Genomic DNA, 104,727 nt, shown 5'->3' on the forward strand with positions numbered 1-104,727 from the left:
ACCATCTTTGTCGATATCGGGGCTCTGACCGACATTCCCCCTCAGGGTGCGCGTGTGGTCAGGACCGCGCAGGGCTGCGTGGCGGTTTTCCGCACTGCCGACGACCGGGTATTCGCGCTGGACGACCGTTGCCCGCACAAGGGCGGTCCGCTGTCCGAGGGGATCGTGCATGGTGATCGCGTCACCTGCCCGCTGCACAATTGGGTGTTCGACATGAACACGGGCTCGGCGCAGGGCGCCGATCAGGGGCTGGTGCGCACATGGCCCGTCCGAGTCGAACAGGGCCGCATTCTGATCAGCGCCGAACTCGTCTCGCGCTCCAACGCCGCCTGAAAGGTCTCTCCCCATGCCGCTTTCACTCGATTGAGGTTCGACATGCAGACCATGCGCACCACCTGTCCCTATTGCGGCGTGGGCTGCGGTGTCCTGGCCACGCCCGACGGCCGGGGCGGCCTTGCCATCGCAGGCGATCCCGCACATCCCGCGAACCGGGGCCGGCTTTGCGTCAAGGGCTCGGCGCTGGGTGAAACCGTGACCCATCGCGGCCGCTTGCTTGCCCCGCATATCCACGGCCGCGAGGCTGGCTGGGGCGAGGGGCTGGATCTGGTTGCGCAGCGATTTTCCCGGACCATTGCCGAACACGGGCCGGATTCGGTCGCCTTCTATGTCTCGGGGCAGTTGCTGACCGAGGATTACTATGTCGCCAACAAGCTGATGAAGGGTTTTATCGGCTCGGGGAATATCGACACGAATTCACGGCTGTGCATGTCCTCCTCGGTCGCGGGGCACAAACGGGCCTTTGGCACCGATACGGTGCCGGGACTGTATGAGGATCTGGAGCTGGCAGATACGGTGGTGCTGGTCGGCTCTAACCTCGCATGGTGCCATCCGGTGCTTTACCAGCGGCTTGCGGCGGCCCGAGAGGAGCGGGGCACGCGCATTGTCGTTATCGACCCGCGCCGCACCGCGACTTGCGACATCGCTGATTTGCACCTTGCCTTGGCGCCGGGGTCGGATGCGGCGCTGTTCAACCTGCTTCTGGCTGAGATTGCGCGGCGCGGCATGACCGACCGGGATTTCGCCGCGCATCTGGAGGGGTTCGACAAGGCGCTGGCCACGGCGCGCGAGACGCCGCCCTCGACCACCGGGCTGACGCACAGCCAGTTGCAACAGTTCTTTGACCTGTGGCTTGGCAGCGAAAAGGTGGTGACGGTCTATTCGCAGGGCGTGAACCAGTCCGACAGCGGCACCGACAAGGTGAACGCGATCCTGAACTGCCATCTGGCCACCGGCCGTATCGGCGGGGCGGGCATGGGTCCCTTTAGCGTCACCGGCCAACCCAATGCCATGGGCGGGCGCGAGGTCGGCGGGCTGGCCAACATGCTGGCCTGCCATCTGGAAATCGAAAACCCCGTGCATCGCCAGGCGGTCGGGGCCTTTTGGAATGCGCCGCGTATGGCCCAACAGCCGGGCCTGAAGGCCGTGGACATGTTCCGCGCGGTCGAGGAAGGGCGGATCAAGGCCCTGTGGATCATCTGCACCAACCCCGCCGTCTCGATGCCCGAGGCCGACCGGGTCGCCCGCGCCATTGCCGGCTGCGATTTTGTCGTGGTCTCGGACATCATGGCGCAGACCGACACCACGCGACTGGCGCATGTCCTGCTGCCCGCCACCGGCTGGGGTGAAAAGGATGGCACGGTGACGAATTCCGAACGCCGCATCAGCCGCCAGCGCCGGACGCTGCCGCCTGCCGGTCAAGCGCGGGACGACTGGCGCATCCTTGCGGCGGTTGCGGCACGCATGGGCTGGGCAGAGGCCTTTGCCTGGGATAACCCGGCCCAGATTTTCGCCGAATACGCCGCGCTGTCGGGCGTTGCCGGTGATTTGGGCAGCGATTTCGACATCTCGGCCCATGCCGGGATCACGTCGGCGGAATATGACGCGTTGCGACCGTTCCTGTGGCCGCAATCTGCGCGCCGGCAAGGCGGGCGTTTCTTTGGCGACGGGCGTTTTCATACGCCCTCGGGTCGCGGACATCTGGTTGCGGTCACGCCGCGCCTGCCATCTGCGATCAGCGACAAATTTCCATATCGGCTGAACACCGGGCGGGTGCGCGACCATTGGCACACGATGACCCGGACAGGGCTGTCGCCGCGTCTGTCGCGCCATCTGGCCGAGCCTTTTCTGGAACTGCACCCGGACGATGCGACCCGGCTGGGCGTTGCCCCTGCCAGTCTGGCCGAGGTTTCCAGCCCGCATGGCCGTGCCATCCTGCGGGTGCTGGTGACCGACCGCGTGGCGCGCGGCCATCCCTTTGCCCCGATCCACTGGACGGGCGAGACAGCGCCCTCGGGCCGGATAGATGCGCTGGTGGCGGGGGTGACCGATCCGGTGTCGGGCCAGCCTGCCTCGAAATCCGCCGCCGTGGCGATCCGGCCTTTCGCGGCGCGCTGGTTCGGTTTTGCGGTTTCGTCCGGGCCGATCCGGCCGGATTGCGAATACTGGGCTCGCGCCGTGCTGGCCAACGGAGAGCAGGCGGAACTGGCCGGACTGGATCACCCGCAGGATTGGACCGCCCATGCCCGCACCATGTTCGGCCTGTCGGATGAGCCGCTGGTGCTGCACGACCGGGCGCGTGGGCAGGTGCGGCTGGCCTTTCTGCGCGAGGGCCGACTGCGGGCCGCGCTGTTCGTCGCGCCCGAACCCGTGGGCCTGTCGCGCAGCCATGTCGCCGCCCTGCTGGGCGAGGGCGGGGCCGAGGCGCTGGCCGGCCGTCCCGGAGCCGACCGCCCGGATGAAGGCGCGCTGATCTGCGCCTGTTTCGGCGTAGGCGTGAACAGCATCGTGCAAGCCATCGCCACGCAACGGCTGACCTCGGTCGAGGCGGTGGGGCAGGCGCTGCGGGCGGGCACCAACTGCGGCTCTTGCCGGCCCGAGATCCGTGCACTGCTGGAAGCCGGCATCGCCTGCCGCACCGCGGCCGAATAGGGCTTGGCAGTTGGCGCCGGGTCAGGGGCGCTATTGCGGCCTGCCCGTACGGCCGCGCGCGAAGTCGGTGACGAAGCCCCATCGCCGCGGATTGTCGTCGCCACCCGTATCCGCCGGTGATTGTCCCACCCGGACGATTCGCCGGTGATTGCGGCAGATTGCCCCTTTCCTCTGGCGCGGATTTCTGACACGGCTGCGCTTATGCAGGTTCGAAGCGGATATCGGGCAACAGGGCAGGGACGCGGCGCGTCGCTGCGGCGCCTGTGCTGCTGGTTGGCAGTGCTGCCTTTCCTGCTGTTTTCGCTGATCCAGCCGGGCACCATGATCAGCCGCGACGCGCAAGGCAGCGTGACCGTCGTGCTGTGTTCGGGCGAGGGACCGGTCGAAATGGTCGTGGCTGCCGATGGCAGTCTGGTCCCGGCCGGCAAAAACCCGCATGGCGATCCGCATGCGTGCGACTGGGCCCCGCATGGTCAGCCATTGTTGCAAGGTTTCATCGCCGATGCGCTGCCGCCCGTTACGGATGCGGTTCGGCTGGCGCTTTGGCCCAACCCCTCGGCCCCGCCGCATGTCTCTGCCCTACTCGGACCTTCGGCGCGGGGGCCTCCGGCGCTCATCTGACGGAAGCTTGTTTCGACAGCCCGTGGGGCAAAGCCCCGACGGCGATCATTCCCTTCAGATGAGAACGATGATGCAGAACCATATTTTCGGCGCGCTGTGCGCCTCGCTCCTTGGCCTTGCGGCGGGTCCCGCGCTGGCCCATGCCACGCTGGAAGGGTCCGAGACCCCCGCAGGCGCCGCCTATCGCGCGGTGATCCGCATCGGCCATGGCTGCGACGGTCAGGCCACCCAGACCTTGCGGGTGGCGTTGCCCGACGGATTTTATAACGCCAAGCCCATGCCCAAGGCGGGCTGGACGCTGGAGACGGTAAAGGGCCCCTACGCCCAGCCCTTCGACAATCACGGCGAGCAGATGACCGAGGGCACGCGCGAGGTGATCTGGTCCGGCGGTGCGTTGCAGGATGACTGGTACGACGAATTCGTCGTCCGTGGCACTGTCGGCGCCGATGTCGCACCGGGCACGGTGTTGTATTTCGCGACCGTGCAGGAATGTGCGGACGGCAAGGCGGACTGGACTGATGTGTCGGGCGATGCAAAGGTGGCCAACCCCGCGCCGGGCGTGACGGTCACGCCCGGTAAGGCGGCAGAGCATGACCATCATGAACATGGCGGCGATATGGCGGCCACCCCTGCCGGCCCGGTGTTCCTGGGCGATCTGACCCTCAGCGACGGTTTCAGCCGCGCGACGCCTCCGGGTGCGCCGGTGGCGGGCGGTTTCCTGACCATCGCGAACGGCGGGGCCGACGACCGGCTGGTGTCGGCCAGCGTCGATTTCGCCGGTCGCGCCGAGATCCACGAGATGGCGATGGACGGCGAAGTGATGCGGATGCGCCAATTACCCGAGGGTTTGCCGATCCCCGCCGGCGCCACGGTTGAATTGAAGCCCGGCGGCTATCACCTGATGTTCATGGAACTGAAGCAGCCGCTGGTCGAGGGTGAGGTTGTCAACGTCACCCTGAACTTTGAAAAGGCGGGGGATGTCAGCTTGCCGCTGACGGTCGGCCCGCGCAACGTCGGGGCGACGCAACACGGGGGTGGCCATGGCGGGCACTGATCGCAAATCATCCGGCTTGAAGCCGTTACGCTATGCTCTTTGGGCGCTGGTCGTGCTGGCCTTGGCCGGTCTGGGCTGGTTCCAGTTCGTTTCACCGCGTCAGGGGGCAGGCTCGATCGCCGATGCCGGCGCCGCGGCACTGGGCCGGGGCGACTACCAACTGCTGGCGACTGACGGAGCTGAATTCACCCAGGCAACGCTGAAGGGGCAGCCCTCGGCGGTGTTCTTCGGCTTTACCCATTGCCCGGATGTCTGTCCGACCACGCTGGGCGATGTGGCGAGCTGGCAAGAGGAACTGGGTGAGGATGGCAAGAAGCTGCGGGTGTTCTTTGTCACCGTGGACCCCGAACGCGACACGGTCGATACGCTGCGCGAATATGTTTCGTGGGTGCCGGGGGTGATCGGTGTCTCGGGCTCACTGGAAGAGATCACCAAGGCGACCAAGGCTTTCCGCATCTATTCCCGCAAATCGCCGCTTGAGGGGGGCGATTACACCATGGACCATTCCTCGACCATGCTGCTGTTCGATGGCAATGGCGATTACGCCGGGCTGATCGGCTATCAAGAGGACCGCGAGCGTGCCTTGGCCAGCCTGCGCCGTCTGCTGAGCAGCTAAGCCCGCGCGGCGCCGAAAACCCGGCGCCGCCTTTCGTCCCGATCGGTTTCGCTTAGTCGATGGGGTATCGGTACTTCAGCAGGAACCGCCAGATATTGCGGTTCAGTTGGGAAAGCATTTCCAGATCCTGATCCAGTTGCAGCATCTCGCCGCTGCCAAGGGTCTGTTTTCGGCCCATATGGATACGGTCGCGCCGGTCGGCGATCCTCATCAGGATGGTCGAGATCGAGCCGTCTTCCTGAAAGGACCATATGCTGTGGTTATAACGATGCCGAACGGCGGACAGCCTGGCGAATTGCCCGGTCAGCTCCAGCAGTTCCTGCTGCTCGGGCCCGGCCGGCCGGACCAGTTTGGCAAGCCGTTCGACCATCTCGATCCGGCCACGGGTCGAGGATACCGACAGGAAGACCACGACGGCGGCGCTTTTCTCCATCCCGGTCAAGCCGGCAAGCATGTGGATCAAAAGACTTTCCGTATTGCTCCAGGCATAGTTCAGCCGCCCGACACGCAGCAGCATCGCGTCCAGATCGGGCTCGGGTGCAGAAGCCCCGGATATCGGCGGTGGAGTGGTCACGACCGCAGGGTGCGATAGCGCATGGCGGCCTCGGTGCGGTTATGCGCGCCAAGACGCAGGTTGGCGTTGCGAAGATGCAGCTTGACCGTATGGACCGACAAACCCAACGCCGAGGCTATTCGTTTATTCGACTGGCCATCGGCCACCAGCCGCAACACGTCATGCTGTCGCCGGGTCAGGCCCAATTCGTCGGTGGCGGGGACCGGCGCGACGATCCCCGCCGGTGAAATGATTTCGGGCAGGATGTAATTGCCGCCATGCGCGACCAGCTTGATGACGGACAGCCAGACGTCCAGCCGGCAATTCAGCGGAAAAATACTGATCATCCGCTGCCGTAACTCCTCGTCTTCATAGCAGGTGCGCCCAAAGGCCCCGGTGCAGAAGGCGACGGCAAGCGCCACTTCGGCCAGACCCAACAGATAGGCGCGGTCGTCTTTGGTAAGCCCGCGCATCGTCGGTTCGTCCAGCACCAGCAGCGTGGGCTGTTCGTGCGTCAGCTCGGCCAAACTGCGAAAATCATGAAAGGACGGCGCCGCCGCAACCGTGATGTGCCCCAGTTCCTGACTGGTTGCCGCGATCAGGTTGTGTGAAAAATTGCACTGTGTGCCAATCAGCAGAACTTCTGCCGTTCTGCGCGCAGGCTGGCCGGGTAACACAAGAATTTCACTGGCTACGCCATCGCAAGATGCAATGCTCATGTCATTCCTACCTTCTTGCGGATGGTCTTCCCCCGTGTCGACCCGCCCTCCCAAGCCGGCCGATCTGGTTAGCCTAGCAAATTTCCGCCGATGCTTAAAGCTGAGAGGGAAATATAAGTTCAATAAAGACTTATATTTGGTTGTAAAATTACCCTGATGTTCCATCCAGAGTGGTATTCCGGAATAAGGGCATGCCAATTTCGGGCGGTGCCGCGAAAACGCGCCCGCTTTCCTAGCAAAAGGGATTAATCCATCCGGTTAGTGTTCGAAGTGATAACCGCCTGTCGGTTATATCCTCAAAGCCAGCTCCCCCTGAATTCGGACAGTCCCGGTTTAGCCTTTTCGTGCATCTAGGCCGAATCGGTCGGCGGGCGTAGCCTTTTCCGGGTCGGTCGCTGGGCAATTCCACACCGGCCGAACGGGCGCGGCACGAGGTGGCGTGCGGTCGTTCCGTATCAGCAGCAAGTCAAGAACAGTCGTGCCGTTGTAACGGTGGGCGCTGGCCCGGCGATTGGAATCGGCTTGCCTTTCTCCACCGAAAACCGGGCGGGCAAGCGTGCTTGCGAATGATCTGGCCGCATCTCACCCGCCTCTGACAGGAGGTAACGACGATGGCTGGTAGCCGTAATATGAATCTCTTTGCCTGGCCGACCGACAATCAGGACCAGGATCAAGAGCAGGGTCAGGGCCAAGGCCAAGGACAGGGCCAAGGTCAAGGTCAAGGCCAAGGACAGGGTCAACTGAACAAGCAGGCCCAGGATCAGGATCAAGGTCAGGACCAAGGTCAAGGCCAGGGTCAGGGCCAAGGGCAGCATCAGAGCCAGAGCAACGCGAACGACAACGCGAATGCAAACGCCAATGCGAACAGCAGCGCGTCCGAAACGCATGCGTATAATGCTGCGGGCAATGTGGCGGGCAATGCTGCTGGAAATGTGGCGGGCAATGCGGCCGGCAACCTGGCGGGCAATGTCGCCAAGAATGCGGCCGATAATGCTGCGGACAATGCGGCCAGCAACACGGCCCATAATGATGCAGCGAACGATGCCCAGAATAAGGCCGTGAACACGGCCTATAACAACACTGATGTTCATACCAATGTCTCGACCAATGTCAGTGTGGGGCTTGATCTTGATGGCTGGGAACCGACCGACAATGATTATGCCGACATCGACCTGGGCAATATGCAAGGCACCATGGGCGATCTGCTGGTCAACCGCGATGGCAATATCAGCATCGGGACCGATGACATCAATATCGCCAACGTGCTGAACAATGCGCTGAATGGTGACGGCAATGACAACGCCATCATCATTCCGCAATCGGCGACGATGAACGATCAGGACGACCTGAGCGATCCGACCGTCACCAATAACGCCGACTTCAACCAGAACGGCAGCGCCTATGGTGGTTCGGCCACGGCCGAGCGCGGGATAGATGCTGGCGGTGAAGGCGGCTCGGGCGGCACCAGCGGAAATGCCGATGGCGGTTCGGGCGATGCCGATGCCGATGGTGGTCACGCCTTTGCGACGGGCAGCAGTGCCTTTGGTGGCATCGGCGGCGGCGCTGCGGCGGCTGGCGGTGACGGTGCCGGCGGCGATGCGCTGGGTGTCGGGCTGGGTGTCGGGCTTGGCGGCTCGGCCAACGGCGGCGATGCAGGCGGACTTGCAGCCGGTGTCGGTGCCGGCCTGAGCGGTGATGCCGATGGCGGCGACGCAGGGGCCGGCAGTCTGGCCGGAGCGATTGGCGCTGGCGGCGGAGGATCTGGCGGCAGTGGTGGTTCTGGTGGTGATGGCGGCGACAGCGGCTCGGCGGATGCCGGCCCGACTGGCGCGCTTGGCCTTGGCCTCATTGGCGTAGGCGTCAACAGCGACAGCGGCAACGGCGGCACCTCGGGTGACGGTGGTGACGGCGGTGCAGGCGCTGCGGGTGGCGACGGCGGGCTCGGTGCCGGGCTCGGTGCGGCCCTGTCCGCTGCAGCGGCAATGGCTGGCGACGCGACCTCGGGCGATGCGCTTGGTGCGGGTCTGGGTGCGGTCTGGGCGACTGCCGGTAACGGCGGCAGCGCGGATGGCGCGGGCGCAGGCAATGGCGGTGCCACAGGTGGTGCCGGCGCTGGCGGCGCGGCCAATGGCACCACCGGCGGTTACGGCGGTGCGGCCAGCGCGACGGGCGGCTATGCCCTGGGCGGTAGCGGCGCCAACACCGGCAGCGGCAATGGCGGTGCTGGCGGTCAGGTGATGACTGGCGACGGTGGTTACGCACATGCCGGCGCCTGGGGGTCGAACAACGGTGATGATGGCTTTGTCACTGGCTATTCGACTGCTTCGGCGGATGCGATCCTGGATACGACTGCATTCAACCAGAGCATCATCATGGGTGCGAATGTGCTGGGCAACACGGTGGACATGACCGTGGTCGGCGGCGATCTCAGCTCGACGGTAGTCGGCGACGACGATCTTGCCTGAGGAAGCTATGCAACGAATATCCTGCGCGGGGCTTCCCTGCGCAGGCTTCCATTTAATCGATTTCTGATCCGCGCTTCGCCGGAATTGTTTTATCGAGGAAGGTGGCAGACATGTTCACGATTGACGCCGCAGACGAGGCGATCTGGCATTTCATCGGGCTATTTCACATTGCGAACGAAGGCGGCCGGATGCGGATCGAATATGATCGGCTGAAGCCCAATAAGGCCGATCCCGACTTGAACCCGGTCGAGCCGCTCGACCTGATTACCAATCACCCCTATCGCCCGCTGGATTACCAGCCCGATATTCCCTATGCGCCGCCCACCTTGCCCGGCAAGGAGCTTGCGGGCGACCCGATGCCCCCGTGGCTGGGGCCAAAGACCCCTTTCCCGGATAACACGGTTTCGGCGGAGCAGGTCTTTCTTGAGATGCCGAACGGCTATGCGTCATCGACCACCAACCCGCCGCCAAAGATAGAGCCACCGCCGCCAGACCCTCCACCGCCGGTGCCGCACCCGCCGGTGCCCGAATGGACCATGCCGGTGCCGGGCTCGGTCGCGGTCATCGTCATCCAGAAGACCCGTTTGGCCGATGACGACCAGATAGATCCTGACGAGATGCAGGGCAGACTTGTCGATATGCGGCTGATCGCGGACCGTTTGGAAGCGTTGGCGGAGCAGGCCGGCCAGTTGGGCATCACCTTGCCGGTCGCGATGCCACAGGACGAGGCTGCGTTCCGCCTGATCGCGGAAACCTTCCGGCAGACCGACTTGCCCGAGATCAAGGCGGCCGGCGCCGCGATCCATCAACGGCAAGGCGATGATGTCGAGGGGCAGTATCAGAACGGCGTCAAAGTCGATTCCCGCCCCGATATCGACGCGCTGATGCCCGAATACCGTAAGGAGATGGCGGAACAGGCGCGTCAGGCCCAAGAGGACGCCTTGATCGAAAGGCATGAGGGGCCGTCCTCGGCGGGGTCGTCGTTTGCGACCGGACCCGGCGACAGCGGGCAGGGCCATGACCTGATCCTTGGCAACAACACGCTGATCAATCAGGTCACGATCGCCACTGCGGCGCTGACCGCCCCGGTCGTCGTCGTGGCGGCGGGGGTCTATAGCTACAACATCATCAGCCAGACCAATCTTTGGAGCGATTCCGATACCGTCACGGCCCTGTCCGGTGTGACGTCAGGCACAGCTGCCGAGCCTCCGACGCTGGGGATCAACTACGCGACCTACGCGCATTTCTCGAACCCGATGCCTACGGCGCAGGGTGATGGCGGGGCGCCGCAATATTGGGTAACGGCGACGCTGGAAGGCAGCCTGATCAGCATGAACTGGATCGAGCAGTTCAACCTGATGTCGGACAACGACATTGCCTCGATCACCATACATGCGAACCAGACCTTGCTGCTGATGGGCGAAAATGGCGCACTGAATCAAATCTCGCTGCTGGAACTGGGCAGAAGCTACGACCTGATCATCGTGGACGGGCAGGTCATCAATCTGAATGCGATCCTGCAGATCAATGTGCTGCTGGACGACGACCGCATCACCGTCAGCGACGGTCAGGTTGCGACGATCAGCTCGGGCAACAATCTGCTGATCAATGATGCAAGCATTCACCAGATCGGCCAGTCCAGCATCGTCGGGACGACCGCCGATCATGACGCAATGCTGGCGGCTGCGGCACAGGGCAAGATCGCATTGCCGCAATCCGTGCTGAACGATCCGGCTTTTCAGGGGCTGGACGTGGTGCGGGTGCTGCATATCGAAGGCGATCTCGTATCGGTCAACATGATCCGGCAGACGAACGTGCTGGGCGATGCCGACCAGATCGAGGTCTATCGCGACGACCTGTTGGCTGCCGGCGGGGAAGTCCGCGTGGTCTCGGGTTCGAACCTGCTGGTGAATGCGGCCAGCATTGCCGAATTCGGCGTCGATTCCACGATCCATTCGGGCGGCCCGATCTATTCGGATGCTTTGCTGCATCAGGCCGAACTGATCATGACCGACAATCCGCTGATGCCGGCCCCGCCACCCGGACTGGCAAGCGAAGCCGTGCTGTTTCTGGCCGACGGCATGCTTGGCGATGACGGCACGGACAGCGACTTTGCGCTGATCGGCACTAATACCGCCGTGCCTGCGGATATCATGGAAACGGTGCTCGCATGACACGCGGCCAGAAGACCAGTGAGCGGCTTTTGCTCGAACCTCAGATGAACGTGGACTGGCAGGGGGACAAGTCCCGCCAGCCGCCGGCCTCCAAGCCGATGGGAACCGGGCCCACGATCGACCGGCAGGCCGGGCGTATTCCCGCCGTGCCCGCCATGCACCCGGCGAAAGATGGTGCGGCCTTTCACAAGCGTGTCTCCGAGCCGGATATCACCGGCGCGCTGGGCGCGACGATACGCCGGATCTGGGCCAATATTCTGGGCGTCCTGCTGTTCAGCGGCGTGACCAATCTGCTGGTGCTGGCGATCCCGGTCTATCTGTTCCAGATTTCGGACCGGGTGCTGACCAGCCGTTCGGTCGATACGCTGGTCATGCTGACGGTGGTGATCGTCGGTGCGGTGCTGCTGCAGGTGGTCTTCGATGCCGTCCGTCGCGGTATGCTTTTGCGCAGTTCGGTCGATATCTCGGCCCGGCTGGGCTCACCCATCCTGGCGGCGGCCGCCCGTGCTTCGCTGCAAAGCAGCGGGCAGGAATACCAGACGCTGGGCGATTTGCAGCAGGTGCGCAGTTTTCTGGTATCGGGCACCTTGCTGTCGCTGCTGGACCTGCCCTTCGCGCCGCTGTTCATTCTGGCGATATTTCTGGTCCATCCGCATCTGGGCCTGATCGTGCTGACCACGGCGGGGGTGCTGATGGTGATCGCGTTGATCAACCAGCGCGCCACCGCGAAATCCTTTTCCGAGGCAAACCGGCATCTGAGCAGGGCGAACCTGCATCTGGATTCGATGATGCGCAATTCGCAGATCATCAATGCGCTGGCCATGATCCCCGAGGCCGTGACCATCTGGGGCCGGGATGCCGCCAGCTCGATGGCGGCGCAGGTGCGGGCGCAGGACCGCAACATTATCTTTGCGGGCGCCTCGCGCGGGGTGCGGTTGCTGACACAGGTGGGGCTGCTGGGCTGGGGCGCCTATCTTGCCCTGCGCGGCGAGATCACCGGCGGCATGGTCATCGCGGCCTCGATCATTGCAGGCCGCGCGCTGGCCCCGATCGAAGGCGCCATCGAGGGTTGGAACAACGTGCTTTTGTCGCGCGCGGCCTATGGCCGTATTTCGTCTTTGCTGAAATCCTCGCCTCTGAACCAGCAACGGCTGAGATTGCCCCACCCCGAAGGCCGGCTGGACGTCGAACGGCTGCTTTACGTTCCGAACGGAACCAAGCGGGTGGTGCTGAACGCCATCACATTCTCGCTGAACCCCGGCACCTCTCTGGCCATCGTCGGCAAATCCGGGGCGGGCAAGACGACGCTGGGCAAGATGCTGGTCGGCTCGATTCTGCCCACATCGGGCAGTGTGCGGCTGGACCTGATGGACCTGCGCAACTGGGACCAGCGGCAGTTGGGCCAGTGCATCGGTTACTTGCCGCAGGACGTGCAGCTGTTTCCCGGCAGCATCAAGGACAATATCGCCCGGATGCGGCCGGATGCCCGCGACGACGAAATCTATCAGGCCGCTGTGTTGGCAGATGTCCATGACATGATCGCCAAACTGCCCGAGGGCTATGAAACCATCGTGACCGCCGACGGATCGCCGCTTTCAGGCGGGCAGAAGCAGCGCATCGGTTTGGCGCGGGCCTTTTTCGGCGGTCCCCGGCTGGTGGTGCTGGATGAGCCGAATTCAAACCTGGACACGGCAGGGGACCGCGCCCTGTCCCGGGCCATGGCGCTGGCCAAAAAGGACGGCATCACGATGATCGTGGTGACGCAGAAATACCAGCTTTTGCAGGATGTGGACAACATCATGCTGCTGGCCGACGGGCAGATTGCCGCGTTTGGCGGACGCAATCAGATGCTGGAGCGGCTGGCCAACAAAAAACAGGCCGGTGCCAGCCCGCCTGTCCCGGCGCAGCCAGCAGCCACCCCAACCACGATGACGCCCCCCGCATCAGAGGCAGGACATGACCAGCAGGAGTGATCCCGACGGCCTTTATGAACGGGTCCCGCGCTCGGTAACCGGGCATCTGGTCTTTGGCCTTGTGCTGCTGGTCTTGTCGCTGGGCGGCTTTGGCACCTGGGCCTTTCGTGCGCCGCTATCGGCGGCGGTGATGGCGCCGGGCAGTTTTGTCGCCACCGGCCGCAACAAGATCGTCCAGCATCTGGAGGGCGGCATCATCCGCGAAATCCTGGTGGACGAAGGGGACGCGGTGACCGAGGGCCAGACGCTGATCCGGCTGGACCGCACCGCTTCGATTGCCAACCGCCGCGAACTTGAATTGCGCCGCGCCCGGCTAGAGGCGATCAGCGCCCGGCTGCGCGCCGAATATGCCGGGGCGGAAACGCTGACCTTCAACGACTTCCTGCTGGAACACAAAGAGGAAACAAGCTTTGCCGCCATCATGGCTGAACAGCAGGCCGCCTTTCACGCCGCTCGCGCCAAGGTGGAAGGAGAGGTTGTCTTGCTGAAAAGCAATATCTCGGCCAGCCGGTCCCGCATCGAGGGTTATGAACGACAGCTTACCGCGGTCGAAACCCAGCTTGCCCTGCTGCGCGAGGATCAGGGCGCCCGCGCATCGCTGCTGGAGCGGGGGCTGGTGCGGCGCAGCGATGTCAACGCCCTGTCGCGGGCCGTCGCCGATGCCGAGGGCGAGAGTGGCCGCATCAGTGCGCTGATCGCCGAGACGCAGGAAGCCGTGCGCAAGGCCGAAAGCGAAATCGAGCAGACCCTGGCCCAGCACAAGCAAACCGCGCTGGACGAAAGCCAGGGTATCGAGGCGGAGCTGGACAGCGTTCGCGAACAATCGCTGAAGGCGCAGGATGTGGTGGAACGGTCCTATATCACCTCGCCCGTGTCAGGTACGATCGTGCGCATGCACTATCACACCTCGGGCGGCGTGATCGAGGCCGGCAAGCCGATCCTGGAAATCCTGCCGCAAGATGCGCCGCTGATCATCGAGACCTTTGTGTCGCGCACCGACATCGACGAAATCGAGATCGGGCAGAAGGCGTCGGTACGGCTGACCTCGCTGAACCAGCGCACGACGCCGGTGCTTCAGGGCGAGTTGGTCTATGTCTCGGCCGATGCGCTGACCACCGAAACCGACGGTATCCAGCGCGAGGTCTATGTCGTCCGCATCGACCTGTCCCCGCTGGAGCTTAATCGGGTTAACGGCTTTCGGCCCACGCCGGGCATGCCGGCGGAAGTCATGATCGAGACCTCTGCCAGAACATTCGCCCAATATCTGATCAAGCCCATCGAAGACAGCCTTGCGCGTGCTTTCCGCGAGAACTAGGGCCGGTTGAAGCCTGTCGCGCCGTGCCACGCGACTTTGGCAGCGCCGTTATGGCCGGCAAGGATTCCCGTCTGTTTGTCCTGTCCGTGAACGGGCAGGTCGCGATTTTGTCCCGTGCCGATCTGCGGTCTGGCGGGGCTGTGGGGATTGCCCCTTGCCCCGGCTGGGGCTATCGCAGGCAAAAAGGAGGTCCAGGAACCATGAGCTTCAACACCTTCGGCCGCGTCTTCACCTTTACCACCTGGGGCGAAAGCCATGGCCCGGCGCTTGGCGCGACAGTGGACGGCTGCCCGCCCGGTGTTGCGCTTGATGAAGACTGGATCCAGCAATTCCTGGACCGTCGCCGTCCCGGCACGTCTAAATTCACCACCCAGCGGCAAGAGCCGGACCGGGTCCGCATCCTCTCGGGCACGTTCGAGGGCAAGACGACCGGCACTCCCATCCAGTTGATGATCGAAAACACCGACCAGCGCAGCAAGGATTACGGCGACATCGCGGCAGCCTTCCGGCCCGGCCATGCCGACATCACCTATCACCTGAAATACGGCATCCGCGACTATCGCGGCGGCGGGCGCTCCAGCGCGCGCGAAACCGCAGCGCGTGTCGCGGCCGGTGGCGTGGCGCAGGCCGTGTTGCGCGACCTTGTGCCCGGCCTGAAGATCACCGGCTATATGGTCCAGATGGGAAAGCTGCATCTGGACCCCGCGAATTTCGCCGCGACCGAGATCGGCAACAACCCGTTCTTCCTGCCTGATGCCAGCGCCGTGCCGGAATGGGAGGATTACCTGAACAATATCCGCAAGGCGCAGGACAGTGTCGGCGCCGCCATCGAGGTGTTGATCCAGGGCTGCCCGCCCGGACTTGGTGCCCCGGTCTATGCCAAGCTCGATACCGATCTGGCCGCCGCGATGATGTCGATCAACGCGGTGAAAGGCGTCGAGATCGGCGAGGGCATGGCCGCTGCCACCCTGACCGGCACCGCCAATGCCGACGAGATCCGCATGGGCAATGAGGGGCCGCGCTTTCTGTCCAATCATGCCGGAGGGATTCTGGGCGGCATCTCGACCGGGCAGGACATTGTGGTGCGATTCGCGGTCAAGCCGACGAGCTCGATCCTGACCCCGCGTCGCACGATCAACCAGAAGGGCGAAGAGATCGAACTGATCACCAAGGGCCGCCACGATCCCTGCGTCGGCATTCGCGCCGTCCCCATCGCCGAGGCGATGGCGGCCTGTGTGATTCTGGACCACCTGCTGGCGGATCGGGCGCAGACCGGCGGTCAGCGCGGCCGGATAGGCTGATTTCAAACGGGATTTCCTAACTCGCCGTGATTGTCGCGGAACTGTTACATTTCTTTCGCATAACCGTCGCACCAGAGATTTAGAGAGTGCGCAGGCCGAATCCGGCCCCATGGAAATGTCAGGAGTGATCCTATGAAATCCGCGAAACTCACCGTGTCGGCGCTGGCCCTGATCGCTGCCTCGGCCACGACCGCCGCCGCCCGCGACCAGATCCAGGTCTCGGGTTCGTCCACGGTGCTGCCCTATTCGACCATCGTTGCCGAAGCCTTTGGCGAGAACACCGATTTCCCGACCCCGGTGGTCGAATCGGGTGGTTCCTCGGCCGGTCTGAAGAAATTCTGCGAAGGCGTGGGCGAGAACACCGTCGACATCGCCAACTCCAGCCGTCGGATCAAGGACAGCGAAATCGAGGCCTGCAAGGCCGCCGGCGTGACCGACATCATGGAAGTCCGCATCGGCTATGACGGCATCGTCTTTGCCAGCGATATCAACAGCAACGACTTTGTGTTCACTGCCGCGGACTGGTTCAATGCGCTTGCGGTGGAGGTCGTCGTTGACGGTAAGGTCGTCGCCAATCCCTTTACCAACTGGAACCAGATCCGCGCCGATCTGCCGGACCAGGAAATCCTGGCTTTCATTCCCGGCACCAAGCACGGCACCCGCGAAGTCTTTGAAGAAAAGGTGATCGCGGCGGGCTGCGAAGAGTCCGGCGCGGCCGAGGTGTTCAAGGCTGAGAAGGGCGAGGAAGAGGGCGTATCGGCCTGCACGGCGCTGCGCACCGACGGCAAGTCCATAGACATCGACGGCGACTACACCGAAACGCTGGCCCGCATCCAGTCGGCCCAGAACGGCATCGGCGTCTTTGGCCTGTCCTTCTATGAAAACAACACCGACAAGCTGAAGGTCGCGACCATCGGCGGCGTCGCCCCCTCGACCGAGACCATCGCTTCGGGCGAATATCCGGTGTCGCGCCCGCTGTTCTTCTACGTGAAGAAACAACATATCGATACGATTCCGGGGCTGCTGGAGTTCGCGGAATTCTTCGTTTCGGACGAGATGGCCGGGCCAGACGGACCACTGGTCGCCTATGGTCTGGTTGCGGATCCCGAACTGGCTGCGACGCAGCAAGCCGTTGCCGACCAAGTGACCATCACCCAATGATCTGTCGGGCGCGGGGGAATACCCCCGCGTCCCTTTCCATTTCCCTGTCCCGAGGGCCTATATGCCTGTTTCATGGACCTTGCTGATCGTCGTAGCCCTTGCCTGCGCAGGCTATCTTGTCGCCCGCGCCCGCGTCATCGCGCTGGCCGGAGGTGACGTGCGGCAACTGCATTCGCGGCCCAGCTATCACGGTTGGAACGCGGCGCTGCTCACGGCGCTGCCTGCGCTGTTTCTGATCGCGCTTTGGCGCTTTTTGCAACCTGCCGCCAGTGCGACGCCCATCGCAATCGTGGCGCTGATCCTGGCCGCCGCCGGACTGGCGCTGGCGCTTGGCAGGGCCGCGCCGGCTTTTCGCGCCCGCAATGCGGTCGAAAGCATGGTCAAGGGCCTGCTGATCCTGTGTTCCAGCATCGCCATCCTGACCACCGCCGGGATCGTCTTTTCGATGCTGTTCGAAACCGGGCATTTCTTCCAGCAATATTCCTGGCGGGATTTCTTTTTCGGGACCACCTGGTCGCCGCGTTTTGGCGGCGGCTCGCAGCTTGGCATCCTGCCGCTGCTTTGGGGCACGCTCTATATCTCGCTGATCGCGCTCGTGGTTGCGGTGCCGATCGGCCTGTTCGCGGCGATCTACATGTCCGAATATGCCTCATCAAAGCTGCGCAGCTTCGCCAAGCCGCTGATCGAGGTGCTCGCCGGTATCCCGACCATCGTTTATGGTCTTTTCGCGCTGATTACCGTTGGTCCGATGCTGCGCGACTATTTCGCCCAGCCGCTGGGGCTGGGCAATTCCGGCTCGTCGGTGATGACGGCGGGACTTGTCATGGGCATCATGCTGATCCCCTTTGTCAGCTCGCTTTCGGATGACATCATCAACGCCGTCCCGCAATCCTTGCGCGACGGTGCGCTTGGCCTTGGCTCGACGCAATCGGAAACGGTGCGCAAGGTGGTGCTGCCCGCCGCCCTGCCGGGCATCGTTGGCGCCGTGCTGCTGGCCGCCTCGCGCGCCATCGGCGAAACGATGATCGTCGTGCTGGGGGCAGGGGCCGCGGCACGCATGGATCTGAACCCGTTCGAGGCGATGACCACCATCACCGTCAAGATCGTCAGCCAGTTGACCGGCGACAACGATTTTGCCGCCCCCGAGACGCTGGTCGCCTTTGCCCTTGGCCTGACGCTTTTCGTCATCACGCTAGGGCTGAACATCGTCGCCCTTTACGTTGTGCGCAAATACCGGGAGCAGTACGAATGAGCGACGCAACCTTGAACGGCGCGCAGCCCCGGCCCAAGCTTCTGGCGGCCGATGCGCATACCCGCAAGCGCAACGCCGCCGAAAGACGTTTTCGTGCCTATGGCCTGGGCGCCATCGCGATCTCGATGGTGATGCTGGTGATCCTGCTGTTCACCATCATCACCGGCGGCATGGGGGCCTTTCGCCAGACCTTTCTGCAAATCCCGGTGATGCTGGATGCGGCGCAACTGGACAAGAATGGCAACCGCGACCCCGATGACATCCGCAAGGTCCTGACCCTGACCTATGGCAAGATCCTGCAACAATCGCTGGAACAGACCATTGTCGACAGGGGTATCGTCATCGACGATCTGTCGGACAAGGATGTTGCCGGGCTGATTTCCAAAGAGGCCTCGGCCCAGTTGCGCAACCGCGTGCTGGCCGATCCCGAACTGATCGGCCAGACGGTCGATACCCGCGTGCTGGTGAATGGCCGTGTGGATGGCTATTTCAAGGGCCGCGTCACCATGGAAAGTGCTGCGCGCGACGCCAACACCTCGCCCGCGCAGCTTGAGCTTGCCAATGCGCTCAAGGCAGAGGGGCTGCTGGCGACAAAGTGGAACTGGGCTTTCCTGACCAGCCCCGATGCCTCTGACCAACGCCCCGAGGCGGCGGGGGTGGGTATCGCCATCCTAGGTTCGCTTTACATGATGCTGGTGGTGTTGGTGCTTGCGGTGCCGATCGGTGTCGCCGCCTCGATCTATCTTGAGGAATTCGCCCCCAAGAATCGTTGGACCGACATTATCGAGGTGAATATCTCGAACCTTGCCGCCGTGCCTTCGATCGTCTTCGGCATCCTCGGCCTTGCTGCCTTCATCAACTTTGCCGGCCTGCCGCAATCCGCGCCCATCGTCGGGGGTCTGGTGCTGACGCTGATGACGCTGCCCACCATCATCATCGCCACCCGCGCAGCGTTAAAGGCGGTGCCGCCCTCGATCCGCGACGCGGCGCTGGGGGTGGGCGCATCGAAAATGCAATCGGTGTTCCACCATGTGCTGCCGCTGGCCATGCCCGGCATCCTGACCGGCACCATCATCGGTCTGGCGCAGGCGCTTGGCGAAACCGCGCCGCTGCTGCTGATCGGCATGGTGGCATTCGTCAAGAATTTCCCCTCGGCGCCGCCGGACGGGCTGTTCGACCCCGCCTCGGCCCTGCCGGTGCAGGTCTATAACTGGACCCAGCGCGCCGATCCGGCCTTTATGGAACGCGCTTCGGGGGCGATTATCGTGCTTCTGGTGTTCCTGCTTTGCATGAACCTGTTTGCCATCTTCCTGCGTCGCAAGTTCGAGCGCCGGTGGTAATCCTTGAGAGGAGACCCGACATGAACGACATGAGTATTCTGGAGCGCGCTGTGGAGCAGACGGAAATCAAGATCTCGGCCAGCGATGTGCAGGTCTGGTACGGCGAAAAACACGCCATCAAGGACGTGAACGTCGATCTGCTGGACAAGACTGTGACCGCCTTCATCGGCCCCTCGGGTTGTGGCAAATCGACCTTTCTGCGCTGCCTGAACCGCATGAACGACACCATCGACATTTCCCGCGTCGAAGGCCGGATCATGCTGGACGGCGAGGATATCTATGACAAGCGGGTGGACCCGGTGCAGTTGCGCGCCAAGGTCGGCATGGTGTTCCAAAAGCCGAACCCCTTTCCCAAGTCCATCTATGACAACGTGGCCTATGGTCCCCGTATCCACGGTCTGGCCCGCAGCCGCACCGAACTGGACGAGATCGTCGAAAGATCGTTGCGCGGTGCGGCCCTGTGGAACGAGGTCAAGGACCGGCTCAGCGAACCCGGCACCGGCCTGTCGGGCGGCCAGCAGCAGCGGCTTTGCATTGCCCGGGCCGTGGCCACCCAGCCCGAGGTGCTGCTGATGGACGAACCCTGCTCGGCACTGGACCCCATCGCCACCAGCCAGGTCGAAGAGCTGATCGACCAGTTGCGCGCCGAATTCTCGGTGGTGATCGTGACGCACTCGATGCAGCAGGCGGCACGTGTCAGCCAGAAGACCGCCTTCTTCCACCTCGGCAATCTGGTGGAATACGGCAATACCGACGACATCTTTACCAATCCGCGCGACCCGCGCACCGAAAGCTATATCTCGGGCCGTATCGGCTGAACCGGACAGGAGCTGACATGAACAACGAACGCCACATCCTCTCCGCTTTCGACCGCGACCTGGAAACCGTGCAGGCGCTGGTCGTCAAGATGGGCGGCATGGTCGAAAGCGCCATCCATGATGCCGCCATTGCGCTGGAGACCCGCGACGACGAACTGGCCGATGAAATCCGCCGCCGCGACAAGGCCATCGACCAGCTTGAGCATCAGATCAACGAAGAGGCGGCGCGGCTGATTGCGCTGCGTGCACCGCGCGCAACTGATCTGCGCATGGTGCTGTCGGTCATCAAGATCTCGCATATCCTTGAGCGTGTTGGCGATTACGCCAAGAACATTGCCAAGCGCAGCCATGTGCTGACCGAAATGCCCGCGATCGATGGCGCCGGCATGGCGTTGCGGCGCATGTCCGCCACGGTCGAGGTAATGATGAAAGATGCGCTGGACAGCTATATCCACCGCGACGCCGCGCTGGCCGGCGATGTGCGCAAGCGCGATCTGGAAGTGGACCAGATGTACAACGCGCTGTTTCGCGAGTTCCTGACCTATATGATGGAGGACCCGCGCAACATTACCGCCTGCATGCATCTGCATTTCATCGCCAAGAACATCGAGCGTATGGGCGATCACGCCACTGGCATCGCCGAACAGGTGATCTATCTCGCCACAGGCGAACTGCCTGACGACCCGCGCCCCAAGGGCGAAAGTGTGCCGCGCATAGAGGGGGTGTGATCCATGGCGCAGACCCAACCCTGTGTCCTGGTCGTCGAGGACGAAGGCGCGCAGCGCGAGGTGCTGAAATACAACCTTGAGGCCGAGGGTTTCGATGTCGTTCTGGCCGAGAACGGCGATGAGGCGATGCTTCTGGTCGCGGAAGAGCAGCCCGACCTGATCGTGCTGGACTGGATGCTGCCCAATGTCAGCGGCATCGAGGTCTGCCGTCGGGTCAAGGCCGACCCGCACACCCGGCAGATCCCGATCATCATGCTGTCCGCCCGCTCGGAAGAGGTGGATAGGGTGCGCGGGCTGGAAACCGGCGCCGACGATTATGTCGTCAAGCCTTATTCGGTGGTCGAGTTGATGGCGCGGCTGCGCACTCAGTTGCGCCGGACTCGCCCCGCCTCGATGGGCGAAAGGCTAAGCTTTGGCGATATCCTGCTGGATGCAAGCGAACACCGGGTATTTCGCGCCGGCCAGCCCTTGCACTTGGGTCCAACCGAGTTCCGCCTGCTTTCGACGCTGATGGAAAAGCCCGGACGGGTTTGGACGCGCGAACAATTGCTGGACCGGGTTTGGGGGCGCGACATCTATGTCGATACACGCACCATCGACGTTCATGTGGGCCGGTTGCGCAAGGCGCTGATGGCCTATGGCGGCGAAAATCCGGTGCGCACGGTTCGCGGCACCGGCTATTCGCTGGGCTGATATCCGAAACAGGTGCGGTGGCTTCGCGAATAGGGCAGTGCGTGAAGCCCATGGAGGTGGAAACCGCAGGCGTTGTCCGCAGTTTCCTTTCGCTTAATTCTGAGCCAGCAGGCCGGTGATGCGGCGAACGGCGACACGGCGGTTTTGCCGCTCGGGCCCCTCGGTCGGAACCAGCAGGAACTGTTCGCCATAGCCTTGCACGACCATGTTCTCTGGCGGAACCTGAAAATATTCGGTCAGGGCCAAAGCGACCGATTCTGCGCGTCGGTCCGACAAGGCCAGATTCGCGGCGTCGGAGCCCACCGCGTCGGTGTAACCCTCGATCATGTAGATCTCGCGCGGGTTCTGGTCGATGCTGTCGCGGATCACCTTGCCCAGCGTTGCCAACTGTTGCGCCTGATCCGGAGTGATGGCCGCCGAACCGGTTTCAAAGGTGATCCCGGGCATATTCACCGGAGCAACCAGCGCACGCACCTCGGGGATGTTACGAATCTGGCCGAGGCTGAACCGACGATCAATTGCGGCCTCGCGGCGCAATGCCTCGCGCAGCGCGGTTTCGTCCATCCGGTCGCGGTTGATGCGGACAGGCGGGGGCGCGGGCAGGTTCGCGATCTGCACCGGCTGCGCTTCGGTATCGTCGATAAGACGGGTTTCTGTGCCATCGGCGCGCACCAGCGTGCGACGCAGGGTGTTCATGTTCGCGTCGCGAATGGTGACCACGCGGCTTCCATCGGCTCGCAGAACGGTTGTCCGGCTTGAACCGTCTTCAAAGGTTTCGGTGCGGACGTTCGAACCCGGCTGATAGAGCAGAGTATTGTCGTCCTTGATCACCTGCTGGCTGCCATCGGGCAGGCTGACGACAAGGCGATCGCCGGTATTCAGCGCTACCTGCCGGTCATTGGACAGCATCTTGCCGACCGCCATTCCGGCCGCCCCGGCAAGAAGCAGTTTGGCGATATCCTTGATCGTATCGTCGTCATCGTCGCGTGTCGCTTCCTGAGTCTGCTGGTTAACGGCAGGTTGCTGCAGGCCCTGTGCGACCGTGGTGGCGAATTCCTCGGCCGAACTGCGCGCGCTATCCTCGGTAATCTGCACCTCGCTGGGCTCGCCTTGACCTTGCTCTCCCTCGTCCGCCGCCAGCGCGGCTGCAGCTGTGGAGGTTACTTCTTCGGCGGCGCGCTGTGCGACCGCATTAGGTCGGGTTTGAACTTCGGGTGCCTGTACCTCGGCGGCCTGCTCGGGGTCTGGTTGCGGTTGGCCGTTTGCCTGTTCCTGTGGATTGGCTTCCACCTCCTGCGTGTCCTGTCCCTCTTCGGCGCGCTGTTGGTCCGGTTCGGGCTCGTCGGGTTCAGCCTCGTGCGCCTGTTCCTGTAAGCGGCGTTCGAGTTCTTGGGCGTCCGGAACTGCAGAAGGTTGGCCTTCATTCGCACCCGGATCTGATTCTGCCGGTTCCGCTTCTTGTGCCTGCCGTTGTGCGTCATCGGCCCGCTGTTCATTGGGCTGGGCTGTTGTGGCGGATTGTTCGTCCGGCCCTGCTTCGACATCTTGCACCGGTTCTGTTTCCGGCAAAGCGGCAGGCGGAGTGTCCTGGGGATCGGCCGCGTCCGGTTGTGGCTTTTGCGCGGGTGCCGGATCGTCCGTGTTAACGGCTTCGGGCGTATCGGGTTTGGGGGCAGGCAGTTCCCCTTGGCCAACCTCCTGCTCCGCCTGCGGCGCTTGCGGTTTGGCTGGCGGCTCAGCGGCCTCGATTACCGGCGGTTTGGGGCTAGGTTCCTCGGCCTGTGTCACCTGCGGCTTGGGTGAGGGGGCTTGCGCGGCGGGCTCTGTTTCGGGCTGCTCAGCAGCGGGAGTGGGTTCAGCGGCCGGCTGCTCTTCGGCGGGCTGGTCGCCTTCCGCTTGGGGCGGTTCGGCAGGCTGTCCGCTGTCTTCCGCCGCGCCGTCCTGGGGCTGGGGCTCGGGGGTTTCCGCCTGCTCGGCCGGGGTTTCACCGGCTTCGTCCGGGGGCAGGACGATCTGCGTGTCAGGGTCGGGGGTCTGCTGATCCTGTGCGACCGCCAATTGCGGAGCTATCAGGGACAGGCAGGTCACCATCGCTGTCGTTGTCTTATAGATGCGGTGCATGTCGGTCCTCTTTCCGATGGTCGCGAGATGGTTCGTCAACCTTTGCGCGATGGCGTAGTTCCCAAACATGCGCGTGACCGTAGCGTGATCGTGCCGCTGTGGTGACCAAGGACTTTCAACTGTTGCAAAGCGCAAGCTTGCCGCCCGCCATGCGTTGCACCCTGCCCGACAGCTCTAAAGCCAGAATGGCAGGGGCGAGAACGGCAGCAGGCACCCCCAGATCGCGGATCAGCATATTTTCCTCGGTCGGGCTGGGACCCAGCCGGGCCAGTATCCGCCCTTCCAGATTTACCGGACCGCCAGCGTCACGTGGTATGCCGGATACGGGGCTGCGACGAATGCGATGACCCAGCTCTGCGAGGCGACGGGTGACGGCTACCGGTTGCCTGACCTGCACGGCGGCTTCGGTCTGTGCGGCCGATGTGGTTTGTTCGGGGATTGCTGGCTGTGTCGCCTGTGCGGTCGCGGGCTGGTTCGATTGCAGTGCTGTCAGGACATCGGCGGAATTTCGCACCAGAACTGCACCGTCGCGGATCAGCGCGTTGCACCCACCCGCACGGGCATCCATCGGATGGCCCGGTATGGCCATGACCTCGCGTCCCTGGTCAAGTGCGCAGCGCGCGGTGATCAGGCTGCCAGAGCGGTGGGCGGCCTCGACCACCACCACGGCGCGCGAAAGCCCGGAAATGATGCGGTTGCGCGCGGGAAAATGCCGTGCCACCGGCTCGGTTCCCGGCGGCTGCTCCGTGACGAGCAGGCCGGTTTCGCAAATCGTTTCGGCCAGGGCCGCATTCTCGCTGGGATAGATCTTGTCGATACCGCCGGCCATTACCGCGATGGTCCCGGCATGCAGCGCCGCTTCGTGCGCGATGGTGTCGATGCCCCGCGCCAATCCCGCGATGACTGCCGCGCCGGATTGCGACAGACCCGAAGCAAGGCCGCGCGCCATCCGCAAGCCCAGCGACGAGGCGTTGCGCGCCCCGATCACCGCCACCGGCAGGCGGTCGAGAACGGATATATCGCCCCGCAGCCATAGCACGGGCGGCGCATCGGCTATCTCGCGCAGCAGGGCGGGATAATCCGGGTCGTCCCAGGTCAGCAGCCGTGCACCGGCCCGTTGGCCGGCCGCGATCTCGGCCTCGGCCGCAGCCGTTGGGCAGGGGGTATAATCCTTGATCCCTGCGGTGTGGGCGAGGCCGGGCAGGGCGGCCAGCGCGGCTTCGGCGCTGCCATGTTCGCGAAGCAACCGGTGAAAGGTCGCCGGCCCGACCTTGCGCGAGCGGATGAGGCGCAGGGCAGCAAGCCCGGATCCCTTTAGTCTGGGGGTATGGGGGGAGTCCGAAGAAAACAGTCTTGCCATTTGCCTGTGCCTTTGTCTCATCCGCGTGGATCGAGTCATTGCATGGCAATGGTTAAGAATGGGTTAGTCGTGCCGATATTACGATAAGCTGCTGAAAATGCTGATATTCAGGATGCTGAACCGCCAATGGTCAGGCCGCCGATGCGAAGGGTGGGCAGGCCGACACCGACCGGAACCCATTGCCCCTGCTTGCCGCAATTGCCGATTCCCGGATCCAGCGAGAGGTCGTTTCCGATGGCGCGAATCTGGCCCAGAGCGGTGGCGCCGTCGCCGATCAGCGTGGCGCCGCGGATCGGATCGCCGACCTGACCGTTCTTGACCCGATAAGCCTCGGTGCAGGAAAACACGAACTTGCCGTTGGTGATATCAACCTGCCCGCCGCCGAACCCAACGGCATAGATACCGTCCTCCAGCCCGGCGAGGATCGAGGCCGGATCTTCGGATCCTGCCAGCATGAAGGTATTGGTCATGCGCGGCATGGGTGCATGGGCGTGGCTTTGCCTGCGCCCGTTGCCGGTGGGCGTCACGCCCATCAGACGGGCGTTTTGCCGGTCTTGCATGTAGCCGACCAGAATACCATCCTCGATCAAGGTGTTACGAGCTGGGGGCGTGCCTTCGTCATCGACCGAGATCGAGCCGCGCCGGTCGGGAATCGTGCCGTCATCGACGACGGTCACACCCGGCGCCGCGACACGCTGGCCCAGCAGGCCGGCAAAGGCGGAATGGCCCTTGCGGTTGAAATCACCTTCCAGGCCGTGACCGACGGCCTCGTGCAGCAGGATACCGGGCCAGCCGGGACCCAGCACGACATCCATCACTCCGGCAGGCGCGGGAACCGACCGCAGGTTGACCAGCGCAATGCGTAGTGCCTCGCGCACCAGTCCCTGCCAATGTTCGGGCGCGACCAGCCCGGCAAGGCCGATACGTCCGCCACCGCCTGCGGTTCCCGACTCGCGCCGGGTGTTGGATTCGACGATGACCGAGATGTTTATCCGAGCCATGGGCCGGAAATCGGTGGCAAGCCCGCCCTCGGCCCGCAAAATCGCCACCTCTTGCACCGAAGTGGCGATGCTGGCCGAGACCTGCACCACCCGTGGATCCAACCCGCGCGCAAAAGCGTCGATTTCACGCAACACCGCGATGCGGGCTGCGAAGGGAACCTCCTCGGCCGGGTCGATGGCGGCGTAAAGCGCCCGGATGTCGCCTTGGGGGGGCAGAGCAAGCGTGCCGCCGCCCGCACCGACAGCCAGTCGCACGGTTTCGGCAGCCTTGGCCAGCGACGCCTCGTCGATCTCGGTCGAGTGGGCATAGCCCGTCACTTCGCCCCGCACCGCGCGCAGGCCGAAGCCTTGTTCGGCATCATAGCTTGCCGTGCGCAGCCGGCCGTCGTCGAAGACCAACGCCTCGGAGCGGGAGCGTTCCAGAAAAAGCTCGCCATCATCCGCGCCGGTCAGCGCGTCGCGCAGGATGCGCAGCGCGCGGTCCTGATCTAGATGCGTCCGAAAGGGCGAAAACGAAGCGTCTGTCATGGAGCCGGTCCTTGTCCTGAAGCCCCGCCTAGGGCTTTTTTGACAAGAAGTCGATAGGTATGGCTTGCCCGCAGGGGTAAGATATGGTTCTGGTGCAGGACCGAATGCTGGCCGTCTCAGGACAGAGGCGTGCCGGTGGCATGATAGGCAACGGGATGGGATAATGGCAATTGCGACCAAGCGCCGCGGGGTGGCGGCGGTGATGAGCCTGGGAGCTGCGACGGTGATGGCCGTGCCGGCCTTGGCGCAGGACGTGCTGGGTGATCTGCCTGTAATAGGCAAGCCGGTGAATGGTGCGATGGGGTTCCAGCCCGCATCGAGCCCGCTGGCCCACGACCAGCAATGGCTGGATCTTTTCGTGCTCTACATCATCGCGGCCGTGACGATCTTTGTCTGTCTTTTGCTGCTGATCTGCATCGTTCGCTATAACAGCCGGGTCAATCCGGTGCCGGCGCGCTTTACCCACAATACTCCGGTCGAAGTGATCTGGACCTTGGTGCCAGTGCTGATTCTGGTGGCGATCGGCGCATTCTCCCTGCCGATCCTGTTCCGCAGCCAGGAAATGCCCAACGATCCCGATCTGGTGATCAAGGCCATCGGCCATCAGTGGTACTGGTCTTATGAATATCCCGACGACGCCATCGCTTTCGATGCGCTGTTGTTGGAGAAAGAGGACTTGGCAGACGCTGGTTACTCCGAGGATGAATATCTGCTGGCCACCGACAACGCGGTCGTGGTTCCGGTCGGCAAGAAGGTTCTGGTGCAGGTGACGGCGACCGATGTGATCCACAGCTGGACCATCCCCGCCTTTGCCGTGAAACAGGACGCCGTGCCGGGCCGTATCGCGCAGCTGTGGTTCTCGGTCGATCAGGAGGGCGTCTATTTCGGCCAGTGCTCCGAGCTTTGCGGCATCAACCATGCCTATATGCCCATCGTCGTGAAGGCGGTCAGCCAAGAGAAATACGACGCATGGCTTGCCGGCGCGAAAGAAGAATTCGCCGCTGACGCCTCGGATTATCTGCCGGCGAAGCCCGTTCAACTGGCTTTGGCAGAGTAAGGTCGGGTCGTGGCCGATATCAACGCATATGAGGGGCCTGCCGAGGCGGGCTTTGGCGATTACGTCGCGCTTCTGAAGCCGCGCGTGATGTCGCTGGTGGTGTTCACGGCCTTTGTCGGCCTGTGGATCGCGCCGGTGCCGGTCAACCCTTTCGTTGCTTTCTGCGCGGTGCTGTTCATCGCGCTGGGGGGCGGTGCGTCGGGCGCCCTCAACATGTGGTATGATGCCGATATCGACGCGGTGATGAAACGCACCGCGGGCCGTCCCGTCCCGTCGGGCCGCGTCACCTCGCAAGAGGCGCTGGGACTGGGTATCGCGTTGTCCGGCCTGTCTGTGATGATGCTGGGGCTGGCGGCGAACTGGTTTGCGGCCGGGTTCCTCGCTTTCACCATCTTTTTCTATGCCGTGATCTATACGATCTGGCTGAAACGCTCGACGCCGCAGAACATCGTCATCGGTGGCGCTGCCGGGGCTTTTCCGCCGATGATCGGCTGGGCTTGCGCCACGGGCGGCATCAGCATCGAATCGCTGCTGATGTTCGCGCTGGTTTTCTTCTGGACGCCGCCGCATTTCTGGGCGCTCGCGCTGTTCATGAAGGATGACTATTCCAAGGCTGGCGTGCCGATGCTGACGGTGACGCATGGCCGCAAGGTGACGCGCCAGCATATCTTTGCCTATACGCTGGTTCTGGCGCCCTTTGCGCTTTGGCTGGGCTTTACCTCGGTCGGCGGGCCGCTTTATCTGGCGGTCGCGGTGGTGCTGAACGTGATGTTCATCGCCGGCGGCTGGCGGATCCTGCGCCGCCGCGAAGAGGACGCCCAAGCCGATGGCTATCGGGTCGAGAAACGTTATTTCCGCCTGTCGCTCTATTACACATTCCTGCATTTTCTGGCGCTGCTGGTGCAGCACTGGCTTGGGGGGTGGTGATGCTGCCGCGTGTCGAACATGAACTGCACAGGCGCAGGCGCAGCCGGAACGTCGGTCTTTTGGTCGTGCTGCTGGCCTTTGTCGCGCTGGTCTTTGGCCTGTCGGTGGTCAAGATCACCCAAGGCGACATGATGCAGGGTTACGATCATCGCCCGCGCAGCTCGATGCTGCCGCAGGATTCTGATCCGCCCGCGCCGAATGCGGCGCCTGTGGCCGCGCCGGGTACTCCGGCAGCCCTGCAGGCCGCAACGCAAGAGGTGGAGCAATGAGCGCGAAGCCAAGGTCGAACGGGCGCACCGTGACGATGCTGGTCGGCGTCGTCGTGCTGATGGGCGCGCTGTCCTGGGCGGCGGTGCCATTCTATTCCTGGTTTTGCCGGGTGACCGGCTTTGCCGGCACCACCAATGTGGCCGAGGCCGCCTCGGACACGGTGCTGGACGAAAAGATCCGGGTGCGTTTCGACTCCAACGTCGATGCCAATCTGGGCTGGACCTTCCGGCCCATGCAGCGCGAAATGGAGCTGCGCATCGGCGAAAACGCCATCGCCTTCTATGAGGCGATCAACAATACCGACGAGCCGGTGACCGGAACCGCCAGCTATAACGTCGCCCCCGATGCCGTTGGCTATTTCTTCAACAAGATCGAGTGCTTCTGCTTTACCGAGCAGACGCTGCAACCGGGTGAGCGGGTCGAAATGCCGGTCAGCTTCTTTGTGGATGCCGATCTGGTCAAGGACCGCGATGCCGGCCGTATCCGCGATATTACCCTGTCCTATACTTTCCATCGGACCGATCCGCCCGCGCCGAAACAGGCGGCGCTGGACGTGAAAACGGAACCGACCGTAAACTGAGCAACAAGAACCAGCAACAGCCGGGAATGCAGCCATGGCCCATGTAAAGAACCACGACTATCAGATTCTGCCGCCATCGATCTGGCCCTTCCTTGGTGCAATCAGCGCCTTCGTGATGCTGACCGGCGCTGTGATGTGGATGAAGGCCGGCGGGCCGTGGCTGTTCCTGATTGGTCTGGCGGGCGTGCTTTATGTGATGTTCGGCTGGTGGTCCGATGTCATCCATGAAGGCGAGACGGGCGAACACACTCCGGTGGTGCGCATCGGCCTGCAATACGGCTTCATCCTGTTCATCATGTCCGAGGTGATGTTCTTCGTCGCCTGGTTCTGGGCCTTCATCAAGAACGCTATGTATCCGATGGGACCGGAAAGCCCGATCAAGGACGGCGTCTGGCCGCCTGAAGGCATCGTCACCTTCGACCCTTGGCACCTGCCGCTGATCAACACGCTGATCCTGCTGCTTTCGGGCGTTGCCGTGACTTGGGCGCACCATGCCTTTGTGCATGAGGGCGACCGCCGGACCACGATCAACGGGCTTATCGTTGCCGTTGTTTTGGGCGTTTGCTTCACCGCGCTTCAGGCCTACGAATACAGCCACGCCGCCTTCGGCATGGCCGACACGGTCTATGCCGGCACCTTCTTCATGGCCACCGGTTTCCACGGTTTCCACGTCATTATCGGCACGGTTTTCCTGTTCGTCTGCCTGATCCGTCTGCTCAAGGGGCAGATGACCCAAAAGCAGCATGTCGGCTTCGAAGCTGCCGCCTGGTACTGGCACTTCGTCGATGTGGTCTGGCTGTTCCTGTTCGTCGTGATCTATATCTGGGGCCGCTGATCCCGACTGAAATTTCTACGGCGCGGGAGCAGATGTTCCCGCGCCGTTTGCTTTGGAGGCTCGCCTTGCGCCGTTATCTGTTTCCGTTGATCGTCGGCGTGGTGGGTTGTGCCATCCTGATCTCGCTGGGTATGTGGCAGCTTCGTCGGATGGACTGGAAAGAGGGGCTGATCGCCCAGATCCAGCAAAAGATCGAAGACCAGCCCGTGACGCTGCCGGCGGCGGTCGAGCCTTCGATGAAATACCTGCCGGTGCTGGTTTCAGGCCAGACCACGGGGTATGAGATCGACGTGCTCTCAGGCACCCGCGAGTCGGGCGGCGGCTATCAGATCGTCTCGGGGTTTGTCACTGATGACGGGCGCAGGATCCTTCTGGATCGCGGTTTCGTCGATCAGGATCACAAGCGGGCGTCCCGCCCGCCGGTGCGGTTGGAGGTGGCCGGCAATCTGCACTGGCCCGACGAAAAAGGCAGCGGCACGCCCGCACCCAATCTGGCAGAGAATGTCTGGTTCGCGCGCGACGTGCCGGCCATGGCCGCGCAACTGGGGACCGAGCCGATCCTGGTCGTGGCGGCCGAGGTGCGGGGCGACGCCCAAGGGGTTCAGCCGATCCCTGTTGCGGTCGAAGGTATTCCGAACAACCATCTCAGCTATGCCGCGCAATGGTTTATGTTGGCCGCGGTCTGGGCAGGGATGACAGTGGCGCTGATCTGGCGTATCAGGCAGCGGCAATTCTAGGGGGACGCGATGCGTTACGTTTCGACCCGGGGGCGGGCTCCGGTCTTGGATTTCGAACAGGCGATGATGACGGGGCTGGCACGGGACGGCGGGCTGTACCTGCCCGAGGCTATCCCGATGTTCTCGGCCGACGAGATCGCCCGCTTCGAAGGACTGCCCTATGAAGAGGTCGCGCGGCGGGTCGTCAGCCCCTTTGTTGGCGAAAGCTTCAGCGATGCGGATCTGAGAGGGGCCATCGCCCGTGCCTATGCAGGGTTCGATCACATCGCCCGCGCACCGCTGGTCCAGCTTGCGCCCGGTCACCACCTGCTGGAATTGTCCCACGGTCCCACGCTGGCCTTCAAGGACTTTGCCATGCAGCTTATCGGCCAGCTTTTCCAGCTGGCGCTGGCGCGGTCGGGCAATCGGGTGACGATTTTGGGCGCGACCTCGGGCGACACCGGCTCGGCCGCGATTGAGGCGTTCTGCGGCCTGTCGAACGTCGATGTGTTCATCATGTATCCACATGGCCGGGTCAGCGAAGTTCAGCGCCGGCAGATGTCCACGCCGGCCGACGCCAATGTGCATGCGCTGGCCGTGGACGGCACTTTCGACGATTGCCAGGCACGGCTGAAGGATCTGTTCAACGACCATGATTTCCGCGACGAGGTTGGGCTTGCGGGCGTCAACTCGATCAACTGGGCGCGGGTGCTGGCGCAGATCGTTTATTACTTCACCGCCGCCGTCAGCCTTGGCGCGCCAAGGCGCGAGGTGGATTTCACTGTGCCGACCGGCAATTTTGGCGATATTTTCGCCGGCTCCATAGCCCGGGCCATGGGCCTGCCTATCGGACGGCTGGTGGTTGCCACCAACCAGAACGACATCCTGCACCGCGCCCTGACCAGCGGCGAATATCGCGTCGGCATGGTCGAACCCTCGATCAGCCCCTCGATGGATATTCAGGTCAGTTCGAACTTCGAACGCGCGTTGTGGCTTGCTTATGACCGCGACGGCAATGCCGTGGCCAAGCTGATGGATGAGCTGAAAGCCGGCGGTTTCACCATCAGTCAGGGCGCATTGCAGCAATTGCGTGAAACCTATGTCACGGGTCGGGCCTCGGAAGAGGAAACCACGGCGATGATCGCCACCATCCGCGATGAGACCGCCGAGGTGATCTGTCCGCATACCGCCGTCGCCGTGAAAGTGGCGCGCGAGCATCTTCGCCCCGGCGTGCCGATGATCAGCCTTTCGACCGCGCATCCCGCGAAATTTCCCGACGCGGTCGAGGCCGCCGTGGGTATCCGTCCGCCGCTGCCACAGCATATGGCGGACCTGTTTCAGCGTGACGAACGCATTACCCGTATTGCAAACGACGCCGGGGTCATTAAATCGCTGATCCTTGAACGGAGAACCGAGTGAGCCAAATCCGCATCAGCACTTTGCCCAACGGGCTGCGTGTCGTCAGCCGCAACATGCCCGGCCTGCATTCCGCCTCTATCGGCATCTGGGTCAATGCCGGCTGCCGCGACGAACGCGCCGAACAGAACGGCATCGCCCATTTTCTTGAGCATATGGCCTTCAAGGGCACGGCGCGGCGCAGCGCACTGGAGATCGTCGAGTCGATCGAGAATGTGGGCGGCTATATCAACGCCTATACCTCGCGCGACGTGACCTCTTATTATGCGCGGGTTCTGGCGGGGGATGTCGAGCTGGCGCTGGACGTGATCTCGGACATCGTGATGAACCCGGTTTTTGACGGGCGCGAGATCGAGGTCGAGCGCGGCGTGATCCTGCAAGAGATCGGGCAGGCACTGGATACGCCCGACGACGTGATCTTTGACTGGTTGCAAGAGGCCGCCTATCCCGACCAACCCATGGGCCGCACCATCCTTGGCCCGGCCGAGAGGGTCAGCGGTTTCAACCGCAACGATCTTTCGGGCTTTATCGGGGAACATTACGGCCCAGAGCGGATGATCATTGCCGCCGCCGGCGCGGTGGACCACGACCGCATCCTGCGTCAGGCCGAGGCGATTTTCGGCCATCTGTCGTCGCGTGCCCTGACCACCCGCGAGCCCGCCCGCTGGCAGGGCGCCGAAGCGCGCCGCATCAAAAAGCTGGAGCAGGCGCATTTCGCGCTGGCCTTCGAAGGGCCGGGATATCAGGCCCCCGATTTCTATGCCGCACAGATCTGGACTTCGGTGCTGGGGGGCGGGATGTCCTCGCGCCTGTTCCAGAAACTGCGCGAGGAGAAGGGTCTTTGCTATTCCATCTTCGCGCAGTCGGGCTTTCACGACGATACCGGCATGGTGACGATCTACGCCGGCACCTCGGGCGAACAGATCGCGGATCTTGCCAACCTGACCGTGGATGAGTTGAAACGCTCGGCCGAGGATATGACCGAGGTCGAGGTGGCGCGTGCGCGGGCACAGTTGAAAGCCGGCCTGCTGATGGGACTGGAAAGCCCGACGGGTCAGGCCGAGCGGATGGCCCGGTCGCTGGCGATCTGGGGCAGGGTGCCCGATCCCGCCGAGGTGGCCGAGCGTATCGACGCCGTGACCGTTGCGGATATTCGCCTTCACGCCGAGCGGCTGATCGCGGGCGCCCGTCCTGCCTTGGCGCTTTATGGCCCGGTGGCCGGCGCGCCGACGCGCGAGGTTCTGGCCGAAAGGCTTGCCGCCTGATGTTCACACGCCGCCGTCCGCCTCGTCTGGAAGCCGAGCGGATGGTGCTGCGTTTGCCTGCGCATGCCGATTTCGGCGCATGGGCGGCGCTGCGAGCCGAAAGCCGCGCCTTTCTGACGCCGTGGGAACCTGTCTGGGCCACCGACCACCTGACCAAGCGCGGCTTTACCAACCGGGTTTATTGGGCGCAGCGCGCCACACGCAACGGCACTGCGCTGCCGCTGTTCCTGATCCGGCGCGACGGCACGTTTCTGGGGGCGATCACGCTGGACAATATCCGCCGCGGCCCGGCGCAATCGGCGACCATCGGCTATTGGATCGGCCTGCCCTTTGCACGGCAGGGCTATATGCGCGAGGCTATCGGCGCCGTTGTCCAGCACGCTTTCGGCGATATGGACCTCAGCCGGATCGAGGCAGCTTGCCTGCCCGAAAACGCCCCCTCGCGCGGGGTGCTGGAGCGGTCGGGGTTTAAGTACGAAGGCGTCGCGCAAAGCTATTTGCAGATCAACGGACGTTGGCGCAACCATGTGCTGTATTCCAACCTGCGCAACGACCGACGTGGCAAGACCGAGGTGCGCTGATGTTGAACCCCGCCGATGAATCCCTGGGCGCGAAGCTTCCCGAAGGTGTGCTGCGCCCGGTATCGCCCGCCTATCTGGAAGAACCACGGGGTCGTTATCTCGGCCATGCCGGACTGGTCGCCGCGCCGCGCAATACCGCCGAGGTGGCTGCCGTGGTTCGCGCCTGCGCCGAGGCGCGCGTGGCCATCGTGCCGCGCGGTGGCGGCACCGGCCTTGTCTCGGGTCAGGTCATGTCCGGGGGGCCGGCCCCGCTGATCCTGTCGCTGGAGCGGATGACCGCGCTACGCGGGCTCTGGCCCGAGGAAAACGTGCTGCTGGCCGAGGCAGGCATGAGCCTGCAAGCCGTGCGTGACGCGGCCGAGGGCGCGGGCCGGTTGTTCCCCCTGTCGCTTGCCAGTCAGGGCACTGCGGCGATCGGCGGCTGCCTTGCGACCAATGCAGGCGGCGTGACCGCGCTGCGCTACGGCACGGCGCGCGCGCTTTGCCTGGGGATCGAGGCGGTCCTGCCCGACGGGTCGATCATTCATGACCTCAAGCGGCTGCGCAAAGACAATACCGGCTACGATATCCGCGATCTTCTGATCGGGTCCGAAGGCACGCTGGGTATCATCACAGCGGCCAGCCTCAAGCTGGTGGTGCCGTCGCCCAATATCGGTATCGCCATGCTGCAGGTGCCCGGTCCCGAGGCGGCACTGACACTGTTGTCGCTGGCCGAGGGGCGCATGGCCGGCGGCGTTACCGCGTTCGAGCTTATCGGCGGGCAGGGCCTTGCCTTTCTGGCCGAGTTGCTGCCCGAGATCCGCCAGCCGCTGCCCGGCGCGGAATGGTCGGTCCTGATCGAGGTAGGCTTGCCAGAGGGGCTGGCGCCCGAGGCCGCGCTGGAGGGGCTGCTGATCGAGGCGATGGAACGCGGTCTTGTCACCGACGGAGTGATCGCGCAATCGGGTGCGCAGGCGGCGGGTTTCTGGCACTTGCGCGAACATATCCCCGAGGCGAACCGCCGCGTCGGCGCGGTGGCCAGCCACGACATCAGCCTGCCGCTGTCGGAAATCGCCGGCTTCATCCGCGATGCCGGTGCAGCGTTGGCGGGCGAAGGGGTGCGGATCAACTGCTTTGGGCATCTGGGCGACGGCAACCTGCATTACAACCTGTTCCCCGCACCGGGACGCATGCGCGAGGAATATGACGACAGGCGCAAGGCGTTGTCGGAACTGGTGCATGCCATGGTGGTGGAACGCGGCGGCTCGTTTTCTGCCGAACATGGCGTCGGACGCGTGAAGGTTGGCGAACTGGCGCGCTGGGGCGATCCGGCGCGGCTGACGGTCATGCGGGCGATCAAGGCCACGCTCGACCCTTTGGGCATCATGAATCCGGGGGCGGTGCTTTCAGCAGCGGACTGAGCCTTGCGCGCAGGTGGTCCAGATAGGCTGTGAGCCGTGGCGGCAGGAATGGCTGCGGCAGATAGAGCGCCTGGATATCCAGTTGCGGCCGCTGGAAGCCCGGCAACAGACGCTCCAGCCGGCCTTCGGCGATGTCGCGTGAAATGACAAAGCTGGGGATCAGTGCGATCCCTTCGGCCTCCAGCACCAGTCGCCGCACCGCCTGTGCGCTGTTTACCGTGATGTGGCCGGGCAAGGGGATGCTGACCGCCTTGCCGTCGATCAGAAAAACGGCGCGGCCCGCGTTCTGGGCGTTGCTGTCGCGGATGTTCACATGGTCGCGCAGGTCCTCGGGCCGGGCGGGGCGCGGATGGGCGGCCAGATAGGCGGGACTGGCCACGGCCCAGGTTTCGGTCTGGCCGATGCGCCGCGCGATCAGGCTGGAATCGGGCAATTGGCCGATGCGCAACGCCAGATCGAAACCTTCGGCCGCCAGATCGACATAGCGGTCAGAGAGATTCAGGTCGATCTCGACCCCCGGATGCGCGCGGGTGAAATCGCGGGTCAAGGTGGTCGCGAACATTTCGCCAAAGGCGACGGGCGCGGTGATGCGCAACCGGCCGGTCAAGGCGCCTTCCTCGGCATGGGCCTGCGCGTCCAACTCTTCGACCGCTGCCAGTACGCGGCGCGCGGCGGTCAGGTAACGCTCGCCTGCCGGCGTCAGCGACAGGGCGCGTGTGGTGCGGTTGAGCAGAGTCACGCCCTGCTGCCCCTCCAACGCCGCGACATATTTGCTGACCAGCTTGTTCGAGATCCCCAGCCGCTTGCCCGCCCGAGTGAACGAGCCGGCATCGACCACGGCGACAAAGGCGCGGATGCCGTCGATCCTGTCCATATTGATCCCTGTTTTGGCGACAATGTTTCCATGAATATGGTCATTTTTGCGACAATTGCCAAATGCTATCTCTTCCGCAGCATATAAATTCAAGGAAGCAAAACATGACCGACCTTAGCTATGGCGATGCCGTCGCCACTCCGAACAATGCCGATATTGCCGCCTTTGTCCTGCGGGTTTCGACCGGGATCTGGTTTCTGGTTCACGGGCTTATCAAGTTGATGGTTTTCACGCCTTCCGGCACTGCGGGCTATTTCCAGTCCATAGGTTTGCCTGGCTTTCTGGGCCCCCTGACCATGCTGGTCGAAATCCTGGGCGGGTTGGCGCTGATCGCCGGGTTCTATACCCGTTCAGTCGCGCTGGTGATGGTTCCGGTGCTGCTGGGTGCGGCATGGTTCGGCCATGGCGGCGCGGGTTTTACCTTCAGCAACCCGGGTGGCGGTTGGGAATATCCCGTGCTTTGGGCTATCATCATGGCTGTGCTGGCGCTGTTGGGGGACGGGGCCTGGTCGCTGGGCAAAAGCCGCCGCTGAGCGCGGTTCGAAACGGTCTTGCAAAAGGCTGGCCCTTGGCCAGCCTTTCCTTGCCTGCATAGCTGGGTTGATTTGTCAATTTTGCTTGAGATCTCTAATGCTTGTGCCGCATTTAGAGGGGAGGCTTCATGACCCAGGATTATCTTAACCGTATCCGTCACAAGGCCCTGCGTGATCGCGTGGTCAGTGCTGATCAGGCGGCGAGTTTGATCCGTGACGGGATGGTGCTGGGCATGAGCGGCTTTACCCGTTCGGGCGAGGCAAAGGCCGTGCCCATGGCGCTGGCCGAGCGCGCCCGGCGCGAACCCTTGAAAGTCACGTTGATGACGGGGGCGTCGCTCGGTAACGACCTCGACAAGACGCTGGCCGAGGCGAAGGTGCTGTCGCGCCGCATTCCTTTCATGTCCGATCCGGTGCTGCGCCGCGCCATCAATGCGGGCGAGGTGATGTATATCGACCAGCATCTGTCCGAGACGGTCGAACAGTTGCGCACCTGCCAACTGCCCCCGGTGGACATCGCCATTGTCGAGGCAGTGGCGATCACCGAGACGGGCGGTATCATCCCCACCACTTCGGTCGGTAACTCGGCCAGTTTCGCGCTGTTGGCCGAGAAGGTGATCGTCGAGATCAATCTGAGCCAATCCGAGGCGTTGGAAGGGCTGCACGACATCTATATTCCGACCTATCGGCCGACGCGCACGCCTGTTCCGGTGGTGACGCCCGAAAGCCGCGTCGGTTTTCCCTTTATCCCCGTCCCGCCCGAGCGGATCGCGGCCATCGTGATCTCGACCAAGCTGGACTCGTCCTCGACCATCCACGACCCGGACGCCGAGACCCGCGCCATTGCCGGGCACCTGACCGAATTCCTGAAGAACGAGGTGCAGCATTCCCGGCTGCCCAGTCACCTGCACCCATTGCAGGCCGGGATCGGCACTATCGCCAACGCGGTTCTGCACGGCTTTATCGACAGCCCGTTCCATGACCTGACCATGTATAGCGAGGTCTTGCAGGATTCGACCTTCGACCTGATGGATGCCGGCAAGATGGTCTTTGCCTCGGGTTCCTCGATCACGCTTTCGGAGGCGAAATACCGCGACGTCATGGGGCGTTTTGCCGAGTTCAAGCCCAAGCTGGTGCTGCGCCCGCAAGAGATTTCCAACCACCCCGAGGTCGTCCGGCGGCTGGGGCTGATCTGCATCAACACGGCGCTGGAATTCGACCTTTACGGCAACGTGAACTCGACCCATGTGATGGGCACACAGATGATGAACGGTATCGGCGGCTCGGGCGATTTCGCGAGAAATGCCTATCTGTCGGTTTTCGTCACCAAATCCACGGCCAAGGGGGGAAATGTGTCCTCGGTTGTGCCGATGGTTTCGCATGTCGACCATACCGAACACGACGTGGATATTCTGGTGACCGAGCAAGGACTGGCCGATCTGCGCGGTCTTGCCCCGCGCGAGCGGGCGCGTGTGGTCTTGCAAAATTGCGTGGCGCCTGAATGGCGTGATGCGATGGAGGATTATCACAGCCGGGCGCTGGCGCGGGGTGGTCATACGCCGCATCTGATCGAAGAGGCGCTGAGCTGGCACGACCGCCTGCGCCGCACCGGCAGCATGAAGTCGGAATGAGGAAACGCCCCGCATCGGTTGCGGGGCGTTTTTATTAGGGCGCTGTTCTTGGGTATTTGAACAACGAAGAAGATCACCAGGCCGGGATGACGGCGCCTTGGTATTTCTCTTCGATGAACTGTTTTACCGCCGGGTCGTGATAGGCTTCGACCAGTTGCTTGGCCCATGCGGCGTCTTCGTCGCCTTTGCGCACCACGATGATATTGGCATAGGGGCTGTCGGCCTTTTCCATGGCAATGGCGTCCTCATGCGGGTTCAGACCGGCATCGAGTGCGTAATTGGTGTTGATGATGGCGATATCGGCATCGGCCAGCGCGCGGGGAAGCTGGGCGGCGTCGAGTTCCAGGAACCTGAGGTTCTTGGGGTTTTCGGTCACGTCGAGCGGCGAGGGGGTCAGGCCGGTGCCGTCCGCCAGCGTGATCACGCCCTGATCCTGCAGGATCAGCAGAGCGCGGCCGCCGTTGGTCGGGTCGTTGGGGATCGCGACCTTGGCGCCTTCGGGCAGTTCGTCCAGCGATTTCAGCTTTTCGGAATACACGCCCATCGGGGTGGTGATGGTCTTGGCGATGGCGACGAGATCGAAGCCGCGGTCCTTGATCTGGTTGTCCAGATAGGGCTGGTGCTGGAAGCTGTTGGCCTGCAGGTCAGCGTCGGCCAGCGCCTGATTCGGCACGACGTAATCCGTGAACTCGATGATGTCGATGTTCAGGCCCTTGTCCTTGGCGACCTTGGCGACCTCTTCCATGATTTCGCCGTGTTCGCCCGGCGAGACGCCGACCTTGATGTCTTCGGCCACGGCCATGGTGGCGGCCAGGCCGAGAGCCGAGGCAAGTGCCAAGCTGAGTTTGCGCATCATGTGTCCTTTCAGATTATCGGCCCCGATTGCGGGGCGCGCGTTTGTCGAAACGGGTGGCAATCCATTCCCCGGCCGATTGCACCAGTTGCACCAGCACGATGAGGATGACGACCACGGCAAGCATGACTTCGGGCATGAAGCGCTGATAGCCGTAGCGGATGCCCAGATCGCCCAGCCCCTCGCCTCCGACCGCGCCGACCATGGCGGAATAGCCGATCAGGCTGACCACCGCGAGGGTCAGGCCCAGGATGATGCCGGGCATCGCCTCGGGGATCAGCACCTTGCGCACGATCTGGCCGGGGGTGGCGCCCATGGCGCGGGCGGCCTCGATCAATCCGGCGTCGACCTCGCGGATGGCGGTTTCGATCAGGCGGGCGATGAAGGGGGCGCTTGCGATGGTCAGCGGCACGATGGCGGCGGTGGTGCCGATCGAAGTGCCGGCGATCATGCGCGTGAAAGGGATGATCGCCACCACCAGGATGATGAAGGGGGTCGAGCGCGCCGCATTCACGATCAGGCCGAGGGTTGTGTTCAGCACCGGGGCCGACAGAAGCTCGCCCCGTCGCGATGTGGCAAGGAAGATGCCCAGCGGCCCGCCGATCAGCGTGCCGATCAGGGTGGACATGGCTACCATGTAAAGCGTCTGCAAGGTCGCGTGCCACAGGATCGGGATCAGGTTAGCCGACATGGCCAAGCACCTCTGTCAGAAGCCCGTGTTCTTCCAGGAAACGCCGCGATTCCTCCAGCCGCGCGACGGGCAGCGCGACGATCAGGCTGCCGAAAGGCTTGTCGCCGATCTCTTCGATGGCGCCGGCCAGGATGTTGACGCTGACCCCGCGTTCCGAGGTCAGTCGGGCCAGCATCGGGTCGGTGGCATGCCCGCCGATGAAGGTGACCTGCACCACCGCCTCGGCCGTGGGTGATTGGGGCGCGTCCTGCATGCGATGGGCGACGAATTGCGGTACCGCAACTCCGGTCACCCCGGTCAGGAAAGATCGGGTGGTGGAATGCGCGGGTTTCGAGAAGACCTCATAGGTTTCGCCGGCCTCGACGATGCGACCGCCCTCGATCACCGCCACTTGCGAGCATATGTCGCGCACCACCGCCATTTCATGGGTAATCAGCAGGATGGTCAGGCCCAGCTCGCGGTTGATGTCCTGCAACAGCGCCAGCACCTGCCGCGTGGTGTCGGGGTCAAGCGCCGATGTCGCCTCATCCGACAAAAGCACGCGCGGGCCGGTCGCGAGCGCCCGGGCGATGCCGACGCGCTGCTTCTGGCCGCCAGAGAGCTCGGCCGGATAACGGTTGCGTTGTGCGCCCAGCCCCACACGCTCGATCAGCTCATCGATGCGGGGGGCGATCCTGGCACCTTCTTCGCCGGCGATTTCCAGCGGCAGGGCAATGTTTTCGGCCACGGTGCGGCTGGCCAGCAGGTTGAAGTGCTGAAAGATCATGCCGACTTCGCGCCGGATCCGGCGCAGCCCTGCGTCCGAGGCCGCGCCCACGTCGCGCTCGTTCACGATCACCTTGCCCGAGCTTGGCCGCTCAAGCCCGTTCACCAGACGCAGCAGCGTCGATTTACCGGCGCCGGAACGGCCGATGATGCCGGTGATCGCGCCTTGCGGCACGTCCAGCCAGATGTCGTGCAGCGCCACCACATCGCCCGCCCCGCCCTTTTGCGGATAGCGGCGCGTTACGCCCTGAAATGAGATTGCCGGCTCTGCCATTGTCCCGTCCCGAATGTCAGCCGAGACCTATGCCCGGGCAGGGGGGCTTTGCAAGAGGCGGCAAGGCTTGCAGGCAGCAATGCCGTTCCATTCCCGGCGGGCGGGAGAGAATGGGGTTCCTGTCGCAGCAATTACGTTACGGCAAGCGCGGCGATGATTGGTCCGAAGTCCTGAGCCTTGAGGCTGGCGCCGCCCACCAGCGCGCCATTCACATGGGGGATGGCAAAGATCTCGGCCGCATTGCCCGGTTTAACCGAGCCGCCGTAAAGCAAGGCGATGTCGGCGCCGTCGTCAAAGCGTGCCGACAGGCGGTCACGCATCAGGGCATGCACTTCTGCGATCTGGTCGTTGGTGGGCGTGCGACCGGTGCCGATGGCCCAGACCGGTTCATAGGCGATCACCGTATTGGCTGCCGTGGCGCAATCGGGCACCGAACCCGCCAGTTGGGCCGAAATCACGTCGAGCGTCTGGCCGGCGTCGCGTTGCGCCTCGGTTTCGCCAACGCAGATCACCGCGACGAGGCCGGCTTCATGCGCGGCGACGGCCTTACCGCGGACCTGTTCGTCGGTTTCGGCATGATCGGTACGGCGTTCGGAGTGGCCAAGGATCGCATGGCTTGCGCCGGCGTCCTGCAGTTGGGCGGCTGCGATGTCGCCGGTATGGGCGCCCGATGTCTTGGCATGGCAGTCCTGGCCACCGACGGCGATCTTGCCCTGCGTGCGCGCCGCCAGCGCATGGACCAGCGTGGCCGGCGGGCAGATCAGCACGTCGCAGCCCGGGGCGAGGTGATCGGACAGCAGTTGGTCGATCTCTGCCAGTGATGCGAGGGTTCCGTTCATCTTCCAGTTGCCGGCGGCGAGTTTGCGCGGGGCCATCTGCCTCTCTCCCTTTTCTTGATCTGCTAGGGGATTAGGCCGGAGGTCCGGGGCAATCAAGGCTGGCGAAGCCATGTGGGCGCTAACTTGCGGCAAAAAGGCTCAGGCTTTTGCCCGCGACCCCTCTAAAGCGGCGAAACTGATCGATTCGCCGCAGCCGCAACTGTCGGTGACATTCGGATTGCGGAACTTGAAGCCGGATTCCAGCAACCCCGATTCATAGTCGATTTCGGTTCCGAACAGGAACATCTGCGCGGTGGGTGCGATCAGAACCCGCGCCTCGCCCTGCTCGACCACCTCGTCGCCGGGGGTGGGGGCGTCAGCCATTTCCATGGTGTATTCCATGCCTGCGCAACCGCCCTTTTTCAGGCCGATGCGCAACCCACTGCCGGATTTCTGCGCCATCAGGCGGGCGATCTGGCGCTCGGCTGCCAGAGTGATGGTCACGGGGGATTTGCCGGGGATCGAAAACATCTCGGGCCTTTTCGGTTGGTCGTCTTACATTTAGGGGCATCGGCGCTGCCACTCAAGGGCTTCGGGCGCTTGACACCGGCCCCATCGCGGTTATAAGCGCCGCTTCATTGGTGTTGGTGGACCCCGCAAGGGGAATCCTGTCGGGCTTTTGCCAAAGGACAACGCCCTTCGACGAACATAACACACGAAGGAGAACAGCGATGACCAAACGCACCGCTGCCAAGTATAAAATCGACCGCCGCATGGGCGAAAACATCTGGGGCCGCGCCAAGTCGCCGCTGAACCGCCGTGAATACGGTCCGGGCCAGCACGGCCAGCGCCGTAAAGGCAAGATGTCGGACTTCGGCACCCAGCTGCGCGCCAAGCAAAAACTCAAGGGCTATTACGGCGATCTGACCGAAAAGCAGTTCCGCCGCATCTATGCCGAGGCCGAGCGTGTCAAGGGCGATACCGGTGAAAACCTGATCGGCCTGCTGGAGCGTCGCCTGGACGCCGTGATCTATCGCGCCAAATTCGTGCCGACCATCTTTGCGGCCCGTCAGTTCGTGAACCACGGCCATATCGAGGTGAACGGCAAGCGCGTGAACATCGCATCCTATCGCGTCAAGGAAGGCGACGTGATCTCGATCCGCGAACGGTCGCGTCAACTGGCCATCGTGCTGGAATCGGTCGGCTTGGCCGAGCGTGACGTACCGGACTATCTGGAAGTCGATCACAACAAGATGACCGCAAACTTCGTGCGCACGCCGGCTCTGGGCGATGTCCCTTATGCCGTGCAGATGGAACCGAACCTGGTCGTCGAATTCTACGCGAAAAACTGATCCTTTCAGGGTCGCAAGGTTTCAGGCCGTCCTTTCGGGGGCGGCCTTTTTCTTGGCGGTTTTCCGATCTTGTTTTCATCGGCAAACCGCATGGCATTCGCATGTGCCGCAATCGTCACCTTCCCGATCACATTGCGTCGAACTCCCATGGTCGCGGATTGCAACCTCGACCGGGATTTCGGATTCATGGCGACGGATTCGAAGGAGAGTGCGATGCGTCCGATAGCGGTTCTGGTGGCAGTGATTCTCGCCTTGCCCGCGACGGCGCAGGAAAAACCCGCCAAGGACGAGCGGCTTTGGACTTGCGAGACTTCGGTCGCGGGCGAGCCGACCGAAATCAATTATGTCCGCGATGCCGAGTTTCATGAAAACACCGGTCGGCTTGAAAAGAATTTCTCCGCCTGGGGGCGGATTTCCTGCCCGGGCTATGTCACGCTGCGCGAGATCCTGCGCCGCAACGACATGGATGATGACGGCAGCTATTGCCTGCTCTGGGACAAGGAAACCGACACCTATGTCGGCGCAAGAAAGGGTGCGCGAAAAGGGAATGCGCTTTGCCGCAAGACCTTGTGCGAGCGGGTCAACTCGACGCGTCAGGCGGCCTTCCGCAATACCAATGCGCTGGCGGTTGCCGGCTATGACGCGGTGACACAGCGACCCGGTGCCACGATTCTGGCTGCAACCTCGGGGCAGATGGTCGGCACGCTTGAAACGGCGGGCGCGGCAGCCATGGGCATCGCTTCGTCGCCGGTAGCGGTCGGTTCGCTGGTGATCGGTACGGCCGCGGCAGGCGGCGCCGTGTGGTATTGCGCCGAGGAATAACCCTGGGCTCTCCCGAAAAGCCTGCCGATCTTGTCTGCAGCCCCAAACTCCAATTCACCAACCGGGCTTCTTCGTTGCCCAAATACCCATGGCAACACAGGTCATAAAGCAAAAAGGCCGCCCCCAAAGGGACGGCCCATTCAGCCCATATAAACGGATCAGGCCTTCGCCAGATTGCGCAGCACGTAATGCAGCACGCCGCCGTTTTCGAGATACTCGATCTCGACTTCGGTATCGACGCGAGCTTTCAACTGGATCGTTCTTTCGCTGCCATCGGCATAGCGGATGGTGCAGGGCACCAGCGACAGCGGCTTGAACGCACCCTCCAGCCCCTCGATCGAGATCACCTCGTCGCCTTTCAGGTTCAGCGACTTGCGGTTTTCGCCATTGGTGAACTCGAAGGGGATCACACCCATGCCGACCAGGTTCGAGCGGTGAATACGCTCGAAGCTTTCGGCAATGACCGCCTTGACGCCCAGAAGGTTGGTGCCCTTGGCAGCCCAGTCACGCGACGAGCCCGCGCCATATTCGACACCGCCGAACACCACCAGCGGCGTGCCCTGCTCCTGATAGGCCATGGAGGCGTCGAAGATCGAGGTCTGCTCGCCATCCGGCCCCTTGGTATAGCCGCCCTCGACTGCGTCCAGCATCTCGTTCTTGATGCGGATATTGGCGAAGGTGCCGCGCATCATGACCTCATGGTTGCCGCGGCGCGAGCCATAGCTGTTGAAGTCCTTGGGCGCGACCTGACGCTCGGTCAGATATTTTCCGGCCGGAGTGGTGGGCTTGAACGAACCCGCGGGCGAGATGTGGTCGGTGGTGATCATGTCGCCAAGGACCGCCAGAATGCGCGCGCCCTGGATATTGGTGATCTGTCCCGGATCCTTGGACATGCCGCGGAAATAGGGCGGGTTCTGGATATAGGTCGAGGTCGGCGGCCAGTCATAGGTCTCGCTGTCGGTGATCTCGACGGCCTGCCAGCGCTCGTCGCCCTTGAACACGTCGGCGTATTTCCTCTGGAAGGCTTCGCGTGTGACCGTGGCCTCGACCAGCTCCGCCACCTCTTGGGTGGTCGGCCAGATGTCCTTGAGATAGACATCCTTGCCCTCGGGCGTCTGCCCGATCGGGTCCTTGGTCAGGTTGATGTTCACGTCGCCAGCGATGGCATAGGCTACGACCAGCGGCGGCGAGGCCAGGTAGTTCGCCCGCACGTCTGGCGAGATGCGACCTTCGAAGTTGCGGTTGCCCGACAGCACGGCGGTTGCCACCAGATCGTTGTCGTTGATCGCCTTAGAGATCGCCGGATCGCCCAGCGGCCCCGAGTTGCCGATGCAGGTCGTGCAGCCGAACCCGACGAGGTTGAAGCCGATCGCATCCAGATCTTCTTGCAGGCCGGCGGCGTTCAGATATTCGGCCACGACCTGCGAGCCAGGTGCCAGCGAGGTCTTGACCCAGGGCTTGCGGGTCAGGCCAAGCGCACGCGCCTTGCGGGCCACCAGACCGGCGCCGATCATCACATAGGGGTTTGAGGTGTTGGTGCACGACGTAATCGCGGCGATCACCACCGAACCGTCGCGGACGGTATAGTCCTTGCCCTCGACCGCCACGGTCTTGCGCACGTCATTGGCCGGGGCAAAATTCGTGCCGCCTTCGTCCACCATCTCGTTGGCGGCGACCGAAACGTCGATGCCGCGATATTCCGAGACGGTCTTGTAGAAAGCGCGGGCGGCAAGGTTCAGCGGCGTGTAGTCCTGCGGCCGTTTCGGGCCCGAGATCGCAGGAACGATGTCGCTCATGTCCAGATGCAGCGTGTCGGTATAAATCGGCTCGTAATCCGCGCTGCGCCAGAAACCGTTTTCTTTGGCATAGGTTTCGACCAGTGCGATACGGTCCTCGTCGCGGCCGGTATTGCGCAGGTAACGCAGCGTTTCGTTGTCGATGGGGAAAAAGCCGCAGGTCGCGCCATATTCGGGCGCCATGTTGGCGATGGTCGCGCGGTCCGCCAGCGGCAGATGGTCAAGCCCTTCGCCATAGAATTCGACGAACTTGCCGACGACGCCCTTTTTGCGCAGCATCTGGACGACCTTCAGCACCAGGTCGGTGGCGGTGGTGCCTTCCATCATCCGGCCGGTCAGCTTGAAGCCGACGACTTCCGGGATCAGCATCGACACGGGTTGGCCCAGCATCGCGGCCTCGGCCTCGATCCCGCCGACGCCCCAGCCCAGCACGGCAAGGCCGTTGACCATGGTCGTGTGGCTGTCGGTGCCGACCAGCGTGTCGGGATAGGCGACGTTCTCGCCCTGCTGATCGGTGTCAGTCCAAACGGTCTGCGCCAGGTATTCCAGGTTCACCTGGTGGCAGATGCCGGTGCCGGGCGGCACGACGCGGAAGTTGTTGAACGCCTTTTGCCCCCATTTCAGGAAGGTATAACGCTCCATGTTGCGTTCATATTCCAGCTCGACGTTGCGCTGGAAGGCGCGGGGGTTGCCGAAATCGTCGATCATCACCGAGTGGTCGATGACCAGATCGACCGGGTTCAGCGGGTTGATCTTTTGCGCATCGCCGCCAAGCGCTTTGATGCCGTCGCGCATCGCGGCCAGATCGACAACCGCCGGAACGCCGGTAAAGTCCTGCATCAGCACGCGGGCCGGGCGATAGGCGATCTCGCGCGGATTCTGGCCGCCTTTTTGCGCCCATTCGGCGAAGGCCTTGATGTCGTCGGTGCTGACCGTGCGGCCGCCATCCTCATAGCGCAGCAGGTTTTCCAGCACGACCTTCAACGAGGCTGGCAGTTTCGAGAAATCGCCCAGACCTGCTTGGGTCGCGGCGTCGATCGAGTAATAGGCATAGCTGCGAGAACCCACCTGAAGCTGGCGGCGCGTCTTTGCGGTATCGGTTCCTGTTTCGATGGGCATAGGCTCGGCTCCCTATCCTTGAAAGGTGGCTGAATGGCGGTGCTACCCGCCATTTGCCCCTTTTCCGGATGGGGTTCAAGGGGTGCGGCGGACTTTGTATGCCATTGTATGCCAAATTTTTGGCATGGCGGCAAGATGTGGGTTTTGCATCACGGTCACGTGCCGGGAACGCCGTGCTAACAAAGCATTGATTTGTCGTTCCTGCATCGGCCGGTTTAGCTGTTGCGCATCGGAAGGGCCGGGAAAATAGACAATATGGCAGCAAGGCGCATCAAGACGACGGCCCAGGGGCAGGGGCGGAAAATGACGGTCGTGTCGGCCCTGACCTGCGCCCTGTGGGTGCTGCTGAGCGGATTTGCCCCACCGATATGGGCGCAGGATGTCCCCGCCGGATCGTCCGACACTCCGGCCGCGGCAGCGACCGCCGCACCGGAATCGGCGGCTGCGCCCACTGGCGACGCCACCGATCCCGCGCCGGCTTTCCCGCCGCCCTTTTTCGAAGAAGAGGAGGACGACGGCATCATCGGCCTGATCGAGGCGCCCGAGGGTGCATTGGGTGTCCCGGCCGAGGGGATGCCGCCGATTGTCGACAGCGATGCGTTGGCCTCGTCCGGCATGGTCTCATTCGCCGAGGTGCAACCCCGCACGCGCATGATGGGGCCGGTCGGCCACCCCCCGGTCGTGGTCGAGCTTTTCACCTCGCAAGGCTGCTCGTCCTGCCCGCCGGCCGACGAGTTGCTGGCCGATCTTGCCGACCGAGAGGACGTGCTGGCCCTGTCCTGGCACGTCGATTACTGGGATTACCTTGGCTGGGCCGATGAATTCGCCCGTCCCGAATTCACCCGTCGCCAGCAGGCTTACGCGCATGAAGCCGGTGAACGGGCGATCTATACGCCGCAGATCGTCGTCGGCGGCACCGAGACGCTGATCGCGCTGCGTCCGGCGGAACTGGTGGGGCTGTTGCAAACCCAGATGTCGCGGCCCGCGCCGGTCATGGTTTCCTCCAGTCAGGACAAAGACGGTTATCGCATCGAACTGACTCCGCGCGGCGCCGTTGCCGACAGGGTGGCGATCATTCTGGTGCGCTATGCGCCGCGACGGGATGTGGCGATTAAGGCCGGTGAAAATCGTGGTATCGCGCTGGAATATCGCAACGTGGTGCTTGGGGTTGAACGGATCGCCGAATGGGACGGTCGCACCCCCCTGCGCATGACGGTCCGAAGCGACACGCAGAACAGCGCCGATTTTCCAGAAGATACCCGCCACGCCATTCTGGCGCAGGAGTTGGGACGGGGCGATCGGCGCTCGGCCAGCGGTCCTATTCTGGCCGCGGTCCTGCTTGACTGAGGTCCGCCGCTTGCGCCGGGGCCGTGACCGGGGCAAAACCCCGCCACAGCCGCCGACTATCGCCGCAAACAGGAGCTCGCCTTGACCGAACCGCGCAAGATCAAACCATCGCTCAAGGCCGCATTGGAACTGGGCCCTCTGGTCCTGTTTTTTCTGGTCTTCATGCGGTTTCGCGACCATACGGTCAGCCTCGCGGGCCGTGATTATTCCGGCTTTATACTGGCTACGCTGGTGTTCGTGCCCGTCTTGGCGCTGAGCACGCTGGCGCTTTGGCGGCTGACGGGCAGGCTTTCGCCCATGCAGGTGGCCACGCTGGTGCTGGTGGTGGTCTTTGGCGGGCTGTCGATCTGGCTGAACGATCCGAAGTTCTTCAAGATGAAGCCCACGCTGATCTACCTGATCTTCGCCGCGCTTCTGGGCATCAGCCTTGTTCTGCGCCGCAACTGGCTGGAACTGGTCCTGTCCGAGGCCTTACCGATGAATGCGGAAGGCTGGCGCATCCTGACCCTGCGCATGGCACTGCTGTTTCTGGGGCTTGCCGTCATGAACGAAGCGGTCTGGCGGCTGATGTCCGAGACGGCTTGGGTGAACTTCAAGACCTTCGGCCTGCCGGCGATCATGGTGATTTTCTTCATCGGGAATTCCCGCCTGTTCGAGCGTCACGCCCAGCCTCGGGATGGTGAATAGCCCGCCTGCACTCTTGCAAGGCAAGTCCGGCGGGGGTAACCGGATTTCCTGACCATCAGGAGCGAACCATGTCCCAGGAGTCGAACCCGCCTCTGCATCCGCGCACGCGCGCGGTCCATCACGGCATCCGCCGCAGCCAATATGGCGAGATGGCCGAGGCCCTGTTCATGACCCAGGGCTTTTCCTATGACAGTGCCGAACAGGCCGAAGCCCGCTTTCTGAAAACCGGCGCGGATGAATTCATCTATGCCCGCTATGGCAACCCGACCTCGCGCATGTTCGAGGATCGGATGGCCGATCTGGAGGGGACCGAGGACGCATTCGCCACCGCCAGCGGCATGGCGGCGGTCAATGGCGCGCTGATGTGCTTTGTCAAGCCGGGCGATCATATCGTGTCGTCGCGGGCGCTGTTCGGATCCTGCCTGTATGTGCTGGATGTCCTGACCCGATTCGGGGTCGAGGTCAGCTATGTCGACGGCACCGATCTGGATCAGTGGCGCGCCGCGATCCGGCCGACGACCCGCGCGGTGTTTTTCGAGTCGGTCTCGAACCCGGCGCTGGAGGTGGTGGATATCGCCGGCGTTTCCGAATTGGCTCATGCGGCTGGCGCGCTGGTCGTCGTGGACAACGTCTTTGCCACCCCGGTCTATTCCCGCGCGGTAGAGCAGGGCGCCGATGTGGTGGTCTATTCCGCAACCAAGCATATCGACGGCTCGGGCCGCTGTCTGGGCGGGGTGATCTGCGGCACTCGCGAATTCGTGCGCGAGGTGGCCGAACCCTATCTGAAGCATACCGGCGGCGCGATCAGCCCCTTCAACGCCTGGCTGATGCTCAGCGGATTGGCGACGATGGAGCTGCGTGTGCGCGCCCAGACCGACAGCGCGCATCGGGTCGCCGTGGCTTTGAAAGAAGAGCCCAGGATCGGGCGCGTGATCTATCCCGGCCTGCCCGACCACCCGCAATATGAACTGGTGCAACGCCAGATGGGCGCGGGGGGCACCATGGTCGCCATCGACCTTGGCAGCAAAGAGGCGGCTTTTGCGGCAATGAACCGGATGCGGATCATTCAGATCTCGAACAATCTGGGCGACGCGAAATCCATCGTCACCCATCCCACCACCACGACGCACCAGCGTCTGTCCGAAGAGGTGCGCCTTGAGCTTGGCATCACGCCCGGTCTTTTGCGCCTGTCCATCGGGCTTGAGGACGCTGGGGACCTGATCGCCGACATCCGCCAGTCGCTGGGCTGATGATGAAAGCCCGGAACTTTCCGGGCGCCCCTTTCCTTTTGGGTCCCGAGTTCCCAGATTGTTGCCGACCGCCAGGGAGACGACCATGACCGAGGCCCGCCCCGTCGCCACCGATCGCGCCTATCCGGCGCTCAAGCGCGAATACCCGGCCGATTTCCGGGTGGATGACAGCTATAAGGCCAGCCTGCCGGACCTGCAGAACGGCCCGGCCAGCCTGATCGTGGGCGCCCGCGCGCCGATCCAGCATGTCGGCATCTCGAACTTTCGCCTGCCGATCCGCTACCAGACGCAGGAGGGGGGCGAGATCGTGCTGGAGACCTCGGTCACCGGCACGGTCAGTCTTGAGGCCGACCGTAAGGGCATCAACATGAGCCGGATCATGCGCTCGTTCTATGCCCATGCCGAAAAGCAGTTCTCGATGGGCGTGCTGGAGGCGGCGCTGGAGGATTACAAATCCGATCTGGACAGCTTCGACGCCCGTATCCTGATGCGGCTCAGCTATCCGATGCGGGTCGAATCGCTGCGCTCGGGGCTGTCGGGCTGGCAATATTACGATATCGCGCTGGAGCTTGCGGAACGCGCCGGCCAGCGGCTGCGGATCATGCATTTCGACTATGTCTACAGTTCGACCTGCCCGTGTTCGCTGGAACTTGCCGAGCATGCCCGGCAGATGCGCGGCCAGTTGGCGACGCCGCATTCCCAGCGGTCGGTGGCCCGGATCTCGGCGGTGATGCAGGGCGATACGCTGTGGTTCGAGGATATGGTGGCGCTGTGCCGGCGGGCTGTCGCGACCGAAACGCAGGTCATGGTCAAGCGCGAGGACGAGCAGGCATTCGCCGAACTCAACGCCGCCAACCCGATCTTTGTCGAGGACGCGGTGCGCGCCTTTGCCGCCGGACTGATGGCCGAGCCCCGGATCGGCGATTTCCGTGTCGTCGCCAGCCATCAGGAATCGTTGCATTCGCATGATGCGGTCAGCGTGCTGACCCAGGGCGAGACTTTCGCACAAGCCAGTCTGGATCCCGCGATTTTCGCCGGCCTTCGGGCGTGATGCTCTGGCTCTGCTGCGGAATGGTCTGTTTCCTGATGGCCCGGCTGGCGGCAATGTGGCTTTGTCTGGGCCATCGCTATCCAGAATGGCAAGCAAGGCGGCTGGCAGAGGGGCGGGTGTCCGGTCCTCTGGCGTTCGGGATGCTGTATGCCAATCCGGTGTTCGACGGTCAGGGGTTTCTGGATTGGTTTCACCCAAGAAATCGCCGCGAACGCATCCGGCTATATGCGGTCGGCGCGGTTTTTTTGGCACTTGGCTTTCTCGTTTTTTTGGGGCTCTTCGTGTTGGTAAATGGCCTGTGAACGAAATGAGAACGACAGGCTTTCCCGAAAGCGGCTGCGGGGCTATGGTGCCGGCATGAGCAATTTCGACGACTCGGATGCCTTCGAGGCCGCAGCCGCACCGCCCGTCCCGCTTTCGCAGCGTGCCATGGGTGCGCGGCCCACGCCGTATCTGGACGGTCTGAACCCGGCGCAGCGTGATGCGGTCGAGGCGCTGGACGGGCCCGTCTTGCTGCTGGCCGGCGCCGGTACCGGCAAGACCCGCGCGCTGACTACGCGCATTGCACATCTGCTGAACCTCGGGCGGGCGCGGCCGGGGCAGATTCTGGCCGTGACCTTTACCAACAAGGCCGCGCGCGAGATGAAGAACCGCATCGGCCGCCTGTTGGGCGAGATGGTCGAGGGCATGCCGTGGCTGGGCACGTTCCACTCGATCAGCGTCAAGATCTTGCGCCGGCACGCCGAACTGATCGGCGACAGCGAGTTGCATCTGAAGCCCAGCTTTACCATTCTGGATACCGACGACCAGATCCGGTTGCTCAAGCAGTTGATTCAGGCCGAGAATATCGACGAGAAGCGCTGGCCCGCAAGGCAGCTTGCGCATCTGATCGACAGTTGGAAGAACCGCTGCCTGTCTCCGGCCAAGCTGCCCAAGGGCGAGGAGCGCGCCTTCGACGGCCTCGGTGGCCGGCTATACGCCGCCTATCAGCGCCGGCTGCTTGAACTGAACGCGGTAGATTTCGGCGACCTGCTGATGCATTGCGTCAACCTGTTTCAGGCCCACCCGGACGTGCTGCGGACCTGGCAGGACCGTTTTCGCTATATTCTCGTGGACGAGTATCAGGACACGAACGTCGCGCAATACATGTGGCTGCGGCTCTTGGCGCAGGCGCATCGCAACATCTGCTGCGTGGGCGACGACGACCAGTCGATCTATGGCTGGCGCGGTGCCGAGGTCGGCAACATCCTGCGCTTCGAGACCGATTTTCCCGGCGCGCAGGTCATCCGGCTGGAGCAGAACTATCGTTCGACCCCGCATATCCTTGCCGCTGCATCGGGGCTGATCGCGGCCAACAAGGGGCGGCTGGGCAAGACGTTGTGGACCGAGGCGGAAGACGGCGAAAAGGTCCGCCTGATCGGCCACTGGGACAGCGAGGCCGAGGCGCGCTGGATCGGCGAAGAGATCGAGGCCTTCCATGGCGGCCATCGCCACAGTATCGGGCAGCGCAGCCTGAACGACATTGCCATTCTCGTGCGCGCCTCCCACCAGATGCGGGCGTTCGAGGACCGGTTCATGACCATCGGTCTGGCCTATCGGGTGATCGGTGGCCCGCGCTTTTACGAGCGCCAAGAGATCCGCGACGCCATGGCCTATTTCCGGCTGGCGATATCGCCCACCGACGACCTGGCGTTCGAGCGCATCGTGAACGTCCCCAAGCGGGGCTTGGGCGATAAGGCGGTGCAGAAGATCCAGCTTGAGGCGCGCCAGCGCGGCCTGTCGCTGCTGGAGGGCGCGGCCTCGGCCATCGCCACGGGGGTGATTGGCGGCAAGGGCGCGGGGGCGCTGCGCCAATTCACCGAATCGATGGGGCGCTGGCATGCCGATGCGCTGGACAGTCGCGTCAACCATGTCGAACTGGCCGAACGGATCTTGGACGAATCCGGCTATACCGCCATGTGGCAGAACGACAAGTCACCCGATGCGCCGGGTCGGCTAGACAACCTGAAAGAGTTGATAAAGGCGCTGGAAGAGTTTGAAAACCTTCAGGGTTTCCTTGAGCACGTCGCGCTGGTCATGGACAATGACAAGGGTGAGCAGTCCGAAGAGGTCAGCATCATGACCCTTCATGCCGCCAAGGGCCTGGAATACCCTCTCGTCTTCCTGCCGGGGTGGGAGGACGGGCTGTTCCCCAGCCAGCGCAGCATGGATGAAAGTGGTCTGAAAGGGCTGGAGGAAGAGCGCCGCCTTGCCTATGTCGGCATCACCCGGGGCGAGGAACTGGTGACGATCAGCTTTGCCGGCAACCGCCGCATGTATGGCCAATGGCAATCCAGCCTGCCCTCGCGCTTTATCGACGAACTGCCCGAAGATCATGTCGAGGTGCTGACGCCCCCCGGCCTTTATGGCGGCGGCTATGGTGCGGCCGCGCAATCCTTCGGGCAATCCGGCATGCATGAACGGGCGGTGCAGGCGGATGTCTATAACTCTCCGGGCTGGAAGCGGATGCAGCAACGCAGTGCCGAGCGCGCACAGCCCGTGCATCGCACACCGATTGTCATCGATGCCGAACCGGCGATGCGGTTCGCCGTCGGTGATCGTGTATTTCATCAGAAATTTGGCAACGGCACGATCATGGGCATTGCCGAGGATACGCTGACAGTCGAGTTCGTGACCGGTTTCAAGACCATCAAGGCGGGCTATGTGCAGCCCGCCTCGCAAGGCGGCACGCTGGACGACGTGCCGTTCTAGAGCGCCGCGCGGACGACTTCGGTCAGTGTGGCGGTCGGTCGCCCGATCAGGCGCGACAGCGTGCGGCTGTCGTCGAACAGCGCGTCTTGGGCGGCGTCCGCATCCCAGCTTGCGATCGCGTCGGCCAGCCCTTCGGGCAAGCCCGCGCCCACCAGCGCGGCGGCATAATCGGCCTGCGTCAGGTTTTGATAGGGAACGGTCCTGCCGCTTTGCGCCGAAAGCTCGGCCGCAAGTTCGGTCAGCGTCCAGCCCTCATCCCCCGCCAATTCATAGGTTTTGCCGGCATGGTCGCCCCCTGCCAGCACCACGGCGGCGGCTTCGGCGTAATCGGCCCGCGCGGCGGCAGAGATCCGGCCCTCTCCGGCCGCACCGATCAGCGCGCCATGGGCCAGTGCCGCGGGGATCGCGCCGGTATGGTTCTCTGCATACCAGCCGTTGCGCAGGATCGTGTGGGGAATGCCCGAATCGGCCAGCATGGCCTCGGTCGTCACATGCTCATCGGCCAGCGACAGGGGCGAGCGGTCGGCATGCAGCAGGCTGGTATAGACGATCTGCCCGATGCCGGCGGCTTTGGCGGCCTCGATCACGGCGCGGTGCTGGGCTGCGCGCTTGCCGATCTCGCTTGAGGAAATCAACAGCAACCTGTCCACCCCGGCCAGCGCGGTTGCCAGCGTCTCGGGGCGGTCATAGTCGAAGGCGCGTGCGGGCACGCCCAGTTTCTCGGCTTTTTCGGGGCTGCGGGCCAGCGCGACGATCTGCCCCTCTGGCAGCAGGGTTTTCAATTTGGCGATGGTCAGGCGGCCAAGCTGGCCGGTGGCTCCGGTGACGGCGACGGTCATATCGGTTTCCTTTCGTGAATACCTTGTGCCGCCGAAGGTAGACGCCTAACTTACGAATAGTAAGAACGCACAGGAATGTTAGCGTGAAAATTATCGAGACGACCGAGAAGGGCGATCTGATGGCGGCGGAATGCCCGTCGCGCGACGTGCTGCGGCGGCTGACCGGGCGCTGGGGTATGCTGGTGCTGCGGGCGCTGGCCGGGGGGCCGCATCGCTTCAGCGCGCTGCGCAACCGCATCCGCGGCGTCAGCGAGCGGATGCTGGCGCAGACCCTTCAGGGGCTGGAGGCGGACGGCATGGTGCTGCGCCGCGATTTCCAGACCGTGCCGCCGCATGTGGAATACTCCCTGACGCCCTTGGGGCAGGAGGCCGCGTTGCGTGTCGGCGCGCTTCTGGACTGGATCGAGGATTCGTTGCCCCAGATCGCGCATGGCTGGGCGCGGGCTTGACCCGGCCGGGGCGGGGGCCTATTTCGGCCCTGCGCGGATGGCCGGATGACCGCGGCGGCAACGTCGAGGAAAGTCCGGACTCCATAAAGGTACGGTGCCGGGTAACGCCCGGCGGGGGAAACCCCAGGGAAAGCGCCACAGAGAAGAAACCGCCCATGCATGCATGGGCAAGGGTGAAACGGTGGGGTAAGAGCCCACCGCGGGGCTGGTAACAGTCCCGGCACGGCAAGCCCCACCGGGAGCAACGCCGAATAGGGACCGCGCGTCGCAAGACAGGGCTGCCTTTGCCCCAGCAGGTCCGGGTTGGCAGCTAGATCCCGTCGGTAACGGCGGGGCCAGAGGAATGGTCATCGAAGGGGGCGACCCCGGAACAAAATCCGGCTTACAGGCCATCCGCGCGATTCGTCCCTGACCTTTGCCCCGCACCGGGTAAAAATGGCTGCCCCATATTCGGGGATGGGCTATCGGGGTCAGGTATTTTCGCCGGGAACCAGCCGATTTCCGGCTGATTCCCGGTTGACTTCGCCCGCTCTGCCGCTAAAAGGCTGGCTTCAAGAGAATTCCACGGGGTCTGCGAGATGCGTTTTGCCCCGCAGCAGGAGCGAAGCACATGGCGAAGCCGACGACGATCAAGATCCGTCTGAACTCGACGGCCGGAACCGGGCATTTCTATGTCACCAAGAAAAACGCCCGCACGATGACCGAAAAAATGGCGGTCAACAAATACGATCCGGTTGTCCGCAAGCACGTCGAATACAAGGAAGGCAAGATCAAGTAAGATCTGCCTTTGACGGAAACGTTTTGGAACCGCGCCTTGCAAAAGGCGCGGTTTCCGCTTGTGCGTATTACAACTGCGCGGTGCGTGCAGAACTGCCGCAGATCTTTGTCTTTACGGATTTCCCGGCGGAAACCGTATCCGCTTGCCCTGCACATGCCTTAGTGGAAATCCCGCGATTTCGGCAGGATGCGCACTTGTCGCGGATGGCCGGGGCGGGGTTGGGGCAGCTTGGCGGGCGCCTCTCCGGCCAGGCGCAACAACGCGTCCGAACGGTCGCCCAGCCAATGCGCGACGATATGGGTCACATTCTCGGCGCGCTGGATCTGGCCATGCACCTCCAGCAGGCGGGCGGTCATCGCGACCTTGCGGAAACGCTCGAATGTCTTTTGCCAGATCACCAGATTTGCCACTCCGGTTTCATCCTCAAGCGTGATGAAACAGGTGCCCTTGGCGCTGCCCGGGCGCTGGCGTACCAGCACGATACCGGCCATGCGCAGCGCAGCGCCGCTCGTCAGTTGGGCCATTCCGGCTGCCGAAACATAACCCTGCGCCGTCAGGCTGCGCCGCAAAAAACGCATGGGATGGGCCTTCAGCGACAGGCGCAGCGTCTGGTAATCGGCGGTGACGTGTTCGCACAAGGGCATGGCGGGCAGGGTAACGGTGGGCTCGGCCCCTTCGTCTTGGTGTCCGAACAGCGGCAGTTCCGGCGCGTCGCGCAAGGCGCGCGCCTGCCAGAGCCCCGCCCGCCGGTCCAGCCCCATCGAGCGTAAGCCGTCCGCCGCCGCGATCACCCGGATGGCGCGGGCATCAAGCTGGGTACGAGCCTTCAACTGGGCCAGATCGGCATATGGTTCGGCCCGTGCCTTCGTGATGCGCTCGGCCTGCGTTTTGGACAAGCCGTCGATCTGGCGCAGGCCAAGACGCAGGGCAAAACAGCCATTGCAAGGTTCCAATGTATTGTCCCATTCGCTGATGTTCACATCGACCGGCAGCACGGTGACGCCGTGGTCGCGCACGTCGCGCACGATCTGGGCCGGGGCGTAGAAGCCCATCGGCTGGCTGTTCAGAAGCGCCGCTGCGAAGGCGGCCGGGTGATGGCATTTCAGCCATGCCGAGACATAGGCCAGATGCGCAAAGGCCGCCGCATGGCTTTCGGGAAAGCCGTAATCGCCGAAACCCTTGATCTGGTTGAAGCAACGCTCGGCAAAGTCCCGGTCATAGCCGCGTTCGACCATTTTGCCGACCATCTTGCCCTGCAACTCTCCTATCGTGCCGCGCGAGCGGAAGGTGGCCATGGCCTTGCGCAGATCGTCCACCTCCTGCGGGGTGAACTGCGCGGCGACCATGGCAATCTTCATCGCCTGTTCCTGAAAGATAGGCACGCCTTCGGTGCGGAAGAGGATATTTTTCAACTCGTCCGGGTCGCCGTCCTTGGGGCGCGGATAGTCGACTGTTTCCTGCCCATTGCGGCGACGCAGATAGGGATGAACCATGTTGCCCTGAATTGGGCCGGGGCGGACGATGGCGACCTGGATCACCAAGTCGTAGAACTTTTCGGGCTTCAGTCGCGGAAGCATGGCCATTTGCGCCCGGCTTTCGACCTGGAAGGAGCCGATACTGTCGCCCCGGCACAGCATGGCGTAGGTTTCCGCATCGTCCTCGTGGAAATCTGAAAGCGTCAACGCCTTGCCGTAATGCGTTTCGATCAACGCAAAGCATTTGCGGATGCAGGTCAGCATCCCCAGCGCCAGCACATCGACCTTGAGGATGTGCAATTCGTCGATGTCGTCCTTGTCCCATTCGATAAAGCTGCGCTCGGGCATGGCGGCATTGCCGATGGGGACGGTTTCCGACAGTGGCCCTTCGGTCAGGACGAATCCGCCCACATGCTGCGACAGGTGGCGCGGCATGCCGATCATCTCTTCCGCCAGCTTTACCGTGCGGCTCATCAGCGGGTCCTTCAGGTCGAGCCCCGCCTGACCGGTGTCGGCGGCCGACATGTCCTGGCCCCAACTGCCCCAGACCGTGTTGGCCAGCGCCGAGGTAACGTCTTCGGACAGGCCCATGACCTTGCCGACCTCGCGGATGGCGCTGCGGGGACGGTAATGGATCACCGTGGCGCAAAGGCCGGCGCGGTGGCGGCCATATCGCCTGTAGATGTGCTGGATGACTTCTTCGCGCCGTTCATGTTCGAAATCCACGTCGATGTCGGGCGGTTCCTTGCGGTTCTGGCTGATGAAACGCTCGAACAGCAGGTCGTGGACGTCGGGATCGACAGGGGTGATGCCCAGCACATAGCAGACCGCCGAATTCGCCGCCGAGCCGCGGCCCTGATGCAGGATGCTTTTGCTTTCGGCGTAACGGACGATCTCGTGAATGGTCAGGAAATATTGGGCGATCTTCTTTTCGCCGATCAGCGCCAGTTCCTTTTTCAGCGTGGCATGGACCTTGGGCGAAATGCCTGCCGGATAGCGCGCATGGGCGCGGCGCCAGGTCAGGTTTTCCAGATGCTGCTGCGGGGTCAGGCCCGGCGGCACGCTTTCGCGGGGGTATTCGTATTGCAGTTCATCCAGCGAAAAGTGACAGCTATCGGCGATCTCGCGGCTGGCGCGGATGGCATGGGGCCAGTCGGCGAAAAGCTGGATCATCTGGGCGGGCGGTTTCAGATGCCGCTCGGCATTCTGCGCCAGCCGCAGCCCCGCTTGGGCGATGGTGGTCCCTTCGCGGATACAGGTCATCACATCCTGCAAGGGGCGGCGTTCGGGCGCATGGTAATGCACGTCGTTGATGGCGACGATAGAGAGCCCCGCCGCCCGTGCTGCCCGGTCCAGCCGGTTGATCCGCGCCCGGTCGTCGCCGCGATATAGCCAGCTTGCCGCGACATGGGAAAGCTGCGGCAGGCGGACGGCCAGACCGGGCAGGGGCGACAGGTCGGTGCCGGGCAACCAGATCAGCCGCATCCCCTGCGCATGTGCGGCCAGATCGTCAAGGTTCAGGTCGCAGCGGCCCTTTTTCTGCCATTTTCCGTCAAGGTCCTCTCGCCGTCCCTTGGTGATCAACGAGGCAAGCCGGCCATAGGCCGCGCGGTCGGTTGGATAGGCCAGAAAGCCCGAGCCGTCGGCTAGCACGATCCGTGCCCCGATCAGCGGGCGGAGGCGCAGTTTTTTCGCCGTGGCATGCAGCCGAACCACGCCCGCAAGGCTGTTCAGATCCGTGATCCCCAGCGCATCATAGCCATGACGATATGCTGCCAGCGCCAGTTCGCGCGGATGCGAGGCGCCAAGCAGAAAGCTGAAGGCGCTGGTGACCGCCAGTTCGACGTAATCCGAGGGCGGGTTCGGCTGTTCGACCGCGGGCAGCAGGACCTCGGGCTGGGCATGACGGTCGGGCATCAGGCAAAAATCCCGTGCAGGAACCAGCGCGGCAACCCGCCGCGACCGTCATGGACCAGCCCTTCGCGATAGATCCACAGCCGCAGCCCGCTTTCATCCTCGATGCGGAAATAGTCGCGCAACCTTGTGCCCGGTCGGTCACGCCACCATTCGGGGGCGATGCGTTCCGGGCCTGCATGGCGGGTGACGTGCAGGGTCTGCCGCCGCCAGATGAAATGCGCGGGCGGCCCTTCGGGAATGGCGTAAAGCACGCGGATCTCTTCGGGTGGGGTCAGCAGGCGGATCGGACGGTCCGGCCGGGCAAGTGGGACAGGGGCCTTGGCCAGCGGCGGGCCGGGGGTCTCGGTGCGTTCGGGGATATGGCTTTCCTGCGGCAGCGGACGGCTGATTGCACCCGTGCCAAAGCGTGCCGCAAGCCGGTCCACCAGCCGCTCCAGCGCGACGCCTTGAGGAACGGCACCATCAAGACCGGGCTGGGCGGATTTCAGCGGCTCGACCGCCTCGGCGGCAAGCCGGATCAGGTCAAAGCCATAGCCGGGGTCCAGCCGCTCCAGCCGGCCGTCGAACAGGCGCAGCAGATGGGCTGGGTCGCGCGCAGGGGCGGCCATGGCGACGCGGATGTCGCGCCGTTCGCCATCGACGCGAAAGACCGACAGGCACAGCCGCCGGCACCCGCGATCCGCCGCCGCCATTTGCGCGCAAAGATTGCCCATCAGGCCCGGCAGCCAGTCGGATGGGTCGATGACTGGTTCGGCCAGCCGGGCCTCGGCGGCGAATTCAGGGGCGGGTTCGGGCGCATCCAGCGGCTCTGGCGCGCGTCCCAGCGCCTGATCCAGACGGATCAGCGGATTGTCCTGTGCCTCGGCCCGGGCAAAGCGGCGCATCAGCGACAGGCGCGGCAGCCCTGCGAGGTTGCCGATGGTCTTGAGACCCAGCCGACGAAGCAAAAGCAGGGTTTCCCCGGACAGACGCAACCCCGCGACGGGCAGAGGGGCAAGCATGGGCAAGGGATCGGTGCAGATCGCACGTTCGGGGCCGAAACGCGCCAGCGCCCAGGCTGCGCCGCGCGTGGGTGCCAATGCCAGTCCTGCGGTCAGCCCGGCGCGGGCAAAACCGGACCGGATACTGGTCAGCAGCGCGGCTTCGCCGCCGAAAAGATGCGCAACGCCGGTGGTGTCGAGGATGATGCCGTCCCCGCCATCCGGTGTGCTGAACGGCCCCCATTGTCGCGCCCAGAAGGCTAGCCGCGCCAGCCTTTCCGCATCGCGGTCGGGCTCGGCCGGTTCAAGACGCATGTTGGGGCAGATGGCGCGGATATCCACCGCGCGCGCGCCGATCCGTGCGCCGGCCAGTTCGGCGGTGCGGTTTGCGGCATGGATGATCGGTCCATGCGGGCCGGGCGCGGCCAGCGCCAGCGGGAGATCCTCAGGCCATGCGTCGCCCCGGCGTGCCGCGCGCATCAGCCAGCTCTCGATCGCGAGGCGGGGCAGAGAAATCGAGACGATCCGCCGCCCGGTCATGGCGCACGATCCAGGTCGAGGGCGGCTGGCCGCGTGCCCGAAACAGCTCGGCCAGCCAGCGCGGATCGCCGGGCGCCTGTGAATCGTCGGGATTTGCGGCCGAGGGCAGTGGCGCCAATCGCCAACGCATCCGTGCCGCGCTGGCTTCTGGGGCTGTGGCGTGGCGGATCAGCCAGCACGGCAGGCCCGCCGTTTCGGCCCGTAAGGCAAGACGCCGGCTGGCGGTAAAGCTCAGTGCCGGGGCGGGACCATGGATTTCGCCCACCACGGCGGCAAGGGCGCGGCTTTGCAGCCCATCCTCCAGCGCGGCCAGCACATCGGCGGGGCGCGTCAGGTCCAGCCGCAGCAAATCCCGCCCGGTTCCGGGCAGGAAGGGGGTGCCGAATTCGATCCGACTCAGCCGGTCCTGAACCCACATAATCCGTCCGGGCGGCAGGGTGGCCAGCACGAATCCGGCGGCCGCGCCGGCCAATGGTCGGGTGTCGAAGGCTTCGGACAGGGACGGCGCGGTCGGTTCCGGCACCGCAGGGACCGGCGCCCGTCCGAAAGGCGCCAGTCCGAAGGGGAAAGGGCAAGCGGACATGGTGAGACCAGTTTGTTCTGTATTTGTTCTTATTCCAGCCCTGCAGATTCGTCAATCGCGGTGTGGGGCAGTGCTGGTGGCCCTTAGGCCAGCTCTTCCAGCGCCAAGGCGATCCGCCGGATTCCCTCGGGGATGCGCTCGGCCGAGATCGAGGAATAGGCGAGGCGAAAGAAGCCCCTTCCCAACGCGGGGACGGCGAAAAAGGGTGCGCCCGGCTCGATCAGCACCTCGCGCGACTTGAGCCGCGCGGCGAGTTCACCGGAATCCACCCCTTGGGGCGTGGCCAGCCAGAAGCTGGAACCGCCGGTCGCCTCGGGTGAGGCGAGTTGCAGCCCCTCGCGTGCGATGGCAGCCAGCATGACTTCGCGCCGCCGGGCATAGGCGCGGCGCATGCGGTTCGCCTGCGCGTCGTAATGGCCAAGCGACAGGAAATGCGCCAATGTCCGCTGCATATGGCCGGGCGGGTGACGCAGCACCATGCCGCGCAGCGCCCGTGCCTCGGCGATGAAGCGCGGATCGCCCACCACATAGCCAAGCCGCACGCCGGGAAAGACCGATTTCGAAAACGAGCCGATGTAGATTACCGCACCCGCCCGGTCGATGGCCTTCAGCGCGGGCGAAGGCGCACGGGCAAAGGACATCTCGAATTCATAGTCATCCTCGACCACCGCGAAACCTTGCGTCTGGGCGCGCGCCAAAAGCTCCTTGCGGCGCGACAGCGGCATGGTGGAATTGGTCGGGCATTGATGGCTGGCCGTGGTGAACACCGCCGAGACGCCGGGCGGAATGGCGTCGGGCGGCAGGCCGCGCATATCGACCGGGACCGGCAGGATGCGGGCCCGGCTGGCCAACAGGATCTCGCGCTGGCCGGGATAGGAAGGGTCCTCGACGGCGCAAGAGGCGCCGGGGCGCAGCAGCACCTGCGTCACCAGCCACAGCGCGTTCTGCGCGCCCATGGTCAGCAGGATCTCGTCGGGTCCGGCGCTGATGCCGCGCCGGGGCAGGATCTGGCGGGCGATGTGATCGACCAGTTCGGAATCGTCGGCGTCGTAAAGATCGCCGGTGACGGAATCGAACTCGCGCCGACCCAGCGTGCGCATGGCACAGTCGCGCCAGGCAGCGTGATCGACCAGCGCCGGATCGGCCTGGCCATAGACGAAGGGATAGGCAAAGCCCCGCCAGTCGCGTTCGCGGTCTGTGCGCTGCGCGCGGGCAAAGCGGCCCTCCAACTGGCGGCCCCAGTCAAAGCGCGGGGTATCAGAGGCGGGCGGCTCGGCCTCGAGCCGCCGCTCGATGGAATCCGAGATAAAATGGCCAGAGCGGTCGCGGCTGGTCAGGTAATCGGTCGAAACGAGTTCTGCAAAAGCCTGCGCCACCGTTACCCGCGCCACGCCCAGATGTCCGGCCAGCGCCCGGGTCGAGGGCAGTTTTTCACCGGCGCGGAACCGCCCCGCCGTCACCGATGCGATGATCTGACGGCGAAGCTGGACCTGCAGGGGCAGGCCGGCGGCATGGTCCAGAAAAAAGGCGTCGGGGGGAATCGGCATGAGATGATCCGCGGCGGCATTCAGGGTCCATCAGTTCCCCGAATGCCGTCGCGGATCAAGGGTCAGCCGAACACGCTGCTCAGTGCACGGTCGATGGTGTCGGTGATGCGGTCGATGTCGTCGGCGGTGGCGATCAGCGCCGGCGACAGGCACAGCGTATTGTTCATCCCGGGCAACGAGCGGTTGGTCGCGCCGATGATGACGCTCTGCGCCAGACATTCGGCAACCACGGCCTGCACCTGTTTTTCGTCCGCAGGCTCGCGGGACTTGCGGTCCGAAACCAGCTCGGCGCCGCAGAACAGGCCCTTGCCTCGCACGTCGCCGATGACCTTGTGCTTTTCCATCAGCGCGTTGAGGTTGGCCAGCACCCGTTCGCCCATGGCGGTGGTGTTGGCCAGCAGGTCCTCGTCCTCGATGATGCGCATGTTCTCGATCGCCGCGACCGGGCCGGCGGTGCAGCCGCCAAAGGTCGAGATGTCGCGGAAAAAGCTCATCCCGTCCTGGGGCTTGTCCTTGAACATTTCAAAGACGCGCTCGGTGGTGACGGTGCAGGAGATCGCGGCGTAGCCCGAGGCGACACCCTTGGCCATGGTCACGAAATCCGGCTCGATCCCGTATTGCTGATAACCGAACCAGGTGCCGGTGCGGCCCAGCCCGCAGACCACTTCGTCGATATGCAGCAGGATATCGTATTTGCGGCAGATCTCTTGCACGCGCTGCCAATAGCCTTCGGGCGGGGTGATGACGCCGCCGCCTGCGGTGACCGGCTCCAGCACGATGGCGCCGACGGTATCGGGGCCTTCGCGCAGGATCACCTCTTCTATGGCGTCGGCGGCGCGTTCGCCGTAGTTTTCCACATCCCATTGCTTGCGGTATTCAAGACAATGCGGCACGCGGATGAAACCGTCCGGATAGGGGCCATATTGCATTGCGCGCTGGTCCTGACCCGAGGTGGCCAAGGTCCCGATGGTGGTGCCGTGATAGTCGCGGTCGCGGTAAAGGATCTTCCACTTCTTGCCGCCGTGATGGCTGGCCGCGATCTGGCGCACCATCTTGTAGACCTTCTCGTTCGCCTCGGAGCCCGAGTTCGAATAATACACCCGGCTCATGCCCGGCATCTTTTCGATCAGCTTCTGGGCAAAGATCGCGCCCGGCACCGTGCCAGCGGCACCCGCGTAATAGTTCAGCTTGATAAGCTGGTCGCGGATCGCGTTGGCGATGCTTTCGCGGCCATAGCCGACGTTGACGGTCCAGACGCCGCCCGAGACGGCATCAAGGAATTCGCGCCCCGTGGCATCCCACAGCCGCATGCCTTTGCCTTCGACAAAGACGCGGGGGTCGATGGTTTCGTATTGCTTGTGCTGGCTGAGATGGTGCCAGACATGGGCGCGGTCGGCCTCGACCACATGCGACATGTCATTGGCGTTCAGATCAAGCGTCATGGCCGGACTCCTGCTGGTAAAAGGGCTTCTCCCTGACTGCGCCCGAACGGGGCAAAGAGATAGAGCCAGATTGTAGCCATAGATGGGGCCAGTTGTATGGAACCCGGATCGAATCAGTGGGATTTCATGCGAACATGTCAGATTCTCCCGCTGCCGTTTCTGCAGGCGCGAAAGCGTCGCTGCGCCGCAAAAACAAGCAATGCACTGTTTTACAATATAAAAATTTACCGCTTACCAAGAAGCTGCTTGTAGACAGATAATCCTATCTATCCGTATAGTTTGGAAAGTTGCCTCCCCAGAAGATCAATGCAACGCAAACAACAGGGTTTCCCATGATCAATCGTCGTCGCTTCCTGACCACATCCACGCTGGCTGCGGCCTCGCTCGCTGCGCCGGGTCTTGTCACTCGTGCTTTCGCTGCTGGTGAGGCGTTGAAGATCGGCGTGCCGGTGCCGATTTCCGGCGCGTTCGCGGCCAATGGCAAATTCGCCACTATCGGCGCAGTGCTGGCCGCAGAAGAGATCGCAGCCGCGCATGGCGTACAGGTCTCGACCCTTGACCTCGATACCGAGGGCAAGCCGGCCACCGCCGTGCGCAAGGTGCAGGACGCACTGGCGCAAGACGGGGTCAAGCTTTTCGCCGGCGGCATCCTGTCGTCGGAATCGCTTGCTATGGGCAAAGAGATCGAACGCGGCGGCGGTGCCTTCATGACGACGGCGGGGGCGGACGAGATCACCGGCGTCGATTGCAACAGGGCCACCTTCCGCTGGTCGGTGCCGACCTATGGCGCGATCAACGAGACGGTCCGCCCGATCATCGACGCGCTGCCCGATGCGAAAAAATGGTATACGATCACCCCGCAATATGTCTTTGGCGACGGACTGCTGAACGCGGCCAAGGATGTCTTTGCCGAAAAGGGCATCGAGCATGTCGGCAACAGCTATCATTCGCTGACCGACAAGGAATTCTCGGGCTACCTGACCAACGCCATCGCCGCCCAGCCGGATGTGCTCTTGCTGCTGAACTTTGGCGCGCAAAGCTCTGACACGCTGCGGCAGGCGGTCAGCTTTGGCCTCAAGGAGCGCATGACCATCGTCGTCGCCTGGGCCTCGGGGCTGGAGCAGTTCGAGGCGTTGGGGCCGGACATCTGCGAAGGCGTCTATTTCGGCGCGCAATACTGGCACGGGGCCGATACGCCGCTGAATCGCGAACTGGTGGCCAAGGTGCAGGAAAAGCACGGCTTCAACCCGAACTATTCCTTTGCGGGCTCATACATCTGCGCCAAGCTGCTGCTGGAGGCGGCGGTCAAGGCCGGCTCGCCCGAGGGTCCCGGCGTCTCGGCCGCCTTGGGCGGACTGAAATACGAGGGCCTGACCGGCCCGGAAGAAATCCGCGCCGCCGACAATCAGGTCATCAAGGATTACTACCTGCTCAAGGGCAAGGCCAAGGCCGACATGGCCGACAAGGACGATTACGCCGAGATCATCAGCGCCGGCAAATCGTTCCTGTCGCCCGAGGATGCCGGCTGCAAGATGCCCGCCTGAACCCCCGCCTGCCCGCGCGGGCCGCATGTCCGCGCGGGGCCTTTTCGCCCGGTTTCAGGAGAAGCTCGTGATCTACCTTTTCCAGGTTCTGAACGGCATCGGTCTGGGGATGCTGTATTTCCTGCTTGCGGTCGGCCTAAGCGTCATCTTCGGCCTGCTGCAATTCGTGAACTTTGCCCATGGCGCCTTTTATCTGCTGGGCGCCTATCTGACCTATGACCTGACCATGCGCGGCTTCAACTTTTGGGCCGCCATGCCGCTGGCCACGCTGATCGTCGCCGGCGTTGCCGCGCTGATCGAGGCGCTGCTGCTGCATCGCATCTACAAGCTGCCGCATACCTTCCACATTCTGGTGACGGTCGGGCTTGCGCTGGTCATCCAGGAGCTTGCGATCATCGCATGGGGGCCGTTGGGCGGCTCGGTGCCTGCGCCTGCGGGGCTGCAGGGCGTCGTCATCCTGGGCGATTTCATCTATCCGCAATACCGCCTGTTCACCATCGGCTTCACCGCCGTTCTGGCCGGGCTGCTGTGGTGGCTGCTGGAAGGGACACGTCTGGGCGCCATCGTTCGCGGCGGTTCGGAATCGCCGGCGAACATGGCGCTGCTGGGCTATAACACCATGCGCATCAACACGGTGGTCTTCGGCTTTGGCGCCGGGCTTGCAGGGCTGGCGGGGGCGCTTGCGGCGCCGATCCGGGGTGTCGAGCCCTTCATGGGGGCCGAGGCGCTGTCCGTCGCCTTCGTCGTCGTCGTGATCGGCGGCATGGGCAGCTATACCGGCGCGCTTGTCGCGGGCTTGCTGGTCGGCGTGGTGCAAAGCGTCATGACGACCCTGTGGCCCGAGGGCGCACGTCTGATGATCTATGTCGGCATGGCGCTGGTTATCGCGCTGATGCCGCGCGGCCTGTTGGGGAGGGCATAGGCGATGAACCCGCTTGATAAACCTTTCGCACAGCTTGCACTGGTGGTGCTGACAGTCGCGGTGTTGCCGATGTTTCTGACCTCGGGCATCCTTGCGACCGAAATCCTGATCTTTGCCATGGTCGTTGCGGCCTGCAACCTGCTGCTGGGCTATACGGGGCTGCTGTCCTTTGGTCAGGGCATCTTCTTCGGCATCGGCACCTACGCGGCGGGCATCTGCCTGACGCGCTGGTCCATTCCGGTGCCGCTGGTGCTGGCCGGCGCCGCCCTGCTGGGCGCGGCCACGGCCACGCTGGTCGGCTGGCTGTCGATCCGCCGGCAAGGGGTGTATTTCGTCATGCTGACGCTGGCCTTCTCGCAACTGTTCTACTTCATGGCCTATACGTTCAGCGGCCTGACCGGCGGCGACAATGGCCTGCTGGGCGTTCCGCGCCCCAGTATCGGCGGAACGGTCCTGAACGCGCCCTGGTCCTATTACACCTATGTCGCGATCTGCTTCGTGGCGATCTTCGCGATCCTTGTCATGGTCACGCAATCGACCTTTGGCCGCACCCTGCTTGCTATCCGCGAGAACGAGGGCCGCGCCGCCGCCATCGGCTTTCCGACCAGGCTGTTCAAGATCGAGGCATTCGCTATCTCGGGTGCGGTCACGGCATTCGGCGGTGCGCTGCATGCCATGCTGATCGGCGTCGCGCCCTTGTCGAACATCGAATACCACACCAGCGAGATGATCCTGATCATGACCATCATCGGCGGCAGCTCCAGCCTGTTCGGCTCGGTGCTGGGGGCGGGGTTCTACCTGCTGCTGGCCGATACGCTTTCCACCATCTGGCCGCGCTGGCTGCTGCTGCTGGGTCTGGTGCTGGTCACGGTGGCGCTGTTCCTGCAACGCGGTCTGTGGGGTCTGGTCGAGCGGGGCTATGACCTGATCTTCCGCCGCGACCGCGCGCCCGACACCCCGGTCGAGGAGCCCTGAGATGACCGACATCGCATTGCAGACCCACGGCCTTGGGGTCAAATACGGAAACTTCCACGCGCTGGCCGAGGTGGACCTGTCGATCCGCCGCAACTCGGTCCATTCGATCATCGGTCCGAACGGGGCGGGCAAGACCACGCTGTTTCACGCACTGACCGGGCGGGTACGGGCGTCCTCGGGGCGGATCGAACTGGATGGGCGCGACATCACCGCGACCAGTGACGACGACCGGGTGCGGTTGGGGATCGCCCGGTCCTTTCAGGTCACCAGCCTGTTCCCGAACCTGACGCTGCGCGAGAACCTGCGCCTTGCCGCGCAGGGTCGCACGCCGTGGCAGGCTCTGGCGCCATGGCGGCGGGCCGAGGCGAACACCGAGACGCTTTCGATCGCCGATGAGGTGACTGAACGTCTGGCGCTTGGCGCCGTCTCGGGCCGGCTGGCGGGCGAGCTGTCGCACGGCCAGCAGCGCCGGCTGGAGGTCGGTATGGCCATGGCGGCGCGACCGCGTGTCATCTTGTTGGACGAGCCGACATCGGGCATGGGCATCGACGATATCGAGGCGATGAAGCAACTGATCCGCGACCTGGGCCGCGATCACACCGTGCTGTTCATTGAACATAACATGGGCATCGTCATGAACATCTCGGATATGGTGACGGTGATGCGGCTGGGTCGCAAGCTGGTCGAGGGACCGCCCGCCCAGGTTCGCGACGACCCCGAGGTGCAGCGCGCCTATCTGGGCAACATGATCACGGGGGACATCGCATGACGCCGGCTTTGCGACTGACCGATCTGCACAGCTATTACGGGAAAAGCCACATCCTTCAGGGCGTCACGCTGGAGGTCGGGCAGGGCGAGATCGTCACCCTGCTGGGCCGCAACGGGGCGGGGAAAAGCACTACCCTGAAATCCGCCGTGGGCCTGATCACGCCGCGACGTGGCCGGGTCGAGCTTGAGGGGCGCGACATGACCGGCCAACCGGCGCATCGCATCGCCTCGGCCGGGTTGTCGCTGGTGCCCGAGGATCGGGGCATCTTCCAACTGCTGACGGTCGAGGAAAACCTGCGCATCGCGGTACGCCGCGGCTCGCCGTGGTCGATCAAGGATATCTACCGCATCTTTCCGCGGCTGGAAGAGCGCAGGAAGAACGGCGGCGGCCAGCTTTCCGGGGGCGAGCAGCAGATGCTGTCCATCGCCCGGGCGTTGCTGAATGGCCCCAAGGTGCTGATGCTGGACGAGCCGGTCGAGGGGCTGGCCCCGATCATCGTCGAAGAGATTGTCGACCAGATCCGCCTGATCCGCAAAGCGGGCGTGCCGATCCTGCTGGTCGAGCAGAACCTTGCCGTTTGCAGTCAACTTGCCGACCGGCATTACATCCTGGAACTGGGCCAGATCGTGCATTGTGCCACGGCCGATCAGTTCCGCAGCGACCCCGATACCATCGACCGCTATCTGGGCGTGAAGGCATGAAGGAAACCACCATGTCCAATCTGACAATCGACGCGGAAAGGCTGTGGGACAGCCTGATGGAAACGGCGCGGATCGGCGGCACGCCGGATGGCGGTATCGCCCGGCTGACGCTTTCGGATGACGACCGCCGCGTGCGCGACTGGCTTCGGGCGCAATGCGACGCGCTGGGGCTGACCATGACCGTGGATGAGGTGGGCAATATGTTCGCCACCCGTCCCGGTGCGCGCGAGGGTCTGCCCGCCATCGCCATGGGCAGCCATCTGGACACCCAGCCGACAGGCGGCAAGTTCGACGGCGTGCTGGGTGTGCTGGCGGGGCTGGAGGTGCTGCGCACGTTGGATGCCGCCGGCTACCGGACCGAGGCGCCGCTGATGCTGGTCAACTGGACCAACGAGGAGGGCTCGCGTTTTTCGCCGGCCATGCTGGGTTCGGGCATCTGGGCGGGGGTCTATGACCGCAACTATGGCGATGCGCGGGCGGATGTAAGCGGCGATACATTCGGCGCCAGCCTTGACCGCATCGGCTATCGCGGCGAGGCCAAGGCGGGCGCGATCCGCTTTGGCGCCATGTTCGAGCTGCATATCGAACAGGGGCCGATCCTGGAGGCCGAGGGCATCGAAGTGGGCGTGGTGCAGGGCATTCAGGGCATGCGCTGGTTCGAACTGACGCTGACCGGCACGGCGGCGCATACCGGCTCGACCCCGATGCACATGCGCCGCAATGCGCTTTTGGGCATGGCGCGGGTGATCGAGGGCATCGACCGCATCGCCAAGGCGCATCCTGATGCCGTGGGCACCATCGGTTTTCTGGAGATCAGTCCCAATTCGCATAACGTGATCCCGGGCGAGGTGCGGGCCACCATCGACCTGCGCCACCCCTCGGACGTGGTGCTGGATCAGATGCAGGCGCAGGTGGATGAACTGGTGCGCAATGCGGCCGAGGCGGTCGGGCTGACGCATCGGCTGGAGCAGATCTCGCGCACAGCGCCGGTGGTGTTCGACCCGGAATGCATCGCGTCAGTGCGGGCAGGGGCCAAGGCTGCCGGCTATTCGACGCGCGACATTATCTCGGGCGCGGGCCATGACGCGGCCCATGCGGCGGCGGTGGCGCCGACGACGATGATCTTCGTGCCCTGCGCTGGTGGGCTGAGCCACAACCCAGCCGAATCGACCCTGCCCGGGGAATGCGCCGCCGGTGCGCAGGTGCTGCTGGAGGCGGTGCTGGATTATGATCGCCGCATGTCCGAAAGCCGCCGCGAGGCCGCGGCATGACCCGCCTTGTTCTTGCCCGGGTGAACCATGAAACCAACACTTTCTCGCCGGTAAAAACCCCGCTTGCCGCCTTTGCCCCCAAATGGGGGGGCGACGCGCTGGCGGCGGCCCGGGACTATCCGGCGGCTCTGGGGGCTTTTTATGCCTTCGCTCGTCGTATCGGTGCGGAAATCGAAGTGCCCGTGGTTGCCCACGCCATGCCCTCGGCCCCGGTCGAGGACGAGGCGTTCGAGGCGATGGCGCAGGCGATCCTGACCGCTGTGGAAAAAGGCTGCGACGGTATCCTGCTGGACCTGCATGGTGCCATGGTCACCCGCAGCCATGACGATGGCGAGGGCGAGCTTTTGCGTCGTGTCCGCGCAAGCGCGCCGGGCGTGCCGACCGGCGTGGCGCTGGACCTGCATGGCAATATCACCCAAGGCATGCTGGATCATTGCGACGTGATCGTCGGCTTCAAGACCTATCCGCATGTGGACATGGTAGAGACCGGCGAGCATGTGATCCGCATGTTCGAGCCGCTGCTGGCTGGCGCGCCGCGTCCGGCGATGGCGCTGTCCCATCCGCCGATGCTGGCCGCGACCCTGTGCATGAACACCACGACCGATTGCGCCATGACCGACCTGATCGCGCTGGCGCGGCAAGCTGAAACACGGCCCGGCGTGCAGGCGGTATCGGTCTTTGGCGGCTTTCCCATCGCCGATCTGGCCGAGACGGGCCTTTCCATCGTCACCGTAGCCGACACCCCTCAGCTCGCGCATGAGGTTGCGCAGGAATTGGGGCGCGAGGCATGGCGGCGGCGTGCCGAATATGTCTATGCCGAGGAACCTTTGCCGCAGTCCATCGCCCGCGCCGCTGCGCTGGCGGATGGTGCGGCGCCGGTGCTGCTGCTGGATCATGGCGATAACTGCATGTCGGGCGGAAGCTGCGACGTGATGGATGTGTTGGAGGAACTGCTGGCTGCGGGTCAGGACGGCATTCTTGTCGGTCCCGTTGCCGATCCCGAAACCGTCGCGCAACTTTTTGCGGCAGGCGAAGGGGCCGAGGTTCAGATACTGCTGGGCAACAAGACCCCTGCCGATGGCCTGCCCGCCCCGCATCCGCCGCTGCGGTTGACCGGACGGGTCATGGCGCTGTCGGACGGGCGCTATCGCGTCAGCGGCCCGATCTATCACGGGCAGGAACTGTCCATGGGCCGGGCCGCCGCATTCGATGCCGGCACCGCGCAGATCGTGATTTGCGAAGAACCGCATGAGCCGCTGGATCTGGGCTGTTTTTCCTGTCTTGGCCTGGACGCTACCAAGGCGCGCTTTCTGCATCTGAAATCGCGCATGTATTGCCGCCCCGTGTTCGAGCCGCTCGCGAAAGCCGTGGTCGAATGCGCAAGCTCGGGCGTAACTGCTTCGAATTACGATCTCTTTGCTTTCAAAAAGCTCGCCCGGCCCATATATCCGCTGGACGCCGGGATAATCTGGCAAGACTGAAGGACCGCATGGATCAGGACGCACCGGCAGGCAAGGAACGCAGGCTTACCCGCATCAAGCTGTCGGATCAGGTGGCCGAGGATATTCGCCGCCGCATCGCGCGCGACGGGTTGCACCCCGGCGACCGCCTGCCCAACGAGCGTGCGCTGATGGAGCATTACGGTTGTTCGAAAGGCACCATCCGCGAGGCGCTGAAGGCGCTGGAGGTCGAGGGGCTGGTGCGTATGCTGTCAGGCCCCAATGGCGGACCCGAGATCCAGCCGGCCTCGATCGACATCGTGACCCAGCAGCTTCGGCAATATCTGCACTTTCAGAAGCTGGATTTCGCCCAGGTCTATGAACTGCGCCAGTCGCTGGAGGTCAGCCTGGCCCGCAATGTCATCGGCAAGCTGACCGAGTCGCATTTTCGCCGGCTCGAAAACAACATCCTTATCTGCGAGCAGGCGAATACCGCGCAGGATCGCGCCGTTGTGCGCCGGGCCGAGACCGAGTTCCACGACATCCTATGCGAAGCTTCGGACAATGTGATCCTGGTTTTCATGTGCCGTTTCCTGAACAGCATGCTGCGCGATCTGGTCAGCTATCGCAGCGAAAGCATGCGCGAGCACGAGATTTTCGGCGAGGCGAATATCGAAAGCCACAAGCAATTGCTGGCCGCGCTTCGGGCCGGTGACGGCGATGCGGCGGCCCGGATCATGCACGAACATATGTGTTGCGCCGAAAGTTACATGCGCCGGCTGGACGCCTCTTTCCGCTCGGATCTGCTAAGCCGGTTTTGAAAAATCCCGGCCTTTGCGGGCCGGGATGGGATCAGAACGGGATGTCGTCGTCGAAATCGGGACGGCTCTGCGGCTGTCCGCCGCCCGATGGCGCGCTGCTGCCACTACCGCTCGCGCCACCGTAGCTGCCGCCACCGTAGCCGCCGCCATAACTGTCATCGCGACCGCCGCCGCCCGCTCCACCGCGGCTGTCGAGCATGTGCAACTCGCTGCGGAAGGGCCGCAACGCCACTTCGGTCGAATAGCGGTCGTTGCCGTTCTGGTCCTGCCACTTGCGGGTTTCCAGCTGGCCCTCGACATAGACTTTCGAGCCCTTTTTCAGATATTGCTCGGCCACGCGGACCAAGGGCTCGGAATAGATGGCGACCGTGTGCCATTCGGTGCGCTCCTTGCGCTCGCCGGTGTTGCGGTCCTTCCATGTCTCCGAGGTCGCGATACGCAGGTTGGCGACCTTGCCGCCGCTGGGGAAGCTGCGGACCTCTGGGTCCTGACCCAGATTACCGACCAGGATCACCTTGTTCACGCTGCCTGCCATGCTGCGGTCCTTTTCGATTATTCTTCCTCGCGCGGGTGTAGCGCGTGATGGGTTGCAGGGGCAAGCGGAATGGCGTGATATGAGCAATAGGCGAAAATCCGCCGATAATTATGTATTGGGATGCGCCATCAAATCCTCTTGCGGCGCTCGCCCGGCTTTACGTTATAGTACCGCCCAAAAAAGACGACGGCATGCATGAGGGACCAGTGATGCTTTCACGTGATCGGGCGATGCTGCGCCAGTTGGGCCGGGCCGTGATGGCCTTGACGATTTCGGCCGGGCTGGCCGCGCCTGCTGCGGCCGAAGGGCTGCGGCTGCAGGTAAAAAGCGGCAAATCCCGTGTGGCGCAGTTCGAGCGTCAGACCCGGTTGATGGATTCGCGTCTGGCCGGGCAATACCAGCAATCCGCGCGTCTGCGCCCGGGCGGCACCTCGACCAAAAGCGTGGTTGAACTGGATCTCCCGACTGCGATTCCCGCCTACAAGGGCAGTCGGCGCAGCGAGTTCCTGCCTCATGCCCGAGCCATGGCCCGTAAGCACGGCATTCCCGAAGATCTGTTCCTGCGCCTCGTGCAGCAGGAATCGGGCTGGAACCCTTCGGCACGCTCGCACAAGGGGGCGCGGGGGCTGGCGCAGTTGATGCCGGGCACGGCCGCGAAACTGGGCGTCGATCCGAACGATCCGATCCAGAACCTGGAAGGCGGGGCGCGCTATCTACGTATGATGTATAACACCTTCGGCAATTGGCGGCTGGCGCTGGCCGCCTATAACGCCGGGCCTGCGGCAGTGGCGAAATACGGCGGCGTGCCGCCCTATCGCGAGACACGCAATTACGTTCGCATCATCCACGGCAGTTGAACGCAAAAAGGCCGGGCAGCGCGCCCGGCCTTTTTTGTGAAGCTGCGCCCCCCTCAGAAAGTCGAGGGGATGATGCGGGTGTATTTCGTTCCGGCGATCGAGGCACCGGCCATCAGCCCGGACTGACCAAAGACCATCGCCACGACCGGCTGTTGTGCGGTGATGGTATCGGCGCCCATCGAGACGCCTCCGGCTGGCAGGGCGTAATATGCCCCAGCCTCGGCCACCCAGCCCGGCGCGCGACGGAAATCGGCCAGCGCTGCATCGGTCTGGAAGATCAGCACATGGGCATATTGCTGCGCGCCAATCTGCAGGCCGACGCTGGCCTGCGTTGCCGAATAGTAATCCACCGTCACATCGTTGATGCGCAGCGCACCCTGACCATAGGCGCCGCCAAAGCCAAAGCCGGCCTCGGTCATCAGCGGCATGTATAGGACGCCCTTGGCGCTTTGGATCATGGGCGCGACGTTGGGATAGGTGCGCAGCAGGAAATCCCGGGTCGCATCGACGCGCGCGTCCAGTCGCGAGGGCGCATCCTGCCCGATTGCGTTCGAGCAGCCCGCCAGCCCCAGCGCGGCCCCGCCCAGCAATACAAGACGCCGGCTCATCCTTTTGGAATACATCATCTTTCGCCCTCGTTCCCAGCTCGGCGGTTGGCCCGCCTGTCAGGGCGGCGATGATAAAGGACCACGCGGCTTCATGCCAGCGTTTCGGCCACCTGCGGTGCGTAATAGGTCAGGATGCCGTCGCAACCTGCGCGGCGGAAGGCCAGAAGGCTTTCGATCACCACGTCGCGCGACAGCCAGCCATTGCGGATTGCACCTTCGATCATCGCGTATTCGCCGCTGACCTGATAGGCAAAGGTCGGAGCCCCGAACTGGTCGCGCACCATGCGGCAGATATCCAGATAGGGCATGCCCGGCTTGACCATCACCATGTCTGCCCCCTCGGCCAGATCGCGGGCGACGCAGCGCATCGCCTCTTCACGGTTGGCCGGGTTCACCTGATAGGTCTTCTTGTCGCCGACAAGCCGCCCCGAGGCCCCCACCGCATCGCGGAACGGACCATAGAAGCCGCTGGCGAATTTCGCCGCATAGGACAGGATCGCCACATCCTTGTGGCCGTTCGTTTCAAGCTGGCGGCGCAATGCGCCGATGCGCCCGTCCATCATGTCCGAGGGGCCAAGGATATCCGCCCCGGCCTCGGCCTGGGCCAGCGCCATGCGGCCAAGCGCCTCGACGGTTTCGTCGTTCAGGATTACCCCGTCCCTGACCAGCCCGTCATGGCCGTTGGCATTATAGGGGTCCAGCGCGATATCGGTCATCACCGCCAGATCCGGCGCGACCTCCTTGATGGCGCGGATGGCGCGGTTGCCGATGTTTTCGGGGTCCCAGGCACGCTCGCAGCTTTCGGTTTTCAGGTCCGGGTCCGAATGCGGAAAGATGCAGATGGCCGGGATGTTCAGCCGCATCGCGGTTTCCGCCGCGCGCTTCGCCCCGTCCAGCGTCAGCCGTTCGACCCCGGGCATCGAGGGGATCTCGCCCGCGCCACCCGCGATCTCGGTCACGAAGATCGGCCAGATCAGGTTGGCCGGAGTCAGGTCCACCTCTGTCACCATTGCCCGCAATGCGGGTGTGCGACGCAGCCGGCGCAGACGGGTGGCGGGGAAGGGGGCGGTGATATGGGTCGGAGACATGAACCTGCCTGTGGGCTGCAATGGCGAATATGCGCCCGAAACTGCACCCATGCCCGCCGGGGTGCAACCCCTTGCCGCCCATGCCGGAAAATCACGGTTTTCCTTTGCGTCAGGCCCGGTTAGTTTGCCCTGCACAACCGATGCAAGGAGAAGACGTGCCCCGACCCGAGGGAATTCTCGCCCTGCTGGACAGCCGGTCCTTTGGCTCGATCTGGTTCTGGGTGATCCTGACATTCGCCTGGACGATGGCGGGGCGGCGCATTCTGGGCGTGCCTTCGGACGTGATCACCCGAGCCATCGGGATCGAGCCAGGCCCCGAGGATGATCCGGCTGCGTTGCGGCTGCTCGACTGGCTGTCGCTGACGTTGCCGCGATGGCGCATCGACCAGCGCGAGGGCGCGATCCTGTTGGGACTGGGTTCGTTCCTGCTGACGACGCTGGCCATTCTGGGCTTTGGCTATGGGCTGGAGATGGCGCAGGCGCTTGTGCTGCTGATCCTGCCCTTTGCCCTGCTTTTTGCGCTGGAACTGCGGCTGGCGGGGCGATTGCGCGCGGTGCTGGCACGCGCCGAGGTCGGTCTGCCGGCGAACGAGGCCGGGGTGCAAGCCGCGCGACTGATGCGTCGTCACCGGGTGGTGATAACGGTTCTGTCGATCCTGGCAGTGGCCCTGACCGCCTTTTATGGGGCGATCTGGATGATCGTGCATCCTTTTGGCTACTGACTTGGCCTTGACTTCCCCGGCGCCGGCTTTACCTCAGCGGTCATGTCCTCTCATCCAGAACACCTGATCCTCTCCGGCGCGCCCGAAGGCATGGATGCCGCGCTGATCGCGCGCGAACTGTCACGCGGCAAACCCGTCATCCATATCGCCCGCGACGACCGGCGCATGGCCGCGATGCGGGCTGCGCTGGAGTTCTTTGCCCCTGCTGTCGCGGTGCTGGAGTTCCCGGCCTGGGATACGACGCCCTATGATCGCGTCTCACCTGCGCCGGCGGTGATGGCGGCCCGGATGGCGGTGCTGACGGCGCTGGCACATGGTGCGTTCAAGGGGCCGTTCGTGTTGCTGACGACGCTTTCGGCCGTCATGCAGCGCGTTCCCGCGCGCGAGGTGCTGCGCGATGCCAGTTTCTCGGCTGCCGTGGGCGACCGGATGGATGATGCGGGTTTGCGCGCCTTTCTCGCCAGAATGGGTTTCGTGCAGGCGCCCACAGTGACCGAGCCGGGCGATTTCGCGGTCAGGGGTGGGATCATCGATATCTTCCCGCCCGGTGAATCTGGCCCGATCCGGTTGGATATGTTTGGCGACGTGCTGGATGGCGCGCGCAGATTCGACGCAGAAACACAGCGTTCCACCGAAAAGCTCGACCGTATCGAGCTTGCGCCCATGTCCGAAGTGATCCTGGACGAAGCTGCGATCACCCGTTTCCGCCAGAACTACCGTGCGGAATATGGCGGCGGTGCCAACGATCCGCTTTATGAGGGGATCAGCGCAGGCCGCAAGATAGCGGGGATGGAGCACTGGCTGCCGTGGTTTCATGCGCGGCTGGAAAGCCTGTTCGATTATCTGCCCGATGCCTCGGTCGTCACCGACGATCATCTGGAGCAGGTGCGCGATGCGCGCTGGCACACGATCACCGAACAGTTTGATGCCCGGCGCGAGGCGCTGGCGCGCAAGGGCGGCACCGATTCCGTCTATCGTCCGGTGCCCCCCAACATGATGTTCCCGGACGAATCCGAATGGACGCGCTGGCTGGCCGTGCATCGGGTGCTGCGGCTGTCGGTCCTGCCCCAGCCCCCCGGGCCGGGAGTTCTGGACGCGGGCGGGCGGGTCGGGCGTAATTTCGCCCCCGAACGGCAGGCAGAGAAAGGAAATATTTTCAAAGCCCTTGCCGATCATCTTCGAAGTACTCTGGCTTCCCGCCGGGTGGTGATCGCCAGCTTCTCGGAAGGCGCGCGCGAGCGGCTTGCCGGGCTGATCTTGGATGAAGGCATCAAGGGCGCCAAACCCATCGCCGATCTTCGCGACCTGCCCGATCAGGCCGGCGCGCTGGGGCTGGCGGTGTGGCCGCTGGAAGGAGGCTTTACCTCGGACGGTTCGGCGACGGGTGCGCTGGCGGTGATCTCGGAACAGGACGTGCTGGGCGACCGGCTGATCCGGGGCGCGAAAAAGCGTCGCAAGGCCGAGAATTTCCTGCGTGACACCACCACGCTGACCCCTGGTGATCTGGTGGTGCATGTCGAGCATGGCATCGGCCGCTATACCGGGCTGGAAACCGTCAAGGCGCTTGGCGTGCCGCATGATTGCGTGGCGCTGGAATATGCCGGCGGCGACCGGCTGTACCTGCCGGTCGAAAATATCGAGTTGCTGAGCCGCTATGGCCACGAACAGGGTCTGCTCGACAAGCTGGGTGGCGGTGCATGGCAGGCGCGCAAGGCCCGCCTGAAAGAACGGATCAAGCTGATTGCCGACCGGCTGATGCGGGTCGCGGCCGAACGGCTGCTGCGCCCGGCCCCGGTCCTTGAGCCCGAGCATCACGAGATCGAAACGTTCGCCGCTCGATTCCCCTATGCGGAAACCGACGATCAGGCTGCTGCCATCGCCGATGTGGCCGAGGATCTGGCCGCAGGCCGCCCGATGGACCGGCTGGTCGTGGGCGACGTGGGTTTCGGCAAGACCGAGGTCGCCATGCGCGCAGCCTTTATTGCCGCCTCGCAGGGCCGTCAGGTCGCCGTGGTGGCGCCGACGACACTGCTGGCCCGCCAGCATTTCCGCACCTTTGCCGAGCGTTTCCGCGGCACGGCGATCAATGTCCGGCCGCTGTCGCGCTTCGTATCCGCCAAGGATGCCTCTGCGACCCGCAAGGGTCTGGCGGAGGGCACCGTGGATATTGTCGTCGGCACCCATGCGGTTCTGTCCAAGCAGGTGCGCTTCAAGAACCTTGGGCTGCTGGTGGTGGACGAAGAGCAGCATTTCGGCGTTGCCCACAAGGAGCGGCTGAAGGAATTGCGCAGCGACATCCACGTCCTGACGCTGACCGCGACTCCGATTCCGCGCACGTTGCAACTGTCGCTGACGGGGGTTCGCGATCTGTCGATCATCGGCACGCCGCCGATCGACCGGCTGGCGATCCGCACCTATGTCAGCGAATTCGACAGCGTCACCATCCGCGAGGCGCTGGTGCGCGAGAAATATCGCGGCGGGCAGAGTTTCTTCGTCGTGCCGCGCCTGACCGATCTGCCCGAGGTCGAGGAATGGCTGAAAGAGCATGTGCCGGAGGTCAGCTATATTGTCGCCCATGGTCAGCTTGCGGCGGGCGATCTCGACCGCCGGATGAACGGCTTTTACGACCGGGGCGCGGATGTGCTGGTGGCGACGAGCATCGTCGAATCAGGGCTGGATATCCCGACCGCGAACACCATGGTGGTCTGGCGCGCCGATATGTTCGGCCTGGCGCAGCTTTACCAGATCCGCGGCAGGGTCGGGCGTTCAAAAACCCGGGCCTATTGCTATCTGACCACCAAGCCGCGCGTGCCCCTGACGCCGCAGGCCATGCGGCGGCTGAAGTTCCTGGGGGCGCTCGACAGTTTGGGCGCGGGCTTTAACCTCGCCTCGCAGGATCTGGATCTGAGGGGGGCGGGGAACCTTCTGGGCGAAGAGCAATCCGGCCATATCAAGGAGGTCGGCTTCGAGCTTTACCAACAGATGCTGGAAGAGACGATTGCCAAGCTGAAGTCGGGCGAGATCGAGGGCACGCCCGAGGACGAATGGGCGCCGCAGTTGAATCTGGGTGTGCCGGTGACGATCCCGGAAAGCTATGTGCCGGATCTGGATGTGCGGCTGGGCCTTTATCGCCGGCTGGCCGGGCTGACCAGCAAGGTCGAGCTGGAGGGGTTCGCCGCCGAGTTGATCGACCGTTTCGGTCCGCTGCCCCGCGAGGTGAACACGCTGTTGCTGGTCATCCGCATCAAGGCCATGGCCAAGCGCGCGAATATCGCCAAGCTGGATGCCGGGCCGAAGGGGGCAACGATCCAGTTCCATGGCGACAAGTTCCCCAATCCCGCCGGGTTGGTCGAATTCATCCACGATCAGCGGGGCCAGGCCAAGGTAACCGACAACCGGATCGTCATCTTGCGTGACTGGCCGACCGATGCCGATCGTATCAAGGGCAGTTTCGCCATCGCCAAGGATCTGGCTGCCAAGATCAAGGAAGGCAAGGCGAAAGGTTGATATTGGGCCGGCCCCTTTTTTGGGTGCGTATTTGGGCAGGGATAGGGCTTCAGCGGCGGCGCGCTTTGCAAGGTCCGTCCCGGGGGCGCTGCCCCCGGACCCCCGGGATATTTCGACCGGAAGAAACACGGGCTAGGGGCTGTGAAAGAAAAAGGCGGCACCTGTGGGCGCCGCCTTGGGGGTTCTCTAGTCGGCTGTCAGCAGCGGCGGCTTGGAGCGGCTGATCCTTGGGGTCTCCGGGCCGGTGATGTCGAAGACGGGCTTGTCATCCTCGATCCGGACCCGGACCACGCCGCCTTTGGTCAAGCGACCGAACAGCAGCTCTTCGGCCAAAGGCTTCTTGATCGATTCCTGGATTACCCGGCCCAGCGGACGAGCGCCCATTCTTTCGTCATAGCCACGCTCGGCCAGCCAGTTGGCGGCTTCCGGGCTGAGTTCGATATGAACGCCGCGGTCGATGAGCTGCGCTTCGAGTTGGAGGACGAATTTCTCGACCACCTGCACGATGATCTCGCGCGAGAGCGGCGCGAAGCTGATGACCGCATCCAGCCGGTTGCGGAATTCGGGCGTGAAGGTGCGTTCGATGGCGGCGGTATCCTCGCCCTCGCGACGCTCTCGTCCGAAGCCGAAGGCGGCCTTGGCCTGATCGGCGGCGCCTGCGTTCGAGGTCATGATCAGGATCACGTTGCGGAAATCCACCTGCCGGCCGTTATGGTCGGTAAGCTTGCCGTGGTCCATGACCTGCAACAGGATGTTATAGACATCCGGATGCGCCTTTTCGATTTCGTCAAGCAGCAGCACACAATGCGGGTGCTGATCCACGCCGTCGGTCAAGAGCCCGCCCTGATCGAAGCCGACATAGCCCGGAGGCGCGCCGATCAGCCGGCTGACCGCGTGCTTTTCCATGTACTCCGACATGTCGAAGCGCAGCAATTCCACCCCGAGAGATGAGGCAAGTTGCTTGGCGACCTCGGTCTTGCCCACCCCTGTCGGTCCCGCGAAGAGGTAGTTGCCGATGGGCTTTTCGGGTTCGCGCAAGCCGGCGCGCGCCAGCTTGATCGCGGAAGAAAGCGCCTCGATCGCCGCGTCCTGGCCGAAGACCAGCCGTTTCAGCGTTGCTTCCAGATCCTTCAGCACCGTTGCATCGTCCTTGGAAACGCTTTTCGGCGGGATGCGGGCGATCTTAGCCACCACCGCCTCGATCTCTTTCGGGCCGATGGTCTTGCGACGTTTGCTTTCCGCGACCAGATGCTGCGCGGCGCCCGCCTCGTCGATCACGTCGATGGCCTTGTCGGGCAGCTTGCGGTCGTGGATGTAGCGGGCCGAAAGCTCGACCGCCATCTTGATCGCGTCGTTGGTATAGCGCAGGTCGTGATGCTTTTCGAAGCTGGGCTTCAGCCCCATCAGGATCTTGATCGTGTCGGGCACGTTCGGCTCGTTCACGTCGATCTTCTGGAAACGACGCGCAAGCGCGCGGTCCTTTTCGAAATGCTGGCGAAACTCTTTGTAGGTGGTCGAGCCCATGCAGCGCAGCTTGCCGCCCGCCAGAGCCGGTTTCAGCAGATTGGAGGCATCCATCGCCCCGCCCGAGGTGGCACCGGCGCCAATCACTGTATGGATTTCGTCGATGAAGAGGATGGCGTCGGGATGCTCTTCCAACTCCTTGACGACGGCTTTCAGCCGCTCTTCGAAATCGCCGCGATAGCGGGTGCCGGCCAGAAGAGCGCCCATATCCAGCGAATAGATGGTCGAGCCGGCCAGCACGTCCGGCGTCTCGCCCCGGGTGATTTTCAGCGCCAGCCCCTCGGCAATGGCGGTTTTGCCGACGCCGGGATCCCCGACCAGCAGCGGGTTGTTCTTGCGCCGCCGGCACAGCACCTGGATGCAGCGCTCCACCTCATCCGCGCGGCCGATCAACGGATCGACGTCGCCCTTGACGGCTTTTTTGTTCAGATCCACGCAATATTTCGCCAGCGCGGATTCATCCTTGGCCTGACTGGTTTCCGCCTGAGCCTGTTCGGCCTGCTGCTCTGCGCCCTGAACCGGGCGGTTTTCCGAGAAAGAGGGGTTCTTGGCGACGCCATGGGCGATGAAATTCACCGCATCATAGCGCGTCATGTCCAGCTCTTGCAGAAAGAAAGCGGCGTTGGATTCGCGTTCGGCGAAGATGGCGACAAGGACGTTGGCCCCCGTCACCTCGGTCCGGCCCGAGCTTTGGACGTGGATCGCGGCGCGCTGAATCACGCGCTGGAATGCGGCTGTCGGGACGGCCTCGGAACCCTCGACATCGGTGATGAGGGTGGAAAGGTCGTCCTCGATGAACTCGACCAGCATGCGGCGCAACTCATCCAGATCGACATTGCACGCCCGCATGACCTTCACGGCATCGGGCTCTTCCGTCAGCGCAAGCAAGAGATGCTCGAGCGTGGCGAGCTCATGATGATGTTCGTTGGCCAGCGCAAGCGCGGCATGGATGGCCTGTTCCAGCGAGGTCGAAAAGGACGGCACTTCAAGCTCCTGTCAGTCGGCTGGCGGTATGGGCCGCCAGATTTAGCGGTCCACCTGACCAGACTGTCACGATACAGTTAAGAATCGGTGGTTTTTCGCGCAATTCAAGCGGTATTTGCTTCCGCTCATGCCGAATTTCCTGTGGTTGAGGCAGATGTGATATTTGCTTTGCGAAATTTCAAGCATTCGGGCGCGCGGCATGGCATTTCCGGCACGGAAAAGCGCATTGGGCCGATTTCCCTTGCTGCGTTGCAAAAGCGGATCAGAATCGATCCTTTCGGGCGCGGAGCTCGGCAAAAACCAGGGCATCCCCGGCGTCGGAGAGCCCCAAGGATTCTGCCAGTTCCCTGACCCGCAGGAAGGGGTTGGTCGCCCGTTCCTCGGCGAGGGTGGAGGGTGCGCAGGGGCGTTGGCCGGCCGCCGTTTCGGCCAGTCTTTGCTGCAGAGCCGCATTGTCGGGATCAACCGACAGGGCAAAGGCGCCGTTGCCGCGGCAATAATCATGTCCCGAGCAGATCAGCGTCTGGCCGGGCAGGGCGTTCAACCGCGTGAGCGAGGCCCACATGGTTTCGGCATCGCCTTCGAACAGTCGCCCGCAGCCAAGGGCCATCAGGCTGTCGGCGGTAAACACCATGTCCGAGACGGGCAGGTGGAATGCGACATGGCCGATGGTGTGGCCGGACACGTCGATGACATGCGCCTCTTCGCCGCACAGGGCGAAGCGCTCGCCGGGGTGGACCGGCTGGTCCAACGGCGGTAGGCGGTCGGCGTCCTGCGCATTGCCGATGATCCGGGCGCCGGTCGCCTTAACCAGTTCGGGCACGGCCTGGATATGATCCGCGTGGTGGTGGGTCAGCGCGATCTGGTCCAGCGACCAGCCGCGCGCGGACAGTTCATGCAGGATGGGCGCGGCTTCGGGGGCATCGATCAGCGCGGTTTGCCCATTCCCATGCAGAAGCCAGGCGTAATTGTCTGTCAGGCAACGGACGGGGACGAGTTCCAGCGGCATTGGCAAATTCCTCTCTTTGCCGCAGTCTGGCCTTGCAAGGCGGGAGGCGCAATGCATCACGACGTATTCGAGCTGCGGAAATTCTATTACACCCGTGCCCTGGGCCGGGTCGTGCAGCGTGTCCTGCGTGACCGGCTGACGGCATTGTGGCCGGCCGATCAGACGCAGGGCATGACGGTGGCGGGCTATGGCTTTGCGGCGCCATTGTTGCGCCCTTATCTGGCGCGGGCGCGGCGGGTGATCTCGTTGATGCCGGGGCCGCAGGGCGTGATGGCCTGGCCGGCGGGGATGCCGAACTGCTCCGTTCTGTGCGAGGAAACGGCATGGCCGCTGGATACAGGCAGCGTGGACCGTTTGGTGCTGCTGCATGCATTGGAGACGGCGGACTATCCTGCCGTGCTGATGGACGAAGCCTGGCGCGTGCTTGGCCCGGGCGGGCGGCTGGTGATCATGGTGCCGAACCGCGCCGGATTGTGGGCCCGGTCCGAGACCACGCCCTTTGGCTTTGGGCGCAGCTATAGTGCGGGTCAGCTAGAGGTTCAGGCGCGCGAGGCCGGCTTTGTAACCGAACGCACGGGGGCCGCGCTTTACATTCCGCCATCTGATCGCCGGTTCTGGCTGAAAAGCGCGCAGATGTGGGAGCGCACAGGCTTGCGCATCAGCCAGGTGCTGGTTGCAGGTGTGGTACTGACGGAATTCAGCAAACAGGTGCAGGCTCCGGTCGGGCCGGGGCGACGCGTCAGCGTTCCCAGCCCGCTGGCGGTGCTGGAAGGCATCGCCCGGCCTCGACCGGCCGGGCAGGGCGCGGGGCGGACGGCACGGGACCCGAGCTAGCCCGAAGCCGGCTTTCGGGGGCGAATCTCTGACCCGTGCCAAAGCTGCCCGCACCATAGCTTTCCGCGCGCGCGAGCGGCCCGCCGAACCAATGTTTGCGCAATCTGTCGCAGTCCGGCCTTGCCGAGGGGCGCAAAGCCTCATTTTTCCGTGTGCAAGGCGGTTGCGGCAAGGAAAAGCACCTGCTAGAGACGCCGCAGATTTCGGGAAGGCTCCAGCCGGATTGTGCCAGGGCCTACCCCTTGACCCGCGCTCCGCGACAGACCGGCCCGCCAGCCGGCCCGCCAGCGGAGCTTGCGCTAACCGGAAGGATGACCGTGGCCAATTCCGCTTCGATTTCCGCTGATATCGCCGGGCGTTACGCGCAGGCCCTGTTCGATCTGGTCAGGGACTCGGGCGGCATCGACGCCCTGTCTGCCCAGATCGACGATCTGGCCTCGGCCTATGACGCCAGCCAGGATCTGCGCGATCTGACCCTCTCGCCGCTTTACGACCGCCAGCAGCAGGAAGCCGCAGTCGGTGCGCTTGCCGACCGTATGGGGCTTTCGACCGAACTGGCCAACACGCTGCGCCTGTTGGCTCGCAACCGCCGGCTGTTCGCCCTGCCGCAATTCCTGGCCAAGCTGCGCAGTCTTATCGCGGATGCGAAGGGTGAGATGACCGCCGACGTGGTCAGCGCCCAGGCGCTGACGGACGAACAGAAAGCCCGCCTTGCGGATACGCTGGCCGCGAAATCGGGCAAGAAGGTGAAACTGAACGCGCGTGTCGATGAAAGCCTCATCGGCGGCATGATCGTCAAACTGGGCTCGCAGATGATCGACAGTTCGATCCGCTCTAAGCTCGCCTCCCTCCAGAATGCTATGAAAGAGGTCGGATAATGGGAATCCAGGCAGCCGAAATCTCGGCCATCCTCAAGGATCAGATCAAGAATTTCGGTCAGGACGCCGAGGTGGCCGAGGTCGGGCAGGTGCTGTCCGTCGGTGACGGTATCGCTCGCGTCTATGGTCTGGACAAGGTTCAGGCCGGCGAAATGGTCGAATTCCCGGGTGGTATCCGCGGGATGGTGCTGAACCTCGAAACCGACAACGTCGGTATCGTGATCTTCGGCGACGACCGCGACATCAAGGAAGGCGACACCGTCAAACGGACGGGCACCATCGTGGAAGTCCCGGCCGGCAAGGAACTGCTGGGCCGCGTCGTTGACGCGCTTGGCAACCCGATCGACGGCAAGGGCCCGCTGAACGCATCCGAGCGTCGCGTCGCCGACGTCAAGGCCCCCGGCATCATGCCGCGCAAATCGGTGCACGAACCGATGGCGACCGGCCTGAAATCGGTCGACGCCATGATCCCGGTCGGTCGCGGCCAGCGCGAGCTGATCATCGGCGACCGCCAGACCGGCAAGACCGCGATCGCCTTGGACACCATCCTGAACCAGGCGAACTACAACGGCCGCGAGGCCGATGGCATGAAGACCCTGCACTGCATCTATGTCGCGGTGGGACAAAAGCGTTCGACCGTTGCCCAGCTGGTGAAGAAGCTGGAAGAGACCGGCGCCATGGCCTATACCACCGTGGTCGCGGCGACCGCCTCGGACCCGGCCCCCATGCAGTATCTCGCGCCCTATTCGGCCACCGCGATGGGTGAATATTTCCGCGACAACGGCATGGATGCGCTGATCATTTATGACGACCTTTCGAAACAGGCCGTGGCCTATCGTCAGATGTCGCTGCTGCTGCGCCGTCCGCCGGGGCGTGAAGCCTATCCGGGCGACGTGTTCTACCTGCACTCGCGCCTGCTGGAACGTTCGGCCAAGCTGAACGAAGCCAATGGCGGCGGTTCGCTGACCGCGCTGCCGATCATCGAAACCCAGGCGGGCGACGTGTCGGCCTATATTCCGACCAACGTGATCTCGATCACCGACGGCCAGATCTTCCTGGAAACCGAGCTGTTCTTCCAGGGTATCCGCCCGGCCGTGAACACCGGCCTGTCGGTCAGCCGCGTGGGTTCGGCCGCACAGACCAAGGCGATGAAGTCGGTCGCCGGTCCGGTCAAGCTGGAGCTGGCGCAGTATCGCGAGATGGCTGCATTCGCGCAGTTCGGTTCGGATCTTGACGCCGCGACGCAGAAACTGCTGAACCGCGGTGCCCGCCTGACCGAGCTGATGAAGCAGCCGCAATATTCGCCGCTGACCACTGCCGAGATCGTCATTGTCATCTATGCCGGCACCAAGGGCTATCTGGACAGCATCCCGGTGGGCGAAGTGACCAAATGGGAGCAGGGCTTGCTCCAGTTCCTGCGCAACCAGAAGGCCGATCTGCTTGAGGACATGACCAAGAACGACCGCAAGGTTGCGGGCGAGCTTGAGGATGCGATCAAGGCAGCGCTGGACGGTTACGCCAAGACCTACGCCTGAGAGGGGGAATAAATGCCCAGCCTCAAGGATCTCAAGAACCGGATCGGCAGCGTCAAGAACACGCGCAAGATCACCAAGGCGATGCAAATGGTCGCCGCTGCGAAACTGCGCCGGGCGCAGGAAGCGGCGGAAGCCGCGCGTCCCTATGCCGACCGGATGGCCTCTGTCATGGCCGGCCTGACCGCTGCGGCGGCTGGCTCGGACATGGCGCCACGGCTGTTGGCAGGCACCGGCGAAGATCGCCGTCACCTGCTGGTGGTGATGACCTCGGAGCGCGGGCTTGCGGGCGGGTTCAACTCGTCCATCGTCAAGCTCGCCCGGCTGCGCCTGCAAGAGCTGCAGGCGCAAGGCAAGCAGGTGGCGATCCTGACCGTCGGCAAGAAGGGCCGCGAGCAGTTGAAGCGCGAATACAGCGCCCTCTTCGTCCGGCATTTCGACATGAGCGAGGTCAAGCGCATCGGCTATGAGAACGCGCGTCAGGTCGCGGACGATATTCTCGACCGTTTCGACGCGGGCGAGTTCGATGTGGCGACGCTGTTCTACAACCGCTTCGAATCCGTGATCAGCCAGGTTCCGACCGCAAAGCAGGTCATCCCCGCGGTGGTCGAAGCGGGTGAGGCCGAGGCTTCGTCGCTTTACGACTACGAGCCGGACGAGAACGCGATCCTGAACGAGCTTTTGCCGCGTTCGGTGGCGACGCAGGTCTTTGCGGCGTTGCTGGAAAATGCGGCGTCCGAACAGGGCGCGCGGATGACCGCCATGGACAACGCCACGCGCAACGCCGGCGACATGATCGACAGGCTGACGACGGTTTACAACCGCTCGCGTCAGGCCGCGATCACCAAGGAACTGATTGAAATCATCTCGGGCGCAGAGGCGCTCTGACACGTAGGGGTAAACACATGGCAGAGGCCAATGGAAAAATCACGCAGGTGATCGGCGCCGTCGTCGACGTGCAGTTCGACGGCCAGCTTCCTGCGATTCTGAACGCTCTGGAAACCGAGAACAACGGCAAACGTCTGGTGCTGGAAGTGGCCCAGCACCTGGGCGAAAATACCGTCCGCACCATCGCCATGGACGCGACCGAAGGTCTGGTCCGCGGCCTGCCGGTGCGGGACACCGGTGGCCCGATCATGGTTCCGGTCGGCGACGCGACGCTGGGCCGCATCCTGAACGTGGTGGGCGAGCCTGTGGACGAAGGCGGCCCGGTTGCCGCAACCCAGACCCGCTCCATCCACCAGCCGGCCCCGGATTTTGCCTCGCAGGCGACGGCATCCGAGATTCTGGTCACCGGCATCAAGGTCATCGACCTGCTGGCCCCCTATTCCAAGGGCGGCAAGATCGGCCTGTTCGGGGGCGCCGGCGTGGGCAAGACGGTTCTGATCATGGAACTGATCAACAACATCGCCAAGGTGCACTCGGGCTATTCGGTGTTCGCGGGCGTCGGTGAACGGACCCGTGAAGGCAACGACCTTTACCACGAAATGGTGGAATCGGGCGTCATCAAGCCGGACAACCTGGCGGAATCGCAAGTGGCGCTGGTCTATGGCCAGATGAACGAGCCTCCGGGTGCGCGTATGCGCGTGGCGCTGACCGGCCTGACCGTGGCCGAGCAGTTCCGCGACGCGACCGGGACCGACGTTCTGTTCTTTGTCGACAACATCTTCCGCTTTACCCAAGCCGGTTCGGAAGTGTCGGCACTGTTGGGCCGCATCCCCTCGGCCGTGGGCTATCAGCCGACGCTGGCCACCGACATGGGCGCGATGCAGGAACGCATCACCTCGACCAAGTCGGGCTCGATCACCTCGATCCAGGCCGTCTACGTTCCGGCCGACGACTTGACCGACCCCGCTCCGGCAACGACCTTCGCCCACCTCGACGCAACGACCGTTCTGTCGCGCGCGATCTCGGAACTGGGGATCTACCCGGCCGTGGACCCGCTCGACTCGAACTCGCGGATCCTGGATCCGTCGGTTGTCGGCGAAGAGCATTATCAGGTTGCCCGCGACGTCCAGGGTATCTTGCAGAAGTACAAGTCGCTGCAGGACATCATCGCCATTCTGGGCATGGACGAACTGTCGGAAGAGGACAAGCTGACCGTGGCCCGCGCCCGGAAGATCCAGCGTTTCCTGTCGCAGCCCTTCGACGTGGCCAAGGTCTTTACCGGTTCGGATGGTGTGCAGGTGCCGCTGGAGGACACGATCAGGTCGTTCCAGGCGGTTGTGGCCGGCGAATACGACCATCTGCCGGAAGCGGCCTTCTATATGGTCGGCGGCATCGAGGATGTGAAAGCCAAGGCTCAGCGTCTCGCCGCTGACGCGGCGTAAGGGGGCGATATGGCCGACACGATGCAGTTCGACCTTGTGTCGCCGGAGCGGAACCTGGTTTCCGTCCCGGCGCGCGAGGTGCGCCTGCCCGGCGCCGAAGGCGACCTGACGGCGATGCCCGGCCATGCGCCGGCCATCGTCAACCTGCGGCCCGGTCTGGTGACCGTGGTGGCAGGCGATGGGTCCGAGACGGAGTTCGCAGTGACCGGCGGTTTCGCCGAGATCAACGGCGATTCTGTCACCCTGCTGGCTGAACGGGGGCATCCCCGCGCCGAGATGACGCAGGAAGTCTTCAACGAGATGATGGTTCAGGCCCGTCGTCGGATTGAGGCCGCCAAAGAGCGTGACTCCGCTGGCGAGGAATTGGTCGCTGCGGCGGTCCAGCTCTTGGCGGATATGGAGGCGCTTGGCACTCATATTGGACTTGATCCGAACCATGCAAATTTCCCGCATTAGCTGAAATTTGACTAAATAATTAATAAGCCCCGGTTTTCCGGGGCTTTTTTTATTTCACACATCGACCCTTCATGAAGTAAAGGAAGAAAGCTCGAATGGGGAGATGCGTGAATTGCGAAGTTTTGGTCATTTTGCCATGGGAGTGACGCAGGGCTCGGTCGAAATGTTCTCGGCCTTTGAAAGCGACGGGCCAATGTGGACCGGGCAGGGCCCCCGGGTTGAGGTTCAGGCTGTGCGTTTTAAGGAAAGTTTCGCCGAACCTCCGGCGGTCCATGTGTCGTTGGGCATGTGGGATGTGGACCGCCACGCCAACCAGCGGGCCGATATCCGCGCGGTGAATATCACCCAGGAGGGGTTTGAGCTGCAATTTCGTACTTGGGCCGATACCCGCGTCGCCCGCGTGCGGGCGGACTGGATTGCGATCGGACCCTTGCGGCATGAGGATGACTGGGACGCGCATTGACCGCGATCAGGCACGGTCCAAATTCAGTCCGATCAACTCGGCCACCTGCCGCGGATGGGTGATCGGCAGCATATGTCCGGCGCCGGGAACGCGGGCGCGCCCGACATCGGGCAGCCGTGATGCCAACGCATCGGCAATCGCGGGGATCACCGGCGGCGATTCATTCCCCATGACGATCAGCACCGGTGCATCGATGGATTCAAGCCCATCCGGTCGCAAGATATTGGCGCTGTCCTCACGCAGCGCCTCGTTGCTGGCCTGTACCAGACGAATCTGCCGCGTCAGGCGTGCCTTGCCCGATGGAGTTTGCGATTCCCAGTCCAGCCCACCCCAGACGGAAAGAAAGGCCCGGGTCGCCTCGGCATCCTCTCCTGCGGCGAGGCGGGCGCCAACGTCGTCCAGCAACGCTTCGTTAAAGGCCTCGGGCGCTGCCGCGAACAACACAGGTTCGATCAGCGTCAGGCTGCGCACGGCTTCGGGGGCGGCCACGGCGATGCGCAGCGCCACGGTCGCGCCCATGCTGTGGCCGATCAGGTCCAGCGGCCGGTCGATCAGCGTTGCGGTCTCGCGCGTGACGAATGTGTGGTAATCCGACGCGCCCTCCTCCCAATCAGGGCTTTGCCCGTGACCGGGCAGGTCCGGCGCGCTGATCTGCACGCGGTCGTGCAACTGCTCGGCAATCGGGCCCCAGTAAACGCCGTTGCCCATCATGCAATGCAATGCCAGCGCCGGGCGGTCCGCGTTGCCCGACCAGCTTCGAAGATGCAGCGTGCTCATAGGGCGGCCAGATGGCTGTCCAGAAAGTCCAGCCGGTCCTGGCCCCAGAACCGCTCTCCGGTCTCGGTCACGATATAGAAAGGGGCGCCAAAAGCCCCGGCCTCCACCGCCTGTTCCAGATTGCGGCCAAAAGTCTCGGCACCGATGAACAGCCCTTTGTTTGCAAGCTCCGGGTCGAAACCTGCGGCGGCCAGCTTTTCGCGGATTACCCCATCATCGGCGATATCGGCATCCTCAGCCCAGACGGCGCGCAGAAAGCTTTGCACGAGCCCCGGCAGATCGCCGCCGCCGGCCTGCTGCGCCGCGATGATCGCATAAGAGGACGGCGCGGGGTTCACCGGCCAGAAGGCAGGTTTCAGATTAAGCGGCATGTTCAGGTGACTGGACCAGCGGCGCAGTTCCTGGCCGCGATATTCCATGCGCGCGGGGTGACGATTCGCCGGGCGCACCCCTCCGGTCCGGTCGAAAAGCTGCAGCAGATCGACGGGCTTGTAGGTGACCTTCGCGCCATGTCGCGCCGCGATTTCTTCCAGCCGGCTCCCGGCAAGATAGCTCCAGGGGCTGGGAGTGCCGAAGTAATAGTCGATATGCGCCATGGTTTTATCCTCGGGGTTTGCGGGCAGGCTAGCCCGGTGCTAAGCGGGGTGCAATCGCACGAATCCAGACAGGGAAAGCCCATGCCGGCCATGACCGAACCCAAGCTTATTGCGGGAAATGCCAACCGGCCTCTGGCCAATGCAATCGCCCGCCGCATGTCGATGCACAGGGGGATGAATGTCGCGCCCATCGAAGCGCGGGTTGAACGTTTCAACGATCAGGAAATCTTTGTCGAGGTTTATGAGAACGTCCGGGGCGAGGATATGTTCATCATCCAGCCGACCTCGAACCCGGCGAACGACAACCTGATGGAGCTGCTGATCATGACGGATGCGCTGAAGCGTTCGTCGGCGGCACGCATCACGGCGGTGATTCCCTATTTCGGCTATGCCCGACAGGATCGCCGCGCCAAGGCCCGCACGCCGATCAGCGCCAAGCTGGTCGCGAACCTGCTGACCGAGGCGGGCGTGGACCGGGTGCTGACGCTGGACCTGCATGCCGCGCAGATTCAGGGCTTTTTCGACATTCCGGTGGATAACCTTTATGCGGCTCCGGTCTTTGCATTGGATATCAAGCACAACTTCCGCGAGCGCCTGTCGGATCTGATGGTGATCTCGCCGGACGTGGGCGGCGTGGCGCGGGCGCGTGAACTTGCGCAGCGTATCGGCGCGCCGCTGGCCATCGTGGACAAGCGCCGCGAAAAACCGGGTGAGATCGCCGAAATGACGGTGATCGGCGACGTGACCGGAAAGACCTGTATCATCGTCGATGACATCTGCGACACGGCCGGCACGCTGTGCAAGGCGGCGCAGGTGTTGACCGAACACGGCGCGACCGAGGTGCACGCCTATATCACCCATGGCGTGCTTTCGGGTCCTGCGGTCGAGCGGGTGCAGTCGTCGGTCATGAAATCGCTGGTCATCACCGATTCGATCGAGCCGAGCGACAATGTGAAAACCGCCTCGAACATCCGCATCGTGCCGACTGCGCCGATGTTTGCGCAGGCGATCCTGAACATCTGGAACGGCACCTCGGTCAGTTCGCTTTTCGAGGTGGATACGCTGGGCCCGATCTACGAAGGGCTTTACTCCGGCCTCTGATTGCGGAGAAAGATAAAAAAGGCCCCGGTCCTCTGGATCGGGGCCTTTTTCTATGATGCTTCGGGCGACGCTAGAGAAAGCGTGGGAACTCGATCTTTGGACAGCGGTCCTCGATCACTGTCAGGCCGCGTGCGCGTGCGCGACCGGCCGCCTGCGGGTGGCGGACGCCAAGCTGCATCCAAATCGTGCCAAGCCGGGGCAGATGCGCCATGGCTTGATCGACGGTGGCGGAAATAGCCTCGACCCGGCGAAAGATGTCCACCATATCCACCGCCATTTCCGGCGGAATCGCCCGCAGGTCGGGATAGACCCGTTCGTCCAGAATGGTGCCGCCAGCATGGCCCGGATTGACCGGGATGATGCGATAGCCCTGCGATTTCAGGTAACGGGCGACGCCCCAGGACGGCCGGTCTTCGTTTGGCGACAGGCCGACGATGGCGATGCACTGCGTGGTGCGAGCGATGCGTGCAATGTCGTCATCGACCGGCGAGGTGCCGATATCGCGAAGTACTGCCAGGTTCATCTGATCCTCCCCCAGATCTTCAACCGAAAGTGGCATGGAAAAAGCGCCCGGTCCAGAGGTCTGGCCGGGCGCAAGTCGCGGAACGAGGGACAGTGATCTGAACACGACCGTTCCGTGGTCATGTTCAGTAAATAAATGGGAATAGTGGCTAAAAAGTTCCACCCCGCTCGCAAAAAAGTGAGATTTCAGGGATTCATCCGCGTCCAGATGGCCTTGGCTTGCATCAAAACGCGCTGGGGATCGGCAAGAAGTCGCTTGCGCGCCTGCTCGGAGCGCACAAAGTAAGTGCGCTGGCCGATCACTACGAAATAGCGTGGATTTCCGGGCTCGGAGCGCCCCTCGGACAAGGCGACGACGCAAAGCCCGCTCAGACCTGGCGCGTAAGCCTTTGGATTTGCCTCGAAGAGATTGCGGTTGTGTTCGTTGGCAAAGTGCCATGCCTGACCACGCCATACCGTGACCAGATCCGTGCGCCCGGGCACGGCGGCATTATCCGTTCCGTACGAGACCGGATCCATGCCATCCAATGCCCAGTCCTGCGCCATTGCCCCGTAAACGGGCAGGGCAAGTATCAGACTGGTAAGTATCGTTCGAATCATGGCGGTGCGCGGTCCGGTGCAGCTGTGCTTCCGATCTGGCAAATCAGTTGGTGATTCTCAACCGGGACGGGCGGTTTCTAGCGCCGATGTGAAGGTTGGGCTCAGCTCTGTGAAGCGGCGTATAGCGCAACCGCCGCCGCGTTCGAGACATTGAGCGAGCCGAAGTCCGCCGCGAAGGGGATGCGCAAGATACGGTCGCAAGTCTCGCGCGTGCGCTCGCGCAGACCGGGCCCCTCGGCGCCCAGCACTATGCAGATCGCCCGACCCGACAATTCCCGCAGCGCTTCGGGCATGGGTTCGTCGCCCGTGCCGTCAAGGCCCAGCACCGTGTAGCCCATGGACTGCAGCTCGATCAGGGTATCGGCCAGATTTGTGACCCGCAGATAGGGTTGCCGTTCCAGAGCGCCCGAAGCGGTCTTGGCCAGCGCGCCGGTTTCAGGCGCCGAATGGCGCGCGGGCGCGATGACGGCCCGTGCACCGAATACCTCGGCCGAGCGCAGGATAGCGCCGACGTTATGCGGGTCGGTGACCCGGTCCAGGGCCACCAGCAGCGGCCTGCCCGGACCTGAAAGTGCCAGATCGGCCAGGCTGTCCCATTTCAGCGGCTTCACCTCCAGCGCGGCACCCTGGTGCACGCTTTCCGGAGACAGCGGTGCCGTCCGGTCGAAGGTACGTGCATCCACGATTTCCGGGGCGAGATCCTGCGGCAAGGAACCCAGCCGGTCCAGCGCATTCCGGGTGACCACCAGCCGCAGCTTTTCGCGTTTGGGATTCGCCAGCGCGTCGCGCACGGCATGCAGGCCGAACAGCCAGACGGTTTCGGCCGCGGCGGCGCGTCGTGCGCGTTCTTTATCGATGACCCATGTGGGTTTCTTGGATTTCTGTGGTTTCTCGGTCATGTCGCATTCCCGGTTGCTGTTCCGACTGCGCAGAAAATGCCGCAGAATGCAACCTTCACGACGACGCGTCCTGTGGTGCAAGTAAGTTCGAATTTTCCACTGATCCCTGCTTGACGCCCCCTGTCGGTCGAGATAATCACCGCCTCACGCCGAAAACGCTCGGCGGGCGACGTGCTGCAAGGTGCGGCAGCGGACTGTAACTCCGCCGGGGAGACCCATGCCTGGTTCGATTCCAGGGTCGCCCACCATCTCCCATCTCCTGAAAACTTGGTCCCGGCTTCTTGAAGGGTTTTAACCCGAAAGACCGTCAATCATGGCTCTGATTGGGTGCGGCCGACAACAACAGATTCTCCCGTTCGAGGTGGTTGAGACGCGTTTGCGGACGGATCAAGGCGAAGCTTGGTTCCGGTAGCGACCTTGCATCTCTTCTCAAACCGCCAAAAGCCATCACGCTATCCATACCTCCCTCTGCCCGACGATCTGCGCCTCATTGCTCTTGGCAGTTCACACGATGTCCACCTGCAGTGGAGCGGCGGTATTCCCGAACTCCAGTCGGATGCGTCTTGGGTCCATTGCCGGAGGTCCGGGACGTTGTCGGGAGGTGCTATCTATCTAAAAAGTCAGCTTCTCCTGCAGGCAGAGCAGAGGCATCTATAGGTTGTGTTTCGCGGGCTGATTGCCGTTCGCGCGCTGTTTCATTCAGGTGTTTTCAAGTGGGGGGTTGTTGTGACGAGTATTTTGTTTGGAATGAAGGCGGATTGGCGCGAGGCTCTGCAACACGGTGCGCAGGCAATCGGCATGAAGAGCCAGATGGCGAATCTTCGGCATGCGGACCTGTCCGGTTTTGACGCCGTCATCCCACTGACCTTGTGGGACCGCGATATTCTGGATCAAAGGCGCGCCAACGGCGAAAAGTTCAACGCGTTGTTTCCCGGTGTCGAGGCGAAGGAAAGCTGTGACGACAAGCTCAGGTTCAACTGGCTGATGGCCCGCGTGGGCTTTGGAAGTTACGTCCCGACCGTGCTTTCGGATATCGACCTGATTTCCCCGGATAAACCGGTCATCATCAAGCGCCGTCAGGACGAATGGGGAAAGCAGTCTCGCATTGCTTTCGCACAGGTGGGCTCGCCCCTTCTTTACAATCCGGCGGAGGAGTTCTTACAGGAATATATCCCCGGAACGGTCGAGCTTTCGGCCCATCTGCTGCTGCGTCAAGGCAGGATCGTATTTGCGCGAACAGCAAAATTCGATATGCCGGATATACCGCATGTGAAGGGGATCAATACCGGCTACAACAAGCTGGAATGGCAAGAGGGTTCGGAACATCTTGACCTCTTCGACGATATTCTGAATGCGATCGGTTTCCACGACGGCACCTGCTGCATCGATTTTCGGGAGGTCGACGGCAAGCCCAGGATATTCGAGATCAACCCCCGGCTGGGCGGTTCGCTGACTGGGAATGTGGGCGATTATCTTCTGCGCTATCTTGCAGAGGCAACGAGTGACCAGCCCGTCCGGGCGCCTTTGTCGACTGAGTTGCGAGTGGCCGCCTGATCCCTCTTGTAGAGGGGCCGGTCTGTGCCGCTGCATCCGGCCGGCCCCATTTCCGAATTTGCACCCACGCGCAGTGTGGAAGCAAAAAAAATTTATCTAATATTATAAATGATTTTCAATTAGTTAACCTTGATTTACGAACCGTGGCGGGGGCGGTTTCGGGCAGGGCTTATACTACCCCGTCTTGCAGAAATCCGCCTGCACGACCGCGCCCGAAAATTCTGCTTATGCGGAAATACCGATGCGGATTTGAACTTTTCTCCTGAGACTGTATAATGCCTGCCATCGAAATCGGGGCCAATGTCCCTTTCCACGCAACAGGGTCGCAACCGACCCGCGGAGGTGACCGGGGCTGAGCGCCGGTTGGTTTCGCCGCGCGCCGTATCATTTGTGCGTGCTGAAAATCCGGAGATAATATTTGATGGGCAGACTTCTTGCTTCGACCACGCTTGCCTTTATTGCACTAAGCGCCCCTGCATTTGCCGCGGACGAGGAATGTGGCAATATCACTGTCGCCGAAATGAACTGGGCCTCGGCGGGTTTGGCGGCCTGGGTGGACAAGATCATCCTTGAAGAGGGCTACGGATGCGAGGTGGGACTGGTCGCGGGCGACACCATGCCCACATTCGCCTCGATGAACGAAAAGGCCGAGCCGGACATGGCCCCCGAGCTTTGGGTCAATGCCGTCAAGGAGCCGCTGGACAAAGCCGTGGAAGAGGGGCGGATCGTGATCGCCTCGCAGATCCTGTCCGACGGTGGGGTCGAGGGTATCTGGGTGCCGACATGGTTGGCCGAAGAGCACAATATCCGCACGCTCAAGGACGCGTTGGAACATCCTGAACTGTTCCCCGGGGCTGAGGACAGCAGCAAGGGCGCGTGGTTCGGCTGCCCCTCGGGTTGGGCGTGTCAGGCGATCAACCGCAACCAGTTCGTCGGTTCGGGAGCCGAGGAAAAGGGCTTCGAACTGGTCGATTCCGGCTCGGCCGCCGCGCTGGATGGCTCGATCGCGCGCGCGGCGAACCGCAACGAAGGCTGGTTGGGTTATTACTGGGCGCCCACGGCCATTCTGGGTCAATATGACATGACCAAGCTGGATCTTGAGGCCGAGTTTGACCGCGAGCGTTGGGACACCTGCATGGTCATTCCCGATTGCGCCGATCCGCAAGTGACGGAATGGCCGGTTTCCGACGTCTACACCGCCGTGACCAAGGAGTTCGCCGATAAGGCGGGCGTGGCCATGGATTACGTCAAGACACGGGCCTGGACCAACGACACCGTCAATACGATGCTGGCATGGATGGTTGAAAACCAGGCCAGCAACGAAGATGCCGCCTATGAATTCCTCGAACAGCACGAGGACATCTGGACGACCTGGGTTCCCGCCGACGTGGCCGACAAGGTTCGGGCCGCTCTGTAAACCGCGCATTCGCGCCTGACGGGCAAGGTCGCCGACGCGGCCTTGCCCATTTCCATTTCCAAAGGATGAACAATATGGACCTGATCCGCTTCCCGGAAATGAGCCGCGGAAACCTGCGCGCGATGCGTCAGACCATCGACGGAGCATTCCGGGACTTTACCCGCGCATGGGGCGACACGCTGGAGGCGATGTTCGAACCGCTGCAAAAACTGCTGACTTTTATCGAAAACCTGCTGCTCCGCTCGCCCTGGGTTCTGGTGCTGGCTGTGCTGGCGTTGGGGATCTGGCTGCTGAGCCGAAGCTGGAAAATCGCGCTGGGATCAGTGCTGGCACTGCTTGTGGTCGGCTATTTCGGCATGTGGGAGGACACGATGCGCACCATCGCCATGGTTGCTGTCTGCACCCTTATCGCCGTGGTGGTGGGCATTCCCATCGGCATTTTTATGGCGCAGTCGAACCGCATGAACGCAATGGTGACGCCGATCCTGGATATGATGCAAACCATGCCGAGCTTTGTCTATCTGATCCCGGTGGTGATGATTTTTGGCTTGGGCAAAGTGCCGGGCGTGATCGCAGTGGTGATCTATGCCATTCCGCCGGTGATCCGGCTGACCAATCTGGGCATTCGACAGGTGGCGCCGGACGTGCTGGAGGCGGCCGAAGCCTTTGGTTCGTCCAGCTGGCAAAAGCTGCGTGATGTGCAACTGCCGCTGGCCTTGCCAACGATCATGGCGGGGATCAACCAGACCATCATGATGAGCCTTGCCATGGTCGTCGTCGCCTCGATGATCGGGGTGCGGGGTCTGGGGCAGCCGGTGCTTCAGGCGATCAACCAGCAGTATTTCACCATGGGGGTCATGAACGGTCTGGCCATCGTCGCCATCGCCATCATCATGGACCGCACCACGCAGGCCTACGGCAAACGGTTGCAAAAGCACACGGAGGCCGGCAAATGAGCGAAGCGGGCATGCATGACATCGAAATCCGCGATCTCTACAAGATCTTCGGGCCCGATGCCGGACACCACGTTGCGGCGGTCAAGGCCGGGCTCTCTAAAGTCGAGTTGAACGACCGGCACAACCATGTGCTGGGCCTGCATGACATCAACCTGACCATTCCGCATGGCATGATTACGGTCATCATGGGGTTGTCCGGCTCGGGCAAGTCGACGCTGATCCGCCATATCAACGGGTTGATCCGGCCGACGGCGGGGCAGGTGCTGTACGACGGGCAGGACGTTGTCACCATGACGACCAGCCAGTTGCGCGATTTCCGGCGGCAGAAGACCGCGATGGTGTTCCAGAAATTCGCCCTGCTGCCGCACCGCACCGTGCTGCGGAACGTGACCTATGGCCTGAATATCCGCGGAATTGCCGAGGCCGAGGAACGCGCCCGGCACTGGATCGGCCGGGTCGGATTGCAGGGCTATGAGGATTATTATCCCCGGCAGCTTTCTGGTGGCATGCAGCAGCGCGTAGGCTTGGCGCGAGCCCTGACCAACGACGCCGAGATCTTGCTGATGGACGAGGCGTTTTCGGCGCTGGATCCGCTTATCCGCATGGATATGCAATCTATCCTGCTGGAGTTGCAGCAGGAATTGCGCAAGACCATCATCTTCATCACCCATGATGTCGATGAGGCGCTAAGGTTGGGCGACAAGATCGCGATCCTGCGGGACGGGGCGATGGAGCAGGTGGGAAACGGTCAGGAAATCGTGCTGCATCCCGCCAATGCCTATATCGCCGAATTCGTGCGTGAGGTGAATCGGGGCCGCATCATCGAGGCGCGCACCATCGCCACGCCGGCTGACGAAAGCCGCGACATGCCTGAATTTCAGGTCAAGGCACGCTCGAGACTGGATCTGGTCGCACGCCGCATGACCAAGGCAGGCGTGTTCGAGGCGCGGGTCCGCGACGGAGACAGGCTGGTGGGCATCATCGACCTGCCCGGTATCCTTGAGGCCATGGTCAATCCGGTCGATGCGGCCAGCGAGGATTAGGTCAAACCGGCCCGCGGCAGGTTGACGCCCTGCCGCGGCACAATCATATCATGTGTCATGCAGTACGGCCCGGTCGCGCTGCGCAGCTTTCGCGGCGCCCCCCCCCCCGCCACTCAAGGCCCGCGCAGGATATTTGCACAGCCCAGCGTCGATTTTATATCAGACCTTAACTCAGATTACAGATTTCTGTGAAAGTGGTTCCCGACTTATCCCGATAAGTTCCCCCAATCTTACAGGGAGAGAGCCTGCTTGCGACAAGAGGGGGAGATCGTCGTGGAAACAGCAACAACTACAGAAGCAGAATCAATTCGGCCAGAGGATGAGCGGCTGGGCCTTGCCGCCAATCTGGCCTATGGCATGCAACACATTCTGACCATGTACGGCGGTATCGTTGCCGTTCCACTGATCGTCGGACAAGCTGCCGGCCTTACGCCTGCCGAGATCGGATTGTTGATCACGGCGTCACTGTTTGCAGGCGGGGTCGCAACCATCCTTCAGACCATCGGCGTGCCCTTCTTTGGTTGCCAATTGCCGCTGGTGCAGGGCGTCTCATTTGCCGGAGTCGCGACGATGATCGCCATTTCGGCGAACGGAGGGATACAGGCCATTTTCGGCGCGGTCATTGCGTCCTCGTTTCTTGGGCTTTTGATCACGCCGGTGTTTTCGCGGATCACACGCTTCTTTCCTCCGCTGGTGGCCGGCATCGTGATCACCACGATCGGCCTGACGCTTATGCCGGTCGCCGGATCCTGGGCCATGGGCGGGGACCGCAATGCGGCAGATTATGGCAGTCCGGCAAACATTCTGCTTGCGGGCGTCACACTGGCCATCGTGCTGCTGCTCAGCAAGGTCGGGAATGCTGCGATATCCCGGCTGTCGATCCTGCTTGCCTTGGTCATCGGCACAGTCATCGCCTATGCCGCCGGCATGACCGATTTCTCTCAGGTCCCGCAAGGACCGGTTTTTGCTCTGCCCGAGATTTTTCATTTCGGATGGCCGACTTTCGGTGTCGCGGCCACCATTTCGATGTTCATCGTCATTCTGGTGACATTGGTCGAAACCTCGGCGGATATCTTTGCCGTCGGTGAGATCGTCGAGACCAAGGTGGATTCGCAGCGGTTGGGCGATGGGCTTCGCGCCGACATGCTGTCGAGCATGCTTGCGCCGGTCGTCGGGTCCTTCACGCAAAGCGCCTTTGCCAGAACGTCGGGCTTGTGGCGGTGACCGGTGTCAAAAGCCGCTATGTCGTGGCGACGGGTGGATTGATCCTCGTCGCGCTGGGGCTTTTCCCGGTGATGGGGCGGGTGGTCGCCGCGATTCCCAACCCGGTTCTGGGCGGAGCTGGTGTCGTGCTGTTCGGGACAGTTGCGGCAAGCGGCATCCGCACCCTGTCCAGGGTGGATTATGTGAACAACATGAACCTGATCATCGTGGCGACCTCGATCGGGTTCGGCACGATTCCGATCGTGTTGCCGACGTTCTACGATCAGTTCCCCGCGTGGGTGGAGACCATCTTCCATTCGGGCATCAGCTCATCGGCATTGATGGCCATTACCCTTAATCTTCTGTTCAACCATTTCACGGCCGGCAATTCGGATCAGCCCTCGGTCTTTGGCGCTGCGGCGGAACGGACGATCCGCTATGCAGATGTCGCGCAGCTTCAGGACGGGGATTACTTTAAAAACGGCAGGCTCTACGATGCGAACGGGGACGAAGTGCCGCTGGTCAGGCTGGCAAGTCACTGATCCCGGCTTTGGGCGCGCGTGCAAACCGCGCGCCCTTGCGGTCAAACCTGTTGGGGCAGGGGGCGGTGGCGGCGGATATTCCATGCAAGCCATGCCATGGCAGCTCCTTCGCTGATCAGCGCGACGCCCAACAGGACACCGATCAGCCATAGCGCGGTAATCGGCATGCCGACCAGGATGATGATCGCGATCACGATCTCGACGATACCGCTGGCCAGGACCCAGATCCAGTGGGTCAGCGGTCGGATGGTCAGTGCAAAGACGATGCGCGAGATCCCCTGCACCATCAGCAGCACCAACAGCAGCACGCTAAGTGTCATCAGGCTGTCGGCCGGGTTGCGAAGAAAGATGATGCCGACGATCACGAACAGAACGGATGAAACGATATGTAGCGGAAATGCCTGAGAGGAGCGCGATCCGATCAGCCCTGTGCCTTGCAAAAGGCCGGCAAAGATCAGCAGCCAACCAAGGACGCCCACCACGGCGAACGACGACAGCGCCGGAAAAGCGATGGCAAAGATGCCGGCCAGCACCATCAGGGCGCCCTGCGCCAGATACCAGATCGAATATTTGCGAAACAGATTCTGCACCGAATCGCGCAGGATCTGCGAGGCGGTTTCGACAGAGTACGACATTCTTATAACACCTGTCTGAAGACCTGCCGCGCGACCGCTATGGGATGTGCGGCAGGCTGGCTAGGAAATGTATACATTCGGCTTGAACCTTAGCGTTGGCCGCGCCGATATATCGCCCAAGCGTAGCGTGACTTATCCCTTTCTAGCAAGCTTTCAGATTGAAAGTCGCAGTCCTGAATTGCGGCAAGAATGCCCCAAAGCTTTCCTGCCTGCTGCCGAACCCCGCCGTTCCCAACGCAAAACGCCCGGTTTGCACCGGGCGTTCTATTTGGGGCTATTCCGGGATTTCTCCGGGTTTGTAATCGGGCAGTCGCCCGGCCGGAATGATCGCAAGCAGCGCCATTCCCGCCATGATCAAAAGACCGATCTTCAGCGCCCTCAGCCTGGCTTCGCTGTTGACCCGCAGCGCCTCGGCTTTTTGCTCGGGCGTGGCGTCGGTCGCGGCGATGACGGTCTCCAGTTGATCGTTGCTGACGAAGTTGATGTTGTCCAGATTCACGGCGGCCTGAATGTCGGGCGTCAGCACCGGGTTGGCCGCCAACCGGGTCATGACCGCGGCGCTGAGCAACCCGACCAGAAGCGCCCCGGCAATGGCGGTGCCCACTGCGGAGGCAAGGTTTTGTGTCGTGCCCCGCAGCGAGCCGACATCGCCCGCCAGCTCTTTGGGCGAAGAGGTGACCAGCACGTTGAACACCAATGTGACCAAAGCGCCCTGACCGATACCGAATGCGATAAGGCCGAACATCACCGGGACCGAGCTCCAGTCATTGCGAACGACCCAAGCCAGCCAGATCAGCGCCGCCGTGCAGAGCAGAAAGCCGAAGCGTCCGATCTGGCGCGGTGTAAAGCGATCATAAAAGCGCACGATCAGCACCGCAGCAAAGAACACCGTCAGGTTGAAGGGCAGCATGGCGACCGTGGTTGCCAGCGGAGACCGGCCCTGCACGATCTGGATATAAAGCGGGACAGAGAAGTTCAGTGCCGCCTCCAGCGCGACGACGACGAACATGGCATAGACTGCGGCCCGTTCTTGCGGGGATTCAAGGATGACCAGCGGCATCAGCGGCGTGCGCCCCGCAGCGGTCTGGCGGCGGCACCACACAAGGAAACACTGGCCAAGGAAAATCCCCAGGACAATCATCGCGGGTGCCGGTGACAGGCCGAAAAGCGAGAAGGGCGCGTTTGCGCTTGCCACGCCCAGACCCCAGCCGTTCAGGTTGTTGAAGCCAAAGCTGATCAGGATGATTGCCGTTGCAGCCAGGATCACGCCCAGAATATCGATCTCTACATCCGGGCGGCCCTGATCGGGCTTCAGTTTGAAGCTGAGAAATAGCACCAGTCCTGAAACGGCGATCAAAACGCCAAAGGCTGGACGCCAACCGATATAGGTACCAAGAACCCCGCCGATCAGAAAGGCAAGGACTCCGGCCCCGGCGCGAGCCGAACCCAAAAGGCCAACTGCCGTCGCCTGCTGTTTTCCCTGATAGTTTTCGGCGATCAGTGCGACAAGCGCGGGCACGATGACTGCCGCTGCCGCTCCGCAAAGCGCCTGTGCGGTGATCATGACGGTCGCTGTGGGACTGAAGGTCATCAACACCTGCGACACGCCGAACAGCGTGACGCTGATGCGAAAGACCTGCAACGCACCATAACGCTGGACCAGCTTGGCACCCAGCATGACGAAACCTGCGACGATCATCGAATAGGCGACGATGCCGGTTGCGACCGTCGTGGGCGGCACTCCGAAGCTGGCGACCATGCCGCTAAGTGCGACCGGTAGCGAGGCGACGTTGTATGACATGATGGCCTGTCCCAGCACGATGGCCATCATCGGGGTCCAGGACTTTAGCGCCTCGTCTTCTGGCGCAGTTAGCGTCGTCATCGGCTATCCCTTTCCTTGCGATGTCGGGTCAGGCCCGTTTCGGGGCCGATATCAGCAGATCCAGCCCCAGCCGTTGCGACAGGAACTGCGTGGCAAGCTGGCCTTTCACGCTGTTGCCGGCCTCGTCCAGCCGGGGGCCAAAGGTGCCCAGACCGCCCTTACCGGGTGAAACGGTCACGATCCCGCCGCCGATACCGCTTTTGCCGGGCAGGCCGATCTCGTAAAGCCAGTCGCCCGAG

At 63.3% G+C, this 104,727-nt stretch carries 93 protein-coding genes, 1 tRNA gene, 1 other RNA gene and 2 pseudogenes (3 of these 97 cut by a window edge); 65 read left to right on the forward strand and 32 right to left on the reverse strand.

Annotated features, from left to right (window positions below; all coding sequences use genetic code 11):
• Nucleotide 1, forward strand: partial view of a nitrite reductase large subunit NirB gene (gene nirB, locus JWJ88_RS13995; RefSeq protein WP_205296401.1) — a 1-nt sliver only. Its footprint begins 2,432 nt before the window's first position; a 1-nt sliver of its 2,433-nt coding sequence is all that appears in the window; its start codon lies beyond the left edge, outside the window; the stop codon is cut by the window's left edge — 1 of its three bases falls inside, at nt 1.
• On the forward strand, nt 1-333 hold the 3' portion of the coding sequence (nirD, locus tag JWJ88_RS14000; RefSeq protein ID WP_205296402.1) for a nitrite reductase small subunit NirD. 3 nt of this gene lie to the left of the window's left edge; 333 of the gene's 336 nt are visible here — the last part of the coding sequence; the start codon falls outside the window, past its left edge; it ends in the stop codon at nt 331-333. Before nirB ends, nirD begins: the two co-directional genes overlap by 4 nt.
• Before the next feature lie 42 nt (nt 334-375).
• Nucleotides 376-2,988, forward strand: coding sequence for a nitrate reductase (locus tag JWJ88_RS14005; protein ID WP_205296403.1), 2,613 nt, complete (start codon nt 376-378; stop codon nt 2,986-2,988).
• 279 nt (nt 2,989-3,267) lie between these two features.
• Nucleotides 3,268-3,609, forward strand: a complete 342-nt coding sequence (locus JWJ88_RS14010; protein ID WP_240200363.1) for a DUF2946 family protein — start codon at nt 3,268-3,270, stop codon at nt 3,607-3,609.
• Nucleotides 3,610-3,679: 70 nt separating this feature from the next.
• The gene (locus JWJ88_RS14015; protein WP_205296405.1) at nt 3,680-4,663 is read left to right on the forward strand and encodes a copper chaperone PCu(A)C; all 984 of its coding nucleotides are present in this window, start codon (nt 3,680-3,682) and stop codon (nt 4,661-4,663) included.
• Nucleotides 4,650-5,279 (forward strand): SCO family protein, encoded by a 630-nt coding sequence (locus JWJ88_RS14020; RefSeq protein WP_205296406.1) that lies wholly within the window; start codon nt 4,650-4,652, stop codon nt 5,277-5,279. The genes JWJ88_RS14015 and JWJ88_RS14020 overlap by 14 nt, the downstream gene beginning before the upstream one ends.
• 52 nt (nt 5,280-5,331) lie before the next feature.
• Here JWJ88_RS14020 and JWJ88_RS14025 read toward each other — a convergent pair whose 3' ends face one another.
• The 3 genes from JWJ88_RS14025 to JWJ88_RS21800 all read right to left on the reverse strand — a co-directional run bounded on the left by JWJ88_RS14025 (nt 5,332) and on the right by JWJ88_RS21800 (nt 7,642).
• Nucleotides 5,332-5,796 carry a hypothetical protein gene (locus JWJ88_RS14025; RefSeq protein WP_205296407.1) on the reverse strand — a complete coding sequence of 155 codons (465 nt, stop codon included), beginning with the start codon at nt 5,794-5,796 and terminating at the stop codon, nt 5,332-5,334.
• 53 nt (nt 5,797-5,849) lie between these two features.
• Nucleotides 5,850-6,551: a helix-turn-helix transcriptional regulator gene (locus JWJ88_RS14030; RefSeq protein WP_205296408.1), complete on the reverse strand. Its 702-nt coding sequence runs from the start codon at nt 6,549-6,551 to the stop codon at nt 5,850-5,852.
• A gap of 455 nt (nt 6,552-7,006) precedes the next feature.
• Nucleotides 7,007-7,642 carry a hypothetical protein gene (locus tag JWJ88_RS21800; protein ID WP_240200326.1) on the reverse strand — a complete coding sequence of 212 codons (636 nt, stop codon included), beginning with the start codon at nt 7,640-7,642 and terminating at the stop codon, nt 7,007-7,009.
• On the opposite strand from JWJ88_RS21800, the gene JWJ88_RS14035 reads away from it, so the two are divergent.
• The 11 genes from JWJ88_RS14035 (at nt 7,610) to phoB (ending at nt 21,771) form a co-directional block, all read left to right on the forward strand.
• Nucleotides 7,610-9,016, forward strand: a complete 1,407-nt coding sequence (locus JWJ88_RS14035; protein WP_240200327.1) for a hypothetical protein — start codon at nt 7,610-7,612, stop codon at nt 9,014-9,016. The genes JWJ88_RS21800 and JWJ88_RS14035 overlap by 33 nt on opposite strands.
• 110 nt (nt 9,017-9,126) lie before the next feature.
• Nucleotides 9,127-11,190 (forward strand): hypothetical protein, encoded by a 2,064-nt coding sequence (locus tag JWJ88_RS14040; protein WP_205296410.1) that lies wholly within the window; start codon nt 9,127-9,129, stop codon nt 11,188-11,190.
• Nucleotides 11,187-13,163 carry a type I secretion system permease/ATPase gene (locus JWJ88_RS14045; protein WP_205296411.1) on the forward strand — a complete coding sequence of 659 codons (1,977 nt, stop codon included), beginning with the start codon at nt 11,187-11,189 and terminating at the stop codon, nt 13,161-13,163. The genes JWJ88_RS14040 and JWJ88_RS14045 overlap by 4 nt, the downstream gene beginning before the upstream one ends.
• Nucleotides 13,147-14,478, forward strand: a complete 1,332-nt coding sequence (locus JWJ88_RS14050; protein WP_205296412.1) for an HlyD family type I secretion periplasmic adaptor subunit — start codon at nt 13,147-13,149, stop codon at nt 14,476-14,478. Before JWJ88_RS14045 ends, JWJ88_RS14050 begins: the two co-directional genes overlap by 17 nt.
• Before the next feature lie 200 nt (nt 14,479-14,678).
• Nucleotides 14,679-15,779 carry a chorismate synthase gene (gene aroC / locus JWJ88_RS14055; protein WP_205296413.1) on the forward strand — a complete coding sequence of 367 codons (1,101 nt, stop codon included), beginning with the start codon at nt 14,679-14,681 and terminating at the stop codon, nt 15,777-15,779.
• Between the two features lie 132 nt (nt 15,780-15,911).
• Nucleotides 15,912-16,940: a substrate-binding domain-containing protein gene (locus JWJ88_RS14060; protein ID WP_205296414.1), complete on the forward strand. Its 1,029-nt coding sequence runs from the start codon at nt 15,912-15,914 to the stop codon at nt 16,938-16,940.
• A gap of 61 nt (nt 16,941-17,001) precedes the next feature.
• Nucleotides 17,002-18,192 (forward strand): phosphate ABC transporter permease subunit PstC, encoded by a 1,191-nt coding sequence (gene pstC / locus JWJ88_RS14065; RefSeq protein WP_205296415.1) that lies wholly within the window; start codon nt 17,002-17,004, stop codon nt 18,190-18,192.
• The gene (pstA, locus tag JWJ88_RS14070; RefSeq protein ID WP_205296416.1) at nt 18,189-19,532 is read left to right on the forward strand and encodes a phosphate ABC transporter permease PstA; all 1,344 of its coding nucleotides are present in this window, start codon (nt 18,189-18,191) and stop codon (nt 19,530-19,532) included. Before pstC ends, pstA begins: the two co-directional genes overlap by 4 nt.
• Nucleotides 19,533-19,552: 20 nt before the next feature.
• Nucleotides 19,553-20,350, forward strand: coding sequence for a phosphate ABC transporter ATP-binding protein PstB (gene pstB, locus JWJ88_RS14075; RefSeq protein ID WP_205296417.1), 798 nt, complete (start codon nt 19,553-19,555; stop codon nt 20,348-20,350).
• 17 nt (nt 20,351-20,367) lie between these two features.
• Complete coding sequence (gene phoU, locus JWJ88_RS14080; protein ID WP_205296418.1) at nt 20,368-21,078, forward strand: phosphate signaling complex protein PhoU; 711 nt, start codon at nt 20,368-20,370, stop codon at nt 21,076-21,078.
• A 3-nt stretch (nt 21,079-21,081) separates the two neighbouring features.
• Nucleotides 21,082-21,771 carry a phosphate regulon transcriptional regulator PhoB gene (gene phoB / locus JWJ88_RS14085; RefSeq protein ID WP_205296419.1) on the forward strand — a complete coding sequence of 230 codons (690 nt, stop codon included), beginning with the start codon at nt 21,082-21,084 and terminating at the stop codon, nt 21,769-21,771.
• 93 nt (nt 21,772-21,864) lie between these two features.
• On the opposite strand, the gene JWJ88_RS14090 is transcribed toward phoB, so the two are convergent.
• From JWJ88_RS14090 to tldD, 3 genes are all read right to left on the reverse strand, one after another.
• Nucleotides 21,865-23,892, reverse strand: coding sequence for an OmpA family protein (locus JWJ88_RS14090; RefSeq protein WP_205296420.1), 2,028 nt, complete (start codon nt 23,890-23,892; stop codon nt 21,865-21,867).
• A 115-nt stretch (nt 23,893-24,007) separates the two neighbouring features.
• On the reverse strand, nt 24,008-25,252 hold the full coding sequence (gene dprA / locus JWJ88_RS14095) for a DNA-processing protein DprA (RefSeq protein WP_205296421.1): 1,245 nt from the start codon (nt 25,250-25,252) through the stop codon (nt 24,008-24,010).
• A 107-nt stretch (nt 25,253-25,359) separates the two neighbouring features.
• Nucleotides 25,360-26,781, reverse strand: a complete 1,422-nt coding sequence (gene tldD / locus JWJ88_RS14100; protein WP_205296422.1) for a metalloprotease TldD — start codon at nt 26,779-26,781, stop codon at nt 25,360-25,362.
• 163 nt (nt 26,782-26,944) lie between these two features.
• Here tldD and coxB point away from each other — a divergent pair, with 163 nt between their 5' ends.
• The 10 genes from coxB to JWJ88_RS14150 all read left to right on the forward strand — a co-directional run bounded on the left by coxB (nt 26,945) and on the right by JWJ88_RS14150 (nt 35,828).
• Nucleotides 26,945-27,838, forward strand: coding sequence for a cytochrome c oxidase subunit II (coxB, locus tag JWJ88_RS14105; protein WP_240200328.1), 894 nt, complete (start codon nt 26,945-26,947; stop codon nt 27,836-27,838).
• 9 nt (nt 27,839-27,847) lie between these two features.
• Nucleotides 27,848-28,765 carry a heme o synthase gene (gene cyoE / locus JWJ88_RS14110; RefSeq protein WP_205296423.1) on the forward strand — a complete coding sequence of 306 codons (918 nt, stop codon included), beginning with the start codon at nt 27,848-27,850 and terminating at the stop codon, nt 28,763-28,765.
• A complete protein-coding gene (locus JWJ88_RS14115) occupies nt 28,765-29,034 on the forward strand; it encodes a hypothetical protein (RefSeq protein WP_205296424.1) in 270 nt (89 codons plus the stop codon). The genes cyoE and JWJ88_RS14115 overlap by 1 nt, the downstream gene beginning before the upstream one ends.
• A complete protein-coding gene (locus tag JWJ88_RS14120; RefSeq protein WP_205296425.1) occupies nt 29,031-29,615 on the forward strand; it encodes a cytochrome c oxidase assembly protein in 585 nt (194 codons plus the stop codon). Before JWJ88_RS14115 ends, JWJ88_RS14120 begins: the two co-directional genes overlap by 4 nt.
• Before the next feature lie 34 nt (nt 29,616-29,649).
• Nucleotides 29,650-30,450, forward strand: coding sequence for a cytochrome c oxidase subunit 3 (locus JWJ88_RS14125; RefSeq protein WP_205296426.1), 801 nt, complete (start codon nt 29,650-29,652; stop codon nt 30,448-30,450).
• A 65-nt stretch (nt 30,451-30,515) separates the two neighbouring features.
• Complete coding sequence (locus JWJ88_RS14130; RefSeq protein WP_205296427.1) at nt 30,516-31,187, forward strand: SURF1 family protein; 672 nt, start codon at nt 30,516-30,518, stop codon at nt 31,185-31,187.
• A gap of 9 nt (nt 31,188-31,196) precedes the next feature.
• Nucleotides 31,197-32,585: a threonine synthase gene (thrC, locus tag JWJ88_RS14135; RefSeq protein WP_205296428.1), complete on the forward strand. Its 1,389-nt coding sequence runs from the start codon at nt 31,197-31,199 to the stop codon at nt 32,583-32,585.
• Nucleotides 32,586-32,638: 53 nt separating this feature from the next.
• Entirely contained in the window at nt 32,639-33,847 is a 1,209-nt protein-coding gene (locus JWJ88_RS14140; RefSeq protein WP_240200365.1) for a M16 family metallopeptidase, read from the forward strand.
• Nucleotides 33,847-34,428, forward strand: coding sequence for a GNAT family N-acetyltransferase (locus JWJ88_RS14145; protein ID WP_205296430.1), 582 nt, complete (start codon nt 33,847-33,849; stop codon nt 34,426-34,428). Before JWJ88_RS14140 ends, JWJ88_RS14145 begins: the two co-directional genes overlap by 1 nt.
• Nucleotides 34,428-35,828 carry an FAD-binding oxidoreductase gene (locus JWJ88_RS14150; protein ID WP_205296431.1) on the forward strand — a complete coding sequence of 467 codons (1,401 nt, stop codon included), beginning with the start codon at nt 34,428-34,430 and terminating at the stop codon, nt 35,826-35,828. The genes JWJ88_RS14145 and JWJ88_RS14150 overlap by 1 nt, the downstream gene beginning before the upstream one ends.
• Here the strand turns inward: JWJ88_RS14150 and JWJ88_RS14155 are convergent.
• The gene (locus tag JWJ88_RS14155; RefSeq protein WP_205296432.1) at nt 35,791-36,702 is read right to left on the reverse strand and encodes a LysR family transcriptional regulator; all 912 of its coding nucleotides are present in this window, start codon (nt 36,700-36,702) and stop codon (nt 35,791-35,793) included. The two genes, JWJ88_RS14150 and JWJ88_RS14155, sit on opposite strands and share 38 nt — an antisense overlap.
• A 104-nt stretch (nt 36,703-36,806) precedes the next feature.
• Between JWJ88_RS14155 and JWJ88_RS14160 the strand changes: the two genes are divergently transcribed.
• Nucleotides 36,807-37,235 (forward strand): DoxX family protein, encoded by a 429-nt coding sequence (locus JWJ88_RS14160; protein ID WP_205296433.1) that lies wholly within the window; start codon nt 36,807-36,809, stop codon nt 37,233-37,235.
• Between the two features lie 128 nt (nt 37,236-37,363).
• A complete protein-coding gene (locus JWJ88_RS14165) occupies nt 37,364-38,866 on the forward strand; it encodes an acetyl-CoA hydrolase/transferase family protein (RefSeq protein ID WP_205296434.1) in 1,503 nt (500 codons plus the stop codon).
• A 73-nt stretch (nt 38,867-38,939) separates the two neighbouring features.
• Here JWJ88_RS14165 and JWJ88_RS14170 read toward each other — a convergent pair whose 3' ends face one another.
• From JWJ88_RS14170 to JWJ88_RS14190, 5 genes are all read right to left on the reverse strand, one after another.
• Nucleotides 38,940-39,719: a MetQ/NlpA family ABC transporter substrate-binding protein gene (locus tag JWJ88_RS14170; RefSeq protein WP_407673928.1), complete on the reverse strand. Its 780-nt coding sequence runs from the start codon at nt 39,717-39,719 to the stop codon at nt 38,940-38,942.
• Nucleotides 39,720-39,735: 16 nt separating this feature from the next.
• Nucleotides 39,736-40,410 (reverse strand): methionine ABC transporter permease, encoded by a 675-nt coding sequence (locus tag JWJ88_RS14175; protein ID WP_205296436.1) that lies wholly within the window; start codon nt 40,408-40,410, stop codon nt 39,736-39,738.
• Entirely contained in the window at nt 40,400-41,449 is a 1,050-nt protein-coding gene (locus JWJ88_RS14180) for a methionine ABC transporter ATP-binding protein (RefSeq protein WP_205296437.1), read from the reverse strand. Before JWJ88_RS14180 ends, JWJ88_RS14175 begins: the two co-directional genes overlap by 11 nt.
• Before the next feature lie 131 nt (nt 41,450-41,580).
• The gene (gene tpiA / locus JWJ88_RS14185; RefSeq protein WP_205296438.1) at nt 41,581-42,324 is read right to left on the reverse strand and encodes a triose-phosphate isomerase; all 744 of its coding nucleotides are present in this window, start codon (nt 42,322-42,324) and stop codon (nt 41,581-41,583) included.
• 102 nt (nt 42,325-42,426) lie between these two features.
• The gene (locus JWJ88_RS14190; protein ID WP_205296439.1) at nt 42,427-42,798 is read right to left on the reverse strand and encodes a HesB/IscA family protein; all 372 of its coding nucleotides are present in this window, start codon (nt 42,796-42,798) and stop codon (nt 42,427-42,429) included.
• A 200-nt stretch (nt 42,799-42,998) separates the two neighbouring features.
• Between JWJ88_RS14190 and rpsD the strand changes: the two genes are divergently transcribed.
• Nucleotides 42,999-43,619 (forward strand): 30S ribosomal protein S4, encoded by a 621-nt coding sequence (rpsD, locus tag JWJ88_RS14195; protein WP_205296440.1) that lies wholly within the window; start codon nt 42,999-43,001, stop codon nt 43,617-43,619.
• A 213-nt stretch (nt 43,620-43,832) separates the two neighbouring features.
• Complete coding sequence (locus JWJ88_RS14200) at nt 43,833-44,441, forward strand: hypothetical protein (RefSeq protein ID WP_205296441.1); 609 nt, start codon at nt 43,833-43,835, stop codon at nt 44,439-44,441.
• A 158-nt stretch (nt 44,442-44,599) separates the two neighbouring features.
• On the opposite strand, the gene acnA is transcribed toward JWJ88_RS14200, so the two are convergent.
• A complete protein-coding gene (acnA, locus tag JWJ88_RS14205) occupies nt 44,600-47,356 on the reverse strand; it encodes an aconitate hydratase AcnA (RefSeq protein WP_205296442.1) in 2,757 nt (918 codons plus the stop codon).
• A gap of 303 nt (nt 47,357-47,659) precedes the next feature.
• Between acnA and JWJ88_RS14210 the strand changes: the two genes are divergently transcribed.
• The 6 genes and pseudogenes from JWJ88_RS14210 to JWJ88_RS14235 all read left to right on the forward strand — a co-directional run bounded on the left by JWJ88_RS14210 (nt 47,660) and on the right by JWJ88_RS14235 (nt 54,442).
• Nucleotides 47,660-48,703, forward strand: a complete 1,044-nt coding sequence (locus JWJ88_RS14210) for a DUF1223 domain-containing protein (protein WP_240200329.1) — start codon at nt 47,660-47,662, stop codon at nt 48,701-48,703.
• Nucleotides 48,704-48,784: 81 nt separating this feature from the next.
• On the forward strand, nt 48,785-49,390 hold the full coding sequence (locus tag JWJ88_RS14215; protein ID WP_205296444.1) for an inner membrane-spanning protein YciB: 606 nt from the start codon (nt 48,785-48,787) through the stop codon (nt 49,388-49,390).
• Between the two features lie 68 nt (nt 49,391-49,458).
• A complete protein-coding gene (gene metZ, locus JWJ88_RS14220) occupies nt 49,459-50,640 on the forward strand; it encodes an O-succinylhomoserine sulfhydrylase (RefSeq protein ID WP_205296445.1) in 1,182 nt (393 codons plus the stop codon).
• 121 nt (nt 50,641-50,761) lie between these two features.
• Nucleotides 50,762-51,691: pseudogene (gene folE2 / locus JWJ88_RS14225) on the forward strand (GTP cyclohydrolase FolE2); the annotation flags it as partial.
• A gap of 35 nt (nt 51,692-51,726) precedes the next feature.
• Nucleotides 51,727-51,993 carry a hypothetical protein gene (locus JWJ88_RS14230; RefSeq protein WP_205296447.1) on the forward strand — a complete coding sequence of 89 codons (267 nt, stop codon included), beginning with the start codon at nt 51,727-51,729 and terminating at the stop codon, nt 51,991-51,993.
• A gap of 55 nt (nt 51,994-52,048) precedes the next feature.
• Entirely contained in the window at nt 52,049-54,442 is a 2,394-nt protein-coding gene (locus JWJ88_RS14235) for an ATP-dependent helicase (protein WP_205296448.1), read from the forward strand.
• On the opposite strand, the gene JWJ88_RS14240 is transcribed toward JWJ88_RS14235, so the two are convergent.
• Nucleotides 54,439-55,281, reverse strand: a complete 843-nt coding sequence (locus JWJ88_RS14240; protein ID WP_205296449.1) for an SDR family oxidoreductase — start codon at nt 55,279-55,281, stop codon at nt 54,439-54,441. The two genes, JWJ88_RS14235 and JWJ88_RS14240, sit on opposite strands and share 4 nt — an antisense overlap.
• A 119-nt stretch (nt 55,282-55,400) precedes the next feature.
• Between JWJ88_RS14240 and JWJ88_RS14245 the strand changes: the two genes are divergently transcribed.
• The 3 genes from JWJ88_RS14245 to rpmG all read left to right on the forward strand — a co-directional run bounded on the left by JWJ88_RS14245 (nt 55,401) and on the right by rpmG (nt 56,508).
• Entirely contained in the window at nt 55,401-55,730 is a 330-nt protein-coding gene (locus tag JWJ88_RS14245) for a winged helix-turn-helix transcriptional regulator (RefSeq protein ID WP_205296856.1), read from the forward strand.
• A gap of 33 nt (nt 55,731-55,763) precedes the next feature.
• An RNA gene (gene rnpB, locus JWJ88_RS14250) (RNase P RNA component class A) lies at nt 55,764-56,131 on the forward strand.
• A gap of 209 nt (nt 56,132-56,340) precedes the next feature.
• Entirely contained in the window at nt 56,341-56,508 is a 168-nt protein-coding gene (gene rpmG, locus JWJ88_RS14255; RefSeq protein ID WP_028719409.1) for a 50S ribosomal protein L33, read from the forward strand.
• A 158-nt stretch (nt 56,509-56,666) separates the two neighbouring features.
• Here the strand turns inward: rpmG and JWJ88_RS14260 are convergent, their stop codons facing one another.
• From JWJ88_RS14260 to tpa, 5 genes are all read right to left on the reverse strand, one after another.
• Complete coding sequence (locus JWJ88_RS14260; RefSeq protein ID WP_205296450.1) at nt 56,667-59,900, reverse strand: error-prone DNA polymerase; 3,234 nt, start codon at nt 59,898-59,900, stop codon at nt 56,667-56,669.
• Nucleotides 59,900-61,420 (reverse strand): Y-family DNA polymerase, encoded by a 1,521-nt coding sequence (locus JWJ88_RS14265; protein ID WP_205296451.1) that lies wholly within the window; start codon nt 61,418-61,420, stop codon nt 59,900-59,902. The genes JWJ88_RS14260 and JWJ88_RS14265 overlap by 1 nt, the downstream gene beginning before the upstream one ends.
• Nucleotides 61,326-62,003, reverse strand: coding sequence for an ImuA family protein (locus tag JWJ88_RS14270; RefSeq protein WP_205296452.1), 678 nt, complete (start codon nt 62,001-62,003; stop codon nt 61,326-61,328). The genes JWJ88_RS14265 and JWJ88_RS14270 overlap by 95 nt, the downstream gene beginning before the upstream one ends.
• 83 nt (nt 62,004-62,086) lie before the next feature.
• On the reverse strand, nt 62,087-63,550 hold the full coding sequence (pdxR, locus tag JWJ88_RS14275) for a MocR-like pyridoxine biosynthesis transcription factor PdxR (protein ID WP_205296453.1): 1,464 nt from the start codon (nt 63,548-63,550) through the stop codon (nt 62,087-62,089).
• A gap of 62 nt (nt 63,551-63,612) precedes the next feature.
• Nucleotides 63,613-64,992 carry a hypotaurine--pyruvate aminotransferase Tpa gene (tpa, locus tag JWJ88_RS14280; protein WP_205296454.1) on the reverse strand — a complete coding sequence of 460 codons (1,380 nt, stop codon included), beginning with the start codon at nt 64,990-64,992 and terminating at the stop codon, nt 63,613-63,615.
• A gap of 332 nt (nt 64,993-65,324) precedes the next feature.
• Here tpa and JWJ88_RS14285 point away from each other — a divergent pair, with 332 nt between their 5' ends.
• The 8 genes from JWJ88_RS14285 (at nt 65,325) to JWJ88_RS14320 (ending at nt 73,434) form a co-directional block, all read left to right on the forward strand.
• The gene (locus JWJ88_RS14285) at nt 65,325-66,536 is read left to right on the forward strand and encodes an ABC transporter substrate-binding protein (protein ID WP_205296455.1); all 1,212 of its coding nucleotides are present in this window, start codon (nt 65,325-65,327) and stop codon (nt 66,534-66,536) included.
• A 67-nt stretch (nt 66,537-66,603) separates the two neighbouring features.
• Entirely contained in the window at nt 66,604-67,458 is an 855-nt protein-coding gene (locus JWJ88_RS14290) for a branched-chain amino acid ABC transporter permease (protein ID WP_205296456.1), read from the forward strand.
• 3 nt (nt 67,459-67,461) lie between these two features.
• On the forward strand, nt 67,462-68,433 hold the full coding sequence (locus tag JWJ88_RS14295) for a branched-chain amino acid ABC transporter permease (RefSeq protein ID WP_205296457.1): 972 nt from the start codon (nt 67,462-67,464) through the stop codon (nt 68,431-68,433).
• 1 nt (nt 68,434) lies between these two features.
• On the forward strand, nt 68,435-69,202 hold the full coding sequence (locus JWJ88_RS14300; protein WP_205296458.1) for an ABC transporter ATP-binding protein: 768 nt from the start codon (nt 68,435-68,437) through the stop codon (nt 69,200-69,202).
• Nucleotides 69,199-69,903 carry an ABC transporter ATP-binding protein gene (locus tag JWJ88_RS14305; protein ID WP_205296459.1) on the forward strand — a complete coding sequence of 235 codons (705 nt, stop codon included), beginning with the start codon at nt 69,199-69,201 and terminating at the stop codon, nt 69,901-69,903. Before JWJ88_RS14300 ends, JWJ88_RS14305 begins: the two co-directional genes overlap by 4 nt.
• Nucleotides 69,904-69,914: 11 nt before the next feature.
• Complete coding sequence (locus JWJ88_RS14310; protein ID WP_240200331.1) at nt 69,915-71,174, forward strand: Zn-dependent hydrolase; 1,260 nt, start codon at nt 69,915-69,917, stop codon at nt 71,172-71,174.
• Complete coding sequence (locus tag JWJ88_RS14315; RefSeq protein ID WP_205296461.1) at nt 71,171-72,655, forward strand: M81 family metallopeptidase; 1,485 nt, start codon at nt 71,171-71,173, stop codon at nt 72,653-72,655. Before JWJ88_RS14310 ends, JWJ88_RS14315 begins: the two co-directional genes overlap by 4 nt.
• 8 nt (nt 72,656-72,663) lie before the next feature.
• Nucleotides 72,664-73,434 (forward strand): FadR/GntR family transcriptional regulator, encoded by a 771-nt coding sequence (locus JWJ88_RS14320; protein WP_205296462.1) that lies wholly within the window; start codon nt 72,664-72,666, stop codon nt 73,432-73,434.
• A 31-nt stretch (nt 73,435-73,465) separates the two neighbouring features.
• Here the strand turns inward: JWJ88_RS14320 and ssb are convergent, their stop codons facing one another.
• The gene (ssb, locus tag JWJ88_RS14325) at nt 73,466-73,969 is read right to left on the reverse strand and encodes a single-stranded DNA-binding protein (RefSeq protein WP_205296463.1); all 504 of its coding nucleotides are present in this window, start codon (nt 73,967-73,969) and stop codon (nt 73,466-73,468) included.
• Between the two features lie 209 nt (nt 73,970-74,178).
• Between ssb and JWJ88_RS14330 the strand changes: the two genes are divergently transcribed.
• Nucleotides 74,179-74,826 carry a lytic transglycosylase domain-containing protein gene (locus JWJ88_RS14330; RefSeq protein ID WP_205296464.1) on the forward strand — a complete coding sequence of 216 codons (648 nt, stop codon included), beginning with the start codon at nt 74,179-74,181 and terminating at the stop codon, nt 74,824-74,826.
• A 53-nt stretch (nt 74,827-74,879) separates the two neighbouring features.
• On the opposite strand, the gene JWJ88_RS14335 is transcribed toward JWJ88_RS14330, so the two are convergent.
• On the reverse strand, nt 74,880-75,434 hold the full coding sequence (locus tag JWJ88_RS14335) for a lipid-binding SYLF domain-containing protein (RefSeq protein ID WP_205296465.1): 555 nt from the start codon (nt 75,432-75,434) through the stop codon (nt 74,880-74,882).
• 89 nt (nt 75,435-75,523) lie between these two features.
• The gene (hemB, locus tag JWJ88_RS14340) at nt 75,524-76,522 is read right to left on the reverse strand and encodes a porphobilinogen synthase (protein WP_205296466.1); all 999 of its coding nucleotides are present in this window, start codon (nt 76,520-76,522) and stop codon (nt 75,524-75,526) included.
• 155 nt (nt 76,523-76,677) lie between these two features.
• Between hemB and JWJ88_RS14345 the strand changes: the two genes are divergently transcribed.
• Together JWJ88_RS14345 and mfd are read left to right on the forward strand one after the other, a co-directional pair.
• Nucleotides 76,678-77,244 carry a hypothetical protein gene (locus JWJ88_RS14345; RefSeq protein WP_205296467.1) on the forward strand — a complete coding sequence of 189 codons (567 nt, stop codon included), beginning with the start codon at nt 76,678-76,680 and terminating at the stop codon, nt 77,242-77,244.
• A gap of 42 nt (nt 77,245-77,286) precedes the next feature.
• On the forward strand, nt 77,287-80,751 hold the full coding sequence (mfd, locus tag JWJ88_RS14350) for a transcription-repair coupling factor (protein ID WP_205296468.1): 3,465 nt from the start codon (nt 77,287-77,289) through the stop codon (nt 80,749-80,751).
• Between the two features lie 186 nt (nt 80,752-80,937).
• Here the strand turns inward: mfd and clpA are convergent, their stop codons facing one another.
• Both clpA and gloB read right to left on the reverse strand, forming a co-directional pair.
• On the reverse strand, nt 80,938-83,259 hold the full coding sequence (clpA, locus tag JWJ88_RS14355; RefSeq protein WP_205296469.1) for an ATP-dependent Clp protease ATP-binding subunit ClpA: 2,322 nt from the start codon (nt 83,257-83,259) through the stop codon (nt 80,938-80,940).
• 262 nt (nt 83,260-83,521) lie between these two features.
• Nucleotides 83,522-84,268 (reverse strand): hydroxyacylglutathione hydrolase, encoded by a 747-nt coding sequence (gene gloB, locus JWJ88_RS14360; RefSeq protein ID WP_205296470.1) that lies wholly within the window; start codon nt 84,266-84,268, stop codon nt 83,522-83,524.
• A gap of 51 nt (nt 84,269-84,319) precedes the next feature.
• Between gloB and JWJ88_RS14365 the strand changes: the two genes are divergently transcribed.
• From JWJ88_RS14365 to JWJ88_RS14395, 7 genes are all read left to right on the forward strand, one after another.
• Nucleotides 84,320-85,102, forward strand: a complete 783-nt coding sequence (locus JWJ88_RS14365; RefSeq protein WP_205296471.1) for a methyltransferase domain-containing protein — start codon at nt 84,320-84,322, stop codon at nt 85,100-85,102.
• Nucleotides 85,103-85,419: 317 nt separating this feature from the next.
• On the forward strand, nt 85,420-85,980 hold the full coding sequence (locus JWJ88_RS14370; RefSeq protein WP_205296472.1) for a F0F1 ATP synthase subunit delta: 561 nt from the start codon (nt 85,420-85,422) through the stop codon (nt 85,978-85,980).
• Nucleotides 85,980-87,515 carry a F0F1 ATP synthase subunit alpha gene (atpA, locus tag JWJ88_RS14375; protein ID WP_205296473.1) on the forward strand — a complete coding sequence of 512 codons (1,536 nt, stop codon included), beginning with the start codon at nt 85,980-85,982 and terminating at the stop codon, nt 87,513-87,515. Before JWJ88_RS14370 ends, atpA begins: the two co-directional genes overlap by 1 nt.
• A gap of 12 nt (nt 87,516-87,527) precedes the next feature.
• Nucleotides 87,528-88,400: a F0F1 ATP synthase subunit gamma gene (locus tag JWJ88_RS14380; RefSeq protein WP_205296474.1), complete on the forward strand. Its 873-nt coding sequence runs from the start codon at nt 87,528-87,530 to the stop codon at nt 88,398-88,400.
• 17 nt (nt 88,401-88,417) lie between these two features.
• A complete protein-coding gene (atpD, locus tag JWJ88_RS14385) occupies nt 88,418-89,842 on the forward strand; it encodes a F0F1 ATP synthase subunit beta (protein WP_205296475.1) in 1,425 nt (474 codons plus the stop codon).
• A 9-nt stretch (nt 89,843-89,851) separates the two neighbouring features.
• Complete coding sequence (locus JWJ88_RS14390; protein WP_205296476.1) at nt 89,852-90,298, forward strand: F0F1 ATP synthase subunit epsilon; 447 nt, start codon at nt 89,852-89,854, stop codon at nt 90,296-90,298.
• Nucleotides 90,299-90,401: 103 nt separating this feature from the next.
• Nucleotides 90,402-90,761 (forward strand): H-type lectin domain-containing protein, encoded by a 360-nt coding sequence (locus JWJ88_RS14395; protein WP_205296477.1) that lies wholly within the window; start codon nt 90,402-90,404, stop codon nt 90,759-90,761.
• Between the two features lie 6 nt (nt 90,762-90,767).
• Here JWJ88_RS14395 and JWJ88_RS14400 read toward each other — a convergent pair whose 3' ends face one another.
• Nucleotides 90,768-91,538, reverse strand: coding sequence for an alpha/beta fold hydrolase (locus tag JWJ88_RS14400; protein WP_205296478.1), 771 nt, complete (start codon nt 91,536-91,538; stop codon nt 90,768-90,770).
• A complete protein-coding gene (locus JWJ88_RS14405) occupies nt 91,535-92,134 on the reverse strand; it encodes a 2-hydroxychromene-2-carboxylate isomerase (RefSeq protein ID WP_205296479.1) in 600 nt (199 codons plus the stop codon). Before JWJ88_RS14405 ends, JWJ88_RS14400 begins: the two co-directional genes overlap by 4 nt.
• Nucleotides 92,135-92,215: 81 nt before the next feature.
• Here JWJ88_RS14405 and JWJ88_RS14410 point away from each other — a divergent pair, with 81 nt between their 5' ends.
• Entirely contained in the window at nt 92,216-93,235 is a 1,020-nt protein-coding gene (locus JWJ88_RS14410) for a ribose-phosphate pyrophosphokinase (RefSeq protein WP_205296480.1), read from the forward strand.
• Nucleotides 93,236-93,305: 70 nt separating this feature from the next.
• On the opposite strand, the gene JWJ88_RS14415 is transcribed toward JWJ88_RS14410, so the two are convergent.
• The 3 genes from JWJ88_RS14415 to rlmB form a co-directional block, all read right to left on the reverse strand.
• Nucleotides 93,306-93,758: a CoA-binding protein gene (locus JWJ88_RS14415; RefSeq protein ID WP_205296481.1), complete on the reverse strand. Its 453-nt coding sequence runs from the start codon at nt 93,756-93,758 to the stop codon at nt 93,306-93,308.
• Between the two features lie 185 nt (nt 93,759-93,943).
• Nucleotides 93,944-94,303, reverse strand: coding sequence for a YHS domain-containing (seleno)protein (locus tag JWJ88_RS14420; RefSeq protein WP_240200332.1), 360 nt, complete (start codon nt 94,301-94,303; stop codon nt 93,944-93,946).
• 155 nt (nt 94,304-94,458) lie between these two features.
• On the reverse strand, nt 94,459-95,256 hold the full coding sequence (gene rlmB / locus JWJ88_RS14425) for a 23S rRNA (guanosine(2251)-2'-O)-methyltransferase RlmB (protein WP_205296483.1): 798 nt from the start codon (nt 95,254-95,256) through the stop codon (nt 94,459-94,461).
• Between the two features lie 164 nt (nt 95,257-95,420).
• Here rlmB and JWJ88_RS14430 point away from each other — a divergent pair.
• The 6 genes and pseudogenes from JWJ88_RS14430 (at nt 95,421) to JWJ88_RS14455 (ending at nt 101,971) form a co-directional block, all read left to right on the forward strand.
• Nucleotides 95,421-95,504, forward strand: a tRNA-Tyr gene (locus tag JWJ88_RS14430).
• A 412-nt stretch (nt 95,505-95,916) separates the two neighbouring features.
• A complete protein-coding gene (locus JWJ88_RS14435; protein ID WP_205296484.1) occupies nt 95,917-96,810 on the forward strand; it encodes an ATP-grasp domain-containing protein in 894 nt (297 codons plus the stop codon).
• 421 nt (nt 96,811-97,231) lie between these two features.
• Entirely contained in the window at nt 97,232-98,227 is a 996-nt protein-coding gene (locus tag JWJ88_RS14440) for an ABC transporter substrate-binding protein (RefSeq protein WP_205296485.1), read from the forward strand.
• Nucleotides 98,228-98,301: 74 nt separating this feature from the next.
• Nucleotides 98,302-99,183: an ABC transporter permease gene (locus JWJ88_RS14445; RefSeq protein WP_205296486.1), complete on the forward strand. Its 882-nt coding sequence runs from the start codon at nt 98,302-98,304 to the stop codon at nt 99,181-99,183.
• Entirely contained in the window at nt 99,180-100,226 is a 1,047-nt protein-coding gene (locus JWJ88_RS14450) for a quaternary amine ABC transporter ATP-binding protein (protein ID WP_205296487.1), read from the forward strand. Before JWJ88_RS14445 ends, JWJ88_RS14450 begins: the two co-directional genes overlap by 4 nt.
• 375 nt (nt 100,227-100,601) lie before the next feature.
• A pseudogene (locus JWJ88_RS14455) lies at nt 100,602-101,971 on the forward strand (nucleobase:cation symporter-2 family protein).
• Nucleotides 101,972-102,012: 41 nt separating this feature from the next.
• Here the strand turns inward: JWJ88_RS14455 and JWJ88_RS14460 are convergent.
• The 3 genes from JWJ88_RS14460 to glsA form a co-directional block, all read right to left on the reverse strand.
• Nucleotides 102,013-102,606: an HdeD family acid-resistance protein gene (locus JWJ88_RS14460; RefSeq protein WP_205296488.1), complete on the reverse strand. Its 594-nt coding sequence runs from the start codon at nt 102,604-102,606 to the stop codon at nt 102,013-102,015.
• Between the two features lie 274 nt (nt 102,607-102,880).
• A complete protein-coding gene (locus JWJ88_RS14465; RefSeq protein ID WP_205296489.1) occupies nt 102,881-104,488 on the reverse strand; it encodes an MFS transporter in 1,608 nt (535 codons plus the stop codon).
• 28 nt (nt 104,489-104,516) lie between these two features.
• Nucleotides 104,517-104,727 carry the end of a glutaminase A gene (gene glsA / locus JWJ88_RS14470; protein WP_205296490.1) on the reverse strand. The gene runs 791 nt beyond the window's last position, so only the last 211 of its 1,002 coding nucleotides appear in the window; its start codon lies beyond the right edge, outside the window; it ends in the stop codon at nt 104,517-104,519.

Source organism: Paracoccus methylovorus, assembly GCF_016919705.1.
Classification (GTDB): domain Bacteria; phylum Pseudomonadota; class Alphaproteobacteria; order Rhodobacterales; family Rhodobacteraceae; genus Paracoccus; species Paracoccus methylovorus.

Coding starts and splice junctions, on each gene's coding strand:
- thrC (WP_205296428.1), top strand. CDS start 31,197: ATGCGTTACGTTTCGACCCGGGGGCGGGCTCCGGTCTTGGATTTCGAA.
- atpA (WP_205296473.1), top strand. CDS start 85,980: ATGGGAATCCAGGCAGCCGAAATCTCGGCCATCCTCAAGGATCAGATC.
- JWJ88_RS14390 (WP_205296476.1), top strand. CDS start 89,852: ATGGCCGACACGATGCAGTTCGACCTTGTGTCGCCGGAGCGGAACCTG.
- metZ (WP_205296445.1), top strand. CDS start 49,459: ATGTCCCAGGAGTCGAACCCGCCTCTGCATCCGCGCACGCGCGCGGTC.
- JWJ88_RS14210 (WP_240200329.1), top strand. CDS start 47,660: ATGACGGTCGTGTCGGCCCTGACCTGCGCCCTGTGGGTGCTGCTGAGC.
- dprA (WP_205296421.1), bottom strand. CDS start 25,252: ATGGCAAGACTGTTTTCTTCGGACTCCCCCCATACCCCCAGACTAAAG.
- JWJ88_RS14315 (WP_205296461.1), top strand. CDS start 71,171: ATGACCCGCCTTGTTCTTGCCCGGGTGAACCATGAAACCAACACTTTC.
- JWJ88_RS14330 (WP_205296464.1), top strand. CDS start 74,179: ATGCTTTCACGTGATCGGGCGATGCTGCGCCAGTTGGGCCGGGCCGTG.
- ssb (WP_205296463.1), bottom strand. CDS start 73,969: ATGGCAGGCAGCGTGAACAAGGTGATCCTGGTCGGTAATCTGGGTCAG.
- tpa (WP_205296454.1), bottom strand. CDS start 64,992: ATGACGCTTGATCTGAACGCCAATGACATGTCGCATGTGGTCGAGGCC.
- pstC (WP_205296415.1), top strand. CDS start 17,002: ATGCCTGTTTCATGGACCTTGCTGATCGTCGTAGCCCTTGCCTGCGCA.
- rpsD (WP_205296440.1), top strand. CDS start 42,999: ATGACCAAACGCACCGCTGCCAAGTATAAAATCGACCGCCGCATGGGC.
- JWJ88_RS14235 (WP_205296448.1), top strand. CDS start 52,049: ATGAGCAATTTCGACGACTCGGATGCCTTCGAGGCCGCAGCCGCACCG.
- JWJ88_RS14450 (WP_205296487.1), top strand. CDS start 99,180: ATGAGCGAAGCGGGCATGCATGACATCGAAATCCGCGATCTCTACAAG.
- JWJ88_RS14015 (WP_205296405.1), top strand. CDS start 3,680: ATGCAGAACCATATTTTCGGCGCGCTGTGCGCCTCGCTCCTTGGCCTT.
- JWJ88_RS14150 (WP_205296431.1), top strand. CDS start 34,428: ATGTTGAACCCCGCCGATGAATCCCTGGGCGCGAAGCTTCCCGAAGGT.
- atpD (WP_205296475.1), top strand. CDS start 88,418: ATGGCAGAGGCCAATGGAAAAATCACGCAGGTGATCGGCGCCGTCGTC.
- JWJ88_RS21800 (WP_240200326.1), bottom strand. CDS start 7,642: ATGAACATCAGTGTTGTTATAGGCCGTGTTCACGGCCTTATTCTGGGC.
- phoU (WP_205296418.1), top strand. CDS start 20,368: ATGAACAACGAACGCCACATCCTCTCCGCTTTCGACCGCGACCTGGAA.
- phoB (WP_205296419.1), top strand. CDS start 21,082: ATGGCGCAGACCCAACCCTGTGTCCTGGTCGTCGAGGACGAAGGCGCG.
- JWJ88_RS14240 (WP_205296449.1), bottom strand. CDS start 55,281: ATGACCGTCGCCGTCACCGGAGCCACCGGCCAGCTTGGCCGCCTGACC.
- JWJ88_RS14295 (WP_205296457.1), top strand. CDS start 67,462: ATGAACCCGCTTGATAAACCTTTCGCACAGCTTGCACTGGTGGTGCTG.
- tpiA (WP_205296438.1), bottom strand. CDS start 42,324: ATGGCCCCGCGCAAACTCGCCGCCGGCAACTGGAAGATGAACGGAACC.
- JWJ88_RS14260 (WP_205296450.1), bottom strand. CDS start 59,900: ATGCCCGACCGTCATGCCCAGCCCGAGGTCCTGCTGCCCGCGGTCGAA.
- JWJ88_RS14335 (WP_205296465.1), bottom strand. CDS start 75,434: ATGAGCCGGCGTCTTGTATTGCTGGGCGGGGCCGCGCTGGGGCTGGCG.
- JWJ88_RS14300 (WP_205296458.1), top strand. CDS start 68,435: ATGACCGACATCGCATTGCAGACCCACGGCCTTGGGGTCAAATACGGA.
- JWJ88_RS14380 (WP_205296474.1), top strand. CDS start 87,528: ATGCCCAGCCTCAAGGATCTCAAGAACCGGATCGGCAGCGTCAAGAAC.
- JWJ88_RS14020 (WP_205296406.1), top strand. CDS start 4,650: ATGGCGGGCACTGATCGCAAATCATCCGGCTTGAAGCCGTTACGCTAT.
- JWJ88_RS14160 (WP_205296433.1), top strand. CDS start 36,807: ATGACCGACCTTAGCTATGGCGATGCCGTCGCCACTCCGAACAATGCC.
- JWJ88_RS14395 (WP_205296477.1), top strand. CDS start 90,402: ATGCGTGAATTGCGAAGTTTTGGTCATTTTGCCATGGGAGTGACGCAG.
- rpmG (WP_028719409.1), top strand. CDS start 56,341: ATGGCGAAGCCGACGACGATCAAGATCCGTCTGAACTCGACGGCCGGA.
- JWJ88_RS14025 (WP_205296407.1), bottom strand. CDS start 5,796: ATGCTGCTGCGTGTCGGGCGGCTGAACTATGCCTGGAGCAATACGGAA.
- pdxR (WP_205296453.1), bottom strand. CDS start 63,550: ATGCCGATTCCCCCCGACGCCTTTTTTCTGGACCATGCCGCCGGCCTG.
- JWJ88_RS14200 (WP_205296441.1), top strand. CDS start 43,833: ATGCGTCCGATAGCGGTTCTGGTGGCAGTGATTCTCGCCTTGCCCGCG.
- rlmB (WP_205296483.1), bottom strand. CDS start 95,256: ATGACCGAGAAACCACAGAAATCCAAGAAACCCACATGGGTCATCGAT.
- JWJ88_RS14030 (WP_205296408.1), bottom strand. CDS start 6,551: ATGAGCATTGCATCTTGCGATGGCGTAGCCAGTGAAATTCTTGTGTTA.
- gloB (WP_205296470.1), bottom strand. CDS start 84,268: ATGCCGCTGGAACTCGTCCCCGTCCGTTGCCTGACAGACAATTACGCC.
- aroC (WP_205296413.1), top strand. CDS start 14,679: ATGAGCTTCAACACCTTCGGCCGCGTCTTCACCTTTACCACCTGGGGC.
- JWJ88_RS14265 (WP_205296451.1), bottom strand. CDS start 61,420: ATGACCGGGCGGCGGATCGTCTCGATTTCTCTGCCCCGCCTCGCGATC.
- JWJ88_RS14120 (WP_205296425.1), top strand. CDS start 29,031: ATGAGCGCGAAGCCAAGGTCGAACGGGCGCACCGTGACGATGCTGGTC.
- coxB (WP_240200328.1), top strand. CDS start 26,945: ATGGCAATTGCGACCAAGCGCCGCGGGGTGGCGGCGGTGATGAGCCTG.
- JWJ88_RS14115 (WP_205296424.1), top strand. CDS start 28,765: ATGCTGCCGCGTGTCGAACATGAACTGCACAGGCGCAGGCGCAGCCGG.
- JWJ88_RS14440 (WP_205296485.1), top strand. CDS start 97,232: ATGGGCAGACTTCTTGCTTCGACCACGCTTGCCTTTATTGCACTAAGC.
- JWJ88_RS14270 (WP_205296452.1), bottom strand. CDS start 62,003: ATGTCCGCTTGCCCTTTCCCCTTCGGACTGGCGCCTTTCGGACGGGCG.
- JWJ88_RS14190 (WP_205296439.1), bottom strand. CDS start 42,798: ATGTTTTCGATCCCCGGCAAATCCCCCGTGACCATCACTCTGGCAGCC.
- JWJ88_RS14170 (WP_407673928.1), bottom strand. CDS start 39,719: ATGCGCAAACTCAGCTTGGCACTTGCCTCGGCTCTCGGCCTGGCCGCC.
- JWJ88_RS14045 (WP_205296411.1), top strand. CDS start 11,187: ATGACACGCGGCCAGAAGACCAGTGAGCGGCTTTTGCTCGAACCTCAG.
- JWJ88_RS14410 (WP_205296480.1), top strand. CDS start 92,216: ATGCCGGCCATGACCGAACCCAAGCTTATTGCGGGAAATGCCAACCGG.
- JWJ88_RS14365 (WP_205296471.1), top strand. CDS start 84,320: ATGCATCACGACGTATTCGAGCTGCGGAAATTCTATTACACCCGTGCC.
- JWJ88_RS14005 (WP_205296403.1), top strand. CDS start 376: ATGCAGACCATGCGCACCACCTGTCCCTATTGCGGCGTGGGCTGCGGT.
- mfd (WP_205296468.1), top strand. CDS start 77,287: ATGTCCTCTCATCCAGAACACCTGATCCTCTCCGGCGCGCCCGAAGGC.
- JWJ88_RS14445 (WP_205296486.1), top strand. CDS start 98,302: ATGGACCTGATCCGCTTCCCGGAAATGAGCCGCGGAAACCTGCGCGCG.
- JWJ88_RS14180 (WP_205296437.1), bottom strand. CDS start 41,449: ATGGCAGAGCCGGCAATCTCATTTCAGGGCGTAACGCGCCGCTATCCG.
- JWJ88_RS14420 (WP_240200332.1), bottom strand. CDS start 94,303: ATGGCGCAGGACTGGGCATTGGATGGCATGGATCCGGTCTCGTACGGA.
- JWJ88_RS14140 (WP_240200365.1), top strand. CDS start 32,639: ATGCCCGGCCTGCATTCCGCCTCTATCGGCATCTGGGTCAATGCCGGC.
- JWJ88_RS14460 (WP_205296488.1), bottom strand. CDS start 102,606: ATGTCGTACTCTGTCGAAACCGCCTCGCAGATCCTGCGCGATTCGGTG.
- JWJ88_RS14465 (WP_205296489.1), bottom strand. CDS start 104,488: ATGACGACGCTAACTGCGCCAGAAGACGAGGCGCTAAAGTCCTGGACC.
- hemB (WP_205296466.1), bottom strand. CDS start 76,522: ATGTCTCCGACCCATATCACCGCCCCCTTCCCCGCCACCCGTCTGCGC.
- JWJ88_RS14125 (WP_205296426.1), top strand. CDS start 29,650: ATGGCCCATGTAAAGAACCACGACTATCAGATTCTGCCGCCATCGATC.
- JWJ88_RS14285 (WP_205296455.1), top strand. CDS start 65,325: ATGATCAATCGTCGTCGCTTCCTGACCACATCCACGCTGGCTGCGGCC.
- JWJ88_RS14060 (WP_205296414.1), top strand. CDS start 15,912: ATGAAATCCGCGAAACTCACCGTGTCGGCGCTGGCCCTGATCGCTGCC.
- JWJ88_RS14175 (WP_205296436.1), bottom strand. CDS start 40,410: ATGTCGGCTAACCTGATCCCGATCCTGTGGCACGCGACCTTGCAGACG.
- JWJ88_RS14090 (WP_205296420.1), bottom strand. CDS start 23,892: ATGCACCGCATCTATAAGACAACGACAGCGATGGTGACCTGCCTGTCC.
- JWJ88_RS14320 (WP_205296462.1), top strand. CDS start 72,664: ATGGATCAGGACGCACCGGCAGGCAAGGAACGCAGGCTTACCCGCATC.
- JWJ88_RS14230 (WP_205296447.1), top strand. CDS start 51,727: ATGGCCCGGCTGGCGGCAATGTGGCTTTGTCTGGGCCATCGCTATCCA.
- pstA (WP_205296416.1), top strand. CDS start 18,189: ATGAGCGACGCAACCTTGAACGGCGCGCAGCCCCGGCCCAAGCTTCTG.
- tldD (WP_205296422.1), bottom strand. CDS start 26,781: ATGACAGACGCTTCGTTTTCGCCCTTTCGGACGCATCTAGATCAGGAC.
- JWJ88_RS14050 (WP_205296412.1), top strand. CDS start 13,147: ATGACCAGCAGGAGTGATCCCGACGGCCTTTATGAACGGGTCCCGCGC.
- JWJ88_RS14040 (WP_205296410.1), top strand. CDS start 9,127: ATGTTCACGATTGACGCCGCAGACGAGGCGATCTGGCATTTCATCGGG.
- JWJ88_RS14165 (WP_205296434.1), top strand. CDS start 37,364: ATGACCCAGGATTATCTTAACCGTATCCGTCACAAGGCCCTGCGTGAT.
- JWJ88_RS14245 (WP_205296856.1), top strand. CDS start 55,401: ATGGCGGCGGAATGCCCGTCGCGCGACGTGCTGCGGCGGCTGACCGGG.
- JWJ88_RS14310 (WP_240200331.1), top strand. CDS start 69,915: ATGTCCAATCTGACAATCGACGCGGAAAGGCTGTGGGACAGCCTGATG.
- JWJ88_RS14415 (WP_205296481.1), bottom strand. CDS start 93,758: ATGAACCTGGCAGTACTTCGCGATATCGGCACCTCGCCGGTCGATGAC.
- JWJ88_RS14145 (WP_205296430.1), top strand. CDS start 33,847: ATGTTCACACGCCGCCGTCCGCCTCGTCTGGAAGCCGAGCGGATGGTG.
- JWJ88_RS14400 (WP_205296478.1), bottom strand. CDS start 91,538: ATGAGCACGCTGCATCTTCGAAGCTGGTCGGGCAACGCGGACCGCCCG.
- JWJ88_RS14405 (WP_205296479.1), bottom strand. CDS start 92,134: ATGGCGCATATCGACTATTACTTCGGCACTCCCAGCCCCTGGAGCTAT.
- JWJ88_RS14155 (WP_205296432.1), bottom strand. CDS start 36,702: ATGGACAGGATCGACGGCATCCGCGCCTTTGTCGCCGTGGTCGATGCC.
- JWJ88_RS14305 (WP_205296459.1), top strand. CDS start 69,199: ATGACGCCGGCTTTGCGACTGACCGATCTGCACAGCTATTACGGGAAA.
- pstB (WP_205296417.1), top strand. CDS start 19,553: ATGAACGACATGAGTATTCTGGAGCGCGCTGTGGAGCAGACGGAAATC.
- acnA (WP_205296442.1), bottom strand. CDS start 47,356: ATGCCCATCGAAACAGGAACCGATACCGCAAAGACGCGCCGCCAGCTT.